The organism is Streptomyces sp. NPDC050703 (assembly GCF_040654435.1).
Classification (GTDB): domain Bacteria; phylum Actinomycetota; class Actinomycetes; order Streptomycetales; family Streptomycetaceae; genus Streptomyces.
Map to the genome: position 1 here is coordinate 1 of NZ_JBFAHX010000003.1, position 108,104 is coordinate 108,104.

General features: G+C 71.2%; 109 protein-coding genes, 1 tRNA gene, 1 rRNA gene and 4 pseudogenes. 54 read left to right on the top strand and 61 right to left on the bottom strand.

Annotation, left to right across the window (positions count from 1 at the left end; genetic code table 11):
- Positions 1-94 (top strand): 5S ribosomal RNA (gene rrf / locus AB0I16_RS03125); the annotation flags it as partial.
- Positions 95-174: 80 nt separating this feature from the next.
- On the opposite strand, the gene AB0I16_RS03130 is transcribed toward rrf, so the two are convergent.
- The 4 genes from AB0I16_RS03130 to AB0I16_RS03145 form a co-directional block, all read right to left on the bottom strand.
- On the bottom strand, positions 175-846 hold the full coding sequence (locus tag AB0I16_RS03130; RefSeq protein WP_363247576.1) for a response regulator transcription factor: 672 nt from the start codon (positions 844-846) through the stop codon (positions 175-177).
- Positions 843-2,105 carry a histidine kinase gene (locus tag AB0I16_RS03135; protein WP_363247866.1) on the bottom strand — a complete coding sequence of 421 codons (1,263 nt, stop codon included), beginning with the start codon at positions 2,103-2,105 and terminating at the stop codon, positions 843-845. The genes AB0I16_RS03130 and AB0I16_RS03135 overlap by 4 nt, the downstream gene beginning before the upstream one ends.
- Positions 2,106-2,252: 147 nt before the next feature.
- Positions 2,253-3,110: an ABC transporter permease gene (locus AB0I16_RS03140; RefSeq protein WP_363247577.1), complete on the bottom strand. Its 858-nt coding sequence runs from the start codon at positions 3,108-3,110 to the stop codon at positions 2,253-2,255.
- The gene (locus AB0I16_RS03145) at positions 3,107-4,051 is read right to left on the bottom strand and encodes an ATP-binding cassette domain-containing protein (protein ID WP_363247578.1); all 945 of its coding nucleotides are present in this window, start codon (positions 4,049-4,051) and stop codon (positions 3,107-3,109) included. The genes AB0I16_RS03140 and AB0I16_RS03145 overlap by 4 nt, the downstream gene beginning before the upstream one ends.
- A gap of 161 nt (positions 4,052-4,212) precedes the next feature.
- Between AB0I16_RS03145 and AB0I16_RS03150 the strand changes: the two are divergent.
- Positions 4,213-4,398, top strand: a pseudogene (locus AB0I16_RS03150) (GNAT family N-acetyltransferase); the annotation flags it as partial.
- Positions 4,399-4,531: 133 nt separating this feature from the next.
- Here the strand turns inward: AB0I16_RS03150 and AB0I16_RS03155 are convergent.
- From AB0I16_RS03155 to AB0I16_RS03185, 7 genes are all read right to left on the bottom strand, one after another.
- Positions 4,532-6,208 (bottom strand): type VI secretion protein, encoded by a 1,677-nt coding sequence (locus AB0I16_RS03155; protein ID WP_363247580.1) that lies wholly within the window; start codon positions 6,206-6,208, stop codon positions 4,532-4,534.
- Complete coding sequence (locus AB0I16_RS03160) at positions 6,198-7,586, bottom strand: ATP-binding protein (RefSeq protein ID WP_363247581.1); 1,389 nt, start codon at positions 7,584-7,586, stop codon at positions 6,198-6,200. The genes AB0I16_RS03155 and AB0I16_RS03160 overlap by 11 nt, the downstream gene beginning before the upstream one ends.
- 30 nt (positions 7,587-7,616) lie before the next feature.
- Positions 7,617-9,176 carry an SCO6880 family protein gene (locus AB0I16_RS03165; protein WP_363247582.1) on the bottom strand — a complete coding sequence of 520 codons (1,560 nt, stop codon included), beginning with the start codon at positions 9,174-9,176 and terminating at the stop codon, positions 7,617-7,619.
- Complete coding sequence (locus AB0I16_RS03170; RefSeq protein ID WP_363247583.1) at positions 9,173-10,519, bottom strand: hypothetical protein; 1,347 nt, start codon at positions 10,517-10,519, stop codon at positions 9,173-9,175. The genes AB0I16_RS03165 and AB0I16_RS03170 overlap by 4 nt, the downstream gene beginning before the upstream one ends.
- Positions 10,509-11,333, bottom strand: a complete 825-nt coding sequence (locus AB0I16_RS03175) for a hypothetical protein (protein WP_363247584.1) — start codon at positions 11,331-11,333, stop codon at positions 10,509-10,511. The genes AB0I16_RS03170 and AB0I16_RS03175 overlap by 11 nt, the downstream gene beginning before the upstream one ends.
- A 259-nt stretch (positions 11,334-11,592) precedes the next feature.
- Positions 11,593-11,901 carry a hypothetical protein gene (locus AB0I16_RS03180; protein WP_055570172.1) on the bottom strand — a complete coding sequence of 103 codons (309 nt, stop codon included), beginning with the start codon at positions 11,899-11,901 and terminating at the stop codon, positions 11,593-11,595.
- A 551-nt stretch (positions 11,902-12,452) separates the two neighbouring features.
- Entirely contained in the window at positions 12,453-13,184 is a 732-nt protein-coding gene (locus AB0I16_RS03185; RefSeq protein WP_363247585.1) for a DUF4232 domain-containing protein, read from the bottom strand.
- Between the two features lie 195 nt (positions 13,185-13,379).
- Here AB0I16_RS03185 and AB0I16_RS03190 point away from each other — a divergent pair, with 195 nt between their 5' ends.
- Positions 13,380-14,198 carry a hypothetical protein gene (locus AB0I16_RS03190; protein WP_363247586.1) on the top strand — a complete coding sequence of 273 codons (819 nt, stop codon included), beginning with the start codon at positions 13,380-13,382 and terminating at the stop codon, positions 14,196-14,198.
- Positions 14,199-14,247: 49 nt separating this feature from the next.
- On the opposite strand, the gene AB0I16_RS03195 is transcribed toward AB0I16_RS03190, so the two are convergent.
- Positions 14,248-14,541 (bottom strand): DUF397 domain-containing protein, encoded by a 294-nt coding sequence (locus AB0I16_RS03195; RefSeq protein WP_363247867.1) that lies wholly within the window; start codon positions 14,539-14,541, stop codon positions 14,248-14,250.
- A gap of 188 nt (positions 14,542-14,729) precedes the next feature.
- Here AB0I16_RS03195 and AB0I16_RS03200 point away from each other — a divergent pair, with 188 nt between their 5' ends.
- A complete protein-coding gene (locus tag AB0I16_RS03200) occupies positions 14,730-15,743 on the top strand; it encodes a bifunctional lytic transglycosylase/C40 family peptidase (protein WP_363247587.1) in 1,014 nt (337 codons plus the stop codon).
- Between the two features lie 283 nt (positions 15,744-16,026).
- Positions 16,027-16,737, top strand: a complete 711-nt coding sequence (locus AB0I16_RS03205; protein ID WP_363247588.1) for a phosphatase PAP2 family protein — start codon at positions 16,027-16,029, stop codon at positions 16,735-16,737.
- Positions 16,738-16,791: 54 nt separating this feature from the next.
- Here AB0I16_RS03205 and AB0I16_RS03210 read toward each other — a convergent pair whose 3' ends face one another.
- On the bottom strand, positions 16,792-18,360 hold the full coding sequence (locus AB0I16_RS03210; protein WP_363247589.1) for an FAD-binding oxidoreductase: 1,569 nt from the start codon (positions 18,358-18,360) through the stop codon (positions 16,792-16,794).
- A 70-nt stretch (positions 18,361-18,430) separates the two neighbouring features.
- Entirely contained in the window at positions 18,431-18,604 is a 174-nt protein-coding gene (locus tag AB0I16_RS03215; protein ID WP_363247591.1) for a hypothetical protein, read from the bottom strand.
- Positions 18,605-18,749: 145 nt separating this feature from the next.
- On the opposite strand from AB0I16_RS03215, the gene AB0I16_RS03220 reads away from it, so the two are divergent.
- Positions 18,750-19,577 carry a hypothetical protein gene (locus AB0I16_RS03220; protein ID WP_363247592.1) on the top strand — a complete coding sequence of 276 codons (828 nt, stop codon included), beginning with the start codon at positions 18,750-18,752 and terminating at the stop codon, positions 19,575-19,577.
- Between the two features lie 125 nt (positions 19,578-19,702).
- Complete coding sequence (locus tag AB0I16_RS03225) at positions 19,703-19,894, top strand: hypothetical protein (protein WP_363247593.1); 192 nt, start codon at positions 19,703-19,705, stop codon at positions 19,892-19,894.
- 143 nt (positions 19,895-20,037) lie between these two features.
- Here the strand turns inward: AB0I16_RS03225 and AB0I16_RS03230 are convergent, their stop codons facing one another.
- Positions 20,038-20,397, bottom strand: coding sequence for a metal-sensitive transcriptional regulator (locus AB0I16_RS03230; protein ID WP_363247594.1), 360 nt, complete (start codon positions 20,395-20,397; stop codon positions 20,038-20,040).
- A gap of 195 nt (positions 20,398-20,592) precedes the next feature.
- Here AB0I16_RS03230 and AB0I16_RS03235 point away from each other — a divergent pair, with 195 nt between their 5' ends.
- The gene (locus AB0I16_RS03235; protein ID WP_030784908.1) at positions 20,593-21,213 is read left to right on the top strand and encodes a DUF47 family protein; all 621 of its coding nucleotides are present in this window, start codon (positions 20,593-20,595) and stop codon (positions 21,211-21,213) included.
- Positions 21,214-21,221: 8 nt separating this feature from the next.
- Positions 21,222-22,220 carry an inorganic phosphate transporter gene (locus AB0I16_RS03240; protein ID WP_363247595.1) on the top strand — a complete coding sequence of 333 codons (999 nt, stop codon included), beginning with the start codon at positions 21,222-21,224 and terminating at the stop codon, positions 22,218-22,220.
- Between the two features lie 121 nt (positions 22,221-22,341).
- Here AB0I16_RS03240 and pstB read toward each other — a convergent pair whose 3' ends face one another.
- The 11 genes from pstB to mshD all read right to left on the bottom strand — a co-directional run bounded on the left by pstB (position 22,342) and on the right by mshD (position 34,092).
- Positions 22,342-23,118 (bottom strand): phosphate ABC transporter ATP-binding protein PstB, encoded by a 777-nt coding sequence (pstB, locus tag AB0I16_RS03245; RefSeq protein WP_363247596.1) that lies wholly within the window; start codon positions 23,116-23,118, stop codon positions 22,342-22,344.
- A gap of 54 nt (positions 23,119-23,172) precedes the next feature.
- A complete protein-coding gene (pstA, locus tag AB0I16_RS03250; RefSeq protein ID WP_363247597.1) occupies positions 23,173-24,246 on the bottom strand; it encodes a phosphate ABC transporter permease PstA in 1,074 nt (357 codons plus the stop codon).
- Complete coding sequence (gene pstC / locus AB0I16_RS03255) at positions 24,243-25,274, bottom strand: phosphate ABC transporter permease subunit PstC (protein WP_363247598.1); 1,032 nt, start codon at positions 25,272-25,274, stop codon at positions 24,243-24,245. The genes pstA and pstC overlap by 4 nt, the downstream gene beginning before the upstream one ends.
- A 114-nt stretch (positions 25,275-25,388) precedes the next feature.
- Positions 25,389-26,513: a phosphate ABC transporter substrate-binding protein PstS gene (gene pstS / locus AB0I16_RS03260; RefSeq protein ID WP_363247599.1), complete on the bottom strand. Its 1,125-nt coding sequence runs from the start codon at positions 26,511-26,513 to the stop codon at positions 25,389-25,391.
- Between the two features lie 189 nt (positions 26,514-26,702).
- Positions 26,703-27,125 (bottom strand): NUDIX hydrolase, encoded by a 423-nt coding sequence (locus tag AB0I16_RS03265; RefSeq protein ID WP_363247600.1) that lies wholly within the window; start codon positions 27,123-27,125, stop codon positions 26,703-26,705.
- Complete coding sequence (locus tag AB0I16_RS03270; protein ID WP_363247601.1) at positions 27,122-28,186, bottom strand: CHAD domain-containing protein; 1,065 nt, start codon at positions 28,184-28,186, stop codon at positions 27,122-27,124. Before AB0I16_RS03270 ends, AB0I16_RS03265 begins: the two co-directional genes overlap by 4 nt.
- A 1-nt stretch (position 28,187) precedes the next feature.
- Positions 28,188-30,434: an RNA degradosome polyphosphate kinase gene (locus AB0I16_RS03275; protein WP_363247602.1), complete on the bottom strand. Its 2,247-nt coding sequence runs from the start codon at positions 30,432-30,434 to the stop codon at positions 28,188-28,190.
- Between the two features lie 283 nt (positions 30,435-30,717).
- Complete coding sequence (locus tag AB0I16_RS03280) at positions 30,718-31,734, bottom strand: hypothetical protein (protein WP_363247603.1); 1,017 nt, start codon at positions 31,732-31,734, stop codon at positions 30,718-30,720.
- A complete protein-coding gene (locus tag AB0I16_RS03285) occupies positions 31,731-32,630 on the bottom strand; it encodes an ABC transporter ATP-binding protein (protein ID WP_363247604.1) in 900 nt (299 codons plus the stop codon). Before AB0I16_RS03285 ends, AB0I16_RS03280 begins: the two co-directional genes overlap by 4 nt.
- Positions 32,627-33,031: a GntR family transcriptional regulator gene (locus AB0I16_RS03290; protein ID WP_363247605.1), complete on the bottom strand. Its 405-nt coding sequence runs from the start codon at positions 33,029-33,031 to the stop codon at positions 32,627-32,629. Before AB0I16_RS03290 ends, AB0I16_RS03285 begins: the two co-directional genes overlap by 4 nt.
- A gap of 119 nt (positions 33,032-33,150) precedes the next feature.
- Entirely contained in the window at positions 33,151-34,092 is a 942-nt protein-coding gene (mshD, locus tag AB0I16_RS03295) for a mycothiol synthase (RefSeq protein WP_363247606.1), read from the bottom strand.
- Positions 34,093-34,314: 222 nt separating this feature from the next.
- Between mshD and AB0I16_RS03300 the strand changes: the two genes are divergently transcribed.
- Both AB0I16_RS03300 and AB0I16_RS03305 read left to right on the top strand, forming a co-directional pair.
- On the top strand, positions 34,315-36,147 hold the full coding sequence (locus AB0I16_RS03300) for a bifunctional metallophosphatase/5'-nucleotidase (RefSeq protein WP_363247607.1): 1,833 nt from the start codon (positions 34,315-34,317) through the stop codon (positions 36,145-36,147).
- A gap of 142 nt (positions 36,148-36,289) precedes the next feature.
- Complete coding sequence (locus tag AB0I16_RS03305) at positions 36,290-37,639, top strand: DUF2993 domain-containing protein (RefSeq protein WP_363247608.1); 1,350 nt, start codon at positions 36,290-36,292, stop codon at positions 37,637-37,639.
- Here the strand turns inward: AB0I16_RS03305 and abc-f are convergent.
- From abc-f to AB0I16_RS03335, 6 genes are all read right to left on the bottom strand, one after another.
- Entirely contained in the window at positions 37,636-39,279 is a 1,644-nt protein-coding gene (gene abc-f / locus AB0I16_RS03310; protein ID WP_363247609.1) for a ribosomal protection-like ABC-F family protein, read from the bottom strand. The two genes, AB0I16_RS03305 and abc-f, sit on opposite strands and share 4 nt — an antisense overlap.
- A gap of 133 nt (positions 39,280-39,412) precedes the next feature.
- Positions 39,413-40,834, bottom strand: a complete 1,422-nt coding sequence (locus tag AB0I16_RS03315) for a HAMP domain-containing sensor histidine kinase (RefSeq protein WP_363247610.1) — start codon at positions 40,832-40,834, stop codon at positions 39,413-39,415.
- Entirely contained in the window at positions 40,831-41,556 is a 726-nt protein-coding gene (locus AB0I16_RS03320; RefSeq protein WP_363247611.1) for a response regulator transcription factor, read from the bottom strand. Before AB0I16_RS03320 ends, AB0I16_RS03315 begins: the two co-directional genes overlap by 4 nt.
- A gap of 125 nt (positions 41,557-41,681) precedes the next feature.
- The gene (locus tag AB0I16_RS03325) at positions 41,682-42,716 is read right to left on the bottom strand and encodes a trypsin-like peptidase domain-containing protein (RefSeq protein ID WP_363247612.1); all 1,035 of its coding nucleotides are present in this window, start codon (positions 42,714-42,716) and stop codon (positions 41,682-41,684) included.
- A gap of 125 nt (positions 42,717-42,841) precedes the next feature.
- Positions 42,842-43,864, bottom strand: coding sequence for a LacI family DNA-binding transcriptional regulator (locus AB0I16_RS03330; protein WP_363247613.1), 1,023 nt, complete (start codon positions 43,862-43,864; stop codon positions 42,842-42,844).
- A gap of 44 nt (positions 43,865-43,908) precedes the next feature.
- Positions 43,909-44,676, bottom strand: a complete 768-nt coding sequence (locus AB0I16_RS03335; RefSeq protein WP_363247614.1) for a response regulator transcription factor — start codon at positions 44,674-44,676, stop codon at positions 43,909-43,911.
- 224 nt (positions 44,677-44,900) lie between these two features.
- On the opposite strand from AB0I16_RS03335, the gene AB0I16_RS03340 reads away from it, so the two are divergent.
- From AB0I16_RS03340 to AB0I16_RS03370, 7 genes are all read left to right on the top strand, one after another.
- Positions 44,901-45,746 (top strand): alpha/beta fold hydrolase, encoded by an 846-nt coding sequence (locus AB0I16_RS03340; RefSeq protein WP_363247615.1) that lies wholly within the window; start codon positions 44,901-44,903, stop codon positions 45,744-45,746.
- Between the two features lie 12 nt (positions 45,747-45,758).
- Positions 45,759-46,013 (top strand): MoaD/ThiS family protein, encoded by a 255-nt coding sequence (locus AB0I16_RS03345; protein ID WP_363247616.1) that lies wholly within the window; start codon positions 45,759-45,761, stop codon positions 46,011-46,013.
- A gap of 5 nt (positions 46,014-46,018) precedes the next feature.
- On the top strand, positions 46,019-47,491 hold the full coding sequence (locus AB0I16_RS03350) for a hypothetical protein (RefSeq protein ID WP_363247617.1): 1,473 nt from the start codon (positions 46,019-46,021) through the stop codon (positions 47,489-47,491).
- A 143-nt stretch (positions 47,492-47,634) separates the two neighbouring features.
- Complete coding sequence (locus tag AB0I16_RS03355; RefSeq protein WP_363247618.1) at positions 47,635-48,387, top strand: DUF2993 domain-containing protein; 753 nt, start codon at positions 47,635-47,637, stop codon at positions 48,385-48,387.
- Between the two features lie 229 nt (positions 48,388-48,616).
- Complete coding sequence (locus AB0I16_RS03360; protein ID WP_350751515.1) at positions 48,617-48,697, top strand: Ms5788A family Cys-rich leader peptide; 81 nt, start codon at positions 48,617-48,619, stop codon at positions 48,695-48,697.
- Positions 48,698-48,849: 152 nt separating this feature from the next.
- Entirely contained in the window at positions 48,850-49,695 is an 846-nt protein-coding gene (locus AB0I16_RS03365) for a sulfurtransferase (RefSeq protein ID WP_363247619.1), read from the top strand.
- Positions 49,696-49,732: 37 nt separating this feature from the next.
- The gene (locus tag AB0I16_RS03370; RefSeq protein WP_062773190.1) at positions 49,733-50,020 is read left to right on the top strand and encodes a DUF1416 domain-containing protein; all 288 of its coding nucleotides are present in this window, start codon (positions 49,733-49,735) and stop codon (positions 50,018-50,020) included.
- A 78-nt stretch (positions 50,021-50,098) separates the two neighbouring features.
- Here the strand turns inward: AB0I16_RS03370 and AB0I16_RS03375 are convergent, their stop codons facing one another.
- Both AB0I16_RS03375 and AB0I16_RS03380 read right to left on the bottom strand, forming a co-directional pair.
- A complete protein-coding gene (locus AB0I16_RS03375; RefSeq protein WP_363247620.1) occupies positions 50,099-50,356 on the bottom strand; it encodes a DUF3099 domain-containing protein in 258 nt (85 codons plus the stop codon).
- 38 nt (positions 50,357-50,394) lie between these two features.
- Positions 50,395-50,757 carry a DsrE family protein gene (locus tag AB0I16_RS03380; protein ID WP_363247621.1) on the bottom strand — a complete coding sequence of 121 codons (363 nt, stop codon included), beginning with the start codon at positions 50,755-50,757 and terminating at the stop codon, positions 50,395-50,397.
- Positions 50,758-51,004: 247 nt separating this feature from the next.
- Between AB0I16_RS03380 and AB0I16_RS03385 the strand changes: the two genes are divergently transcribed.
- The 3 genes from AB0I16_RS03385 (at position 51,005) to AB0I16_RS03395 (ending at position 53,069) form a co-directional block, all read left to right on the top strand.
- The gene (locus AB0I16_RS03385) at positions 51,005-51,577 is read left to right on the top strand and encodes an FABP family protein (protein ID WP_363247622.1); all 573 of its coding nucleotides are present in this window, start codon (positions 51,005-51,007) and stop codon (positions 51,575-51,577) included.
- Between the two features lie 26 nt (positions 51,578-51,603).
- The gene (locus tag AB0I16_RS03390) at positions 51,604-52,029 is read left to right on the top strand and encodes a transcriptional repressor (protein WP_363247623.1); all 426 of its coding nucleotides are present in this window, start codon (positions 51,604-51,606) and stop codon (positions 52,027-52,029) included.
- A gap of 74 nt (positions 52,030-52,103) precedes the next feature.
- Complete coding sequence (locus AB0I16_RS03395) at positions 52,104-53,069, top strand: folate-binding protein (protein ID WP_363247624.1); 966 nt, start codon at positions 52,104-52,106, stop codon at positions 53,067-53,069.
- A gap of 31 nt (positions 53,070-53,100) precedes the next feature.
- On the opposite strand, the gene dtd is transcribed toward AB0I16_RS03395, so the two are convergent.
- Positions 53,101-53,538, bottom strand: coding sequence for a D-aminoacyl-tRNA deacylase (gene dtd / locus AB0I16_RS03400; RefSeq protein WP_363247625.1), 438 nt, complete (start codon positions 53,536-53,538; stop codon positions 53,101-53,103).
- A 172-nt stretch (positions 53,539-53,710) separates the two neighbouring features.
- Here dtd and AB0I16_RS03405 point away from each other — a divergent pair, with 172 nt between their 5' ends.
- The gene (locus AB0I16_RS03405) at positions 53,711-54,325 is read left to right on the top strand and encodes an ABC transporter substrate-binding protein (RefSeq protein ID WP_363247626.1); all 615 of its coding nucleotides are present in this window, start codon (positions 53,711-53,713) and stop codon (positions 54,323-54,325) included.
- 157 nt (positions 54,326-54,482) lie between these two features.
- On the opposite strand, the gene AB0I16_RS03410 is transcribed toward AB0I16_RS03405, so the two are convergent.
- Complete coding sequence (locus AB0I16_RS03410) at positions 54,483-54,668, bottom strand: hypothetical protein (protein ID WP_363247627.1); 186 nt, start codon at positions 54,666-54,668, stop codon at positions 54,483-54,485.
- A 228-nt stretch (positions 54,669-54,896) separates the two neighbouring features.
- Here AB0I16_RS03410 and AB0I16_RS03415 point away from each other — a divergent pair, with 228 nt between their 5' ends.
- Entirely contained in the window at positions 54,897-55,805 is a 909-nt protein-coding gene (locus AB0I16_RS03415; RefSeq protein ID WP_363247628.1) for a GntR family transcriptional regulator, read from the top strand.
- Between the two features lie 20 nt (positions 55,806-55,825).
- Here AB0I16_RS03415 and AB0I16_RS03420 read toward each other — a convergent pair whose 3' ends face one another.
- Positions 55,826-56,014 carry a hypothetical protein gene (locus AB0I16_RS03420; protein ID WP_363247629.1) on the bottom strand — a complete coding sequence of 63 codons (189 nt, stop codon included), beginning with the start codon at positions 56,012-56,014 and terminating at the stop codon, positions 55,826-55,828.
- Positions 56,015-56,139: 125 nt separating this feature from the next.
- Here AB0I16_RS03420 and AB0I16_RS03425 point away from each other — a divergent pair, with 125 nt between their 5' ends.
- The gene (locus tag AB0I16_RS03425) at positions 56,140-57,042 is read left to right on the top strand and encodes a winged helix-turn-helix domain-containing protein (RefSeq protein ID WP_363247630.1); all 903 of its coding nucleotides are present in this window, start codon (positions 56,140-56,142) and stop codon (positions 57,040-57,042) included.
- Between the two features lie 78 nt (positions 57,043-57,120).
- Positions 57,121-57,840 (top strand): HAD-IA family hydrolase, encoded by a 720-nt coding sequence (locus AB0I16_RS03430; RefSeq protein ID WP_363247868.1) that lies wholly within the window; start codon positions 57,121-57,123, stop codon positions 57,838-57,840.
- On the opposite strand, the gene AB0I16_RS03435 is transcribed toward AB0I16_RS03430, so the two are convergent.
- Both AB0I16_RS03435 and AB0I16_RS03440 read right to left on the bottom strand, forming a co-directional pair.
- Positions 57,829-58,707 (bottom strand): hypothetical protein, encoded by an 879-nt coding sequence (locus AB0I16_RS03435; protein WP_363247631.1) that lies wholly within the window; start codon positions 58,705-58,707, stop codon positions 57,829-57,831. The two genes, AB0I16_RS03430 and AB0I16_RS03435, sit on opposite strands and share 12 nt — an antisense overlap.
- Positions 58,708-58,850: 143 nt before the next feature.
- On the bottom strand, positions 58,851-59,636 hold the full coding sequence (locus AB0I16_RS03440; protein WP_363247632.1) for an HAD-IA family hydrolase: 786 nt from the start codon (positions 59,634-59,636) through the stop codon (positions 58,851-58,853).
- 248 nt (positions 59,637-59,884) lie between these two features.
- On the opposite strand from AB0I16_RS03440, the gene AB0I16_RS03445 reads away from it, so the two are divergent.
- Entirely contained in the window at positions 59,885-61,069 is a 1,185-nt protein-coding gene (locus AB0I16_RS03445) for a phosphotransferase (protein ID WP_363247633.1), read from the top strand.
- Here AB0I16_RS03445 and AB0I16_RS03450 read toward each other — a convergent pair.
- Entirely contained in the window at positions 61,041-61,700 is a 660-nt protein-coding gene (locus tag AB0I16_RS03450; RefSeq protein ID WP_363247634.1) for a TetR/AcrR family transcriptional regulator, read from the bottom strand. The genes AB0I16_RS03445 and AB0I16_RS03450 overlap by 29 nt on opposite strands.
- Positions 61,701-61,824: 124 nt before the next feature.
- Between AB0I16_RS03450 and AB0I16_RS03455 the strand changes: the two genes are divergently transcribed.
- Positions 61,825-63,966: an AAA family ATPase gene (locus AB0I16_RS03455; RefSeq protein ID WP_363247635.1), complete on the top strand. Its 2,142-nt coding sequence runs from the start codon at positions 61,825-61,827 to the stop codon at positions 63,964-63,966.
- A 12-nt stretch (positions 63,967-63,978) separates the two neighbouring features.
- Here the strand turns inward: AB0I16_RS03455 and AB0I16_RS03460 are convergent, their stop codons facing one another.
- Together AB0I16_RS03460 and AB0I16_RS03465 are read right to left on the bottom strand one after the other, a co-directional pair.
- Positions 63,979-65,457, bottom strand: coding sequence for a penicillin-binding protein 2 (locus tag AB0I16_RS03460; RefSeq protein WP_363247636.1), 1,479 nt, complete (start codon positions 65,455-65,457; stop codon positions 63,979-63,981).
- 96 nt (positions 65,458-65,553) lie between these two features.
- Positions 65,554-66,507 (bottom strand): NAD(P)-binding domain-containing protein, encoded by a 954-nt coding sequence (locus AB0I16_RS03465; protein ID WP_363247637.1) that lies wholly within the window; start codon positions 66,505-66,507, stop codon positions 65,554-65,556.
- A 111-nt stretch (positions 66,508-66,618) separates the two neighbouring features.
- Between AB0I16_RS03465 and AB0I16_RS03470 the strand changes: the two genes are divergently transcribed.
- Positions 66,619-67,659, top strand: coding sequence for a helix-turn-helix domain-containing protein (locus tag AB0I16_RS03470; RefSeq protein ID WP_363247638.1), 1,041 nt, complete (start codon positions 66,619-66,621; stop codon positions 67,657-67,659).
- Here the strand turns inward: AB0I16_RS03470 and AB0I16_RS03475 are convergent.
- Positions 67,575-68,249 (bottom strand): peroxiredoxin-like family protein, encoded by a 675-nt coding sequence (locus tag AB0I16_RS03475; RefSeq protein ID WP_363247639.1) that lies wholly within the window; start codon positions 68,247-68,249, stop codon positions 67,575-67,577. The genes AB0I16_RS03470 and AB0I16_RS03475 overlap by 85 nt on opposite strands.
- Positions 68,250-68,412: 163 nt before the next feature.
- Between AB0I16_RS03475 and AB0I16_RS03480 the strand changes: the two genes are divergently transcribed.
- The 4 genes from AB0I16_RS03480 (at position 68,413) to AB0I16_RS03495 (ending at position 70,809) form a co-directional block, all read left to right on the top strand.
- A complete protein-coding gene (locus AB0I16_RS03480) occupies positions 68,413-69,057 on the top strand; it encodes a TetR/AcrR family transcriptional regulator (protein WP_363247640.1) in 645 nt (214 codons plus the stop codon).
- A 58-nt stretch (positions 69,058-69,115) separates the two neighbouring features.
- Positions 69,116-69,631 carry a helix-turn-helix transcriptional regulator gene (locus AB0I16_RS03485; protein ID WP_363247641.1) on the top strand — a complete coding sequence of 172 codons (516 nt, stop codon included), beginning with the start codon at positions 69,116-69,118 and terminating at the stop codon, positions 69,629-69,631.
- A 53-nt stretch (positions 69,632-69,684) separates the two neighbouring features.
- Positions 69,685-70,350: a hypothetical protein gene (locus AB0I16_RS03490; protein ID WP_363247642.1), complete on the top strand. Its 666-nt coding sequence runs from the start codon at positions 69,685-69,687 to the stop codon at positions 70,348-70,350.
- Between the two features lie 126 nt (positions 70,351-70,476).
- The gene (locus AB0I16_RS03495) at positions 70,477-70,809 is read left to right on the top strand and encodes a DUF2516 family protein (protein ID WP_363247643.1); all 333 of its coding nucleotides are present in this window, start codon (positions 70,477-70,479) and stop codon (positions 70,807-70,809) included.
- 13 nt (positions 70,810-70,822) lie between these two features.
- Here the strand turns inward: AB0I16_RS03495 and AB0I16_RS03500 are convergent, their stop codons facing one another.
- From AB0I16_RS03500 to AB0I16_RS03510, 3 genes are all read right to left on the bottom strand, one after another.
- Positions 70,823-72,196, bottom strand: a complete 1,374-nt coding sequence (locus tag AB0I16_RS03500; RefSeq protein WP_363247644.1) for a SpoIIE family protein phosphatase — start codon at positions 72,194-72,196, stop codon at positions 70,823-70,825.
- Between the two features lie 249 nt (positions 72,197-72,445).
- Complete coding sequence (locus AB0I16_RS03505) at positions 72,446-73,543, bottom strand: NlpC/P60 family protein (RefSeq protein ID WP_363247645.1); 1,098 nt, start codon at positions 73,541-73,543, stop codon at positions 72,446-72,448.
- A 215-nt stretch (positions 73,544-73,758) separates the two neighbouring features.
- Positions 73,759-74,556 (bottom strand): class I SAM-dependent methyltransferase, encoded by a 798-nt coding sequence (locus AB0I16_RS03510; RefSeq protein WP_363247646.1) that lies wholly within the window; start codon positions 74,554-74,556, stop codon positions 73,759-73,761.
- 156 nt (positions 74,557-74,712) lie between these two features.
- Here AB0I16_RS03510 and mshA point away from each other — a divergent pair, with 156 nt between their 5' ends.
- Positions 74,713-76,059, top strand: coding sequence for a D-inositol-3-phosphate glycosyltransferase (mshA, locus tag AB0I16_RS03515; protein WP_363247647.1), 1,347 nt, complete (start codon positions 74,713-74,715; stop codon positions 76,057-76,059).
- On the top strand, positions 76,052-76,594 hold the full coding sequence (locus AB0I16_RS03520; protein WP_363247648.1) for a YbjN domain-containing protein: 543 nt from the start codon (positions 76,052-76,054) through the stop codon (positions 76,592-76,594). The genes mshA and AB0I16_RS03520 overlap by 8 nt, the downstream gene beginning before the upstream one ends.
- Before the next feature lie 99 nt (positions 76,595-76,693).
- Here AB0I16_RS03520 and AB0I16_RS03525 read toward each other — a convergent pair whose 3' ends face one another.
- The gene (locus AB0I16_RS03525; protein WP_363247649.1) at positions 76,694-78,067 is read right to left on the bottom strand and encodes an MFS transporter; all 1,374 of its coding nucleotides are present in this window, start codon (positions 78,065-78,067) and stop codon (positions 76,694-76,696) included.
- 170 nt (positions 78,068-78,237) lie between these two features.
- On the opposite strand from AB0I16_RS03525, the gene AB0I16_RS03530 reads away from it, so the two are divergent.
- Positions 78,238-78,999, top strand: coding sequence for a phosphoglyceromutase (locus AB0I16_RS03530; protein ID WP_363247650.1), 762 nt, complete (start codon positions 78,238-78,240; stop codon positions 78,997-78,999).
- An 80-nt stretch (positions 79,000-79,079) separates the two neighbouring features.
- Here AB0I16_RS03530 and AB0I16_RS03535 read toward each other — a convergent pair whose 3' ends face one another.
- Positions 79,080-79,259, bottom strand: a complete 180-nt coding sequence (locus AB0I16_RS03535; protein ID WP_363247651.1) for a hypothetical protein — start codon at positions 79,257-79,259, stop codon at positions 79,080-79,082.
- 438 nt (positions 79,260-79,697) lie between these two features.
- A pseudogene (locus AB0I16_RS03540) lies at positions 79,698-80,054 on the bottom strand (tyrosine-type recombinase/integrase); the annotation flags it as partial.
- Here AB0I16_RS03540 and AB0I16_RS03545 point away from each other — a divergent pair.
- The 3 genes and pseudogenes from AB0I16_RS03545 (at position 80,004) to AB0I16_RS03555 (ending at position 82,457) form a co-directional block, all read left to right on the top strand.
- Complete coding sequence (locus AB0I16_RS03545) at positions 80,004-80,441, top strand: ATP-binding protein (RefSeq protein ID WP_363247652.1); 438 nt, start codon at positions 80,004-80,006, stop codon at positions 80,439-80,441. The pseudogene AB0I16_RS03540 and the gene AB0I16_RS03545 overlap by 51 nt on opposite strands.
- A pseudogene (locus AB0I16_RS03550) lies at positions 80,432-80,820 on the top strand (hypothetical protein). Before AB0I16_RS03545 ends, AB0I16_RS03550 begins: the two are co-directional and overlap by 10 nt.
- A 320-nt stretch (positions 80,821-81,140) precedes the next feature.
- Positions 81,141-82,457: a hypothetical protein gene (locus tag AB0I16_RS03555; RefSeq protein ID WP_363247653.1), complete on the top strand. Its 1,317-nt coding sequence runs from the start codon at positions 81,141-81,143 to the stop codon at positions 82,455-82,457.
- Positions 82,458-83,321: 864 nt separating this feature from the next.
- Here AB0I16_RS03555 and AB0I16_RS03560 read toward each other — a convergent pair.
- Together AB0I16_RS03560 and AB0I16_RS03565 are read right to left on the bottom strand one after the other, a co-directional pair.
- Positions 83,322-83,759: an ATP-binding protein gene (locus AB0I16_RS03560; RefSeq protein ID WP_363247654.1), complete on the bottom strand. Its 438-nt coding sequence runs from the start codon at positions 83,757-83,759 to the stop codon at positions 83,322-83,324.
- 153 nt (positions 83,760-83,912) lie between these two features.
- On the bottom strand, positions 83,913-84,653 hold the full coding sequence (locus tag AB0I16_RS03565) for a GntR family transcriptional regulator (protein WP_363247655.1): 741 nt from the start codon (positions 84,651-84,653) through the stop codon (positions 83,913-83,915).
- Between the two features lie 81 nt (positions 84,654-84,734).
- Between AB0I16_RS03565 and AB0I16_RS03570 the strand changes: the two genes are divergently transcribed.
- The 4 genes and pseudogenes from AB0I16_RS03570 (at position 84,735) to AB0I16_RS03585 (ending at position 87,748) form a co-directional block, all read left to right on the top strand.
- Positions 84,735-85,829, top strand: coding sequence for a DUF1152 domain-containing protein (locus AB0I16_RS03570; protein ID WP_363247656.1), 1,095 nt, complete (start codon positions 84,735-84,737; stop codon positions 85,827-85,829).
- A 112-nt stretch (positions 85,830-85,941) separates the two neighbouring features.
- On the top strand, positions 85,942-86,700 hold the full coding sequence (locus AB0I16_RS03575; protein ID WP_363247657.1) for a GntR family transcriptional regulator: 759 nt from the start codon (positions 85,942-85,944) through the stop codon (positions 86,698-86,700).
- 138 nt (positions 86,701-86,838) lie between these two features.
- Positions 86,839-87,041: pseudogene (locus tag AB0I16_RS03580) on the top strand (hypothetical protein).
- Between the two features lie 218 nt (positions 87,042-87,259).
- Positions 87,260-87,748: a hypothetical protein gene (locus AB0I16_RS03585; protein WP_363247658.1), complete on the top strand. Its 489-nt coding sequence runs from the start codon at positions 87,260-87,262 to the stop codon at positions 87,746-87,748.
- A gap of 29 nt (positions 87,749-87,777) precedes the next feature.
- Here AB0I16_RS03585 and AB0I16_RS03590 read toward each other — a convergent pair whose 3' ends face one another.
- Positions 87,778-87,993 (bottom strand): hypothetical protein, encoded by a 216-nt coding sequence (locus AB0I16_RS03590; RefSeq protein WP_363247659.1) that lies wholly within the window; start codon positions 87,991-87,993, stop codon positions 87,778-87,780.
- A gap of 403 nt (positions 87,994-88,396) precedes the next feature.
- Between AB0I16_RS03590 and AB0I16_RS03595 the strand changes: the two genes are divergently transcribed.
- Positions 88,397-88,555, top strand: a complete 159-nt coding sequence (locus AB0I16_RS03595; RefSeq protein WP_363247660.1) for a hypothetical protein — start codon at positions 88,397-88,399, stop codon at positions 88,553-88,555.
- 229 nt (positions 88,556-88,784) lie between these two features.
- Here AB0I16_RS03595 and phoU read toward each other — a convergent pair whose 3' ends face one another.
- Positions 88,785-89,465 (bottom strand): phosphate signaling complex protein PhoU, encoded by a 681-nt coding sequence (phoU, locus tag AB0I16_RS03600; protein WP_363247661.1) that lies wholly within the window; start codon positions 89,463-89,465, stop codon positions 88,785-88,787.
- Between the two features lie 290 nt (positions 89,466-89,755).
- On the opposite strand from phoU, the gene AB0I16_RS03605 reads away from it, so the two are divergent.
- Entirely contained in the window at positions 89,756-91,021 is a 1,266-nt protein-coding gene (locus AB0I16_RS03605) for an ATP-binding protein (protein WP_363247662.1), read from the top strand.
- Positions 91,018-91,698, top strand: coding sequence for a response regulator transcription factor (locus AB0I16_RS03610; protein WP_018527980.1), 681 nt, complete (start codon positions 91,018-91,020; stop codon positions 91,696-91,698). Before AB0I16_RS03605 ends, AB0I16_RS03610 begins: the two co-directional genes overlap by 4 nt.
- 104 nt (positions 91,699-91,802) lie before the next feature.
- Here the strand turns inward: AB0I16_RS03610 and AB0I16_RS03615 are convergent, their stop codons facing one another.
- A complete protein-coding gene (locus tag AB0I16_RS03615; protein WP_363247663.1) occupies positions 91,803-92,543 on the bottom strand; it encodes a copper chaperone PCu(A)C in 741 nt (246 codons plus the stop codon).
- A 604-nt stretch (positions 92,544-93,147) separates the two neighbouring features.
- Here AB0I16_RS03615 and AB0I16_RS03620 point away from each other — a divergent pair.
- The 8 genes from AB0I16_RS03620 (at position 93,148) to AB0I16_RS03655 (ending at position 100,560) form a co-directional block, all read left to right on the top strand.
- Positions 93,148-93,630 carry a CarD family transcriptional regulator gene (locus tag AB0I16_RS03620; protein WP_003953493.1) on the top strand — a complete coding sequence of 161 codons (483 nt, stop codon included), beginning with the start codon at positions 93,148-93,150 and terminating at the stop codon, positions 93,628-93,630.
- A gap of 282 nt (positions 93,631-93,912) precedes the next feature.
- Positions 93,913-94,644, top strand: coding sequence for a 2-C-methyl-D-erythritol 4-phosphate cytidylyltransferase (gene ispD, locus AB0I16_RS03625; protein ID WP_363247664.1), 732 nt, complete (start codon positions 93,913-93,915; stop codon positions 94,642-94,644).
- Positions 94,634-95,137 carry a 2-C-methyl-D-erythritol 2,4-cyclodiphosphate synthase gene (gene ispF, locus AB0I16_RS03630; protein WP_363247665.1) on the top strand — a complete coding sequence of 168 codons (504 nt, stop codon included), beginning with the start codon at positions 94,634-94,636 and terminating at the stop codon, positions 95,135-95,137. The genes ispD and ispF overlap by 11 nt, the downstream gene beginning before the upstream one ends.
- Positions 95,138-95,239: 102 nt before the next feature.
- A complete protein-coding gene (locus tag AB0I16_RS03635; RefSeq protein ID WP_363247666.1) occupies positions 95,240-95,644 on the top strand; it encodes a PPOX class F420-dependent oxidoreductase in 405 nt (134 codons plus the stop codon).
- Between the two features lie 77 nt (positions 95,645-95,721).
- A complete protein-coding gene (locus AB0I16_RS03640) occupies positions 95,722-96,072 on the top strand; it encodes a PPOX class F420-dependent oxidoreductase (protein WP_363247869.1) in 351 nt (116 codons plus the stop codon).
- Positions 96,073-96,305: 233 nt separating this feature from the next.
- Positions 96,306-97,706 (top strand): cysteine--tRNA ligase, encoded by a 1,401-nt coding sequence (gene cysS / locus AB0I16_RS03645; RefSeq protein ID WP_363247668.1) that lies wholly within the window; start codon positions 96,306-96,308, stop codon positions 97,704-97,706.
- Between the two features lie 112 nt (positions 97,707-97,818).
- Positions 97,819-98,763 (top strand): 23S rRNA (guanosine(2251)-2'-O)-methyltransferase RlmB, encoded by a 945-nt coding sequence (gene rlmB, locus AB0I16_RS03650; RefSeq protein ID WP_363247669.1) that lies wholly within the window; start codon positions 97,819-97,821, stop codon positions 98,761-98,763.
- A 93-nt stretch (positions 98,764-98,856) separates the two neighbouring features.
- Complete coding sequence (locus tag AB0I16_RS03655) at positions 98,857-100,560, top strand: DoxX family membrane protein (protein WP_363247671.1); 1,704 nt, start codon at positions 98,857-98,859, stop codon at positions 100,558-100,560.
- A gap of 78 nt (positions 100,561-100,638) precedes the next feature.
- Here AB0I16_RS03655 and AB0I16_RS03660 read toward each other — a convergent pair whose 3' ends face one another.
- The 3 genes from AB0I16_RS03660 to ugpC all read right to left on the bottom strand — a co-directional run bounded on the left by AB0I16_RS03660 (position 100,639) and on the right by ugpC (position 103,239).
- Positions 100,639-101,358 carry a nucleotidyltransferase family protein gene (locus tag AB0I16_RS03660; protein ID WP_363247674.1) on the bottom strand — a complete coding sequence of 240 codons (720 nt, stop codon included), beginning with the start codon at positions 101,356-101,358 and terminating at the stop codon, positions 100,639-100,641.
- A 51-nt stretch (positions 101,359-101,409) separates the two neighbouring features.
- A complete protein-coding gene (locus AB0I16_RS03665; RefSeq protein WP_363247675.1) occupies positions 101,410-101,868 on the bottom strand; it encodes a hypothetical protein in 459 nt (152 codons plus the stop codon).
- Positions 101,869-102,102: 234 nt separating this feature from the next.
- The gene (gene ugpC, locus AB0I16_RS03670; protein WP_363247676.1) at positions 102,103-103,239 is read right to left on the bottom strand and encodes a sn-glycerol-3-phosphate ABC transporter ATP-binding protein UgpC; all 1,137 of its coding nucleotides are present in this window, start codon (positions 103,237-103,239) and stop codon (positions 102,103-102,105) included.
- Positions 103,240-103,446: 207 nt separating this feature from the next.
- On the opposite strand from ugpC, the gene AB0I16_RS03675 reads away from it, so the two are divergent.
- Positions 103,447-103,520: transfer RNA gene (locus AB0I16_RS03675), tRNA-Thr, on the top strand.
- A 46-nt stretch (positions 103,521-103,566) separates the two neighbouring features.
- Here AB0I16_RS03675 and AB0I16_RS03680 read toward each other — a convergent pair.
- The 4 genes from AB0I16_RS03680 to AB0I16_RS03695 form a co-directional block, all read right to left on the bottom strand.
- Entirely contained in the window at positions 103,567-104,976 is a 1,410-nt protein-coding gene (locus AB0I16_RS03680; RefSeq protein ID WP_363247677.1) for a tyrosine-type recombinase/integrase, read from the bottom strand.
- 63 nt (positions 104,977-105,039) lie between these two features.
- Complete coding sequence (locus tag AB0I16_RS03685) at positions 105,040-105,243, bottom strand: helix-turn-helix domain-containing protein (protein ID WP_198503036.1); 204 nt, start codon at positions 105,241-105,243, stop codon at positions 105,040-105,042.
- 465 nt (positions 105,244-105,708) lie between these two features.
- Complete coding sequence (locus AB0I16_RS03690; RefSeq protein ID WP_363247678.1) at positions 105,709-107,187, bottom strand: ATP-binding protein; 1,479 nt, start codon at positions 107,185-107,187, stop codon at positions 105,709-105,711.
- Between the two features lies 1 nt (position 107,188).
- A complete protein-coding gene (locus AB0I16_RS03695; protein ID WP_363247679.1) occupies positions 107,189-108,061 on the bottom strand; it encodes a DNA primase in 873 nt (290 codons plus the stop codon).
- Between the last annotated feature and the right edge of the window lie 43 nt (positions 108,062-108,104).

The window sequence follows — 108,104 nt, forward strand, 5'->3', positions numbered from 1 at the left end:
AACGCCCGGTTACATTCCGAACCCGGAAGCTAAGCCTCATAGCGCCGATGGTACTGCAGGGGGGACCCTGTGGGAGAGTAGGACGCCGCCGAACTTCTTTTAGGGAAAACCCCCGCACCTTTGGTGCGGGGGTTTTCTGCGTTCCGGGACTTCATGGGCCGGATAAGCCGGCCGTCAGTTGGGCCGTACGAGCTTCGTGTCGTACGCCAGGATGACCGCCTGCACCCGGTCCCTCGCCCCCGTCTTCGCGAGGATGCGGCCCACGTGGGTCTTCACCGTGGATTCCGCGAGGTGCAGACGCGTCGCGATCTCCGCGTTCGTCCAGCCCTGGCCGATGACGGTCAGGATCTCGCGCTCGCGGTCCGTCAAGGGTGCCAGGCGAGGGTGGTTCGCCGGGTCGTCGGGTGCGGTGCCGGATGCCGGGAGGTGGCCCGCGTAGGTGTCGAGGAGGCGGCGGGTCAGGCTCGGGGCGACCACCGCGTCGCCCGACGCCACCGCGCGGATGCCGGAGAGGAGCTCCTCGGGCAGCGCGTCCTTGATGAGGAATCCGGAGGCGCCGGCGCGCAGGCCGTCGTAGGCGTACTCGTCCAGGTCGAACGTGGTGAGGATCAGGACGCGGGTGCGGTCACCGGAGGCGACGATGCGGCGCGTGGCCTCGATGCCGTCGAGGCCGGGCATGCGGATGTCCATCAGGACGACGTCCGGGTGGAGTTCGGCCGTCATGCGGACCGCCTCGCTGCCGTTGCCGGCCTCGCCCGCCACCGTCATGTCGTCCTGGCTCTCCAGGAGCATGCGGAAGCCGAAGCGCTGCATGGGCTGGTCGTCGACGATGAGCACGGTCGTCACGGTGTCTCGTTGCCCCTCACGGTTTCTCGTTCCCCTCGGATAGCCGGTTCCTCGTTTTTCTCGTCCTCCTGGGGGAGGCGAAGGTGGACCCGCCAGCCGCCCCCAGGGAGTGGACCGGCCTCAAGTGTGCCGTCGTACAACGAGGTTCGCTCGCGCATTCCCGTCAGTCCGCGGCCCCGGCCCCGGCCCTGGCCGACCGGGATGTCAACGTCGGGCGAGGGAGCGGGTCCGCCTCTGCCCGTGTCCGTGACGGTGACCGTGACGGCGTCGTCGGCGTAGGAGACGTCGACGGTGGCGGTGGCCTCGGGGCCGCCGTGCTTGAGGGTGTTGGTCAGGGCTTCCTGGACGACGCGGTACACGGTGAGCTGGCGGCCCGCGGGCACACTGTCGGAGGGCCCGCTGACCGTGCTGCGGACCGGCAGTCCGGCGGCCCGTACGCCGTCGATGAGCCGGGCGAGGTCGGTGAGGGCGGGCTGCGGGGAGCGCTCGGCCGCGGCGGGCGCGTCGTCGCGCAGGACGTCCAGGAGGCGCCGGAGTTCGGAGAGCGCCTGGCGGCTGGTGGAGCCGATGGCTTCGAGGGCCTGGGCGGCGCGCTCGGGCGACTTGGCCGCGGCGTACGAACCGCCGTCCGCGAGGCCCGTGATGACGGACAGGTTGTGGCCGATGATGTCGTGCATCTCGCGGGCTATGCGGGTGCGTTCGGCGGCCGCGGCGAGCCGGGCCTGCTGGTCGCGCTCGACTTCGAGCTGGCGGGCGCGTTCCACGAGGGCCTGGGTGTAGTCCTGCCGGGAGCGCACGGCGATGCCGAGGAGCGCGATGACGGCGTACGCCCAGACGTTGGGGATGATGCGCTGGTCCCAGCTGTCGGCGGGGTAGCGGATCGTGCCCACGACCAGGGGCACCGTCATCATGAGGCCCGCCAGGCCCAGGGTGCGCGGGGGGAGGCGCAGCGCGATGTTGAAGAGGACGACCATCTGGATCAGGGAGGCCTGGAGCATGGCGCCGCTCCAGTTGCTGACCACGCCCATGGCCACCATGACGGCGAGAGCGGCCATCGGGTGGCGGCGCCGCCACAGCAGGGGGACCGAGGAGCCCACGCTCATCAGGAAGATCAGCCAGTCCGGTACGTCCGTGTCGGGCGCGGTGTTGCGCCAGCCGCCGCTCGCGTCGACGAGGGCGGCGAGGACGTAGAGAGCCGTGACCAGTACGTCCCAGACGAGCGGGCGGCGCCTGTCGAAGGCGCGCACCCGCTGCGTCATGCGCTGGATGAGGGGCGTGAGGGGCTGCGGCTCGGTCACGGCGTCATCCTCGTACAGGTGTCTGCCGTACGAGAGGGTCTCGTGCCGGCGGCTCGCTCGCGGGCGCCGCGTGCCGACGCCGGGCGGCGCGGGACTCTCGCGCTGACGTCATACGTCGCGCCGCTTGAGCAGGACCGACGCGGCGGCGATGATCGCGGCGGACCAGAGGACGAGGGTGAGCAGGGCCGTGCCCGGGGCGATGGTGTTCTCCACCCTGGCCACCGAGCCGAGCGCACTCCCCGCCTGGGCGGGGAAGTACCTGACGGCGGTGTCGATGGCGTCGAGGGGCAGCATCGCCACGATCTCGGGCAGGATGATGACCCCGCCGACGAACGCGCCGATGGCGCCGGGCACCGAGCGGAGCAGCGCGCCGAGTCCGAGCGCGATGAGGCTGAGCAGGGTCAGGGAGGCCGCGCTCGTCGTGAGGGCCGCGAAGACGCCTTCGTCGGTGAGGGAGAGCTGCTTGTCGGAGCCGGAGAGCCAGATCTGGGCGGCGAGGAACGTCACGACGTTGGTCACGAGGGACACCGCGAAGGCGACCGCGGTGAAGAGGCCGGCCTTGGACCACAGGACGCTCAGACGGGTCGGTACGGCGGTGAGCGAGGCGCGGATCATGCCCGTGGAGTACTCGCCCGCGGTGACGAGGATGCCGAGGACGGCGAGGCAGACCTGGGAGAGCTGGGTGCCGAAGAGGGTGAAGACGACCGTGTCGATGTCGGAGTCGTCGCCGTCGTACGTGACGCCCATGGTGACGCCGACGGTGAGGACGAGGGCGACCGCCGTGCCGAGGGAGATCCAGGTGGAGCGGAGCGTCCACAGCTTGTGCCACTCCGAGCGCAGGACGCCCCTGGTGCTCAGCCGGTAGCCGGCGGAGCCGGCCGCGGCGGTCGTCGGGGTGGTCGTGGGGGTGGTCGTCGGGGCGGCCGAGGGCGGCCCGGGGTTCCTGGTGGGGGTGAGGCCGCTCATGCCGCGACTCCTTCCGGCCGCGGGGTGCCCGTCGAGGCGACGTACTCGACGGAGTCCCGGGTGAGGTCCATGAACGCCTGCTCCAGGGAGGCGTTCTGCGGGGTCAGTTCGTAGAGGGGGATGCCGTGGGCGGCGGCGGTGCGGCCGATGTGCTCCGCGTCGGTGCCGCGGACGTCGAGGACGCCGGGGGAGTCGCCGGTGATGTGCACGCCGGGGGCGGCGAGCAGTTCGGTGAGGCGGCCTGCCTCGGGGGTGACGACCTTGACGGTGCCGCTGCCGGACTCGCGCACGAACCGCTCGACGGTGGTGTCCGCGAGCAGCCTGCCCCGGCCGATGATGATCAGGTGGTCGGCGGTCAGTGCCATCTCGCTCATGAGGTGCGAGGAGACGAGGACCGTGCGGCCCTCGGCGGCCAGGGACTTGAGGAGGTTGCGGACCCACAGGACGCCCTCGGGGTCGAGGCCGTTGACCGGCTCGTCGAGGATGACCGTGGCGGGGTCGCCGAGCAGGGCGGCGGCGATGCCGAGGCGCTGGCCCATGCCGAGGGAGAAGCCCTTGACGCGTTTGCGGGCGACCTCGCTGATGCCGGCGAGCCCGAGGACGGCCTCGACGCGGCCGCGGGGGATGGAGTGCGTGTGGGCGAGCGCCATGAGGTGGTGGAAGGCGGAGCGGCCCGGGTGGACGGAGCGGGCTTCGAGGAGGGCGCCCACCTCGTGCAGGGGCGCGGGGTGGCCCGCGTACGCGCGGTCGCCGATGGTGGCCCGCCCGCGGGTGGGGGCGTCGAGGCCGAGGAGCATGCGCATGGTGGTGGACTTGCCGGCGCCGTTGGGGCCGAGGAAGCCGGTGACGGTGCCCGGCAGGACCTCGAAGCTGAGGTCGTCGACCGCCTTCCTGCCGGGCTTGCCGCCGTAGTGTTTGGTCAGTCCGTATGCCCTAATCATGTCCTTGATGCTGTCGGCCGCGGGGGCGCGGATCGTCGGACCGGGGGCGGGACGTGGGGGCCGGGCGTAGTACCGGGGTAGGACGGCGCCCCCCGAAAGAACCCCGACGGGCGCCGCCCGAAAACTACGATCACGGCATGGGCCCCGGCATGGACCCCGGCATGGACCCCGGCAGGGGGCACGACTATGTCGTACGGGCCGTGCGCGCCGAGGAGTGGCCGCGGGTCAAGGAGCTGCGCCTGGCCGCGCTGCGGGACCCCGCGGCGCCGGTCGCCTTCCTTGAGACGTACGAGCAGGCGGTGGCGGAGCCGGATGCCCACTGGCGGGCGCGGGCCGCGGGGAACTCGCACGCCACGCGGGCGCGGCAGGCCTTCTACCGGCGGTTCGGCTTCGTGCGGGGTGCGGGGGTCGTCCGGTTGCCGGGCGACCCCCCTGCCGAGGAGTACGAGATGGTGCTCGACAAGCCCTGATACGGGAGCCTCAGACGAGGGGCAGTTCGCTGTCCGGCCAGCGGGACCTGCCCTGTTCGCGGGAGCGGAGCAGGGCCAGGGTCGGCAGGCCCTGGTCTGCGCCGGTCAGGAGCAGTTCGGGCAGCTGGGGCAGGGGGGCGACGGCGGCGGCGTCGTCGAGGACGAGCGTCATTGGTGGGTCGAGCCGACCGGAGGATGACCGTTCGGCCATGCGCCGGCCGTGCTCGACCACGCTGGAGGCGAGTGCCGTGAGGAGGGGCATGGCACCCGGGCCCTGGCGGGACTTGGGATCCTCGATCGCCTCACCCACCACAAAAAGCGTGCCCCCTTCCTGCACGAAGGAATCCAGGGTGAGGGCATCAGTTCGGTTGGGGGTGCAGGATTCGCGCACGTGGACGGTGAAGAGCGCGGAGAGCGCGCGGGCCGTCAACTCCTGGGCGATGTCGCGCCGTTCCGGATAGGCGGTGAGGGCGGCCTCCAGTTCGCCGGCGGCGCCCGACGCGGCCTTGGGGTGCGTACGCAGGATGCGTACCGCCTCCTGGACCTGGTTGCCCTGCGACCAGCGGTGCACGTTCTTGACCGGCTTGTCGCCCACCGCGGCGGCGTGCAGGAAGCTGCGGAGCAGCAGCTCCGCCGTGTCGGCCATGGCGGCGTCGAGGCGCGCGGCCGGCCTGATCGGGGCGAGCAGGGCGGTGGCCCGCTGGGCGGCCGTGGCCTTGTCCTCGCAGCCGGAGGTGGGCGACCAGTGCATGCGGGCCGGGGTGTCGCAGAGGTGCGAGGGGTCGTACAGGAGGACCGGGCCGAGCTTGGCGCGCGCGTCCTTCGTCTCCTCCCACAGGGTGGGGTCGGAGGTCAGCACCAGCGCCGCGCCCTCCGCGTCGCACACGGCCCGCAGGGCGTGCGGCCGACGGGCGTCGGGGGGGCCGAGGACGAGGGGGGAGCGGGGCACGGGGACGGTGGCGGCGGCCGCGGCTCTCGCGAGCGGAGCGGTCTCCGCCGCCGGGGCGGCCTCCACGGGGGCGGCGAGGGGGGCGGTGGCCGGGGCCGGGGCGGCCGGGGTCCCGGGGGTGGGGGCCGCGGGGGAAGCGACCGGTGCATCGGCGGCGGCGGGGGCGGGAAGCGGGGCCTGCGGGGGAGCGGCGGGGGTCTGAGTGGAATTGGCTGGGGCCTGCGCGGGGCCGGCGGCCGGAGCCACCGCAGCCGCTGAAGCCTCCGCACCCGCACCCGTGTCCGTATCCCGTCCGGCGCCCGCCCCCGTAGCCCGCCGCGCCGCCGCGTCCAGGCGGCTGGCCCTGCGGACCGCGCGCCACCGCGTGACCGTGCCCACCACGAACACGGTCAGGACGAGGAGCACCATGAGCTGCCCGATGAACAGCCCCCAGAAGAGCCCGTAGCCCGAGAGCTGTTCCGCGGGCGTCTCCGGCCAGGCGCCCGCGAGGTCCTGCGGATCGCCGGCCAGGTGGCGTACGGCGAGCGGCGTATGGCCGAAGGTCACGTTCTCCGGCCAGGCGCCGTGCGCGAGGCGGCCCGCGAGGCCCGTCGCGGACCAGGCGAGCACGGTGGCTCCGAGGAGGAAGCCGAGGATGCCGAGCAACAGCGAGTCGGGCACTCCTCGTTCGCCCCGCGCGCCGCGGCCGGGTCCGCGGTCATGGCCGCCGGACCGGTCCCGCTCCCACTCATCCCGCATGCTGCTCCATGTACGCCGCCCGCTCCTCCGCCTCCAGTTCCGCCGCCCGCAGGGCGTCGTCGGCGAGGCGGTCGGACGACGACTCGGTCATGGCGCGGTCCGTGAAGACCAGCGGTCGTTCCGTCTCCGTGATGAGGTGCTTGACCACCTGGACGTTGCCGTTCACGTCCCAGACCGCGATGCCGGGCGTGAGCGTGGGGATGATCTCCACCGCCCACCGGGGCAGCCCGAGCACCCGCCCCGTGGCCCGGGCCTCGTCGGCTTTCTGGGCGTAGATGGTCCTGGTGGAGGCCATCTTGAGGATCGCGGCCGCCTCCTTGGCCGCGGCCCCGTCCACGACGTCGCTCAGGTGGTGGACGACCGCCACGAACGACAGGCCGAGGCGTCGGCCGAACTTCAGGAGGCGCTGGAACAGCTGGGCGACGAAGGGCGAGTTGATGATGTGCCACGCCTCTTCGACCAGGAAGATGCGCTTCACGCGGTCGGGCCTGATCCAGGTGTGTTCGAGCCAGACGCCGACGATCGCCATGAGGATCGGCATGGCGATGGAGTTCCGGTCGATGTGGGAGAGGTCGAAGACGATGAGAGGGGCGTCGAGGTCGATGCCGACCGTCGTCGGCCCGTCGAACATGCCGCGCAGGTCACCGTCGACGAGACGGTCGAGGACGAGCGCCACGTCCAGGCCCCAGGCCCGTACGTCGTCTATGGCCACGTTCATGGCCTCGGCCGACTCCGGCTCCGGGTGGCGGAGCTGCTCGACGATGTCCGTCAGGACCGGCTGCCGCTCCACGATCGTCTCGTTCACGTACGCGTGCGCGACCTTGAGGGCGAAGCCCGAGCGCTCGTCGAGGCCGTGCCCCATCGCGACCTCGATGATCGTGCGGAGCAGCGCGAGCTGGCCGGTCGTCGTGATCGACGGGTCCAGGGGGTTCAGGCGGATGCCCATGTCCAGGGCGGCCGTCGGGTCGAGCCGGATGGGCGTTATCCCCAGCTCCTGGGCGATGAGGTTCCACTCGCCGACGCCGTCCTCGCCCTGCGCGTCCAGGACGACGACCTGCCGGTCCTTGAACCGCAGCTGCCGCAGTACGTACGTCTTCTCCAGCGCCGACTTGCCGTTGCCCGACTCGCCGAGCACCAGCCAGTGCGGCGCGGGCAGCTGCTGCCCGTAGAGCTGGAAGGGGTCGTAGATGTACCCCTTGCCGGAGTACACCTCACGACCGATGATCACGCCCGAGTCGCCGAGGCCCGGCGCGGCCGTCGGGAGGTAGACCGCCTGGGCCTGCCCCGTCGACGTACGCACCGGAAGCCTGGTCGTCTCGACCTTCCCGAAGAGGAAGGACGTGAAGGCGTCCGTGAGGACGGTCAGCGGATCCCGCATCGCAACAGCCTGCCTCTACGTCGATACCGTCTAGCGTCGGATGCCGGTCGCGAACGGCAGCGTGTTGACGAAGGCCCTGTGGTGCTCGCGGTCGCACCACTCCAGCTTCAGATACGACTTGCCGGCGGAGGCCCTTATGGTGCGCTTGTCGCGCGCCAGGGCCTCGGGGGAACGGGAGGAGACCGTGATGTAGCCGACCAGGTTGACGCCCGCGGCGCCGCTCGCGAGGTCCTCGCCGCGCTGGTCGAGCCGGGAGTGCGAGGCGATGTCGCGGGGGTCGACCGTGCGGTTCATCTTGGCCTGGCGGCTGGCCTCCGCCTCGTCGTTCGTCTTCTCGGTCAGCATCCGCTCGATGGCGACCTCCGTCGGTTCGAGGTCCATGGTCACCGCGACCGTGCGGATCACGTCCGGGGTGTGCACGAGGAGCGGGGCGAGGAAGTTGACGCCGACGGGCGTCATCGGCCACTCCTTGACCCAGGCCGTGGCGTGGCACCAGGGGGCGCGGGTGGCGGACTCGCGGGTCTTGGCCTGGAGGTAGGTGGCCTCCGTGGCGTCCAGCTCGGCGGGCCAGGCGTTGCGCTTCGTCATCGCCTGGATGTGGTCGATGGGGTGGTCCGGGTCGTACATGGAGTGGACCAGCGAGGACAGCCTGCCCTGCCCGAGCGGCTGCCGTACGCGGATGTCCGCCTCCTGGAGCCGCGAGCAGATGTCGGTCAGCTCGCGGGCCATGACGACGGCGAGGCCGGCGTCCTTGTCGAGCTTCCCGCCGCCGTGCGGGCGGACCGCGCGGGCCATCGCCTGCGCCTCGGCGGCCAGCTCGCGGGAGTAGTGCATGCAGGCCACGAGGTAGGCGCGGTGCTGCTCGCTGCTGGTCGACACCATCGACTGGAGCTGGTCGTAGGAGTCCTGGAGCCAGGGCAGCGCGCGGCCGTCGCCGCGCACCGCGACGTCCTTGGCGTGGGCGTCGGGGTCGGCGGGCAGGGTGCGGGCGAGCATCTGGAGGCGGGTCACGAAGCCGTCGCCGTTCGCGACGTGCTTGAGGAGCGTCCCGAACCGGTCGACCAGCGCCTCCTGGTCCTCGGAGTCGCGCAGGCCGACGCCGGGGCCCTCGATCTCGATGGCGGCGGTGACGGTCCGCCGGTCGGCGTGGAGCAGCACGGCGATCTCGTCGGGGCCGAACGGCGCGGCCAGCCAGCTGATGCGGCCGATGCCGGGCGGCGGGCCGACCTCGACCTCGCGTCCGTCGAGCTTGACCCCGGCCTCGGCGGCACCGGACCGGTAGGTGGTGCCGCGCTTCAGGGACCGCTTGTAGCTGCGGTTGATCTCGAACCACTTGTAGAAGGTGCGGCCCTTGTACGGGACGTAGACCGCCGCGATGGCGAGCATCGGGAGGCCGGTGAGCAGCACGATGCGCAGGGACAGGACGGGGACGAGGAGTCCGCACATCATGCCGAGGAACGCCCCCACGATGATCAGGGCGATTTCCCCGGTCTCGCGGTTCTTGCCGACGATCGCGTTCGGCCGCGCGCGGCCGATCAGATACGTGCGGCGGGGCGCGACCGGCTGGGACACGTGGGACTGGGTCGTCAACGCCCTTCACCTCCCGTGCGGTTGGAGCTGCTGTTGCCTGGGCCGCTGCGGCTGCCCGCGTGCGGTGTGTCCGTCGCGCTCTTGCGCGGCGGCGGTGCGGCGGAGGAACCGGCTCCGCCGCCGTTCGACGGGCCGCCGGAAGAGCGGCCGCTGTGCACGGCGACACCACCGCCGGCGGCATGGGCGGGCCGCGCCTGGCTGTTGCCGCCGCTCGTGCCGCCGTCGCCGTTCCCCCGGGCGCTGTGGGTCTTGATGCCCTGGGAGACGAGGGATGCGGGGGAGCTGATGACGGCGGCGGCCTTGTTCTCGGCGCCGCGCATGAGGCGGTTGTTGCGCGAGTTGGCGATGTCGTCGCCGAAGCCGGGCACGAACCGGTAGATCATCGCGCTGGCGAAGATGGCCAGCAGGATGATCGAGAGACCGGAGACGACCGCGGAGAAGGAGTCGGGCCCGTCGTCGGCGGAGAGCGCCCCGGCGAGGCCGAGCACGATCACGATGATCGGTTTGACCAGGATGACCGCGATCATGATTCCGGCCCAGCGGCGGACGTGCGACCACAGGTTCTTGTCGACGAGGCCCGCGTAGACGACCGTGCCGAGGAGCGCGCCCACGTAGAGGAGCGCGGCACGGATGACGAGTTCGAGCCAGAGGACGCCCGCGGCGAGGATCGACACGAGCGAGACGACGATCAGCATGATCGGGCCGCCGCCGATGTCGTCGCCCTTCTTCAGGGCCTCGGAAAACGTGCCGAAGAACTGGTCCGTCTGGCCGCCCGTCGCCTTCGCGATGACGTCCGACACGCCGTCGGCCGCGGAGACGACCGTGTACAGGATCAGCGGCGTGAACGCGGAGGCGAGGACCGTCAGCCACAGGAAGCCGATGGCCTCGGATACCGCGGTGGTCAGCGGCACGCCCCGCACCGCGCGCTTGGCCACCGCGAGCAGCCACAGGAGCAGGGTCAGGATCGTGGACGCCGCGAAGACGACGGCGTACTGCTGGAGGAACTTGGTGTTCGTGAAGTCGACGTTCGCCGTGTCCTTCACGGCGTCGGAGAGCTTGTCGACGGTCCACGAGGCGGCCTCGGCGCAGCCCTTGGCCAGGGAGCTCAGCGGATCGGCGCCGTCGGTGATGGGCGGGTCGGTGGGGTATTCGCCGCCTTCGCCGCTTCCGGAGCTGTTTCGTTGGCCTTTTTCGCAGTATTTCTTGGCTGGGCCATGGATCAGGTCACAGGCGTCGTCCTTCGGGTCCGGCGCGGCGAAGGCATGCGTCGCGAACAGGACCGCCGTGGTCTGTACGGCCGCGACGGCGGCGCCGAGTCGGAGTACGTGGCGGCTACCGGGCATAAGTGAACCCTCCGTACCCTTCGACTGCCTTCGAGATCTCGTCGGAGCCGGACGCACGGTCATCGCCCGGGACAGGGGCGGGACCGTTCTTCTGCGAGTGGGTGACGGCCTTCCAGTCGCCGTCGATCCACGACAGCTCCATGGTGATCGTGAACCAGCTGCTGGTGACCGGCTTGGTGGACTTCTCTCCCGACAGGCCGAGCAGGCCGCTGCACCAGACCTCGACGGTCGCCTTCTCCTTCGAGAAGTCGGTGACCTTCGTGCCGATGGGGGTGGTGCGGGAGACGAACTGGTAACCGCTGGGGGTCGAGCCGTCCTCGTTCAGGCCCACGTTCTTGAAGAACGCGGGGCCGTACGCCTTGTCGAGGTCGGACCGGAACTTAGGCACGCTCGATGGAGCCATGACGGCTTCGAGGATGTCGTCCCGCTTGTCCTTGTCGAACATCTCGGCGGAGCCGAGGGACACGGCGAAGTTCGCCGCAGCGCTCTGAGCGCCTTGCTCGGTGTCCGCGAACCCCGAGGGAATCCCCCCGGTCCTGCCCTCGACAGGCTTCTCCCCCGAAGGGGCCGTCGCCGCCGCGTCCGGCTTCTTGGCGTCGTCGCTGCCGCCGCCGGAACCCCCGTCGCCCCGGTTGGCGAAGGCGATCGCCGCGATCAGCAGGACCACGACGCCGACCACCGTCACCAGGCTCCGCGAGGACGACCGCCCCGAACGGGAGGTCCTGCGGGTGTCGCCCTCCCCCTCGGGGAGTCTCGTCCTGGTCTCCCCCGAGCCGCCGAAGGGCCCGCTGTTCCGCTCATCGTCGAGACTCATGCCACGTACGCCCCCTCGACCTCTCGCGTGACCGTCACCATGGACACGTATGACGGTAGCCGTGCTGGTTTCCGCGCGGACGCGGTGTGGTGACTCGACATCAGGGAGCAGCAACCTCTGCCGGTGGGCACGACGGATGGATGGAGGAGGAGGGGACGTGGGGGAGGAGGGGAGTGGGGAGAGGGGAGGAGTGGGGGGAGGGGAGAGGGGAGAAGTGGGGGGTCGTGGGGATGGGGACGTTGGTGGGAGGCTGGGGCCGCTAGACCGCCATGCCGTACACGATGGTGAACAGCGTGCCCAGAGATCCGATGATGAAGACGCCGGTCAGGCCGGCGATGATCAGGCCCTTGCCCTGTTCCGCGCTGAACGTGTCGCGCAGCGCCGTCGCACCGATGCGTTGCTTCGCCGCGCCCCAGATGGCAATGCCGAGACAGAGGAGGATGGCGATCGCCATCACGACCTCGATCATCACGCGCGCCTCATTGCCCAGGCTCCCGAAGGGACCCCAGTCGGGGGCGATCCCGCCGATGATGGTGGTGATGTCGCCCTTTTCGGCTGCCATAAGCATGTGTAACTCACCGCCCCTAGTGGGTTGTTCTGGCACCTCTGCCTACCTCGACGCAGAGGACAGCTCATTCTCGCCGACAATCGGGCCTGCGTGTGCCGCCTTGGCGCCATTCGTTGGCTGACTTCGTGCGTTTCCTCGTGCGTGAGGTCTGGTCACTCTGTGTATCACGCGGTAGGACCACGGGCAATGACGGCCCGGCGTGGCCCCTGACCTGGAGTTAAGTAAGCCCGAGCCCAGCGGCCCCACGGGTCACGGAGGAGCGGTCGGTGGAGCGGTAGGACGCACTGGGCGGCGTGCCGTCGGCTCGATTGCGTACGGTGGCCCGTTTGTGGAGGCAGTGGTGAGCGCCCGCGGGTAGCCGCGAAGTGGCCTTCGGGTACTTCGATGTGCCCGCGCGGGCCGTGCGCTTCCTCTGCGGTCCGCGCCGGCGGTGAGGGTGGCGCTCAGGCGCAGGGAAGGAGAGCGCCCCCTGTGACCGGTGCGGTTCTCGGGACGCTGCGGGGCGCTCCGGACACTCTGGTCACAGGGGGCACGGGGGACGGGCCCGTTGCTCAGCCGGCGGGGGAGTCGCTGACCTTGCCGACCGGGCCGACCGAGAGCTTCGGGCCGCTGGAGGCGTCCTCGCCGCCCACCGGGAGGGAGCCCGCGGGCCAGGCGACGGTGACAGTCTTCGTCTCGTTCGGCGGGGTCACCAGGAGCTTGGCGATGCGCACGCCGGAGCCGCCGCTGTTGTTGACCGGGAACGTGATGTTGAAGGCCGCGGTCTCGCCGTCCTTCAGGATCTCGCGGCGCGCCTGCTCGCCGTTGCGGTCGACGGACATCGTGTCGCCGTCGGCCGTCCGCAGGTCGACGCCCGCGTAGCCGTTGATGGCGCAGTCCCGGCCGCCGCCGTTCTTGAAGGCGACGGTGACGATGCCCTCCTCCTTGCCCGTCGTGTTGTCGGCGGCCGTGACTTCGAGCTCGTCGCTGCGGCAGATGCCGACCTCGCCGTTCTCGTTCGAGCCGGTCCCCGCGGCGGTGCCCTCGGAGCCGTTGCCGGAGGAGCCGGAACCCGAACCGGAGCCGGAGCCGTTGCCCGTGGAGCCGGAACCCTTGTCCGACGAGCCGGAGCCGCCGTCCTTCCCGGCGTCCGCGGAGACGCTCGACGCGGGCTCGGGCCGTGCGCCCGCCTTGTCCGAGCCGTCGTCACCGTTGTCGCAGGCGGTGAGTGCGAGCGTGCCGAGGAGCGCGAGGCCGGCGAGGAGGGTCTTCGGCGCGGTCTTCGAGGCGTGCGTGAGCTTCATGTCTGGTCCCCCGTGAGGTGCGTTCGTCATGTCGGTACGTGGCCGTCGTCAGCGGCACGGCAACAGAGAAGCGCGCGGCGGTGGACGGGGGCAAGGGTCGCCGTCCGATCAGGGACGCTGGAATGCCCATACGGCTCTGACCTGCGCAAACAATCGTTCCCTGGGACGCCGTAGTGGGACGCTACGATCATGCGCATGACCTTCCGGGCCCGACTTCACCCACGTCTTCGCGTACCCCTCCGCACGGGCGCCGCCGCGGTGGCGACGGTCGCCGTCGCCCTGACGGCGACCGCCTGTGAGGACGACGGGGGAGGCGGGAAGGACGGCGCCGCCGGGCTGCCCGGCCTCTCGCGCTCCGCGGGCACGGACGGGTCGGGCGGGTATGACGGGTCGGGCGGGTCGGGCGGGTCGGGTCCCGGCACCACCGGCGGGACGGGCACCGACAGCGACACAGACAACGGCACCGACAGCGACAGCGGCACCGGCGACGAGGCCCCCACGCGCAACGGCGGCACCAGCGGCGGCCCCCACGTCCGCCAGAAGCGGCTGCTCGACAACCTGCCGCGGGCCGGCAGCGTGATGGCCGCGGGCGAGTACGTGCAGCGCTTCACGACCTGCGAGCGCTACAGCATCGACCCGTCCGACGAGCGCTACTACCCCATGGACGAGAAGTTCGACGCCTCGTGGGGCGTCCAGTTCCGCGGCACGTGCGGCGACGGGGGCCACGGCTGGATACGCGTCTTCAAGACGAGCGACATGAGGCGTTTCCAGGCGGCCTACAAGGCGGACCTGGCCGAGCGCGTGAAGAAGGCCAGGCTCGCCGGCATCGACGGCGGCTTCGCGGTCGGCAAGGACTTCGCCGTGATCGCGCCCGACGACCGCACGATCCGTCAGCTGTCCGCGTCCGGACTGCTGATGCTCAACTGCAACCCGGACTTCCAGCCCGTCGGCGACGTCACGGTCGTGCCCGCCCTGGTGGACGGCTGCGTGCTGACGGACGACTTCATCGTCTGAGGCGGGCCGCCGGCGACCTCGGCCTGCCCCCCTCAGCCCGTCTCCCCCCTCAGCCCGCCCCCTCAGCCCGCCCCTCACCCCCGCCGAAGCCCTCGACCCCTTCCACGAAGTGGTCGAACTCGCCCGCCCGTACGCCGAGCACGAACGCGTCCCACTTCTTCCGCGTGGTGGTGACGACGTTCTCGGGGTCGCCGGTCTCCCGGAGGTGCACGGCGTCGTCCTCGCCGAAGGCGATCTCGATCCAGGGGCCGGGGCCCTCCGCGCCCTCGGGGGCGGCGCGGACCCAGTCGAGCCCCGCGGGGCTCCCGGGGCGCGGCGGTTCCTGGCCGGAGGTGTCGGGCACGGGCTCTTCCTGGGTCACGGCTCTCCCTGCGTCACGGTGCGGGCCTGTGCCGCCCGGACCGGCGGCGCGGTGTCGAGTATCGCCCCGCCGCGGGCACGGCGGTGATCTGTGAATGATCACTGCCACTTCCGCCCGCGCCCTCTACACTGAGCGGCGGCGTACTCCCGGTCGGCGAGGGGTGGTTGACGGTGCGTAAGGCCTGGCTGGTCGCCTCTCTCGGGATCGGCGGTGCCCTCAGCTTCATCGCGCTGCTCGTCCTCGGCACGTACATGGCCGCGGGGAGCGTGGCGAGCGGCGGGGGCGGCGGCGGTTCCGTCGGCCTCGCCAAGGGCGCCGTACCCGCGACCTACCAGCCCCTCGTGCAGAAGTGGGGCAACCTCTGCAAGGCCATCAACCCCGCCCTGCTCGCCGCCCAGCTGTACCAGGAGAGCGGCTTCAACCCGCGCGCCAAGAGCCCGGCCAAGGCGGAGGGGATAGCGCAGTTCATCCCCGGGACCTGGGCCGCGCACGGCCTCGACGGCGACGGTGACGGCGACCGCGACGTCTGGGACCCCGAGGACGCCATCCCGTCCGCGGCCTCCTACGACTGCAAGCTCGCGGGCTACGTGAAGGACGCTCCCGGCGACCCCACGAAGAACATGCTGGCCGCGTACAACGCGGGGGCGTACGCGGTCATCAAGTACGGCGGCGTCCCGCCGTACCGCGAGACGCAGAACTACGTGCAGACCATCACGAACCTCGCCAAGAGCTTCGCGCGGCCCGTGGGGCGCGTGCAGCCGTCGCAGCAGGCGGCCGCCGCCATCTACTACGCGCAGAAGAAGCTCGGCACGCCCTATCTGTGGGGCGGCAACGGCACGCCCGAGCAGGGCGGCCGCTTCGACTGCTCCGGCCTGACCCTCGCCGCGTACCGCTCGGTCGACATCACGCTGCCGCGCGTCGCCAACGACCAGTACAACGCCGGACCGCACCCCAAGCGCGACGAGCTGCTCCCCGGCGACCTCGTCTTCTTCTCCGACGACCTGACCAACTCCCGCGCCATCCGGCACGTCGGGATCTACGTCGGCGGCGGCTACATGATCAACGCGCCGCGCGCGGGGGCCGTGATCCGGTTCGACCCGATCGACACCCCTGACTACTTCGGCGCGACGAGAGTCACCGAAGATGGCGCGAAAGCGGCCCCCGTCAAGCCGACGGAAGTCTGAGAGAGGCCGGAAAAGGCGGCGGAAAGAGGTCGGAACGAGAGGCGTGCGGAACGCGCGCCGGGAGTGCGCGCCGCGTGAGGTGGCTTGAACCCTCCGTAAAAACACTCCCCCTGAGCTGCGGCGATGCATCTCTCTTCGGTAACGTCTGAGTGATCTTTCGGTGGAGAGTGGAACGTAGGGGTGGGGACCGCGCGTTCCCTTGACTGGAGCGACCACGGGGGCTGATAGAAACGGGTGCGCGGAACGGTGCGCCCACGGGCTGAAGACAAGGGGCCGCAGCGCCATGGCTGGACTCGATGAATCCGGGTCGAACCCCGACGTCACCCTGCTCTACGACATCAACGGCCTGACGCGGGAGACCCCGCACTGGCTCGACCGCGCCCTCACGTTCGTCGGGGAGTACGGGCTGCTGATCGCGCTCGTACTGCTCGTGGTGTGGTGCTGGTGGGGCCAGCGCAAGCGGGGCACCCTCGACGACGCCGCCACCTCGGTCGCCGCCGTCGTCTGGGCGCCGCTCGCCGCCGGCATCGCCGTCCTCGTCAACGTCCCCATCCGCGGCTTCGTGGAGAGACCGCGTCCGGCCGAGGACCACAGCGGGCTCGACGTCCTGGTCGACGGCAAGAACGACTTCTCCTTCGTCAGCGACCACGCGACGCTCGCCATGGCCATGGGCGCCGCGCTCTTCGTCGCCCACCGCAGGTTCGGGCTCGCCGGCATCGCGCTCGCCGCGTTCGAGGGCTTCTGCCGGGTCTTCATGGGCGTGCACTACCCCACCGACGTCATCGGCGGCTTCGCGCTCGGCACCGCCGTCGCCCTGCTGCTCTCCCCGCTCGCCATGGCCGTGCTCACGCCGCTCGCCAAGGCCGTCGGGCGGTCGCGGCTCGGGTGGCTGGTGCGCGACCGCCGGGTCGGGCCCGTGGCCGCGCCGCTCGGCGGCACCGCGCCGTCCGCGCAGGCCGCCGCGGACCCCGACGAGCGGGACCTCGCGGCCTGACCGATGGGCCGTCAGGCCGGATCGGCCGTCGCCGGGTGGGCGTCTGCCGAGCCGTCAGAGAGCCTGCGGGAAGTCGAAGAAGCGGTCCGGGTCGTACCGCTTCTTCAGCTTCTTCAGGCGCGGCGCCGCGTCCCCGTAGTAAGCCTGGCGCCAGTTCGTCAGCGTCGCGTCGGTGTAGTTCTGGTACGCCGCGCCCGACGCGTACCGCCCCATCGCCCCGTGCGCCCCCTTCAGCCACGCCCGCGCGGCCGAACCCGACGTGCCCGCACGCCACGACGCGATGTACTGGGCCAGCATCCGCGAGCGGCGGTGCACGAACGCCGTCGCCGTCGGGTCGACGCGGTTGACGGCGCCGCCCAGCGCGGTGAGCGCGATGCTGCCCGCGCTCGCGCCCGTCACGTCCTCGATCCGCGACAGCATCGCGCGGATGCCCGCCGCCGACAGCGAACGGTCGAAGAAGTCCGAGCTCGCCGCGTACGTCTCCCGCTGCAGGGCGCCCTGCGGGCTGCGGCCCGGCGTGCTGCCCGGCAGATGGCACTGGGCGTCCGCCGCGAAGGACGAGCAGCCCGCGTACACCTCCATGGACTCCTCGTACGAACGCCGCTTCAGGGAGACGCTGCGCGCCGACGCGCCGATCCTGTCGGCGAGCCGGTCGACGGCGTTCTGCAGCTCGCCGTAGGTGCCGAGGGAGAAGCAGGCGATTGAGACGGTCGGGGTGCCGCCGGGGGTGTTCGCCAGGTGGGCGGAGGACCATATCTCGTCGGGCTGGTCGGGCCCCCACTCCTGCCACGCCCTGAGCACGGCGGCCGCCTTCGACCAGGGCCAGGACATGTACGCGGAGACGCCCTGCGGCGCGGCGTGGGTGCGGTAGGACAGCTCGGTGACGACGCCGAAGTTGCCGTTGCCCGCGCCGCGCAGCGCCCAGAACAGCTCCTTGTTCTCCGACGCGGAGGCCCGCAGCTCCTTGCCGTCCGCCGTGACCAGCTTCGCGGAGGTGAGGCTGTCGCAGGTCAGGCCGTACGCGCGGGAGACCACGCCGTGGCCGCCGCCGAGGGTGAGGCCGGAGATGCCGACGGTCGGGCAGGAACCCGCGGGGACGGTGACGCCCTTGGCGGCGAGCGAGCGGTAGACGTCGATGAGCTTGGCGCCGCCGCCGATGGTCGCGGTGCGCCCGCTCGCCCGTATCCGGCTCAGCTTCGACACGTCGATGACGAGCCGCCCCGTCCCCGACGACCAGCCCGCGTACGAGTGGCCGCCGTTGCGTATCGCGACCGGGGTGCGGTGCGCGCGGGCGTAGGCGAAGGCCGTGCGGATGTCGTCCGCGTGCGCCACGTACGCGACGGCCGTGGGCCTCAGGTCGTCGAAGCGGGTGTTGTAGAGCTGCCTGGCCGCCGCCCACTTCGCCTCGCCGGGCTGGACGAGGGTGCCGTCCAGGTCTCTGGCGAGCGCCTTGAGCGTGGCGGGGGAGGTGGCCGCGGCGCTGGTCGTCCGGATCGGGGTGCCGCCGCCGCCCGCCGTGGCGTCCGCGCCCGGTGCCGTCCCCCGCCCTCCGCTCGAACAGCCCGCGACCGTGGTGGCCGCCAGTGTGGCCGCCGTGGTGCCGATGAACGTACGCCGTTCCATGACGCCTCCCGTTGCTTCCCGGAGAACCAGACGGTGTGCGGGGCGGCCGGGTTCCCCGGATCGCGGGGCTCTACGACGCGCCGGACCCCACGGGGGAGGCCTCGTGCTCGGCGGCGTCGCTGCGGGCCTTGCTGCGGGCTCTGCGGGCCGGGCCGCGCCAGCCGCAGGAGCAGTGGGCCGCCACGAAACGGCCCTTCTCGATGGTCGTCGTGCTGTGGAGCGAGGTGTCTTCCTGATCGGCCACACGGCCACGGTACCGACCGCGGGTGAACGCCGGGGCCGCTGCGCCGGGGCCGGCCGCCGGGGCCCGGCGTGACGGGTCAACGCACCGGTCGTTAGGGGAAACGACGGGGGATCGACGAGCGCGGACACGCTTGGGGGTACAAGCGATGGGTCAGCAGCGCAGGTGCACGGGCACAGCGGTCGCCGCGGTCGCGGCGGCCGGCCTGATGGCCGCCGCCACGGGGTGTGCGGGTGGCGGCGCGGCCGCCGACAGCGGCGCGGCGGGGGACGCCGCGGGTGCCAGGGAAGCGGTGCGCGGAGCCGCAGCGGCGCTGGTCGGGGCGGGCAGCGCCCGTGCGAGTACGTCGATGGAGATGGCCAGCGGCGGAACGCGCGTGACCATCCGGGGCGAGGGGCGCTACGACTTCGCGCGGCAGCGCGGCGAGTTCGAGGTGGTGCTCCCGCGGGACGCCGTGGCCGGCGGCGTGCACCGGCCCATCACCGAGCTGCTCGCCTCGGGCGCGCTGTACATGAAGAACCGCGGGGCCGGGGTGCCGGCCGACAAGTGGGTGCGGATCGAGACACGTTCGCTCTCCGACGGGAACCTCGTCACGGGGGGTGCCACGGACCCCCTCGCGGCGGCCGAACTGCTGCGCGGGGCGCGGGACGTGGTGTACGTGGGGGAGGAGCGGGTAGGCGGAATCGGCGTGCGGCACTACCGCGGGGTCGCCGATCTGCGGGCCGCGGCCCGGGCCGCCTCCGCAGGTCAGCGCGGAGCGTTGGGGGTCGCGGCGGCGAAAGGGTTCAGCAAGAAGGGGGTGCCCTTCGACGTGTACCTCGACGACCGGGGGCTGGTGCGGAAGCTGCGGGAGCGGTTCACCGTGGCCAACGGCGATGTGGCGTCGACCACGCTGCTCCACGGCTTCGGGGTGCCGGTGCGGGTGCGGCTTCCGGCCGCCGAGGACATCTTCGCCGGGGAGATCGCCGGTTCGTAGTCGCCTACGACTGGTGGAAATGGTCCGTCCGTGCCATGCGCGGTGTGTAGGCCGCTCCCTACTCTAGGAAGTCGGTGCCGCGCCGGACGGGACGGGGCGCGGGCCGTGCGGATCAGGAAGAGGTGATGAACGTGGCTCCGATGCGTGGCGGTACGGCGGTTCAGGACCACGTCGCCCTCGCCGAGATCGAGCTCTGCGGCGAACTCATCATTGCGGCGAGTGCGGCGGCCGGGCGGCTGAGCTTCGACCGGATCGACGAGGTGCTCAGGGTCTCCCGCGGGCGGGAGGCCACCCCTCGCCCCGACGACCGCGCCTAGGGCGGACCCTGTGCGCCGCCGCGCGGCGATCTTCTCCGCGGGCGGGAAATCGCCAGCGCAGCGGCGCACAGGAACTCGCCCGCCGGGGAGAGCGCCTCGCCCCGCGGGGCGACAGGGAGGCCCCTTGCCCCGCGGCGGCAGCGTTACGTGCGGAGCATCCGCCCGATCGCCTTGGTCGCCTCTTCGACCTTCGCGTCGATCTCCGTGCCGCCCTTGACCGCCGCGTCGGCCACGCAGTGCCGCAGGTGCTCCTCCAGGAGCTGGAGGGCGAAGGACTGGAGCGCCTTCGTGCCGGCCGAGACCTGCGTGAGTATGTCGATGCAGTAGACGTCCTCCTCGACCATGCGCTGCAGGCCGCGGATCTGGCCCTCGATGCGGCGCAGGCGCTTGAGGTGCTCGTCCTTCTGCTTGTGGTAGCCGTGCACCCCGTGCGCGTGGTCGGAGGGCGCTTCGGGCTCCCCCGGGGTCGGCATGGCCGCGTCGGCCGCCTCGGTGGTCGTCATCGCGTCCTCCTCTGGGACTTATGTTGAGTTTCTGCAGTTCCGTATACCCCTGGCGGGTATATTCTAGCCGATTTCTCGGGGGGTGTGCTGATCACTGTGCCTGATGGGCGACACTGGAGAGCGGCCGGTTAGCCGTGGCCGGATGATGCGCCTAGCATCAGCCTGACCGCATCCAGAGCACCCCGAGGACCCCACGTGCGCTTTCGTCTGACCCCCAGGGAGACGAGCTTCTACGACATGTTCGCCGCATCCGCGGACAACATCGTCACGGGCTCGAAGCTCCTGATGGAACTGCTCGGAGCGGACTCCTCCGCCCGGGCCGAGATCGCAGAGCGTATGCGGGCCGCGGAACACGCGGGAGACGACGCGACGCATGCGATCTTCCACCAGCTGAACTCCTCGTTCATCACGCCGTTCGACCGCGAGGACATCTACAACCTCGCGTCGTCCCTGGACGACATCATGGACTTCATGGAGGAGGCCGTCGACCTCGTCGTCCTCTACCAGGTCGAGGAGCTCCCCAAGGGCGTCGAGCAGCAGATCGAGGTCCTCTCGCGGGCCGCCGAGCTGACCGCCGAGGCCATGCCGAACCTGCGGACCATGGAGAACCTCACCGAGTACTGGATCGAGGTCAACCGCCTGGAGAACCAGGCCGACCAGATCCACCGCAAGCTCCTCGCCCAGCTCTTCAACGGCAAGTACGACGCCATCGAGGTGCTGAAGCTGAAGCAGATCGTGGACGTCCTTGAAGAGGCGGCCGACGCCTTCGAGCACGTGGCGAACACTGTGGAGACCATCGCGGTCAAGGAGTCCTGAGCCTCGCCATGGACACCTTTGCTCTGATCGTGACCATTGGCGTCGCGCTCGGCTTCACGTACACGAACGGCTTCCACGACTCGGCGAACGCCATCGCCACCTCCGTCTCCACCCGTGCGCTGACGCCCCGCGCGGCGCTCGCCATGGCCGCGGTGATGAACCTCGCCGGCGCCTTCATGGGCAGCGGGGTCGCCAAGACCGTGAGCGAGGGGATCATCGAGACCCCGCACGGCGACAAGGGGATGTGGATTCTCTTCGCGGCGCTCATCGGCGCCATCGTGTGGAACCTCATCACCTGGTACTTCGGGCTGCCCTCGTCCTCGTCGCACGCGCTCTTCGGCGGCATGGTCGGCGCGGCGCTCGCCGGCGGCATCGGGGTCATCTGGTCCGGGGTCGTCGACAAGATCGTCATCCCGATGTTCCTGTCCCCGTTCGTCGGCCTCGTCGTCGGCTATCTGGTCATGTGCGCGATCATGTGGATGTTCCGCAGGTCCAACCCGCACAAGGCCAAGCGCGGCTTCCGCATCGCGCAGACGGTGTCCGCGGCCGGCATGGCCCTCGGCCACGGTCTGCAGGACGCGCAGAAGACGATGGGCATCGTCGTGATGGCGCTCGTCATCTCCGACGTGCAGAGCGCCGACGCGCCGATCCCGATCTGGGTCAAGATCGCGTGCGCGCTGATGCTCTCGGCCGGCACGTACGCGGGCGGCTGGCGCATCATGCGCACGCTCGGCCGCAAGATCATCGAGCTGGACCCGCCGCAGGGTTTCGCGGCGGAGACGACCGGCGCGGGCATCATGTTCACCACCGCGTTCATGTTCCACGCGCCGATCTCGACCACGCACGTCATCACCTCCGCCATCATGGGCGTGGGCGCGACGAAGCGGGTCAACGCCGTGCGGTGGGGCGTCGCCAAGAACATCATCCTGGGCTGGTTCATCACCATGCCCGCGGCCGCGATCGTCGCCGCCATCAGCTTCTACCTCGTGAACTTCGCGTTCCTGTAGCAGCCGCCGCGCCACCAGAGGTACAGGGAAGGGCCCGCCCCCGGGAGCCAGGGGCGGGCCCTTCTCGGTGCCCCCGCGGTGGCACCGCCATGCAGCACCGCGGGGAGATCGGGGGCGGGGCTCAGCCGAAGCGGCCCGAGATGTAGTCCTCGGTCGCCTGCACCGAGGGGTTGGAGAAGATGCGCTCGGTCTCGTCGATCTCGATGAGCTTGCCGGGCTGGCCGACCGCGGCCAGATTGAAGAAGGCCGTGCGGTCCGAGACGCGGGCGGCCTGCTGCATGTTGTGCGTCACGATGACGATCGTGAAGCGCTCCTTCAGCTCGCCGATCAGGTCTTCGATCGCGAGGGTCGAGATCGGGTCGAGGGCCGAGCACGGCTCGTCCATGAGGAGCACCTGCGGCTCGACCGCGATGGCCCGCGCGATACACAGGCGCTGCTGCTGGCCGCCGGAGAGGCCGGAGCCGGGCTTGTTCAGGCGGTCCTTGACCTCGTTCCAGAGGTTGGCGCCCTTGAGGGACTTCTCGACGACGTCGTTCAGCTCGGACTTCTTGTACGAGCCGTTGAGCCGCAGGCCCGCGGCGACGTTGTCGAAGATCGACATGGTGGGGAACGGGTTCGGGCGCTGGAAGACCATGCCGATCGTGCGGCGCACGGCCACCGGGTCCACGCCGCTGCCGTAGAGGTCCTCGTCGTCCAGGAGCACCTTGCCCTCGACGCGCCCGCCGGGGGTGACCTCGTGCATGCGGTTCAGGGTGCGCAGGAAGGTGGACTTGCCGCAGCCGGACGGGCCGATGAACGCCGTCACGGAGCGGGGCTCCACGGTCATCGAGATGTCGTCGATCGCCTTGTGGGAACCGTAGTAGGCCGTCAGGCCCGATACGTCGATTTGCTTGGCCATGGGGATCACTGCTTCTTTCGGGGTTCTGGCGGGGAAGGTCGCTGATATGGCCGCTCAGCGGCCCGTCTTGGGGGCCTTCCAGCGGGCTACGCCGCGGGCCGCCAGGTTGAGGATCATGATGAAGCCGATGAGCGCGAGCGCCGCCGCCCAGGCACGGTCGTACGAGGCGTCGGTGCCCGCCGCGTACTGCTGGTAGACGTACAGCGGCAGCGAGGCCTGCGAACCGTCGAAGGGGTTCGTGTTGATCAGGGGGTTCACCCAGACCAGGAGCAGGACCGGCGCGGTCTCGCCCGCGATGCGGGCCACCGAGAGCATGACGCCCGTGGTGATGCCGCCGATCGCGGTCGGCAGGACGACCTTGAGGATGGTCCGCCACTTCGGCACGCCGAGGGCGAGCGAGGCCTCGCGCAGCTCGTTCGGGACGAGCTTCAGCATCTCCTCGGTGGAGCGGACGATCACCGGCATCATCAGGATGGCGAGCGCCATGGCGCCGGCCCATCCCGAGTAGTCGAAGCCGAGGATGAGAATCCAGAAGCTGAGGACGAACAGGCCCGCGACGATCGAGGGGATGCCGGTCATGACGTCCACGAAGAACGTGATGACCTTGGAGAGCTTCCCGCGCCCGTACTCGACGAGGTAGACGGCGGTCAGCAGGCCGATCGGCACCGCGATCACGGAGGCGAGCAGCACCTGCTGGAGGGTGCCGATGAGGGCGTGGTAGATGCCGCCGCCGGTCTCCTCGTCGGCGACGACGCCCATCGAGTGGGTCAGGAAGTAGCCGTCGAAGACCTCGCTCCCGCGCTGCACGGTCTCGTAGATCAGCGAGGCCAGCGGGACGACGGCCAGCAGGAACATGACCCACACCAGCGAGGTGGCGAGGCGGTCCTTGGCCTGGCGGGTGCCCTCGACGGTCGCGGCGAGGACGTAGGAGCCGGCGATGAAGAGCAGCGCGGCGATCAGGCCCCACTGGATGCGGCTCTCCAGGCCCGCCCCGGCGCCGATGCCGACGGCGACGGCGACCGAGCCCGCGGCGACGGCCAACGGTGACCAGCGGGGAAGGCTGGCGCCCTTGAGCGTCGCGGGGCGCTCGACGGAGGTGTGGGGCGGGGTGGGTGTCGTGGTGCTCATGCGTTGGCCCCCGAGTACTCCTTGCGGCGCGCGATGATCAGGCGGGCCGCGCCGTTGACCAGCAGGGTGATGACGAACAGCACCAGGCCGGAGGCGATGAGCGCGTCCTGGCCGTACTCGCTGGCCTCGTTGAACTTGCTGGCGATGTTCTGCGCGAAGGTGCCGCCGCCGTAGTCGAGCACGGACGCGTTGATGAGGAAGTTGGGGGAGAGCACGGTGGCCACGGCGATCGTCTCGCCGAGCGCGCGGCCGAGGCCCAGCATCGAGGCGGAGATGATGCCGGAGCGGCCGAAGGGCAGCACCGACATGCGGATGACCTCCCAGCGCGTGGCGCCGAGGGCCAGCGCGGCCTCCTCGTGCATCTTCGGGACCTGGAGGAAGACCTCGCGGCTCACGTTGGTGATGATCGGCAGGATCATGATCGCGAGCAGGATGCCGACGGTCATCAGGGAGCGCGGGGCGCCGCCCTCGTACGCGAAGATCCCGGTCCAGCCGAAGTAGTCGTCGAGCCAGCTGTAGAGGCCGGTCAGGCTGGGGGCGACGACGAGGGCGCCCCACAGGCCGTAGACGATCGAGGGCACCGCGGCCAGCAGGTCGATCACGTAGGCGATCGGGGCGGCCAGCTTGCGCGGCGCGTAGTGCGAGATGAAGAGCGCGATGCCGATGGCGACGGGGACGGCGATCGCGAGGGCGATCACCGAGCTCACGACCGTGCCGAAGACCAGGACCGCGATGCCGAAGTACGGCTTGCCGCCGGTGCTCACACCGGCCGGGTCCCACTCGAAGGTGGTGAGGAAGTTGCCGGTGTTGTCGGCGAGCGCGAGGGCCGTGCGGTACGTGAGGAACGCCGCGATGGCGGCCATGATCACGAGGAGCGCGATGCCGGAGCCCCGGGAGAAGCCGAGGAAGATCCGGTCGCCCGGCCGGGTGGCGCCGCGGGCCGCGGCCTTGGTCGCGGGGGCGGAGGGCTCGACGCGGTCGACGGGGGGTGGCGCGGGAGCTGTCGTCTTGCTGCTTGATATGTCCATGGGGTTCTCCGGTCTGCGGAGCTGCCGTGCGCGTGGCGCGGGCGCTCCGTGGCGGCGGTGCACCGGACGGTGCGGCCGGCCCGGCTCAGCGGGCCGGCCGCACTCGGTTCGCTCCTAGCTCAGGCCCGCGACGGTGGTGCGGACCTTGGAGATGATCTCGGCCGGGATCGGCGCGTAGTCGTTCTCCTTGAGGACGTTCTGGCCGTCCTCGCTGGCGATGTAGGTCAGGAAGGACTTGGTGGCGGGAAGCGTCTCCGCCTTGTTGCCCTTCTCGCAGACGACCTCGTACGTCACCAGGGTGATCGGGTAGGCGCCCTCGGCGGTCGGCTTGTAGTTCAGCTCCAGGGCCAGGTCCTTGCCCTTGCCGACGACCTTGGCCTCGGAGATGGCCTTGGAGGCGTTGTCGACGGTGGCCTTCACCGGCTCCTTGGCGTCCGTCTTCAGGTCGACGGTCTTGACGCCCTCGCCCGCGTAGGACAGCTCGAAGTAGGAGATGGCACCGGGGGTCTGCTTGACCTGGCCCGCGACACCGGCGGAGCCGTTGGCGGACTGGCCGCCCTTGGGCTCCCACGACTTGCCGGGCTCGTAGGGCCAGGCGTCGGGGGCCGCGCCCTTGAGGTACTTGGTGAAGTTGTCCGTGGTGCCGGACTCGTCGGAGCGGTGGAAGGCCTGGACCTTGGTCTTCGGCAGCTTGGCGTCGGGGTTGAGCTTCGCGATCGCCTTGTCGTCCCAGGTCTTGATCTTGTTGTTGAAGATGTCGGCCAGGGTCTTGGCGTCCAGGGTCAGCTCGTCGACACCGGGGACGTTGAAGCCGACGGCGATGGGGCCGCCGACCATCGGCAGGTCGATGGCCTGGCTGTTCGAGCAGACCTTCTTGGACTTCTCGATCTCGTCGGGCTTCAGCGCCGAGTCGGTACCGGCGAACGCCGTCTGGCCCTGGAGGAACGCCGTGATGCCCGCGCCCGAACCCGTCGGGTTGTAGTTCAGCTGCACGTCCTTGCAGTTGGTCGTGTAGACCTTCCGCCAGGCGTCGACCGCGTTCTTCTGCGCGGACGAACCCGAGGCCGCGAGCTGGCCCTTGGCGTCGTCGCACTTGATGTTGGCGTTGGCGTTGGTCTCCTTGCCGCCGTCGCCGGAGCTCGTGTCGTCGGAGCCGCACGCCGTGAGGGCCAGGGCGCCGGAGACGGCGAGGGCGCCGAGGGAGAGGGCGCGGAGCCGGTTCTTGCGCTGAAGCTTCACTTTCGGGTGTTCCTTCCGGGAGCCGCCGGCCCTTTGCTGGCGGCGTGCGATGTCTGTCTTGCGCTTCTCTGTCGTGCAAGGCCGAAATTAGGCAGAACAGGTGAAGCCACCGACTGGCACGAGTGAACGGGGGGTGAACCTCGGCGGTCGGCCTGGTTAGGCACCACGCCACGGAACGTACCCGAACGGCTACCCGGGGTTGAGTACGCCGAGCAGAGCGTCGACGAGCTGCTTGTCACGCGGCTGGGTGAGCCGGTCGCGGGCCTCGCCAGGCGGCAGCCACCGGACGCGGTCGACCTCGCTGTTCGGCTCGAAGTGACCGCCTGTGGCCTCGGCCGCCCAGTAGTCGACGCGCTTGGGGCGGCCCTGCACGGTGTACCGCGCGGTCGGCAGCCGGGCGCCGGGCGCGCAGCGGTGCCCCGTCTCCTCCTCGACCTCGCGCAGGGCCCCCGCGAGGGCGTCCTCGCCGCGCTTCAGCTTGCCCTTGGGGAAGGACCAGTCGTCGTAGCGGGGGCGGTGGACCAGGCAGAGCTCCAGGCCGCCGCCGGCGGAGCGGCGCCACAGGACGCAGCCCGCCGCGAGGACCGGGGCCCCGGTGTCCGCGGTCGTCACCGGGTGCCCGCCGTCTCGTGCTGCCAGACCTGCTGGAAGGCAAAGCGTGCCGCCTCGACCTCGTGGCGCTGGTCGGCGTGGAGCACGCCGAGGGCGTACGCGGTCGCCGGGGCGATACGGGGCGTCCGCGCGGCGTGGGCGGCGGCCTGGGCGGCGGCAGCTGCCTCGTGGTGGACGTCCAGGGCGTGGCCCGCCTCAAGGACGCGGGGGTCGGGGCAGGCGTGGCCGAGAAGGACCTCCTGCGCGTACCGGTGCAGGCGCAGCAGGGAGCGGACCTTCAGCCAGGGGGCGTCCTGGGCGTCGGGCGCGGCTTCCGACGCCAGGCCGTGCGTCAGGGCGCCCGCGTTGTACGGGTGGCCCGCCTGGCCGAGCGGCAGGACGGCGACGGCGTCCGCGAGCTCCGCCTCGGCCCTGGCCGCCAGGTGCTTCGGGTCGTCCGCGGCGCCGGTGAGCGGGACCTCGCTCGCCAGTACCGCGATGGTGTCCGCCACCGCGTGGAAGCGGGAGGAGCCGAGGGCCTGGAGGGCCGTGGAGTGGGCCCGCGTCCGCGCGAGGGTGAGCTGCCGCTCCAGCAGGGCGGCTGCCTTGGCCGCGCCCACCGTCAGACCGCTCGACCCCCTGCCCGTCTCGACGGCACCCGGCGGTGCGGGCTGCGCCCACCCGTTCCCGCCCGCCGGGCGCCTGCCGGCGGCGGGCAGCGGGGCCAGGGCGGGCCCCGGCACCGGCGGCGTCCCCGAGAGGCGGTGCAGGGCGTCGAGGAGACGGGTCAGGCGCGCGGCACAGGCGTGCTCCTGGGAGAGCGTGCCGCGCAGCCAGGCCAGTTCGGGCCTGAGCACCGCTGCCCACTCGGGGTCGAGGAGCGGACGGAACGTGTGCAGCGTCGCGCCGATCCTGCGGGCCGCGCGGCGCAGGGCGCGGGCCGCCTCAAGGGACTCCTCCGCGCCCCGCGCGTCCGTCGTGGACTCGCGGTGCAGGCGCAGCGAGCGCAGGAACTCCGTGGCCTGCCCGCGCAGGTAGACCGGCAGGGCCTCGTCGGCCGTCCCGGTCATCGCCACTGTCATCTCATGGTGTTGCTGTGCCACGCCGGCGCCTCCGGGCGTCTATGAGCATCTCCTGTACGTTGCGCAGCGGCTGGCCTTCCGCGTCCAGCGAGTGGCGGGTCCAGTTGCCGTCGGCGCCGAGGTGCCAGGAGGCGGTGGTGTCCGACATGCCGGTCTCCAGGAGCCGGCTCAGGGCCGCGCGGTGCGCCGGGTCCTGGACCCTGACGAGCGCCTCGATGCGGCGGTCGAGATTGCGGTGCATCATGTCGGCGCTGCCGATCCACACCTCCGGCTCGCCCCCGTTGCCGAAGGCGAAGACGCGGGAGTGTTCGAGGAAGCGGCCGAGGACGGACCGTACGCGGATGTTCTCCGAGAGCCCCGTCACGCCGGGCCGCAGCGCGCAGATCCCGCGCACCCACACGTCCACCTCGACGCCCGCCTGCGAAGCGCGGTACAGCGCGTCGATGACGCCCTCGTCGACCATCGAGTTGACCTTGACGCGGACGTAGGCGGGGCGGCCGGCGCGGTGGTGCTGCGCCTCCTTCTCGATCCGGGCCACGAGCCCGTCGCGCAGGGACCTGGGGGCCACGAGCAGCCGGCGGAAGGTCTCCCTGCGGGAGTAGCCGGAGAGGCGGTTGAAGAGGTCGGAGAGGTCGGCGCCGACCTCCGCGTTCGACGTGAGGAGGCCCAGGTCCTCGTAGAGCCGTGCGGTCTTGGGGTGGTAGTTGCCGGTGCCCACGTGCGAGTAGCGGACCAGGGAGTCGCCCTCCTGGCGCACGACCAGGGAGAGCTTGCAGTGGGTCTTCAGGCCGACGATGCCGTAGACGACATGGCAGCCCGCCTCCTCCAGCTTCCTCGCCCACTTGATGTTGGCCTGCTCGTCGAAGCGGGCCTTGATCTCGACGAGGACGAGGACCTGCTTGCCGGACTCCGCGGCGTCGATGAGCGCGTCCACTATCGGGGAGTCGCCCGACGTGCGGTACAGCGTCTGCTTGATGGCGAGGACGTCCGGGTCGGCCGCGGCTTGCTCCAGGAACGCCTGCACGGAGGTGGAGAAGGAGTCGTAGGGGTGGTGCAGGAGGACGTCGCGCTCGCGGAGGGCGGCGAAGATGTCGGGCGCGGACGCCGACTCGACCTCGGCGAGGTCGCGGTGGGTGCCCGCCACGAACTTGGGGTACTTCAGCTCGGGCCGGTCCAGCTTGGCGATGCTGAAGAGCCCGGTGAGGTCGAGCGGGCCCGGCAGCGGGTAGACCTCGGCCTCGCCGATCTTCAGCTCGCGCACCAGGAGGCTGAGGACGTTCGGCGCGATGGACTCCTCCACCTCAAGGCGCACGGGCGGCCCGAAGCGGCGCCGCATCAGCTCCTTCTCCAGGGCCTGGAGGAGGTTCTCGGCGTCGTCCTCCTCGACCTCCAGGTCCTCGTTCCTGGTGAGCCGGAACATGTGGTGCTCCTGGATCTCCATGCCGGGGAACAGCTCCTGGAGATGCGCGGGAGCGGCGATGACGTCCTCTATGGGCACGTAGCGCTGGGGGGAGGCCTCCAGGAAGCGCGAGAGCAGCGGCGGGACCTTGACGCGTGCGAAGTGCTGGTGCCCGGAGACCGGGTTGCGCACGACCACGGCGAGGTTGAGCGAGAGCCCCGAGATGTACGGGAACGGGTGCGCGGGGTCCACGGCCAGCGGGGTCAGGACGGGGAAGATCTGCTGCCGGAAGAGCGTGAAGAGGCGGGACTGCTCCTTGTCGGTCAGCTCGTGCCAGCGGACCAGGTGGATGCCCTCGTCGGCGAGGCCGGGCGCCACGTCGTCCTGGTAGCAGGCGGCGTGCCGGGCCATGAGCTCGCGGGAGCGGTTCCAGATCAGTTCGAGGACCTCGCGGGGCTGGAGCCCGGAGGCCGAACGGGTGGCGACACCGGTGGCGATGCGGCGCTTGAGGCCCGCCACGCGCACCATGAAGAACTCGTCCAGGTTCGAGGCGAAGATCGCGAGGAAGTTCGCCCGTTCGAGGAGGGGGGTGTGCGGGTCCTCGGCGAGTTCGAGCACCCGCTCGTTGAAGGCGAGCCAGCTGCGCTCGCGGTCGAGGAACCGCCCCTGGGGCAGGCCGTCCCCGTCGTGCCCCGGCCGGCCGTTCTCCTCGTAGGAGTCGAGGTCGGCGTCGATGTCGGGGGCGAGGTCGGAGACGGTGGCGGCGATGGTGTGCGGCCGGTGCGCGGCTATGGAACCGACGGAGGGCTGGGCGTGCTGTACCTGTCCCGGCGTGTTCTGCTGGCTCATGGAGCCATTCTTCCGCGAGGTCGTGCCGATAGGCGCGTCGGAGAGCGCGGGTGTGAGACGGCGCTTCCCCTTCTTCGGGGACGGCTTCCCGTTCTCCGGGGACGGCTTCCCGTTCTTCGGCGACGGGTCGGGCACGGCGGGCTGCATTGCCCGAGCCTCGCAAGGTTGTCTGAATCAGCGGTTACGGCGACATGACGTGCGGGACATGGGCCGAAGGCCCCCGGGGGTCCTGCCGGGTCCCGGCCGGGGGCCTGGGGCGTTCACCTTCCTCGACGGTACGGGTTCAGGCGGTGCGGCGGCGGAGGATGCGGAAGGTGGCGTAGACGGTGGCGGCGGTGAGGGCGAGGAGGATGCCGGTCTCCATGAGCTGGAGGGGCCAGAAGTGGGACGCGGGGTGGAAGTCGTTGTACCAGCCGGTGACTTGGTGGTCGGCGAAGCACGCTTCGGGGTCCCGTGCCCCGCTCCAGCACAGCGACTCCGGCAGCCGTCGCCCGTCGGAGGTGAGCATGCCCCGCTCCACCAGGTGACCGGAGCCGGGTGTGGCCGGCGGGTAGGAGCGTGACCAGGTGACCGTCTCGGTGGGCCACAGGTGGTGCCGGGCCAACGGCAGCACGGCGACCACGCTGATCATGATGGCCAGGGTGGCCGACATCGCGCGCAGGGTGTGGCGCATCAGGACCCCGACGAGCGCGCCGACGGCGAGGCCGAGCAGGGCGTATCCGAGGGCGACGGGGCCGACCGAGCCGTAGATCGCGCGCTCGTGCCAGGGCGCCGCGTCGTACTCCAGCTCCGGCCCCGTCGTCCACGCCCAGCGCTGTACGGCGACGAGCAGGACCACCCCGGTGGTCACGGCCGCGGCGCACAGCGTGAGCCGGTCGGCGAGCCAGCGGGCCGGGGAGAGCGACTGGGTCCACGCCACCTTGTACGTGCCCGTCTCCAGGTCCCTCGCGATGAGCGGGCCCGCGACGAACGCCCCGATCAGGCAGGGCAGGGCGAGGATGCCCATCCCCATGTAGTCGAGGTTCCTGCCGAACTGGAACTCGGCGTCGAGGTAGCCGCGGACCGGGCCGCCGCACTCCCGCGTGGTGTGCCGGATCGAGCAGTCGGCCGCCGCGAAGACGTCGGCCGCGTGGGCGACCCAGAGCCGGTCGGCGGCCAGCGCCGCGGCGGAGAGGGCGAACAACCCCAGCGCGATCCACAGCGCGGTGCGGTGCTGGCGCAGGACCGCGCGGTAGGGGCCGGGCAGGGCGAAGGCGGCCCTGCGGGGCGTCGCGGTGGCGAGCGCAGGCGACGCGGTCACGCGGTCACCACCGGCTCTGCGGCGGCGGTACCCGGCGTCAGCAGGACCGGTGTGTCCGGGGAGCGGAGGTGGGACAGCAACAGTTCCTCCAGGGAAGGTTCCTCGACCTGCCAGTCGGTGCCGAGGGGGCCCTCGGGGCGGATCAGGGCGGTCACGCCGCGCCCGGTGGCGCGGGACTCGACGACGGTGTGCGGGGCGAGGTCGGCGGCGGGGCGCGCCCCGGTCACCAGGGCGTGCGCGGCGAGCAGGTCGTCGATGCCGCCGCCGAGCCTGACCCGCCCGTCGGAGACGAGGAGCAAGTGGTCGCAGGCGTCGGCGAGTTCGCCGACGATGTGCGAGGACATCACGACGGTGGTCCCGTGCTCGGCCGCCTCGGCCATGAGCGTGCCCATGAGCTGGTGGCGCGCGAGCGGGTCGAGGTCGGCCATGGGCTCGTCCAGGAGCAGGAGTTCGGCCCGCTTGCCCAGCGCGAGGGCGAGCGCGACCCGGGTGCGCTGTCCCCCGGAGAGCGTGCGGACGCGTGCGGCCATGTCGAGCCCCGCGCCGGCCACGACGCGCTCCGCCGCGGCCATGTCCCAGCGCCCGGCGTTGAGTTCGGCCCCGAACCGCAGCGTGTCGGCGATGCTGAGCCGCGGATGCAGCGGCTTGTCCTGGGCGACGTACGCCACGCGGGCGCGCGCCTCGGCGGGGCCGGTGCCGAGGACGGTCAGCGTGCCCGCGCTGGGGCGGCCGAGCCCGGCGGCCAGGGCGAGCAGGGTCGACTTGCCCGCGCCGTTGGGGCCGACGACGGCGCAGACGCGCCCCACGGGCAGCCGGAACGCGCAGTCGCGCAGCGCGTACCGGTGCCGGCCGTAACGTTTGCTGAGGGCATGCGCCTCGATGGCGGTGCCGGTCATGCGGGGTCCCCCTCGGTGGCTGCTGACGGTGCGAACTGTTCTTCCAGTACGGCGCTGAAGAGCGCCGCCACGTCGTCCTTCTCCAGACCCGCCTCGCGGGCCCGCGCGGCCCACTCGACGAGCTCCCCAGACAGCGGCGAGTCCGCCGGTGCGCTGCCCAGTGACTTCCGTACGAAGGTGCCGAGGCCGCGGCGGGCCTCCACCAGGCCCTCGCGCTCCAGCTCCCGGTAGGCCTTCAGGACCGTGTTGGGGTTGATGGCGGTGGCCTCGACGACCTCGCGGGCCGTGGGCAGTTTGTCGCCGGGCTCCAGCAGGCCGAGGCGGAGCGCCCGGCGGGTCTGCTGGACGATCTGGAGATAGGTGGCGACGCCACTGCGCCGGTCGATGCGGAACTCGACCACTGCTGCACCACCCTTTCACTAATTGAGTAGTGAAAGGGTGGTGCAAGAAAGGGGCGGCGTCAAGTCACGCCGCCCCTTTGGGGCCTCTGCCGGTCCCGCCGCCCGGCGGAACGGCGCGGTCAGGTCTCCGTGCGGTACATCAGGTCCGTCTCGTGGGTGACGAAGCCGAGGCGTTCGTAGACGCTGACGGCCGCCTTGTTGTCCGCGTCCACGTACAGCATCGCGGTCGGCAGCCCGGCCCCGGCGAGGTGGCGCAGGCCCGTCGTGGTCAGGGCCTTGCCGAGACCGCCGCCCTGGGAGCCGGGGCGCACCCCGACCACGTACACCTCGCCCAGGCGCTCCTCCTCGTGCACCTTCGTCCAGTGGAAGCCGACCAGCTCGCCGTCGGCCACGCGCTCGGCCAGGAAGAAGCCCGCCGGGTCGAACCACGGCTCGGCCTTGCGGTCGTCCAGGTCGCGCTGGGTGAGGGAGCCCTGCTCGGGGTGGTGCGCGAAGGCCTCGGCGTTCACCGCGAGCCAGGCCGCGTCGTCCCGGCCGGGGACGAAGGTGCGGACCGAGACGCCGTCGGGCAGGACGGGCTCCGGCAGGTCCAGGCCGGCCAAGGGGCGCCGCATCTGCCGCAGTTCGCGGAAGAGGGTGAGGCCGAGCACCTGCGCCAGGTGCCGGGCCGCGGAGTGCCCGCCGTGCGCCCAGACGCGCAGCCGCCGCCCGGACCGGGCGAGCAGCGCCGAGCCGAGCGCCCTGCCGTGGCCGCGCCCGCGGTGGGAGGGGTGCACCACCAGTTCGGCGGCGGGGGCCTCGACGGGGTCGGTGTCCTCCAGCTGCGCGTAGCCCACGAGGGTGTCGCCGACGCTGAGCAGCAGGTGCCCGACGCCCTCGCGCGCGCCGCCGCGCAGCTGGAGCCGGCCCTGCTCGGACACCGCCTGCTGCCCGTCGTTGCGCGCGGCCTCGGCGAGGAGGCCGAGCACGGCGTCGGCCTGCGCGGAGGTGAGCGCGTCGAGAGTGTCGATCTTCCGGAGTGCGGCGGGGGCCTGGGCCTCGGCGGGGCGGTCGTCAGTCATACCCCAGACGGTAACCGGCGGGGCGCCTTCGAGGGGGCCGGGCCCGGCGGTGGCTGTGGGCTCGGGGGCCGCGCGCTCGCATCGCGACCCGAGCCGGGGACCGGCACGATTTCTGTCCCGCGCAACCAGGTCGTGACCCGTTACCCCCTGTTGCGCTACGCGCGTTGACCTTAGGCTTCCGAGCGTTTCGTACGTCTCCGCATCCGACCCCCGGGGGAACGCGTGTCCGCCAGATCCACGAACCGACGGCCCAGGCGCCGTGCCACCCGTGTCCTCGCCGCCGCGGCGGGGCTCGCCACCGCCGGGGCGCTGGTCGCCGCGCTGCCCGCGAGCGCGGGGCAGGAGCGGGCCGGCGACGGCGCGGGAGGCAAGAAGCGCACCGTAGATGTGCAGCTGCTGTCCTTCAACGACTTCCACGGCAACCTTCAGCCGCCCGCGGGCTCGTCGGGCCAGGTGACGGAGAGGCAGGCCGACGGGACCGAGAAGAAGATCGACGCCGGTGGCGTCGAGTACCTCGCGACCTCCCTGCGCACCGCCCGCAAGGCGCACCCCTACAGCGTGACGGCGGCGGCCGGTGACCTCATCGGCGCCAGCCCGCTGCTCTCCGGGCTCTTCCACGACGAGCCCACCGTCCAGGCGATGAACAAGCTGGACCTGGACGTCACGAGCGTCGGCAACCACGAGTTCGACGAGGGCGCCAAGGAGCTGGCCCGCATCCAGAACGGCGGCTGCCACCCCAAGGACGGCTGCTTCGAGAAGGACGGGCGGGGCAAGGACAAGGAGTTCGAGGGCGCGGACTACCCGTACCTCGCGGCCAACGTCACGGACGAGAAGACCGGCCAGCCGATCCTCAAGCCGTACCACGTGTGGAAGCACAAGGGCGTCAAGATCGGCTTCATCGGCGTGACCCTTGAGGGCACCCCCGACATCGTCTCCGCCGACGGCATCAAGGGCCTGAAGTTCCACGACGAGATCGAGACGGTCGACAAGTACGCCGAGATCCTCGACAAGCAGGGCGTGAAGTCCATCGTCACGCTCATCCACGAGGGCGGCGTGCCCGCGAGCCAGACGTACAACTACGACTGCGACTCCCCGGCCGCCGGCGACGGCATCTCCGGGCCGATCACCGAGATCGCCAAGGGCATCACGCCCAAGGTGGACGCCCTGGTCACGGGCCACACGCACAACGCCTACGTCTGCACGATCCCCGACCCGGCGGGCAAGCCCCGCATGGTGACCTCGGCGTCCTCGTACGGCAAGCTCTACACCGACACCACGCTGACGTACGACCGCGGGACCAAGGACATCGTCCGCACCAGCGTGAAGTCCGCGAACCACGTCGTGAGCCGCGAGCAGGCCAAGGCGCCCGACATGACCTCGCTGATCTCCCGCTGGGACAAGCTGGCCGCGCCCATCGCCGGCAAGGCCGTCGGCCACGTCTCCGCCGACATCCCCGGCCGCGGCGCCACCACCCCCGAGTCCCCGCTCGGCGACCTGATCGCCGACGCGCAGCTCGCCCACGCCAAGTCCCTGGACCCCGAGGCCGATCTGGCCCTGATGAACCCGGGCGGCATCCGCTCCGACATCGTGTACAAGGCGAGCGGCGGTGAGGGCGACGGCGTCGTCACCTACGGCGAGGCGTTCACCGTGCAGCCGTTCAGCAACACGGTCAACCTCGTCGACCTGACCGGCGCTCAGCTGATCACCGCCCTGAAGCAGCAGGTCAGCGGGGCCAACGCCAACTCCCCGAAGATCCTGCAGATCTCGGACGGCCTCACGTACACGCTCGACATGACCAAGACCGGCGCCGACCGCGTCGTCGCCGACTCGGTCGAGCTGAACGGCAAGGCGCTCGACCCGGCGGCCACGTACCGCGTCGCCCTGAACTCCTTCCTCGCCGGTGGCGGCGACGGGCTGCCCGAGCTGGGCAAGGGCACGAAGCCGCTGGTGGGCGCGGACGACCTGAAGGCGTTCAACGACTACCTGAGCGCCAACTCCTCGGCGGACAAGCCGATCGCCCCGCCGAAGGCCGACCGGATCACGGTCGTGAAGTGACCGCCTTGACGTGACGTAGATGACGTCCCGGTGAACTCCGGCGCCCTGACCAGGGGCGGGACCGGCCGAGCAAGCGGCCGAAACCGTTGCTTACCGGGAGTCAGGCTTGGGGTGGGGTGTGAACGTATGGTGAGATCGACCGATGCGTTCCCCCCACCGCATAGCCACGCATCCTCCGGATGCCCCTCTTGACCACTCCGATGTCCCCCTCGACCGCTCGGACCACTCCAGCCGCGCCGACCACTCCGGCCGCTCGGACCACTCCGGCCGCTCCGGGAGCGGACACGACACCGCGCCGCTCCCGGCCACCGCGTACGCCAATCCGTACGAGGAGCTGGCCGCCCTCGCGCCGGGCCCGCTGGAGGAGTTCCTCCACCAGGACACGGCGCGGGCGAAGCCGGACGACGAGGACGACTCCTGGGCCCCGCCCAACCACCGCCGGCGCCGCCGGGGCCGCCGCCGCAGCCGCTTCGCCGGACTGCCGATGGCCGCCAAGGCCGTGGTCGCGCTGGTCGTCGCCGCCGCCTTCCTCGCCCTCGGCGACCGCTGGGCGCTGCTCTACGCCGAGCACGAGGCCGCCGACAGGCTCAAGGAACGGATGAAGCTGAGCGCGGCGCCCGAGGTCGACATCGAGGGCTTCCCGTTCCTCACCCAGGTGCTCGGCAAGCGCCTCGACCAGGTGAAGGTGACCGTCCCCGACGTCGCGGCCGACCGCGTCTCGCTCGCCAAGGTCTCCGCGACCGCCACCGACATCAGGATCGACGGGGACGGCCCCACCTCCGTCGAGGGCGCGCGGATCGGCGCCATGGACGGCGAGGTGCTGCTCTCCTTCGAGGACCTCAACCGCGAACTGGGCGCCTCGCAGGTCACGTTCACCGGCAGGGGCCGCGACCAGGTCCTCGCGCGCGGCACGCTGCCCGTGGCGGGACACGACCTGAAGCTGCGCGCCGACGCCCGCATCCAGCGCAACGGCGACCGGGGCATCTCCACCGACATCGGCGGCATGAGCCTGCAGCTCGGCGACCTGGCGACGTACCGCCCCGGCACGCGCGAGAAGGAGGGCCTGCACCTGTCGGAGAAGTCCGCCGACCGCGTCGCAGAGGAGACGGCGAAGGCGAAGGCGCTGCTCTCCGTCCCCGCGATCGTCGACCGGCTCGGGGTCCCGCGGAGCGTGGTCCGCGAGGCCCTGAGGAGCGACACCAAGCTGAACGAGCTGACCGGTTCCGCCCGCTTCGTCGACGACGTGATGAGCCTCAACCTCATCGACGTCGCGATGGGCCACCCCTGGCTGCTCAAGAAGCTCGGCCTCGACCCCGCCCTGCTCAAGGGCCTCGCCGGGCTCACCCGCCCCGTCCTCGCCGACCGCCTCACACTCGCCTTCCGGCTCCCGGAACCGCCCGGCGACGGGACGATGACGCTGCGGGACGTGACGGTGGAGAAGGAGGGCATCCGCGTACGGCTGACCGGCGCGGGGCTCGGCTTCGGCGGCTAGCCCGGGCCCCCGGGGTCCTGCCGCCCGTCCCGCAGGGCGAGGCGCCGCCCCCGGAAGCCGGACCTGAGGCGTCTGTCGTGGCTGACGATCACCAGCGTGCCCCGGTAGGCGGCGAGCGCGGCCTCCAGCTCCTCGACCAGGGCGGGCGACAGGTGGTTCGTGGGCTCGTCCAGGAGGAGCAGGTCGAGGGGGCGGGTGACCAGCTCGGCCAGTTCGAGGCGGCGGCGCTGGCCGACCGAGAGGGCCCGCACCGGAAGGGCGAGGTCGGCCTCGCGGAACAGTCCGAGGGAGAGCAGCTCCTCGCGCCGTCCGGCACCGAAGACGGAGAGCACCGAACGCCCCTCGTCCCAGCGCGATCCGTCCTGCCGGAGCCGGCCGACCCGCGCCGGGCGGCGGACCTCGCCGCACTCCGGGGCCAGGTCCCCGGCGAGGAGCGCCAGCAGCGTGGACTTGCCCGCGCCGTTCGGGCCGGTCACCAGCAGCCGTTCGCCCGCCTCGATCCGCAGCGTCCCCTCGACCGCCAGCCGCCCCGGCACCCGTACGCCGGTCAGCTCCACCGCGCCCGCGGCCTCCCCTTCGACCCGCGCCTCGAAGCGCAGGGGCCGCGGGGGCGGCGGCACCGGCCGTTCGGTCAGGCGGCGCAGCCGCTCCCGGGCGCTGCGGATGCGGCCCATCGCGCCGTGCGCCCGCGACCTGGCCCGGAAGGCGCCCGCGCCGCTGAACGCGCTCGGTGCCTTGCGGGGGATCGCCGAGAGCAGCCCGATGTTGGACTCGGCAAGCCGGGTCTGCCGGGCCACCTCGGCGCACCACTCCTCGTACTCCCGCGCGTGCCGGGCGCGTTCGGCGGCCCTGGCGGTCAGGTAGCCCGCGTAGCCGTCGCCGTAGCGGCGCACGGCGCGGGTGTCGCCGTCCACCTCCAGGATGGTCGTGGTGACCCGGTCGAGGAAGGTCCGGTCGTGCGTGACGGCGATGACCGTGCCGCGGTGGGCCCGCAGCCGGTCCTCCAGCCAGCGCACGGCCTCGTCGTCCAGGTCGTTCGTGGGCTCGTCGAGGAGGAGCAGTTCGGGCGAGGACGCCAGGGTGGCGGCCAGCGCGAGCCGTGAGCGCTGTCCGCCGGAGAGCGTGGCCAGCGGGCGCGCGCGGTCCAGCGGTTCCCGCTCGCCGAGGTGGCGCAGCGTGACCTCCACGCGGCGGTCGGCGTCGTGGCCGCCGCGCGCGTCGAACTCGGCGGTCAGGGCGGCGTAGCGCTCGTACGCCGCCGTGTCCGCGCCCTCAAGGGCGGCCTCGGCGGCCCGGATGCGCCGCTCCAGGGAGCGCAGTTCCGCGAGGGCGGCGTCGACCGCGTCCCCGGCGGTCGCGGTCTCCGGCAGTTCGAGGGCCTGGGCGAGGTAGCCGGTGCCGCCGGGGGCGGCGACGGTGACGGTGCCGTTGTCCGGCAGCTCCCGTCCGGCGATGAGGCGCAGCAGGGTGGACTTCCCCGACCCGTTGTCCCCGATGACACCGGCCCGTTCGCCGGGCCGGACGGTGAGGGAGACCCGGTCGATGACGACGCGGTCCGTGTAGCGCTTGGTGACGTCGGTGAGGGCGAGCTGGGAGTGGGCGCGGGCGGTTGCGGGGGCTGCTGCGGGTGCTGGGAACAAGTGGGCGGCCTTTCGTCGGCTACGGGGGACACGCGCGCCGAACGAGACGATGCGTCTCGCGTGGCGATGTGTCGAGAGTAGCGACTGGGGCGCGGTTTGACAAGACGCAACGTCTCGTTGGTTTGCGGAGATGTCAGGGGAGGTCGCTCGGGGGCGGGGTCGCCGCCCCCGGCAGCCGCACCGTCGCCACCGTGCCGCCGCCGTCGGCCGGGCCGAGCGCCACCTCGCCGCCGGACTGCCGCACCGTGCGGGCCACGATGGACAGGCCGAGCCCCGAACCCGGCAGGCTCCGGGCCGACGGCGAGCGCCAGAAGCGGTCGAAGACGTGGGGCAGCTCCTCGGCGGGGATGCCGGGGCCGTGGTCGCGCACCGTCAGCTCGCCGCCCCGCAGGGCGACTTCGATCGCGGAGCCCGCGGGGCCGAACTTCACCGCGTTGTCGAAGAGGTTGACCACGGCGCGCTCAAGGGCCGCGGGTTCCCCGCGGACGTACCAGGGCGCGAGGTCCGCCTCGAAGGTCAGCTCGGGGCCGCGCAGCCGGGCCCGCTCAAGGGCCGCCTCCACGATGTCGTGCAGGGCGATGACCTGCACCTTCCCGCTCGCCTGGTTCGCGTCGGGGCGGGACAGCTCCTGGAGGTCGCCGATGAGCGCGGCCAGCTCCGTCATCTGCGCCTTCACCGAGGCGAGCAGGGCCCTGCGGTCGTCGGGCGGGATGGCCCGGCCCGTCTCGTCGCTGCGGGCCAGCAGCTCGATGTTCGTGCGCAAGGAGGTCAGCGGCGTGCGCAGCTCGTGGCCCGCGTCGGCGATGAGCTGCTGCTGGAGGTCGCGGGAGGTGGCCAGCGACGCGGTCATGGAGTTGAAGGACGCGGAGAGCCGGGCGATCTCGTCGTCGCCCTCCACGGGGATGCGCAGGCCGAGGTCCTCCGTGCGGGCCACGTGCTCCACGGCCTCGGTGAGCCGGTCCACGGGGCGCAGGCCGGTACGGGCCACCCAGAGGCCGGCCGCGCCCGCCCCGACGATGCCGGCACCGCCCACCACCGAGAGCAGCAGGGTGAGGTTGTCGAGGGTGTCGTGCACCTCGCTGAGGGGGCGGGCCGTGGAGACGGCGTACGCGGTGCCGTCCAGCGGGTAGGTGAGCACGCGGTACTCGGTGCCGTCGGCGGCGGTCGCGTTGTGGAGGGACGCGGGCGACTCACGGCGGGCGATCTCGGTGTCCACCGGTTCGAGCCCGATGCTCTGTTCGCCGAAGACGACGCAGCTGCCACCGGTCTGGTCGACCACCTGCACCGTCTGCTCCAGCAGATTCGGCGCGTCCTCGTTCTGCTTGACGATCGTGCGGCGGCACTGACCGTGATCGTCGACCATGGCGCGGACCCAGCTCTCGTCGGCGGGCCTCTCCTTCAGCGAGTCGTCCAGCGAGTCGATCAGCGCGTCCCGCACCACGAACCAGCACACCGCCGCCGCCAGGGCCACCGCGACCGCCACGGCCGTGGCGACGAGCAGCGCGAGCCGCGAGCGCAACGGCAGCCCGCGGAACCGCCGGACGAGGCCGCTCACTCGCCGCCCCGCAGTACGTACCCCACGCCCCGCACCGTGTGCACGAGGCGCGGCTCACCGGCCGCCTCCGTCTTGCGGCGCAGGTACATCACGTACACGTCCAGGGAGTTGGAGGACGGCTCGAAGTCGAAGCCCCAGACGGCCTTGAGGATCTGCTCGCGGGTGAGGACCTGGCGGGGGTGGGCGAGGAACATCTCCAAGAGGGTGAACTCCGTACGGGTCAGCTCGACCGTACGGCCGCCCCGCGTGACCTCGCGCGTCGCCAGGTCCATGCGCAGGTCGGCGAAGGCCAGGGTGTCGCCCTCCTCGGCCCGGCCGGCGGCGGTCGCGTACGAACTGCGGCGCAGCAGGGCCCTGATGCGGGCGAACAGCTCGTCCAGCTCGAACGGCTTGACCAGGTAGTCGTCGGCCCCCGCGTCGAGTCCGGTGACACGGTCGCCCACGGTGTCGCGGGCGGTCAGCATGAGGATCGGCGTGGTCGAACCGGTGGAGCGGAGCCTCCGCGCGGCCGTGAGGCCGTCCATGCGCGGCATCTGGATGTCGAGGACCACGAGGTCGGGGCGGTACGCGGCGGCCTTGTCGAGCGCGTCGGCGCCGTCCACGGCGACCTCGGTGCCGTACCCCTCGAAGGCGAGGCTGCGCTGGAGCGCCTCCCGCACGGCGGGTTCGTCGTCCACGATCAGGATGCGCTGCTGCTCGCGGTCACCATCGGCGGGGCTCATCGTGACAGGTCCTCGGAGGTAGTGGTCGGGGCGGGGCGGCAGGTATCAGCCTCGCACGCGGGCGCCCGCGACGCGGCGTGCGGCGGCCCGTACGTCCGGGGCGGCGGAGGCCGCCACCCCGGAGGTCACGACTGCGATCCCGACCGCAGCTTGGCGAGGTCGTCCTTGACCGTGTTGACGGGGATGGCGAAGCCGAGGCCGACGCTGCCGGAGCCCGAGTCGGCGCCCGCCTGCGAGGAAGCGGGGGAGTACATCGCGGAGTTGATGCCGATGATGTTGCCGTTCATGTCGATGAGGGCGCCGCCGGAGTTGCCCGGGTTGAGCGAGGCGTCGGTCTGCAGCGCCTTGTACGTGGTCTTCGACGACCCCGTGTCGCCGTTGAACTCCTGCCCGCCGAACTCGAACGGCCAGCCGCCCTGCTCCTGCTGGGGCTGCTGCTGCCCCTCGCCCGTCGACACGGTGACGTCCCGGTCGAGCGCGGAGACGATGCCGCTGGTGACGGTGCCGGTCAGGCCCTCGGGGGAGCCGATCGCGACGACCTCGTCGCCGACCTTGACGTTGTCGGAGTCGCCGAGCGTCGCGGGCTTGAGGCCCGAGGCGTCCTTCAGCTGGATGAGCGCGAGGTCCTTCTTGCTGTCGGTGCCGACGACCTCGGCGTCGTACGTCTTGCCGTCGTTCGTCCGCACCGTGATCGAGGAGGCGCCGGAGATCACGTGGTTGTTCGTGATGATCTCGCCGTCGCTCTTGGTGATGACGCCGGACCCGGTCGACTTGCCCTGCCCGGAGGTGGCGCTGATCTCGACGATGCTGGGGCTGACCGCCTGCGCGACACCGGAGACCGTGCCCTTCTGGCTGGTCGGCACGACGTCCGTGCTGGTCGCCGAGGAGCCGGTGCCCTGGTTGGTGAGCGTCTGCACCGCGTACGCCGTGCCGCCGCCGACCGCGGCCGCCGCGATGGCCACGGCCGCGAGCAGGGCCGCCGGGCCCCTGGCGCGGCGGCGCCTCGGGGGGTGCGGTGCCGTCGGGACCGCCTCCGGCGCGAAGCTCGGCGGGGGCGGATACGTGCCGTGCCGGTACGCGCCCTCTGTACCGCCGTGGTGCACAGGCGCGGACGGCTGCTGCTGGGGGTACTCGCCGCTCGGGCGGAAGGTCTCGGTCATGTCATCGAGACTGGCCCGCGCAGATGAGAGCTGTCTGAGTACGTCCTGAGAAGCCCGGCAGAAGTGCGTATGCCCCTTATAAAGGTGGGCCCGGGGTGCCTACCGTGACCCCGCGGTCCACCGCGCTACTCGCATCCGCACGACTGGCGTACCACCAGGCGTGACGGGAACAGCTTCAGGCGTTCCCTGCGCGAGCCCGCGACCCGCAGGCCGTCGTCGAGGACCAGGTCCACCGCGGCGCGGGCCATCGCCGGGCGGTCGGAGGCGACCGTCGTCAGGGGCGGGTCCGTGAGGCCCGCCTCCTTCACGTCGTCGAAGCCGGTGACGGCCAGCTCGCCCGGCACGTCGATGCGCAGCTCGCGCGCGGCCCGCAGGATGCCGATGGCCTGGTCGTCCGTGGAGCAGAAGATGGCGGTGGGCCGGTCGGGCCGCGCCAGCAGCTCCAGGCCGACCTGGTAGGCGTCGTAGCGGTTGTACGGGGCCTCGAAGAGCCGCCCCTCCACCGACCTGCCGGCCTCCCGCATCGCGCGCCGCCAGCCCTCGACGTGGTCGGAGACCGGGTCGCCGACGGTCGGGGTGTCGGCCGTGCCGCCGACACAGGCGACGTACGCGTGACCGTGTTCGAGCAGGTGCCGGGTGGCGAGCTGCGCGCCGCCGAGGTCGTCCGTGACGACCGCGACGTCGTCGATGGCCTCGGGCCGCTCGTGCAGGAGCACCACGCGCGCGTCCCACGCGTCGATCTCGGCGGCGGCCTGGTCGGTCAGGCCGTGGCTGACGAGGATGAGGCCGGAGACCCGCATGCCGAGGAAGGCGCGGAGGTAGTGGGTCTCGCGCTCCTCCACGTAGTCGGAGTTGCCGACGAGGACCATCTTTCCGCGCTCGGACGCCGCCTGTTCGACGGCGTGCGTCATCTCCGCGAAGAACGGCTGGCGCGCGTCCGGCACGATCATGCCTATGAGGTCCGTGCGCCGGGAGGCCATGGCCTGCGCGACCCGGTCCGGGCGGTAGCCCAGCTCCTTGATCGCGGCGAGAACACGCTCGCGCGTGGCCGGGGCGACCGGCCGGGGTCCGTTATTGATGACATAACTGACGACAGCGGTCGAAGTACCCGCCAGTCGCGCCACATCGTCCCGCGTCACCTTGGCCACGCGCGCAGTCTACGCGGATGGACCCCGCCGCCTTACGGGAGTTCCTACGCGGACTTCCCGGCCGGCCTCGCTCGCTTCGCCCCACTCTCGGCCCGGGGTGTGGCGGACTTCGCCTTCTCCTCGTCGGCCGCCCGTTCGACCTTCTCCGGGGTGACGAAGCGATACCCGACATTGCGGACGGTGCCGATCAGCGACTCGTGCTCGACGCCGAGCTTCGCGCGCAGCCGCCGCACGTGGACGTCGACCGTGCGGGTGCCGCCGAAGTAGTCGTAGCCCCAGACCTCCTGGAGCAGCTGGGCGCGCGTGAAGACCCGGCCGGGGTGCTGCGCCAGGTACTTGATCAGCTCGAACTCCTTGAAGGTCAGGTCCAGGACCCGGCCCTTCAGCTTCGCGCTGTACGTCGCCTCGTCCACCGAGAGGTCGCCGTTGCGGATCTCCGTGGGCAGCTCGTCGGCGGTGATCTGCCGGCGGCCCATCGCGAGCCGCAGCCGCGCCTCCACCTCGGCGGGACCCGCCGTGTCGAGCAGTACGTCGTCCACGCCCCACTCGGCGGTGACGGCGGCGAGACCGCCCTCCGTCACGACCAGGAGCAGCGGGCAGCCGGGCCCGGTGGAGCGCAGGAGCTGGCAGAGGCTGCGCACCTGCGGCAGGTCGCGGCGGCCGTCGACGAGGATGACGTCGGCGCCCGGGGTGTCGACGAGGGCGGGGCCCTCCGCCGGGGCGACACGCACGTTGTGCAGGAGCAGGCCGAGGGCGGGGAGCACCTCCGCCGAGGGCTGGAGGGCGTTGGTGAGGAGCAGCAGAGAACTCATCGCGTGGCGCCCCCGGTCCGGTGGCCTCGGTCTGTCCTGCGGTCGTGCACGTTTCGCCCGCCCATGGTTCCTCCTCGGTCCCTGCGGAGGGGGTGCCCCCGCTCGTCGGAGCCGGGGGCGTTTCGGCACTGCTTCGTACGTGTGCTGCTGTGTGCTGCGTCTGAAAGCACAAAAGGACCCGGGGGCTGCACTGCCCGGATCCTCTGCCCAGCAGAATAGCCCACATGAGTTCAGGTCCGGCAGGTCAAGCGGCGCGATCTTCTGTGCGGCCGCTCACGCGCGCGCGGTGTCCCGTTCGGCAGCGCGTCACGCTCCGTACACAGGACGGGGTCGCCATCGAGGCCGTGTACGAGCCGGGTCGGGGGGAGCCCGGGGGCACGGCGATCGTTCTCGCGCACGGTTTCAGCGGGGCCGTGGACCGGCCGCACGTACGCCGGATCGCCGCGGTCCTCGCCCGGCGTGCGGCCGTGGTCACCTTCTCCTTCCGGGGCCACGGGGCCTCCGGCGGGCACTCCACGGTGGGCGACCGCGAGGTGCTGGACGTGGCGGCGGCCGTGGAGTGGGCGCGTTCGCTGGGGCATGCACACGTGGTGACCGTCGGGTTCTCGATGGGCGGTTCCGTCGTGCTCCGGCACGGTGCGTCGCACAAGGGGCGCACGGAAGCGCGGGCCGACGCGGTGGTCGCGGTCAGCGCCCCGGCGCGCTGGTTCTACCGGGGGACCGCACCGATGCGGCGGCTGCACTGGATCGTCACGCGGCCCGCGGGGCGGGTCGTCGGCCGCCTCGGACTGCGCACGAGAATTCACCCCCACGAGTGGGACCCCGTGCCGCTCTCCCCGGTCGAGTCCGTCCCCCTCATCGCGCCGGCGCCGCTGCTCGTCGTGCACGGCACCCGGGACCCGTACTTTCCCGTCGACCACCCGCGGATGCTGGCCGCCGCGGCGCGGGAGGGGGCCGAGCTCTGGCTGGAGGAGGGCATGGGGCACGCGGAGCACGCGGTCTCGGACGAGCTGGCCGGACGGATCGCCGCGTGGGCCACGGCATCATGGACGTCGGCAACCGCCGACTGAAAGGGGAGTCGCATGGTGAACGGCACCATTCGTTACTGGGCCGCTGCCAAGGCGGCCGCGGGCGTCGCCGAGGAGCCCTACGCCGCGGCGACGCTGGCCGAAGCGCTGGACGGCGCCCGCGAGCGGCACCCCGGTGAGCTGGTCCGGGTCCTCAAGCGCTGCTCCTTCCTCGTCGACGGCGACCCCGTAGGCACTCGCGGGCATGAGACCGTACGGCTGGCCGAGGGCGGCACGGTCGAGGTGCTCCCGCCGTTCGCAGGAGGATGAGCACCATGTCCAGTCAGCCGTACGAGGGCCATGACGGCCATGAGGGCTACGAGGGCCATGAGAGCCATATGAGCCGTGAGGGCCACCAGGGCCGGCAGCAGCACCACCAGCAGCAGGGCCACCAGCAGGGCTACGAGGGGCAGGGGTACGCGGCGCCGCACACCGGGCAGCAGGCGCATCCCGGGCAGCAGTACGCGGGGCAGCAGCAGTACGCGGGCCAGCAGCACGCGGGCCAGCAGCACGCGGGCCAGCAGTACCCGTACCCGCAGCAGCAGTACGCCCAGCCGTACCCGCAGCAACAGCAGCCGCAGCAGTACCAGCAGCACCAGCAGCAGTACGCCGCGTACCCGGAGCAGCAGCAGTACCAGCCGCAGCAGCACCAGTACCAGCAGCCGCAGCAGCCCGAGCCGCAGCAGTACCAGCAGCCGCAGCAGTACGCGCAGCCCCAGCAGTACGCGCAGGACCAGTACACCCAGCAGTGGGAGGGCCAGACCTGGGAGACGCAGGTGCAGCCGCCCGTCCCCGCCGTCGACATGACGGAGACCGCGTACCTGCCCGCGCAGACCCCCCAGTCCCAGCCGCAGCCACAGGCCCAGATGTCCCAGCCGCAGCCGCAGCCGCAGCCGCAGGCCCAGGCATCCCAGCCGTCCGCCGGGCCCGCCCCGGCCCCCGCCGGCGACGGCCCCTCCTACGGTCCCCCCACCACCACGGGCAACACCCGCGTCACCGACGCCCAGCGCGCCCGCGCCGAGGGGCGCTCGCCCGTCATAGAGCCGGGGATGCAGCCCGCGGCCCTGACCGCGCTGCTCGGGCTGCTGCTCGCGGGCGGCGCCGCCGTCGGGCCGTACGCGCTGTTCGTGCCGCTGGTGCTCCTCCAGGCCGTGACGGCCGCGGGCTGGTTCCGGCTGAACGGCATGTGGCCCGCCAGGCAGGGCATCGCGCTCGCCTTCCTCGGCGGTGTCGTCGCCGACGCCGTGCTGCTCACCGTCGGCGAGGGGCACGGGCCCGCCGCCATCCTCGGCACCCTCGGCGTCTGGGTGCTGCTGGTGCTCGTGCTCCAGCTGCGCAGCCGGGCCGGCGCCGACGAGCGCATGTACGGGCTCATGGCCACCGTCGTCTCCGCGGCGCTCGCGATCATCGCGGGCGGACACCTCGCGGCCGTCCCCGACGCCGTGACCGTCGGCGGCGTGGCGGTCGCCGTGGCGGTCCTGGCCCGCGCGCTCCCGCTGCCCACGCCCGCCTCCGTCGTCGTCGCGCTGCTCGCGGCCGCCGGCAGCGGGATCGCCACCGGCGGCATGACGGACCTCGGCGGCGAGGGAGCGCTGCTCGCCCTCGGCGCGGGTGTCTGCGCGCTGGTCGGGCACCGCGTGGCGAGCTACGACTACCCGTCCAGGTTCGTGCACATGACGGCGGGCGTCGCGCTGCCGCTCGCGGCGGCCGCCCCCGCGGTGTACCTCTTCGGCCGCGCCTTCGGCTGACCCGCGGGCGCCTGCCCGCACCCCGTACGCGATCGTCACAGCTGTTCGACAGGTCCCCGGCCGGGCCAGGCCGCCGGGGACCCGTCCTTTAGGCTCGCGGCATCGACAGTCGAGGCGGGGGACAACGTGGGGGAACTCCGGACATGAGCAAGCGCGCGATACGCACACTCCTGATCGTCGTGGTTATCCTGGGAGGCCTCTTCGTGGCGGCCGACCGGCTCGCCGTGAACTTCGCCGAGGACGAGGCGGCCGAGAAGCTGCGCTCGAACGAGGGGCTCAGCGAGGCGCCCGACGTCTCCATCAAGGGCTTCCCCTTCCTGACCCAGGTCGTGGGCGGCGAGCTGGACGACGTCGAGGTCGGCATCAAGGACTACGACGCGAGGTCCGGCTCCGACTCGATCCGCATCGCCGACCTGAACGCCCACATGAAGGGCGTGAAGTTCTCCGGCGACTACAGCTCGGCGACCGCCGCGACCGCGTCGGGCACGGCCCACGTCACGTACGACGAGCTGCTGAAGGCGGGCAAGTCCGAGCCGGTGGACCTGCCGCTCGGCGCCAAGGGCGAGGTCGTCGGGCTCTCCGACGGCGGCAACGGCAAGATCAAGCTGGAGGTCGAGGTCAGCAAGGGCGGCACGAAGCTCCCGAAGCCCGTGTACGTGCTCAGCTCGGTCCGCGTCGAGGGCGACCGCATCAAGGTCCACGCGGACGAGATCCCGAAGAAGATCGAGGTGCTCGGCATCTCCATCCCGCTCCCCGAGGACACGGCGCGCGACGTCACCGACTTCGAGCAGAAGATCGACGACCTGCCCGCCGGCATCAAGCTGGAGAAGGTCGAGGCGGCGGCCGACGGCGTGGACATGTCGGTGACGGGCGAGAACGTCAGCCTGACGGGCTGAACCACCGCCTCCGGGGGCCGGGACCCGCGGGCCCGGCCCCTTCGCGTGACCCGTTCGTCCGACTCGCGAGACGGACGCGTCCGGCGAGCGGATGCGAGGGCTCCGGGGCCGGGAACGGCGGGCCGCCGGGGGGCTCCGGGCTTCAACCATTCTCATATCGTGGACGATCGCGTCTCAATATGCGGAGCACCGGTGACACATCCCGCCCCGCGTCCCTACGATCGGCACCATGAAGCGACAGGCGGACCTCACGAAGCGGCGGGCAGTAGACCTGTGCCGCGTCGCCGCCATGCTCTGTCGCCCCTTCTAGCGGGCGCTCCGACTCCCGCTTCCCCGGGCCCGCCGACGACGTCGGCCGGGCCGCCCCCGTGCACGTACGCCGCGCCTCCCCGCGCTCCCGAGCCGTACCCGCACGCCTTCTCGCAACGCCGCACCGCCGCAACTGCCCCGGAGGAGAAAAGCATGAGCCGCAGCGACGTCCTGGTAGACGCCGACTGGGTCGAGGCCCACATCGAGGACCCGAAGGTCGTCATCGTCGAGGTCGACGAGGACACCTCCGCGTACGACAAGAACCACATCAAGAACGCGATCCGGATCGACTGGACCAAGGACCTCCAGGACCCGGTCCGCCGTGACTTCATCGACCAGGAGGGCTTCGAGAAGCTCCTGTCGGCGAAGGGCATCGCCAACGACTCCACCGTCGTCCTCTACGGCGGCAACAACAACTGGTTCGCCTCGTACGCCTTCTGGTACTTCAAGCTCTACGGCCACCAGGACGTGCGGCTCCTCGACGGCGGCCGCAAGAAGTGGGAGCTCGACTCCCGCGACCTGGTCGACGGCTCCGAGGTCCCGAACCGCCCCGCCACCGAGTACAGGGCGAAGCCGCAGGACACCTCGATCCGCGCCTTCCGCGACGACGTCGTGGCGGCCATCGGCTCGCAGAACCTCGTCGACGTGCGCTCGCCCGACGAGTTCAGCGGCAAGCTGCTCGCCCCGGCGCACCTCCCGCAGGAGCAGTCGCAGCGCCCCGGCCACGTGCCGAGCGCCCGCAACATCCCGTGGTCGAAGAACGCCAACGACGACGGCACCTTCAAGTCCGACGAGGAGCTCAAGGCCCTCTACGAGGCCGAGCAGGTGGACCTCGCCAAGGACACCATCGCGTACTGCCGCATCGGTGAGCGTTCGGCCCTGACCTGGTTCGTCCTGCACGAGCTGCTCGGCCAGACCAACGTCAAGAACTACGACGGCTCCTGGACCGAGTACGGCTCGCTCGTCGGCGTGCCGATCGAGCTCGGCGCCAACAAGTAAGCCCTCCCGACCTCCCCCTCATCCCCAGGAGTACGACATGTGTGGAGCAAAGGCCGGCGGCCCCGACGCTTCGACGATCAAGCCGGGCGAGACCACGATCCAGGGCCAGGTGACCCGCGACGGCGAGCCCGTCACCGGTTACGTGCGCCTGCTCGACTCGACCGGCGAGTTCACCGCCGAGGTGCCCACCTCGGCCACCGGGCAGTTCCGCTTCTACGCCGCCGAGGGCACGTGGACCGTCCGGGCGCTGATCCCCGGCGGCACGGCGGACCGTACGGTCGTCGCCCGGACGGGCGGTCTCGCGGAGGTCGCGATCGCGGTCTGATCCGCGCCGCGCAGTGATCGGCCGGAGGGCCGCGCCCCAGGGGGTTGGACGCCACTGGATCGGGGTGCGGCCCTCCGGCTACCGTGGCCGCCCGCCGTCCAGCTCGTCCCACCACTCGTCGGATTTCGCGTCCCCCGAGGGAGCGTCCCACCAGCGGTCGTCGGGGCCGCGGCGGTTCGCCGCCATGGCGGCCAGCGGGGGGATCACCATCGCCACGACGCACATCCCGACGGCGACGGGCATCGACCACAGCCGCACCACGCCCCACGCCAGGACGAACAGGGTGACGCACGTCCCCATCATGGCGAAGTACACATGGCGCCTTCGCGCGTACATGCAACCAGCGTACGACCGTGTCGGCCGGCCGTGCGGGCTCAGTAGACGAGCGCCTGGACCCCGTCCGTCATGGCCTCCTGCACGAACACCTGCGCGCCCGCGATCCGCACGCCCGCGAGGACGTCCTTCTCCGTGATGTCGCGCCGGGCGGCGCACTGCGTGCACAGCGTGACGCGGCCCGCCGCGAGGATCGAGTCGATGAGGTCGGGCAGCGGGGCGGCCTGCGGAAGCTCGAATTCCGCCGCGCGGCCCGGCAGCGCGAACCACGACGACTCGCCGGTCAGCCAGAGCGAGACCTCCACCCCGCTGGCCACGGCCACGGCCGCCACCGTGAAGGCCTGCGAGCAGCGCTCGGGGGCGTCGGTCCCGGCGGTCACCTTGATCACGAGCTTCTTCGCCATGGCCGCATCGTAAGGCCCCTCGCCAAGAGACACGGGCGCCGCCCGACTACAGTGGGACCGGCTCTGATACCTGCCCCGACCGCTCACCGAGGAGCACCCCGTGCTTGAGGCCTTCTTCTCCGCCCTGCTGGTTCTTGTCTGCGTCGGCGTTCTCGCCTTCGCCGGGCTCACCGTGAAGAAGCTGTACCAGGGCCAGCGCTGACCTCCACCCCGTCGCCCGACATCGAACAGATCGCCTGAGCTTCCCATGATCGAGATTCCGTCCGACCTGAACCCCGACCTCGTCCCCCTCGCCTTCCTCCTCGGCAACTGGGCGGGCGCGGGCGTCACCGACTTCCCCGGCGCCGAGAAGGCGAACTTCGGCCAGGAGGTCTCCTTCACGCACGACGGGCGCGACTTCATCGAGTACCGCTCGTACACCTGGGTGCTCGACTCCGAGGGCAACAAGGTCAAGCCGCTGGAGTCCGAGTCCGGCTTCTGGCGGATCGACAAGGACCGCAAGGTCGAGGTCGTGATGGTCCGCGACGACGGCGTCGTCGAGGTCTGGTACGGCGAGCTGGCCGACAAGAAGCCGCAGATCGACCTGGCCACGGACGCCGTCGCGCGCACCGCAGCCTCCGGCCCCTACACCGGCGGCAAGCGGCTCTACGGCTACGTGAAGGGCGACCTGATGTGGGTCGGCGAGAAGCAGACCCCCGAGGTGCCGCTGCGGCCGTACATGTCGGCCCAGCTCAAGAAGGTCGTCACGCCGGAGGAGGTCGCCGACATGGCGCGCAACCTCGGAGATCTGCCCGACGACGGCATCGCCTTCTTCAAGTAGACCCGAGTGGACCTAGAATCGAGGGCGTGGCGAGCACCGATTCCGACTGGAAGAGCGACCTGCGGCGGCGCGGCTACCGGCTGACGCCGCAGCGCCAGCTCGTCCTCGAAGCCGTCGACACCCTTGAGCACGCGACTCCCGACGACATCCTCTGCGAGGTCCGCAAGACGGCGTCGGGAGTCAACATCTCCACGGTCTACCGCACCCTTGAGCTCCTGGAGGAGCTCAAGCTGGTCTCCCACGCCCACCTGGGGCACGGCGCCCCGACGTACCACCTGGCGGACCGCCACCACCACATCCACCTGGTGTGCCGGGACTGCACGGGCGTCATCGAGGCGGACACGGAGGTCGCCTCGGAGTTCACCGCCAAGCTGCGCGAGACCTTCGGCTTCGACACCGACCTGAAGCACTTCGCGATCTTCGGGCAGTGCGCGGAGTGCCGCCGGAAATAGCGGGGCGCCGTCAGAAATAGCGGGGCGCCGCCAGAAATAAAAGCCGCGGCCCGTGGGTCGTAGTCTTTGTGAACATGAAGAGCCCCCTCTTGTCCCTGCCCGGCGCCGTCCCCGCCGAGGGCGTGGACGAAGGCGTCGCCGCCCACTACGGCGACCTGTTCCGCGAGCAGCGCGCCCTCGCCGACGGCACCGGTTTCGTCGACCTCTCGCACCGCGGTGTGGTCACCGTCACCGGCTCCGACCGGCTGAGCTGGCTGCACCTGCTGCTCACCCAGCACGTCAGCGAGCTGCCGGCGGGCCGGGCCACCGAAGCGCTGATCCTCTCCGCCAACGGCCACATCGAGCACGCCCTGTACCTCGTCGACGACGGCGAGACCATCTGGGCGCACGTCGAGCCCGGCACCCAGGACGCCCTCCTCGCGTACCTGGAGAGCATGAAGTTCTTCTACCGCGTGGAAGTCGCCGACAGGACGGACGACCACGCGGTCGTCCACCTGCCCGCGGGCTCGATCGCCGCCGTCCCCGAGGGCGTCGTCGTCCGCGAGACGCCGCACGGGCGCGATCTGTTCCTGCCGCGCGCGGACCTGGAGACGTTCGCGGAGGGGCACGGCCCGGCGGCCGGTCTCCTCGCGTACGAGGCGCTGCGAGTGGAGGCCCACAGGCCGCGCCTCGGCTTCGAGACCGACCACCGCACGATCCCGCACGAGCTGGGCTGGATCGGCACCGCGGTCCACCTGCAGAAGGGCTGCTACCGTGGCCAGGAGACCGTCGCCCGCGTCCACAACCTGGGGAAGCCGCCGCGCCGCCTGGTCTTCCTGCACCTGGACGGCAGCGACGTGCACCTGCCGCCCGCGGGGACGCCCCTGCACCTCGCGAGCGAGGGCGCCGAGGGCCGCAAGCTGGGCTTCGTGACGACCTCCGTACGCCACCACGAGCTGGGGCCGATCGCCCTCGCCCTGGTCAAGCGCAACGTCCCGGTGGACGCGGAGCTGATCGCGGGGGACACGGCCGCCGCGCAGGAGGTCGTGGTCGAGCCGTAGGCCGGGCCGCGGGCGGTTCCCCGGCCGGCGGTCACATCTCCAGCAGGACCGTGAACGGGCCGTCGTTCGTCAGGCCCACCCGCATCCGCGCCCCGAAGCGGCCGGTGGCCACCGTCGCGCCCAGCGAGCGGAGCTGGGCGACGACCTCGTCGACCAGGGGCTCGGCGACGTCGCCGGGGGCCGCCGCGTTCCAGGTGGGGCGGCGGCCCTTGCGGGCGTCCCCGTAGAGCGTGAACTGGCTGACGACCAGCAGCGGCGCGTCGACGTCGCTGCACGACCGCTCATCGGTGAGCATCCGCAGCGACCACAGCTTCGCGGCCATCCGCGCGGCCTTCTCCTTGGTGTCGTCGTGCGTGACGCCCACCAGGACGCACAGGCCCTCACCGCTGATCTCGCCCACCGTCTCGGGGCCGTCCTCGCCCTCGACGACCACGCTCGCACCGTCGACCCTCTGCACCACAGCTCGCATACGGCCATCATGCCGTGCGCCCCCGGGGCGGCCGGGCCGGGGCATCGGCGGCACTCGATCCCCCCATCCGGGGCCGATTCCGGGCACTCGCTCCCATAGCGGCCACTTCGAGTGGCACGATGCTCGCACGCGGTGTACCGCGTCGGCCGGTCGAGGGGACGGGTAGAGGCACATGAGCACACCAGGTGCGGGGCAGTCGCCCGGACGCATCATCTCGCTGCGGCGTACGACGGTTCCGCGTCCGCCCGCACAGCGCACGACGGGCCCGCTCCTGCCCGAGGTGCCGGAGCTCGACCTGGCCGCGCGGCGCCTGGCCGAGCTCCGCGGGCTGCGCAGGGCGGCGCAGCGGGACGAGGCCGACCTCAGTTATGTGCGGCGGCTGCTCCAGGGCCGCATCGACATCCTGCGGGCCGAGCTGGCGCGCCGGAAGGACCCGAGCGATCCGCAGGCCGCCGCGCCGGACGCGGCGGTCGTGGACCGGCTCTCGGAGATCCTCGCGGACGCCCCGGCCCGGCACCGCTCGTCGGCGCGGCACGTCACGCTCGGCACCCCGCAGGGCGAGGAGTACCGCCGCCTCGCCACGGACATGCTCGCCGAGGTCGAGCTCTCCGACCTGGCGGCGCGCACGGACGAGGAGCTGCACGCGGCCATGGGCCGCCTCGTCGGGTACGAACAGCAGGTCTCGCGCCGCCGCCAGCTCCTCCAGCGCACGGCGGACGACTGCAGCGCGGAGATCACCCGGCGCTACCGCGAGGGCGAGGCGCAGGTGGACGACCTCCTGGTGTGAGGACGGCGGGCGGAGGCGGCCCCCCCCTCCGCCGGGACGTGAGTGAGCCCCGGCTCCCCGTAGCCGGGAGCCGGGGCTCTTTCCATCGGCGGCCGACCGGACTCCCGGCTCCCCTCCGGATGGGAGCCCGGTCAACCGGGTCTGCGGTCGCGCCCGGTCAGTTCGACTGGGCGAGGAGCAGGACCAGGAGCGCGGCCCCTGCTCCGCTCAGCTTGGTGTTCCTGGCCTTGACCCCCACGGTGAGAAGAATGAAGGCGACGATTCCCAGCGGCCCGTACTTCCACTGGATGAGCTGCTCGAATCCGATGGCGAGGGCGGCGACGACGATGGCGATGAGCGGCATGGCGTTCCCTCCTTCGGGATCGGGGTGGCGGACCCCGTTCGGCTGGTGACCAACCGGTCGCCGACGACGGGACTTCGCGGCGGCGGCCGTGGGGTGGTGACCAAGCCCGGTGGGGGGCTGACCATGTCGCCCAAGTTGGCTACCAACTTCTCCTGGGTTATCTCCGCGAGAGTCGACTCATAACCACCTTCCTGACAACTCCCGGAAGATGGCGCGAAGTTGTACCGTTTGGTTGTGACTACGGACCACGTCCCGGTCAACGGGAACAAGAAGCGGCAGCGCTCCCACCGCGAGGTGGCGGAGGTCCTGCGCGAGCGCATCAGGTCCGGGTCCCTGCGGCCGGGTCAGCGCATGCCCACGCAGGCGGAACTGGCCGACGAGTTCGGCGTCGAACGCGGTGCCGTACGGGAGGCGCTGCGCATACTGCACCGTGAGCACCTCCTGTCCAACGTGTCCAAGGGCAGCCCCGCGACGGTCGCGGAGGCGTCCGAGCGCGGGCCCGCCGACCCCGGCGCGGTGCGCCCGCAGCCGACGATGGTGGGGCTCGCGCCCCGTATCGCGGCCGCCTTCGAGGCGCCTCACGTGGAGATCGACGCACTGTGCCTGACATCGATCTCACTGACCATGGCGATCGGTGAACCGCTCCGGCAGATACACGCCGGACAGCTGAAACCGGCCAAGGTCGACGTCCGGGTGCTGCTGCCCAGCCGCGCCATCGACCTCGCCTTCCCCACGCCGGTCGACGACCGGGACGACGAGGGCGGCGAGGTGCACCGCCGGTGGCTCGACCAGCGCAACGCGCAGGGGCAGGTCCTGCGCCACAACCTCCGGATGCTGCGCACGTCGCACGGCATCGACGTGTCCGTGTGCTTCCGGGCGCTGCCGTTCACGCCGCCGGTGAAGCTGTACCTGCTCAACGGCTCGGAGGCGCTCTTCGCGTACTACACGCTGGCCAAGCGGGGCGAGGAGATCGGCAAGGAGTCCCTGGAGATGTACGACGCGCAGGGCACGCAGTCGATGCTCTTCCCCTTCCACCAGGGGGACGGGCTGCGGGACACGACGTTCGTGGAGCAGTCCCACCTGTGGTTCAACGCGCTGTGGAACACGATCAGCCAGGACCTGGACCTCGTGGGCTGAGGCCGGTCACGGGCCGGTGGTCACAGGGCGGGACCGGTCACCATCAGGGCGAGGACGCCGGCGCCGACGGAGCTGCAGGCCGGGCTCTTCGCCTTGACCCCGATGGTCAGCAGGAGGAGCCCGACGATGCCCATCGGACCGTACTTCCACTGCACGAGCTGTTCGACGGCGACGGCGGCCACGGCTGCGAGGAGGGCTATGACGGGCATGGTGGTGCCTCCTTCTGCCATCTTGGGTGAGTTGGCAACCAACTCTGCTTAGGATGTCCCCACTTGGCGAGCCGGAATAAACAACTCACTTGCAACTCCCGCGAGATGGCGAGGGGTTGTATCGTTTGGTGGTGACCCAGGAGAACGTTGCAGTGAACGGCAGCAGAAAGCTCTCACCCCAGGACATCGCCGACACCCTGCGCGAACGCATCCGGGCCGGCCAGCTCAGAGCCGGCGACCGCCTGCCGACCCAGGCCGAGCTGGCCGAGGAGTTCGGCGTGGAGCGCGGCACCGTGCGGCAGGCGATGAAGAAGCTCCAGAGCGAAGGGCTGCTCTCCAACGTCAGCAAGGGCAGCCCGCCGCGGGTCGCCGAGGCGGGCCCCGCGCCCGTGAGCCAGGGCCCGCAGCCGTCCATGGTCGCGCTCGCCCCACGCCTCGCGGCGGCGTTCGCGGAGCCGCAGGTGCGGATCGACGTCGTGTCGTACACCGCGGAGACCCTGATGATCGCCCTGGGGGAGCCGGTCCGCCTCATCCACGAGGGCCGCATCCGCCCCGAATCCATCTCCGTACGCATCCTGCTGCCCAGCAGCGACATCACGCTCGCCTTCCCCGTGCCGGTCGAGGCCGACCCCGCGAGCACGGAGCGCCTCCACCGCCGCTGGCTGGCCCAGCGCAACGCCCAGGGCCAGGTGCTCCGCCACAACCTCCGCGCCCTGCGCTCCTCCCACGGCATCGACGTCTCGGTGCAGTTCAGGGCGCTGCCGTTCACGACGCCGGTGAAGCTGTACCTGGTGAACGGCAAGGAGGCGCTGCTGGCCTACTACACGCTCGGGCGCGAACAGGTCCTCCTGGACGACGCGAGCGGCGCCGAGGCGATGGACATGTACGACGCCGGCGGCATCACGGCCCCCCTGTTCTCCTTCGAGAAGGCGGGGCCGGCCTCACGTGACGCCACGTTCGTCGACGAGTCGCAGAAGTGGTTCGACGCCCTCTGGGCAACCATCACCTCGGACCTGACACTCTCTTAGGTGAACTCAGACGCGACGCCGTCGGACGCGGCACAGGGACAGCGGGCGGAGCGAGCGGCGGCGGAGGCGCGGGCCGCGGTGGCGGCGGCGGAGGCGCGGGCCGCCGGGGAGCTGATCACCCGGGCGCGCTTCGCCCTCCTCGACTTCGACGGCCCCATCTGCAGACTCTTCGCCGGGCACTCCGCGCCACACATCGCCGAGGCACAGATCGGCTGGCTGGCCGAGCGGGGGCTGCACGGGCTCCTGACGGACGACGTGCGCGGGGAACGGGACCCCTTCCAGGTGCTGCGCGCGGTCGACGCGAGATACCGGGGCAGCGATCTCGTGACCGAGCTGGAGGAGAGGCTGACCCAGCAGGAACTGCGGGCGGCGGGGAGCGCCTGGCCGACCCCCTACGCCGACTCGGTCATACGGACCTGGTCGGCCGTCGGCACGCGGCTCGCCATCGCGACGAACAACTCCCCGCGGGCGGTGACCCGCTACCTCGGCCTCCGCGGCCTGACCCCCTGCTTCGCCCCCCACATCTACGGCCGCACGTCCCGCCTCGACCTCCTCAAGCCCGACCCGCACTGCCTGCGCAGGGCGATGAGCGCGATGGGCGCGGCCCCCGCCGAGACGGTGATGATCGGCGACACCCCCTCGGACTGCCGCGCCGCCCGCCGGGCAGGCGTCGGCTTCGTGGGCTTCGCCCGCAACGAGACCAAGGCCGCCCTGCTCCGCGAGGCGGGCGCGGAGGCCCTGGTGTCCGGGTGGGAGCCGGTGCGCGATCAGTTGTGGAGCAGGGGCTCAGTGAGGTGAGCCGGACGCCGAGGGCGGCCGGGGCGGCTCCCAGACCGGGTTCCGTATCACCGGCGTGGCGGGCTTCACCCGGTCGAGCACGTCCCAGAGGTTCTGGAACCACTCCAGGTGGGACCGCGCGACCTGCCGCGTCGTCTTCGTACCGCTCCGCACGGTCCACCCGAAGTACCGCGCGTCCCCGTGCTTGATCCCGAGCCCGGCGGCATCGAGGAAGTCGTACACACGGCCGTCCCTCTCGAAGGTGCTCTCCTCGATCCCGTACCAACCGTGGAAGACGCGCTCCTCGTTGAGGATGTACAGCTTCGCCTGGGGGCCGTGCGGTGACTCCCGTACCTCGCACTCGATGGTGATGCGGTGGTCGTGCCGCCGGATGCGGTCGAGCAGCGCGCGCAGTTCGCGCCAGTACTTGAGGGTGTAGTCCTCGCGCATCCGCCGGCGGTTCTCCTCCGAGTCGCCGAACACCACGCGATCGGACCCGTCGGGGTGAGGGCTCAGCGCTCCCGGGAGGTTCATCGGGAGGTCGAGGTGGGCGACGATGATGCGCAGCCTCACGCGCTTCGGTCTGATCGTGCCGTCCGCCACGCCCATGAGCGGGTCTCTGATGAGGCCGTAGAGCGTCTCCATGGTGAAGCCGGAGAAGTAGATGTCGACGTGCGGTTCCTGGAAGGCCTCGTGGACGGGGCCGTTGAGTTCGCTCAGGGTCCTGAGCACGTCGACGCCGGAATCCTCCCGCTCTCCGGTATCGCTGATGGCGTCGAAGAGTATGAGCGCCACCACCGCCGCGAACGACCCGCCGAGGAACTGCTGCCCCTGCAAGGCGTCGCCGACGGGTTCAATGAGTTCGGCGGCCACTCCGAGCACGGCCACGGACGACAGCAGCCATTTGACGAGGCGTGGTCTCAGATCCGCCAGCCGTTCCCGTAACGCGGTGAGTGCCGACGGATCGGCGCGTCCCCCCGGATTGCGCGCGGCCAATCTCAACCCCCTGGTGTCGACGCACCATCATGGCGTCATGATCCGTGGGGCGGAAGGGTCCGAGGGGCGGCCGGGAGTGCTTCCGCGGCGGTGAGGACGGGCCGGAGCGACGTGCCGGCCCAAGCGGCGTGCTCAGCGCGCATCCGCCGGGCTACGGCGGTGCTCCTGGCGTACCCGAGGAAAGGGACGCCGGCGCGGTGCGCGGCTTCCAGGTCGGTCGGCTGGTCCCCCACCAGCAGGCAGTCCTCCGGCGATACGCCGAGGAAGCCGACGGCCAGGTCGACGCACCGGGGGTGGGGCTTCATGTGGCGGAGTTCGTGGGGATCGCGGCCGAACACGCCCTCGAAGCGGGGGGAGAGTCCCGCGCGGCCGAGGAAGGCACGCACCGGTCCCTCGGCGTTGTTGCTGACGACGACGAGGCGCTTGCCCCGGTCGCGCAGCGTGGACAGCAAGGACGTGATGCCGGCCTCCGGCCGGGCCTTCCGGACGGCCCGGTACTCGTGGGCGGTGACGATGCCCTCGACGAGTTCCAGCGTCTTCTGCGCCTCGGCGTCCGGCCTGTCCTCGGGGAACACCTCGTCCCTGAGGAGGTGGAGGAGCCCGTGCGAGTCCTGTGACGCCCGGACCGAGGGAGGCAGCCGCACGCGGCGGTCCGCCAGGAGGTCCTTCATCTCGGCGGCGACGGGAGCCGTCGGGTAGTCCGCGAAGAAGCGCGTGACGGGACCGTCGAAATCGAAGAGCAGAGCTTGGGAACGTGCCAGGAGACCGGTCAGTACGTCCCTGTCCGGGGAGCCGTCGTCCTCGGGCCTCTGGAGAGTCATCCCAGTCAGTGTGGACCACGCCGGATCGCCGGGCCAGCGAGTCCCTCGGGCGCCCATCGGCGAGCGGGCGCCCGGACGTGTGAACGTGCGCCCGGACGTGTGAACGTGCGCCCGGACGTGTGAACGTGCGGTCACCTCTGGGGGTTGTGTTGCCGGACAGTTGAGAACAACGGCGGTGGCACAGTCGATCACAGTAGTAGCCTGCTCCCCTTCCGCACCGTAGGGTCAGTCCTGGCTGAGAGCACGCTATGCCACCATCCGCAGCGCCCACCTCGGCGCGCGAACTCGCCGCTCGGGTCAGTGGCGACGAGACGTTCCTCGTCGGACCCCTCAAGGGCTACCACCACGAGACCTACGTGTTCCCGCTGCCGGACGAGCCCGGGATGACGGGAAGCGGCCGCTGGAAGTGCCGTGAGCCCCGCAAGGATCTCCTCCATTTCGACCGGCGCTGCTTCAGGTCGGAGGAGGAACTGCTGCGGGCGCTGCACGGCCGCATCAGCAGGATTCCCGAGATCATCGATGTCGGCGAGTGCGGGCTTCAGCGGTTCATCGAGGGCACCACCCTCGGTTCACGCCACGCGTTCGTCGACGTCATTCCGCGGCACCTGCTCGCCCAGATCACGGAACTCTTCGGCGAACTGGGCCGGGTCGACCACCACGAGCTGAAAGCAGGACGCGAATGCGCCGCGGAGGACCGGCCGGCCGACGGGGACACGGCGGGGTTCCTTGAGCGGCTGATCTGCTTCACCGAGGAGAGGGTCTACCTCGGCAACGCACGGAGATTCGGCGGACTGTTCCACTCGCTCGGCATCAGGCCCGACTGCTTCGTGAGGCTCCGGGAACGCGTCGCGGGAATGAGCGGCCGGCCCTTCTCACTGCTCCACGGGGACCTGCACAGAGAGAACTTCATCGTCGATCCCGAAGGTCGGCTCTGGACCATCGACTGGGAACTGGCGATGATCGGCGACCCGCTGTACGACCTGGCCACCCATCTGTATCTCATGCGGTACCGGCCGGACCAGGCAACCGACGTCATCCGCTCCTGGTGCCATGCCGTCGACGACGCGAGGCCGGGAAGCTCCGACAACTGGGAGGACGACCTGCCCCGCCTCCTCGACTACAAGAGAGCGCAGTCGGTCTTCACGGACGCCATCCGCGCCTCGCTCACCCTGGACCTGCGGCAGGGCTTCGCCGACCGTTCGCTCTTCAGGGCCGCCGAGAAGATCCGTACCGTCCTGGCCGCCGCAGGGCCCGTGCTCGGCATGACGAGTGTGCCCGCCCGGCCCCGCATCGTGGAGGCGCTGAGGAAGTGGTCGTACGCCGACGAGAGCAGTCGCGTGCCGACGCGGCGCGGGCGGAGCGGCGGGCCGGTGCGAGCAGCGGCCCCGGGCGTGGGCGGCGCTGTCAGGCGTAGCGCGCCAGCCCCGACCTGAGCTGGGCGAACGCCCTGTTCGCCGAGGTCACCGCGTCCGGCCACACCTCGGCCGCGCTCTCGCCCGCCCTGATCCTGCGCATGTTCTCCTCCGCGAGAATCCGCCGGACGGCCACGATCTGGCCGGCGGCGAGGCGGGCTTCGAGGGGGTGGCCGCCGTGGGCGGTGAGCAGGGCTTCGGCGAGGGCGCTCTCGGTGCGGTCCTGGTAGGCGTACAGGCGGGCGACCAGGGCCGGGGTGCCGTAGAGGAGCCGCAGGTAGGAGAGGACTCCGGGGGCGTCGTTGAGGCCGGTCACCGGGTCGTGGCGTTCCAGGCCGTCCAGGAAGTGGCGCTGCAGCGCGTCGAGCGCGGGCCGCTTGGCGGGGCGGTCGGCGACCACGCGGGCGGCCTCCTCCTCGTGGTCGGCGAAGCGGTGGAGGACCAGGTCCTCCTTGGAGGCGAAGTAGCGGAAGAGGGTCGGCTTGGAGATCTCGGCCGCTGCCGCCACCTCCGCGACGGACACCTTGTCGTAGCCCTTGTCGAGGAAGAGGGCGATCGCCGCCTCGGAGATCGCCTGGTAGCGCTGCGCCTTCTTGCGCTCGCGCAGGCCGGGGGAGGGGGCGCCGCCGCCGTTGTCGGCTTCCGTGGTCATGGGGTGAGTCTAGGCGGCCGGGTGAGACTCGGTTACGGATATAGACGTTACCGGGTTATGTCCGTACCAAGGGGTCAATCGTTACTCGGTTACGAACGTTACCTGGTTGCGTTAGTCTCGCCCCATGAGCGCCCGCCCCGCGACCACGACCTCCGCCAACACGACCCCCACGACTGCCCTCGCCGAGGAGCGCCGGTACCACGACACCTGCCGCGCCGCCCTCCGCGGCATGGTCGAAGGCGCCCAGGAGCGCGTCCTCACCGGCGCCGACGTGTCCGCGTCGGGGGCCGACGCCGAAGTGCTCGGATACCAGTTCCGCAGCCACGCCAGAGCCCTCCGGGAGCTGCCCGAGGCGCCGCTGTTCTTCGGGCGGCTCGACTTCGGGGAGGAGGGGGCCGGGGAGCACCGGCGGCAGCGGTACTACATCGGGCGGCTGCGCATCACCGAGGACCCCGCGGCGCCGCCGCTGGTGGTCGACTGGCGGGCGCCCGTCTCGCGGGCGTTCTACCAGGCCGGTGCCCGCGACCCGCAGGGCGTCGCCGTCCGGCGGCGGTTCGGCTGGGCCCCCGGCAGCAAGGGCGACTCCGCCGACCTCACCGGCATGGAGGACGAACCCCTCGGCGAAGGGGGGCCCGCGGCACAGGCCCACCCGCACGGCAGCCGCAGCCGCAGCCGCATCGTTGCTCATGAGATCGAGCGGCCCCGCGTCGGCCCCATGCGGGACATCGCCGCCACCATCCAGCCCGACCAGGACGACCTCGTACGCGGGGAACTCGCCGCCTCCCTCTGCGTCCAGGGCGCCCCCGGCACCGGCAAGACCGCCGTGGGGCTGCACAGGGCGGCGTATCTGCTCTATACGCACCCCCAGCGCGTACGGCGTTCCGGGATGCTCGTCCTCGGGCCCAACCGCACCTTCCTGCGCTACATCGCCGAGGTGCTGCCCTCGCTCGGGGAGAGCGGCGTGCGGCAGTCCACCGTGGCGGACGAGGTCGGGCGGCACCCCGTGCGCGCCCGTGACGACGAGGCCGCCGCGGTCGTCAAGCACGACGTCCGCATGGCCGAGGTGCTGCGCCGCGCGCTCTACTCCCGCGTCACGCCGCCCACCGATGACCTCGCGGTGCCCGACGGCTCGTACCGCTGGCGGGTGCCGCTCGGCGAACTGGCGCGCGTCGTCGCGGACGTGCGGGCCGAGGAGCCGCCGTACGCCACCGGGCGTGAGCGGGTGCGCAGCCGGGCCGTGCGGCTCGTGCGGGAGCAGGCCGAGCGGCGTTCGGGACCGCGCGGCGGCACCTGGCTGCGGAAGGTCTCCGGGGCCCGCGCCGTCACCGCGTTCGTCGACGGGAGCTGGCCCAAGGTCAGGGCCGACGAATTCCTCGCGGGGCTGCTCGCCGACCCGGCGGCGCTGGCCGAGGCCGCGGACGGCCTCCTCGACGCCGACGAGCAGCGGGCGATCCGCTGGGCCGGGCCCCCGCGCTCGTACAGGTCGGCGAGGTGGACCGCCGCCGACCTCGTGCTGATGGACGAGATCGAGGGGCTGCTCGAACGGCCCGCGGGGTACGCGCACATCGTCGTGGACGAGGCGCAGGACCTCTCGCCGATGGAGTGCAGGGCCATCGCGCGCAGGGCGGACTTCGGCTCGCTGACGGTACTCGGCGATCTGGCGCAGGCCACGACGCCCTGGGCGGCCCGCGGCTGGCCCGAGCTGCTCGGCCACCTCGGGAAGCCGCAGGCCGAGGTCGCCCGGCTGACCACCGGGTTCCGCGTGCCGCGGGCGGTCATCGGGCTCGCCAACCGGCTGCTGGGACAACTGGACGTCGACGTGCCGCCCGCGCGTTCACTGCGCGACGACGGGGAGCTGACCGTCCGCGAGGTGCGGGACGTGGTGCCCGCCGCGGTCGAGGCCGTGCGCGCGGCGCTGGGGCGGGAGGGCTCCATCGGGGTCATCGCCGCCGACGGCTCGGCCGAGCGGCTGCGCGCGGCCCTCACCACCGCCGGCATCGCGACGTCGCACCCCGACGGGGCGGCGGACCCCGACGAGACCGCGAGCCCCGACGAGACCGCGGACCCCGACGAACCGGGGGCGCGCGTGACCGTCCTGCCCGCCTCGCTCGCCAAGGGCCTGGAGTACGACCACGTCGTCGCCGTCGAACCCGCCGAGATCGCGGAGGCCGAGCGGCGCGGACCGCACCGGCTGTACGTCGTGCTGACGCGCGCCGTCTCCCGCCTCGACGTACTGCACAGCAGGCCGCTCCCCTGGGAGGAGTGAGGGATGCCCTGCTCAGCGCTCCAGGACCGCCTCCATGACCGCCTTGGCGATCGGCGCGCCCAGCTTGCCGCCCGCGATCTCCGAGCGGGGGATGTCCATGTTGGACGGGTCGACGAAGACCGCGACGGCGACCGGTGACTCGTCGCCGCCGGGGGACTTGGCGTAGGAGACGAACCAGGCGTACGGCCGCTCGTCGTTGACGTCCGCGCCGTGCTGCGCGGTGCCGGTCTTGCCGCCGACCGTGACGCCGTCGATCCGCGCCTTGTTCGCGGTGCCGTTCTCGACGGTGTTCTCCATCATCTCCTGCACCTTCTCCGCGGTGTCCTCGGAGACGGCCTGGTTGAGATCGTCCGGCTCGGCCTTCTCGATCGTGGAGAGGTCCGGGCCGCGCAGCTCCTCGACCATGTACGGCTTCATGACCTTGCCGTCGTTGGCGAGGCCCGCCGTGACCATCGCCATCTGGAGGGGAGTGCTGGTCAGGCTGCCCTGGCCCATGCCGGTCAGCGCGGTCTGCGGCTTGTCGAGGTCCTTCGGGTAGCTGCTCGCGACCGCGCGTACGGGGACGTACTGCTGGGCGTTGAAGCCGAACTGCTCCGCCGTCTCGCGCATCTTGTCCTTGCCGACCTTGTCCGCGATGTCGAGGAAGACGTTGTTGCAGGACCACTGCATGCCGGTCTTCATCGAGACCTTGTCGCAGTTGGAGTCGGGCACGTCGTTGCCGATGCGGGTGGAGCTGAGGGGCAGTTTGTACGGGGTCTCGGCGCCGGTCGGCTTCTCGATGTCCGTCACGACGCCGTGCTCCAGGGCGGCGGCCGCGGTGAGGATCTTGAACGTGGAGCCGGGCGGGTAGATCTCGCGCAGCGCGCGGTTGCTCAGCGGCTTGTCCTTGCGCCGGTCGAGCCGCTTGAACTCGCGCCCCTCCGCCGCCGAGATGCCCGCGAAGACCGAGGGGTCGTACGAAGGGGTGCTGGCCAGGGCGAGCACCTTGCCGGTGCGGGGGTCGAGCGCGACGACGGCGCCCTTGGCGTTCAGCTTCACCAGACCGTCGTACGCGGCCTTCTGGGCCTTGGGGTCGATGGTGGTGACGACGTCGCCGCCCTGCTGCTTCTCGCCGGTCAGCATGTCCAGGGTGCGCTTGATGAAGAGCCGGTCGTCGTTGCCGCTGAGGATGCCGTTGTGGACGCCCTCCAGGAAGGTGGCGCCCTGGGCCTGCGAGAAGTAGCCCGTCACCGGCGCGTACATCGGGCCCTCCTTGAAGGTCCGCTTGTACGCGAAGTCGGTGCCGGACGTCTTCTTCGAACCGGTGATGGACTTGCCGCCGACGATGATGTCGCCGCGGGGGTGCGAGAACGCCTCGATCTGCACGCGGCGGTTCTTCTCGTGGTTCGCCAGCTTGTCGTTCTGCGCGAACTGCACCCAGGTCGCCCGCAGCAGCAGTGCCAGGGTGAGGATTCCGCAGAAGACGGCTATGTGCCGCAGCGGACGGTTCATGGTGGCTTCCCCCGGGTGCCGGCGACGGTCGGACAGTCCCCGTCCATCCTGGCCGTTTCCGCCCCGGACCGGGGCGGAATCCCCCGATCCGGCGGCCTACCCGGCAGGCGTCCCGCGCAGTACCTCGATCACCCCGGCGAAACTGCTGGACCCGTGCCCCGCGGCGGCGGCGCGCCGCATCGTCGACCTGATCAGCTCCGGCAGGGCGTTGTCCACGCCGCGCGCCTCGGCGGCGTGGACGAGGTGGCCGATCGCCGCGATCTGCACGTCGACGGTCGCGTCGTCCCCCGGGTAGTGCCCGGCGTCCACCTGCGGCGCGTACGTCGTGAGGAACAGGGAGACGGCGCCGTTCAGCCAGCGCAGCGCGACCCGGGTGAAGTCCGTGGCGGACGTCCCGTCGGCGGTCGCCAGGGCGGTGCCGTGCAGCCAGCCGGTGAACGTCGCCCACATCAGGCCGAGCAGGGCGGAGTCGTAGAGCGAGGCGAGGCCGGGCGCCGGCCCCAGGTGGATCGGGTCGCCGAGGGCCGCGAGGACCGGGCGGTGGGCCGTGAAGACGTCCTCGGAGCCGCTGTAGAGGAACATCATCTCGGGGTTCCCGACGCCCGGCGGGGTCGTCATGATGCCGCCGTCGAGGTATCCGGCGCCGTGCGCGTCCGCCCAGGCCGCCATCGCCTCGGCCTGCTCGGGCGCGCCGGACGTGAGGTTGACCAGGGCCTTGCCGGTGAGCGCGCCCGCTTCGGCGAGCGGGTCGAGGACGGTGTGCAGGGCGTCGTAGTCCAGGACGCAGGCGAGGACGAGCCCGCTCGCGGCGACCGCGTCGGCCGGGGTCGCCGCCACGTGCGCGCCCCGGTCGGCCAGCGGCTTCGCCTTCTCCGGTGAGCGGTTCCAGACGGTGACGGCGTGCCCGCGGTCGAGCAGGGCCGAGGCGAGGGCGGAACCCATGAGGCCGAGGCCGATGACGGTGACGGGGGTGCGGGCGGGGGTGGCCGCGGTGGCCGCGGGGCTGTTGCTGTCGGCGTTCACGGGACGGCTGTTGCTGTCGGCGTTCATGGGAGACACGCTCGCAGTGCGTGGCGGCACCGGACAGTGACAGTGGTGACGGTGCTCACCAAATTCCTGCCACCGGGGCGACGGGCGCCCGCGGCCTCGTACGCTCGCGGCATGAGCGCTGGTTCCGTGGCGGTGGTGGTGGCCGACGAGATCGGGTTCCCGTCCTGGGACCTGTACGAACTGAGCATCCCGATCACGGTGTTCGGCAAGCCGCAGCCCGACCTCTGCGACTCCTGGTACGACCTGCGGCTCTGCTCGACGCGTCGCCCCGACCCGCGGACCGCCGACTTCGGCCTCGCCCTGCACACCCCGTACGGCCTCGAAGGGCTCGCCGGCGCCGACACCGTCGTCGTGGCCTCGGTGCCGGACGCCTGCGTCGAGGACGGGGCGCCGCTGCCGGCCGGACTGGCCGACGCCCTGCGCGCGGCCCACGCGCGGGGCGCCCGCATGGTCTCCCTGTGCACCGGCGCCTTCGCCCTCGCCGAAGCGGGCCTCCTCGACGGCCGCAGGGCCACCGCGCACTGGATGCACACCGCCCAACTGGCGGCCCGCTACCCGGAGGTGGAGGTCGACGACTCCGTCCTGTACGTGGACGAGGGCTCCGTCCTGACCAGCGCGGGCATGACGGCGGGCCTCGACCTCTGCCTGCACCTGGTCCGCCGTGACCTCGGCGCGCACGTGGCCAACCAGCTGGCGCGGCGCATGGTGGTCCCCGCCCACCGCACGGGCGGCCAGGCCCAGTTCATCGACCTGGCGGTGCCCGAGACGGACGACGCGGGGCTCGGTCCCGTACTGGAGTGGGCCCGCGCGCGCCTGGACCGCCCGCTGACGGTCGACGACCTGGCGCGCAGGGCGGCGATGAGCCCGCGCACCTTCTACCGCAGGCTCCAGGCGGCCACGGGCACCACCCCGTTGCAGTGGCTGCTCAACCAGCGTGTGGCCCGCGCCCAGAGCCTCCTGGAGTCGACGGACCTGTCGGTCGAGAAGGTGGGGGAGCTGAGCGGCCTCGGTACCGCGAACAACCTCCGCCACCACTTCCTCAAGCAGGTCGGGGTGGCGCCGGGCGATTACCGGCGGTCGTTCTTCGGCTCCGGCCCCGCGAGGGAGTCGAGCGCGGCCAGGATGTCGGAGGGCTCGGCCCGTACGGAGTAGTCGGCGTCGACGAACGCCCAGCGGATGACGCCCGCGCGGTCGATGACGTAGGTGGCGGGCAGCGGCAGGGTGCGGGCGTGGCCGGCGTTGACGCGGTGCAGGTCGAAGCCGAGGCGGTCGTACAGGGCGCCGAGTTCGTCGGAGAGGTCGAAGGCGATCCCGTACTGCTTCGCGACGTCGGAGCCGAGGTCGCTGAGGACGTCGAAGCCGAGCCGCTCCTTCTCGGTGAGGGAGAGGCTCTCGTCGGGGATCTGCGGGGAGACGGCCACGAGGCGGGCGCCGCGGGCGGTGACGGCGTCGTGGTGCTGCTGGAGCGCGCGCAGGGCGAGGTTGCAGTAGGGGCACCAGGCGCCGCGGTAGAAGGTCAGGACGACGGGGCCTTCGGCCAGGAGCGCGTCGAGGGACACCTCGTCGCCGGTGGCCGAGGGAAGGGTGAAGCGGGGCGCCAAAGCGCCGGTGGTGAGGGCGTTCTCGGCGATGCGGGTGGCGAGCAGTTCGGCGGCGCCGCGGTCCATGACCTCCAGGACGTCGGCGGGCAGCTTGCGGTGGCCGTTCTCGTACAGGTCTCGGAGTTCGTCCCTGAGGGTCATGGCGGTGGGCCTTCCGTGTATGGGCGCCGCGTCGGCAGGGGCGCGCACCGGGTGCACGCCGAACTTGGAACGCCCGTTTCAGGATTTCCAGCATGGTGAGGTGCCACGGGGCCGTCAAGGGGTATCTTGAAATCAACGTTCCAAGATTGCGGGAGCCCAACTCATGCCCGACATCAAGCACTTCGACCCGGACGAGGCGCTGGACCGCGTCGTCCGGCTCTTCTGGGAGCACGGCGCCGCCACGACCTCCATCCAGGCCGTGGCGACGGCGACGGGCCTCAACCGCTCAAGCCTGTACGCCACGTTCGGGGGCAAGCGGGAGCTGTACCTCGCCGCCCTGCGCCGCTATCTGCGCGACCACTCCCACCGGGCGTTCGCCTTCGTGGCCGAGGACGGCCGGGGGCTCCCGGCGATCCGCGCGTTCTTCGCGGGCCTCATCGACCTGCGCTGCACGGGCCCGTACGCGGGCTGGGGCTGCATGGCCGTCAACGCCCACGCGGGCGGCGAACGCGACGACCCCGAGGTGCGGGCCCTGCTCGACGACCACCACGAGCGGCTGCGGGGAGCGATGCGGACGGCACTGGCGGCGGCACGCGCGAAGGGGGACCTGACCCCGGGAACGGACGTCGACGCCACCGCCGAGATCCTCGCGCTCCTGGCGTACGGGGTGAACCTGCGGTCGCGGGCGGGGGCGGACGCGGAGGGGCTGCGGGGGGTGGTGGAGGTGGCGTTGGGGGCGCTGGGGGCTTCGGGCCGTGCGGGCGCGCCGGGGGTCGACGCCGACACCGATGCCGGGGGCGTGGTGTAGCGCACTTTTGCAAGCGGGTGCTTGCAAGAGTTAGCAAGGGTGGTGCACCATCGGAGGCATGGCATCACTCAACGTCGGCAATCTCGGCGAGTACCTGCGCGAGCAGCGGCGCACCGCGCAGCTGTCGTTGCGTCAGCTCGCCGACGCCGCCGGGGTGTCCAATCCGTATCTGAGCCAGATCGAGCGCGGCCTCCGCAAGCCGAGCGCGGAGGTGCTGCAGCAGGTCGCCAAGGCCCTGCGGATCTCCGCCGAGACGCTGTACGTGCGGGCGGGAATCCTCGACGAGAAGGAGCGGGACGAACTGGAGACGCGCGCCGTCATCCTCGCCGACCCCTCCATCAACGAGCGCCAGAAGCAGGTGCTGCTGCAGATCTACGAGTCGTTCCGCAAGGAGAACGGCTTCGAGACGACCGCGTACACGGGCACGGACACGGACACCTACACCTACACCGGTGCGGATGCGGACGCGGACGCGGATGTGCGCGCCGACGCGGACGCGGACCCCGAGACCGTCGAAGGCGCCCGTACGGCCGACGGCAGTGCTGCCCGACCGAAGCAGAAACCCACAGGCTGAGGCGAGCCGAACCAGGCTGGACCAGCTGACGCGAATCCGGGAGGACCATCGTCATGGCCATCACCGATGACCTGCGCAAGACCCTCACCACGACCACCCCCGCCTACTTCGTCGCCGGGTCCGCGGACCTCGCCCTCCAGCAGGCGAAGAAGGTGCCCGCCATCGTCGAGCAGCTCATCGCCGAGGCGCCGTCCCGCTTCGAGGCGGTCCGCAACGCCGACACCAAGGCCGTGCAGGACAAGGCCGCCGCGCGCGCCAAGGAGGCGCAGGAGACCATCCAGGCCAAGGTCACCGAGGTGCTCGGCAGCATCGACACCGACCTGAAGAAGCTCGGCGAGACCGCGCAGGACCTCGCGCTGCGCGGTGTCGGCGTGGCCGCGGAGTTCGCTGTCAGGGCGCGCGAGAAGTACGACGAGGTCGCCGAGCACGGCGAGCAGGCCGTGAAGACCTGGCGCGGCGAGGCGGCCGAGGAGATCCTCGACCTGGCCGAGACGGTCGAGCCCGACCCCGCGCCGGCGTCCGCGGCCACGGGGGCGAAGCCCGCCACCGGGCGCAAGAGCACGGTCCCCGCGCCGGCGAAGAAGCCCGCCGCGAGGAAGAGCACCGCAGCCAAGTCCACCGCCGCCAAGCCCGCGGCCACCAAGGCGACGGCCGCCAAGGCGACTGCCGGGACCGCCGACGAGACGGCCGGCGAGAAGAGCACCCCGGCCGCCGAGTAGCGGGAGCGGGGAGCGGGAAACGGGCGGTGGGGCCGGGCACTCGTGGAGTGCCCGGCCCGTTGACCGGGTAGCGGGTACCGTGGCCGCGTAATCGATGCGCCGAGACTGGTGGTGGACGTTGTGCTGATGCAGGGGTTCGCGAACTTCATGTGGCTGCTTTCGCTGGCCCTGATCGTGTTCAGCGGATTCGCGCTCCTCGACGCCGCGGTCCGGCGCGAGGACGCCTATCGGGCCGCCGACAAGAAGACCAAGCCCTTCTGGCTGATCATCCTCGGGCTCGCCTTCGTGGTGAACCTGATCTTCAACATCCTGTCGTTCCTGCCCATCATCGGCCTGATCGCCACGATCGTGTACATGGTCGACGTGCGGCCCGCGCTCCGGCAGATCACCGGCGGTGGCGGCCGGCGCGGCGGCTCCAGCAGCGACGGTCCGTACGGCCCGTACAACGGCGGCCGCTGAGTCCCCGCCGCGGTCAGTGGCCGTGCCCGCCGGTCGCCCGGTCGAGGAGCAGTACGGCGACGTCGTCCGTCAGGTCGCCGCCGTTGAGGTCACGCACCTCGTTCACGGCGGCCTCCAGGAGCGCGTCGCCGCGCAGCCCGGCGGTGATCTGACGGCGGACCAGCTCCACCATGCCGTCCTGGCCGAGGCGCTGGTTGCCCTGGCCGATGCGGCCCTCTATCAGCCCGTCCGTGTAGAGCATCAGGCTCCACTTCCCGCCCAGCTCCACCTGCCGGCGCGGCCAGCGGGCACGCGGCAGGAGACCGAGGGCGGGGCCCCCGTCCTCGTACGGAAGGAGTTCGGCGAGGCGGCCGTCGCGGGCGATCAGCGGCGCCGGGTGTCCGGCGAGGCAGAGTCCGGCGCGGCGGCCGTCGGGGGCGATGTCGACGGTGCAGAGCGTCGCGAAGATCTCGTCGTCGGCGCGCTCGTGTTCGAGGACCTTCTGCAGCGTGGACAGCAGCTCGTCGCCGCAGAGCCCGGCGAAGGTCAGGGCGCGCCAGGCGATCCGCAGCTCCACGCCGAGCGCGGCCTCGTCGGGGCCGTGGCCGCAGACGTCACCGATCATCACGTGCACCGAGCCGTCGGGGGTGCGCACGGTGTCGTAGAAGTCGCCGCCGAGCAGCGCGCGGGAGCGGCCGGGGCGGTAGTGGGCGGCGAAGCGCAGCGGTGACCCGTCGAGGAGGGGGGTCGGCAGGAGGCCCCGCTCCAGGCGGGCGTTCTCCTGGGCGCGCAGCCTGGACTCGGTCAGCTGGCGCTGGGCGGCGTCCGCGCGCTTGCGCTCCACCGCGTAGCGGACGGTGCGGCTGAGGAGCCGGCCGTCCAGTTCGTCGCGGAAGAGGTAGTCCTGGGCGCCGACCCGTACGGCCTCGGCGCCGCGCTCGGCGTCGCCGTCAGCGGTGAGGGCGAGGACGGCGTGCCGGGGCGCGAGGCGCAGCACGTGCTTGAGCGCGACGAGCTCGTCGTCGTCCGCCTCGGATTCACCGGAGCCGCCGGAGCCGTTCGGGCCGCCGGAGCCGCCGGAGCCGTTCGGCGCGGGCAGGGCGAGGTCGAGCAGGATGCAGTGCACGTCGTCGGTGAGCAGCCGCTCGGCCTCGGTGAGGTTGCGGGCGGTGCGTACGCGGATCGGGTTGCCCGCCGAGTCGAGGAGCGCGGGCACGCTCAGGGAGCCCCCGGGGTCGTCCTCGATCACCAGCAGGGTGAGCGGGGAGCCGTTGGGGCCGCCGCTGGTCTGACCGGCCGAGCCGGACGGGTGCGAGGCGGGCGCCCCGGCGTCCTGGTGGGGTGCCGCGTGCGCCTGACCGCCTTCCGCGGCCGGGATCGCTCTCTGCCGCGGTATGGGTACGGGCATCGCTTGGTTTCCTTCCCTCCCCCCGAGGGCGTGGTGCGACGCAGGTCGACGCAGCACCGACGACGGACCATAGCGGTAGCCGGGCCCCGATTGGAATGGCGCGGGGCAGTCGGCCACCGTCATATGCCGCATCCCGGAACGCACTTGGGCACGGCGAGGTCCCGGTCCAATGACGAACATCACGCCCCGGAGGCCGAGCGGCGGCCCGGACCGTGCACTGGGTCACACGCCGCGCCGTGCGGCGTCCGGCTACTTGTCGGGCCGGACCACGCCCAGGATGCGCATGGAGCCCGCCCCGGCGGTCGTGACGTCGCGGCCCGGCCGCGGGGCGTGCACGATCGTGCCGTCGCCCACGTACAGCCCGACGTGGCTGGCGTCCGCGTGGTAGATGATCAGGTCACCGGGGCGCATGTTCTCGATGCCGACGCGCGGCAGCCGCTTCCACTGCTCCTGCGAGGTCCGCGGAATGCCCTCCCCGGCCGCCGCCCACGCCTTCGACGTGAGCCCGGAGCAGTCGTACGAACCCGGGCCCTCGGCGCCCCACACATACGGCTTGCCGATCTGGGCCGTGGCGAACTCGATGGCCTTCTTGCCCTGCGGGGTCGCCTTGGCGCCGATGTCCTTCAGGACGCCCGAGTCCACCCACGCCGTCTGCTTCCTGCGGGCCGCCGCCTCCTCCAGCTTGCGCAGCCGCTCCCGCTCCTTCTTCTCCAGCCGCGATTCGAGCTTCTCCGCGTCCGCGATCTTCTTCTTGATCTTCCTCTTCGACGCGGCCTTCGCCTTGCGGTTGGCTTCCAGCTTCTTCCAGCGGGCCGTGGCGTCCTCGGCGTAGATCCGCAGGTCCTCCTGCGTCCGGGACAGCTCGGTCAGCATGTTCTTGGCGGCCTTGTGGCCCTGCCGCACGCGTCCGGCGCCGTCGAGGAACTCGCCGGGGTCGTCGCTCAGCATCAGCTGGGCCTCGTCCGGCATGCCACCGCCGCGGTACTGCGAGCGGGCCGCGGCGCCGGCGCGCGCCTTGAGCTTCTTCAGCTTCGCCCGGCCGTCGGCGATGTCCTTGGACAGCTTCACGATCTGCTCGGACTGCTTGTCGGCCTTCTCCTCGGCCGCGTTGTACGCGTCCGTCGCCGCGCCCGCCTCGTGATAGAGCTTCTCGATCTCCTTGCGGACCTGTTCGAGGGACTCGTCCGACCGGGGCGTCGGAGCGGTCGGTCTCGTCGGAGCCTTCGATCCGGCCGGGGACGAAGGGCTCGCGTGTGCCGCGCCCGGTGAGGTCACCACCACAGCCGCCGCGCAGATCAGCGCCACGGTCGCCGCCGCCGAGCATCGCTTGCCGGTCACGCCCTGCACCCCCAAAAACCTGATTTACCGTCAGTAACTTGCGGTCGCTTCCGGGATGGTGCCATGTCGGCGCCCTTTGCGACAGAGTGCTACGGCAACTCTGATCTCCCCACCCGCCCCATGTGACGAACGGCACGCCGAGTTCGTTCCCCGCAGGTCACGGCGTCGGCCCGGTGCCGGTTCGGTGTGGGCCCGGCGCCGGGTCGATGTCGGCTCGGGCGGATTCACCCGGTCAGCGGTGCCAGCGCCTCCCACCGCACCGTCAGCTCCCCCTGCCGCCACCGCGAGGGCCCGTCGATGACCGGCCAGTCGCTGCGGAGGTCGCGTGCCGCCCTGATCCAGCGCTGCCGCGCGCCGTAGGAGGCGTACGGGGCCGCCGCCGCCCAGGCCCGGTCGAAGTCCCGCAGGAACGCGTGGACCGGCTCGCCCGGCACGTTCCGGTGGATCAGCGCCTTCGGCAGCCGCTCGGCGAGATCGGAGGGGCGCTCCAGCGAGCCGAGCCGGGCCGCGAAGGTCACCGAACGCGGCCCCTCGGGGCCGAGCGCCACCCAGACGTGCCGCCGCCCGATCTCGTCGCAGGTGCCCTCGACCAGCAGCCCCCCGGGCGCCAGGCGCGCGCGGAGCCGCTCCCAGACGGCGGCGACCTGGTCCTCGTCGTACTGGCGCAGGACGTTCGCGGCCCGGATCAGGACGGGGCTGCCCGGCAGGGGCACCTCGAAGCCGCCGTGGCGGAACGCGAGGCCCTCCCGCTCGTACGGCTTCGCGGCCGCGACCCGGGCGGGGTCGATCTCGACGCCGACGACACGCGCGCGTGGAGCGGCGGTGCGCAGCCGCAGGAGCAGTTCGACGGCCGTCCAGGGGGCGGCGCCGTAGCCGAGGTCCACGGCCACGGGGTCGGGGGAGCGACGCAGCGCGGCGCCGTGCGTGGCGGCGATCCAGCGGTCCATGCGGCGCAGACGGTTGGGGTTCGTGGTCCCGCGCGTCACCGTTCCCACGGGGCGGGAAGGGGTACGCGGGGCCATGGGGAAAGGGTATGCGGGAGGGGCGGCCGGGATGACCGGGTAACGCTTTGGCAAAAAGGCCCCGGGAGGAAATGGAGCAGAAACCTCCGGTGTTCTCCCTCTGGAGGTACGTACGACCTCCCCGTCGTCATGCCCGTACGCAAGGAGGACCGCCACGTGAGCCAATACGTGTCCAGGCTCGGGCGTCGCTCCCCATCGGCCCCCTCACGGCTCCGCATGCCAGGCACTCCGCGGCGGCCCCGGCGCGTGGCCGTGCTGAGCGTGCACACCTCGCCCCTGCACCAGCCCGGCACGGGCGACGCGGGCGGCATGAACGTCTACATCGTCGAGCTGGCCAGACGCCTCGCGGCGATCAACATCGAGGTGGAAATCTTCACCCGAGCGACCACCGGCGCGCTCCCGCCCACCGTCGAACTCGCGCCCGGGGTCCTGGTCAGACACGTCGACGCGGGCCCCTACGAGGGCCTCGCCAAGGAGGAGCTGCCGGCCCAGCTCTGCGCCTTCACCCACGGCGTCATGCAGGCCTGGGCGGGCCACCGGCCCGGCTACTACGACCTCGTCCACTCCCACTACTGGCTCTCCGGCCACGTCGGCTGGCTCGCCGCCGAACGCTGGGGCGTGCCCCTGGTGCACGCCATGCACACCATGGCCAAGGTCAAGAACGCCGCGCTCGCCGAGGGCGACACCCCCGAGCCCGCGGCCCGCGTCATAGGCGAGACGCAGATCGTGCGCGCCGCCGACCGGCTCATCGCCAACACCTCCGAAGAGGCCGGCGAACTCGTCCACCACTACGACGCGGACCCCGGCAAGGTCGCCGTCGTCCACCCCGGCGTCAACCTCGACCGCTTCCGCCCCGCCGACGGCCGCGCCGCCGCCCGGCACCGGCTCAACCTGCCGCAGAACGCGCTCGTCCCGCTCTTCGCGGGCCGCATCCAGCCGCTGAAGGCCCCCGACGTGCTGCTGCGCGCGGTCGCCGTCCTCCTGGACGAGCGGCCCGCCCTGCGCTCCAACATCGTCGTGCCCATCGTCGGCGGGCCGAGCGGCAGCGGCCTCGCCAAGCCGGAGGGCCTGCAGAAGCTGGCCGCGAGGCTGGGCATCGCCGACGTGGTCCGCTTCCAGCCGCCGGTGGGCCAGGACCAGCTCGCGGACTGGTTCCGGGCGGCGTCGGTCCTCGTGATGCCGTCCTACAGCGAGTCCTTCGGCCTCGTCGCCATAGAGGCGCAGGCGGCGGGCACGCCGGTCCTCGCGGCCGCCGTGGGCGGCCTCCCGGTGGCCGTGCGGGACGGCGTGACGGGCTTCCTGGTGCCCGGCCACGAACCCGCCCGCTACGCGCGCGTGCTCCGCGATTTCGCCGACCAGCCGCACCTCGCCGACCACATGGGCGAGGCCGCGGCCCGCCACGCGCAGTCCTTCGGCTGGGACACGGCGGCGTCCGTCACCGCGGACGTCTACACCGCGGCCATGCATGACTTCCGCCGTCACGTACGCTCGCACCATGGCTGAGCGGACGGGTGTTTCGGCGGGCGGAAACGGTTCCGCGGGCGCGGGTCGCGCCGCCGCGGGTGAGGTCGTCGAGCGGACGCTCGACGAGGCGGGGCTGGAGTGGGAGAGCCCCGAACCCGGCTCCTACGTAGTGAAGCTTCCGGGCACCAGGAAGCTCTCGACCACCTTGTCGATGATCGTCGGCAACCACTCGCTCTCCCTGAACGCCTTCGTCATCCGCCATCCGGACGAGAACCACGAGGCGGTGCACCGCTGGCTCCTTGAGCGCAACCTGCGCCTGTACGGCGTGAGTTACGCGATCGACTCCCTCGGCGACATCTACCTGGCCGGCAAGCTCCCGCTGGCGGCGGTCACCCCGGAGGAACTGGACCGGCTCCTCGGCTCGGTGCTCTCCGCCGCGGACGACTCCTTCAACACGCTCCTCGAACTCGGTTTCGCCTCGGCGATCCGCAAGGAGTACGAGTGGCGGGTCTCGCGCGGTGAGTCCACGCGAAACCTGGACGCGTTCGCGCATCTGACCCGCCGGGAGGGTTGAGGCGGGGCCCCGCCGGGGCGGGGCGGCGCTCTTGCGTCTCTCGGGTGCGGCTTGCCGCTTGCCGCTCGCCGTCTGTCGCTTGCCGCTGGGCCCTGCGGGTCAGTGCGTGGCGGGGGCTTCGGTGGGAGCAGTGGGGCCGGTGGCTGCGGTGGGCCCGGTGGGATCGATGGGACCGGCGGATTCGATGGGACCGACGGGACCGGTGGGACCAACGGCTTCGACAGGATCTGTGGGACCAATGGGACCAGCGGCGGCTTCGGTGAGCGGCGTCTCCTCGGGAAGCTTCCGCATCAGCCACCAGTAGCCGAGCGCGGCCCCGGTGCCGAGCACCGCGCACGTCCCCCACAGCCACTCCGCCCCGAACCGGTCGATCATGAAGCCGGACATCAGCGGGGCGACGAGCGCGGCCACGGACCACGACGTCGTGTACATGCCCTGGTAGCGCCCGCGCCCGTGGACCGGGGAGAGCCGCACGACCAGGCTCGTCTGCGTCGGGGCGTTGACGATCTCGGCGAGCGTCCACACGCACACCGTCAGCGCGAAGACGCCGAGGGAGCCCGCGAAGGCGGTGAGCCCGAAGCCGTATCCCGCGACCACCGACGAGATCACCAGCAGCCGCCGCGGGTCCCGGTGCTCGATGAAACGGGTGACGGGGATCTGCAGGACGACGATCAGCACGCCGTTCACGGCGATGGCGAGCCCGTAGTCGGCGGGCGTGAACCCGGCCTCGCCCATGGCGACCGGCAGCCCCAGGGACCCCTGCTGGAAGATGAGGGCCACGAGGAACGACAGGCCCACGACTCCCATGAACCGCCCGTCCCGCAGCACGGTCCCGAGCCCGACCTCCGGCTCGGCGGCCTTCTCCAGCGCGGTGCGCACGGGCCGCGACTCCGGCAGCTTGATGAAGACGAGGATCGCGCACGCCATCGTCATGGCGGCCTCGATGAGGAACCCGGCCCGGTAGCTGTACGCGGCGATGAAGCCGGCGCCGGCGGAGGAGATGGCGAAGCCGAGGTTGATGGCCCAGTAGTTGAGCGAGAACGCCCGCACCCGGTCCTCGGGCCGCACGATGTCCGCCATCATCGCCTGAACGGCGGGCCGCGAGGCGTTGCTTGCCATGCCCACGAGGAAGGCGACCCCGGCGATGGCCACCGGATGCTCGACGAACGCGAGCACGGCCACGGTCACGGCCGTGGAGGCCTGCGCGACCAGCAGCGTGGGCCGCCGCCCGAGCCGGTCGGTCATCACCCCGGCGCCCAGGGAGGAGACGACCCCGCCGAGCCCGTGCAGTGCGGCGACGAGCCCCGCGTACGAGGCCGAGTACCCGCGTTCCAGCGTCAGGTACAGCGCCATGAACGTGGCGACGAACGCCCCGAGCCGGTTGACCAGCGTGCTCGTCCACAGCCACCAGAAGGCGCGGGGCAGCCCCGACACGCTCTCCGTGACGGCACGTCTCATGGCGGTGACAGGCATGGTGGTCCCCCGGGGTGGCGCGGATTTCTCACACATGTAAGTGGCTCTGGCGGCGTCGACATATTACGAGCCGTCGCTTCCGCCTCGCCAATCAATTGACGGAACCAGTCAACCGGTACGCCCGCGCCCGCGCGCGCGAGGCCCACGGGGGTTCGATTACGCTCAGGGGCATGGCCGACGCACCGTACAAGCTGATCCTCCTCCGCCACGGCGAGAGCGAATGGAACGCGAAGAACCTGTTCACCGGCTGGGTGGACGTCAACCTCAACGAGAAGGGCGAGAAGGAGGCGGTCCGCGGCGGTGAGCTGCTCAAGGACGCCGGCCTGCTCCCCGACGTGGTCCACACGTCGCTCCAGAAGCGCGCGATCCGCACGGCGCAGCTCGCGCTTGAGGCGGCCGACCGCCACTGGATTCCCGTACACCGCTCGTGGCGCCTGAACGAGCGCCACTACGGCGCCCTCCAGGGCAAGGACAAGGCCCAGACGCTCGCCGAGTTCGGCGAGGAGCAGTTCATGCTGTGGCGCCGCTCGTACGACACCCCGCCGCCGGCACTGGACCGCGACGCGGAGTACTCCCAGTTCTCCGACCCGCGCTACGCCACGCTCCCCCCGGAGCTGCGCCCGCGCACGGAGTGCCTGAAGGACGTCGTCGTCCGCATGCTCCCGTACTGGTTCGACGGCATCGTCCCCGACCTCCTCACGGGCCGGACGGTCCTGGTCGCCGCCCACGGCAACAGCCTCCGCGCCCTGGTCAAGCACCTGGACGGCATCTCCGACGCCGACATCGCGGGCCTGAACATCCCCACCGGCATCCCGCTCTCCTACGAACTGGACGCCGAGTTCAAGCCCCTCAACCCGGGCGGCACCTACCTCGACCCGGAGGCCGCGAAGGCGGCGATCGAGGCGGTCAAGAACCAGGGCAAGAAGAAGTAAGCCCGCCGGAAGAAGCCCCCTACCTGCGGTTTGGCCGCTGGTAGGGGGCTTCTTGTTGCCCTTGGGCCGTCTATGGGCCGTCAGGTGTGACGGCACCAGCGGCGGATGCGGACGTCGAAGATGATCAGGAGCGCGACAGGGGCGGTCGCTTCGGGCGGTGCGTCAGCCCAGAGCGCGAGCGCGCCGCCAGCCAGGCCGATGAGCGCGATCGGTAAGTCGCGTGGACAGATGTCGACGGTGACACCTCTGCGTGGGAGCATGCGGACTCCATGTGTGGTCGGTTCCTGGCAAGGGATTCCGAGCGTGGAGATGGAACGAATGCCGCCCCTAGCCCGGGCGGCATTCGCGCGTGGTGAGACTTTTGCATAGCTCAGCTTCGTAGACAAACGTGCAGCTGGAAGGCCTCTAGCTTCGACTTCTACAGTAGAAATGTGTAGCCAGATCAGCCCGGTCGCAGCCGGGGCATTCAGCGAGATGAATGATTCGTTGCGCGGCCTGAACAGAGAAGATCCCTCCCTAGGGAGGGATCTTCGCCCAGCTCAGGGAGAGGCGTTCGCCTTGGAGGTGGACACGGAGGGCAAGGAATTGTGGCTCCGATCTGTGCTAAGAGCTCAATTGGAATGAGCCCCTTGCTTTCTTTCTCGGATGAAAGCTTGCTTTCTAGGCAGAAAGCAAGCATCCACCCTCAGGTCTGAGGCTTAGGTTTCCGATCTAAGAGATTCGTATGCGTGCTCGACTGCCCTCCGCGTCCGTTCTTTGCTAGAGGGCATCAGATGGGCATACACACGGAGCGTGAGCCCTGGGTCCGAGTGGCCGAGGTACTCGGCGACGGCCTTGATGCTCTCCCCGGCGTCCAGGAGTGCCGAGGCGTAAAAGTGCCTCAGGGCGTGCATGCCGTTCTCGCGTGACTCCGCGTAGGACTCACCTCGCTTGGGCCTCGGGCTCACATCGGCAGCGGCCAGAGCGCGTCTCCACGCCTCCTCGTTGAGCGAGGTACACCAGACATGCCCGCCACGAGGCCCGGTGAGAATGAGTCGCTTGGTCACGGGAGGCCCGCCGACGACCCCGAAGAGGTCAGCCGAGCCCGCCGCTGGACACGGGACATCGTGCGCGGCTCGCCGCTGGCGGACGACGCCGAACTGATTGTGAGCGAACTGAGCGCGAACGCGATCCTGCACACGGCCAGCGGACAGAAGTCCGGCAGCTTCCACCTGCTGATCGAGGTCTCACCGGAAGTGGTCGCCCTGTCAGTCACAGACGGCGGAGCGACGGGCACAGCCCCCAAGGTGGAGCACCAGGACGAGGAAGCGGAACACGGCCGGGGCCTGGACATGGTCAGCGCGATCGCCCACCGAGTCCTCGTCCACGACAGCGACCACGGCCTCACGGTCACCGCGGCCCTCTACACCCAGGCCGGCCAGGGAACCCCACTATGCCAATGAGTAGGCGCCGACGCGGCTACTGGTGCGAGTGCTGGACGGGACCCACTCCGACGGACGGCCAGTCCGAACCACAACTACGAGCATCCTTCGACGCCTACTCGGCACCCCAGGCCGACCGATGGGTAGCGGTCGCGCTCCGCACAATCCCCCCTGCACTGGACGCCAACGCATCAGACGAAGCCTGGCAGTGGCTGTACGAGGACCGCATCCACACCCGCAGAGCACTCCTCCGGAAGCAGCCTGCACGGTCTCAGTAACCCACGCGGACACACGCATCACCTGGACGATCCGCCCAGTCCTCTTCCTGCCCCTCGCACACCGCCAGGCAACAGAACTTCCAGCCTGCACAGACGACTTCAAGCCCCGCCAGACCGACTGAGTTACAACTTTCTCTACTGGTGCAAGGCCCGCGCACGGCGCGGGCGCGCGCCGCCTCTGCGGCGCGGCCTGCCTCCTGTCTGCGCCCCGGCTGGCCGCGCCCGGCGGCGCGCTGCGTGCATGCGGGCAAGGGCGGGACGTTATCCGCGGGCACAAGATGATGCCTCCGGCGGGGGATCGGCCGGCACCGGGGTGGAGGGGGGCGATGGCCTGAGGTAGCCGCGCTCAAGACGAAGCTCAAACTGTCCTCAAATTCATGTAGTTGCCCACACCGCTCCTTGATAATTACGCTCCCAACCATGGAGCTCCCGGGGAGGGCCAATGGAATTGCTGTATAAATGCTTTGCATCCATTGAGACCGGTGTGACGCAACCTTGGTTTGCCATTCCTCTGAAGATCGCTGCCGCTGCCGTCATGCTGCTCGGCGCGCTCTCAGCCGCCCGGTTTCTGGCCATCAAATTCTGGGTGGACGTAAGCATGCTCGTGGAGCGGCGCATTTGGTACTCAAGTGTCCTGGAACATGCCAGTAAGTTCGGCGTTCACGTAGAGGATGCTCGATGGCGAAGTAATCTGCCGCGCTCATGGGCGAATCTGGAGCGAAAGAGCCCAATGTGGCTCCTCCGCTATTCGGTGGCGCGCCGCCTTGTCAGGCAACTATCCGTGAGGAAGCTCGAAAGGATGACGAAGAGGAGGAACACTGTAGAGCAGTTGTCGCGAATACCGAAGAGAGTCGTCAAGTTTGCCTCTCGGCGATCCTTGGTGCTGCTCGCGTCGAGCACAGTGGTGTACCAGTATGAGCGCCCAGGGAGCACGAGGGGGGATCTTCAGATGATTGCGGATGGAATCCCCAAAATCGCAGAGCAGAGGACATGGGTGCCGATCCTGGTTCTAACTGTCGGAGTCATCGCATTCACCCGAAGCGGTAATTTGATCGACAGGATCAGGGCGAGGGACGAGGCAGCAAAGGACGTGAACCGCATGCTTGCCGAACTCCTTGCCAAGCTCTCCAAATTAGACTTTGCACTGCAGGAGGTACACGAGAACATCAATTCATATCGTTCCGCGTACCTTGACGTCGCATCCGGAGCGGCGGAGTCGGGGCGCACATGGTCCCCAGGGTTCGGGTTCGAAAGAGATCGCTACGGGCTCAGGGTAAGCATCTACGGCAGAAAATCGTTGGAAATTCTCCTTGAGGAGCCGGAATTCCAGAGACTGCAGTGCACCCTAGGTGCAGTGGCTGACCATTTGGAGGACATACGTGACAAGGGGATATCTTCGGTAGCTCTCAGAATCCTTTCTCCCGTCTGGGAGGAGCTTTACGACTGCAGGCTCCAGTCGCACCTTTATCACTCCACCAGTCACCACACCGTAGGAATCGAGAATTCGATGCTCGGATTGGGGTGGTTGAAGGGACGTTGCGAAACTAAGGAACGCCACTTCGGCCAACTCGCGAAGGGAGATGAGCGCGATGACGGTAAGCTTGACTCGATGCTCGTCGAGGAGTCGTACCGTCTGGATGAGCTGATCCTGCAAAGCAGGTTGGCGCACTGTCAGTTGCAGAAGATCGAAAGATTCCTGCTCAAGCGTCTACACGGCACATCGCTAACGAAACTGGTCAGCGCTGTGGGGCATAAGTAGCTCGAAGGCTCGGCGCTCATTCGTCGGTCTGGCGGTCGGTGAGCTCATCCGCGACGTCGACCTGGCGCGCGGAGTCTGCCGACGAAGGTAAAGGCCGCGCCCTGGGGCGCGACAAGGGTTGGCTGCCTCAGCACTCAGAGCCGTGCCAGGTTGGGCGGGGAGCCACAGGGAACGGCGGGAAACATGATGCCGAAATCGAGGGCCGGCAGGTTACTCCCCCACAGGTCAGGCACCCAACTCCCCTTGATCACCCGAGCTTCCCAAGCTGATTGCTCCGCGTGTGAGACTCCGTAGCTCCCGCAAGCTGTTGCCCCACCGTCGCCCCCTGCCCGCGCAGGCTCTGCCAGAATCGCTTCATGGGGCGGCGTTGCGCCGGGGTGACACGGCAGGGACGAGCGTGCGGAAACCCGGCCGGATGGAACGGCTACTGTCATCTGCACGGTGGGGGAGGCCGACGAAACCAAAGCCCACGTGTCTCTGCTCCTCCCCGACTTCCGCGCATGCCGGCGCGTCCGGAATCACGGCCGCAATGCAGGCGCAGAGGTTGGTTCTGGTGGCTGGGGTGGCTCTTCATGAGTTAGGTTCGAGGCGCTGCGTAACGCGGCAAGCCGACGCTCATGACGGTGCTGGCTGGGCCGTCCGAGGCCGCTCGACAGTGGCCAATGACGACCAACGACGACCGCCAGGGGCGCGAACCCACCGCCCCTGACCAGCAAAAAACCAGCTCACCAAGATCCCCGGCAACACCCAGGACAAGAAGAAGTAGCCCTGCCTAGGCTGCACCCCCTGCCTGCGGCTCTCCGTGGGCAGGGGGTTCTTGTCGTCGCCCACGGGCCGTCTCTACCGGGCCGTCAGGCGTATTTCTCAGGCAGGCCACGCATCGGCCACCAAGAAGGCGACCACCGTCCCGCCGAACCGGCTGGGCCCCGCGTGCCAGGACTCGGCGATGGAGTCGACCAGGAACAGCCCGCGTCCATGGGTGTCGTCGACGTCCGGCCGGCGAAGACGCACGTCCGCGGGTAGGCCGGGGTTGTGAACCTCCACGCGCAGCGAGCTTCCTTCCCGGAACCACTCCACGCGTACGCGCCACTCCTCATCGGCCCGACCGTACGTGACGGCGTTCGTCACCAGCTCGGAAATCATCAGCACACAGTCGTCGACCGAGCAGGCCGGTTCATACGGGGCGATGAACTTCCGGAACCAACGCCGGGCCCGGGGGACGGACTCCGGATTCGGGTGCAGGGTCATCGCCCCGAGCCACGGTGATTCCTCGCTGGGAAAGCGGTTGAACCAGTAGGTCATCCGCACTCACTCCTTGCCGCTGCGGTCGGAGTCGAGGCGGCGTCGCTTCGGTGCGACGTGCCTCCTCCAGTAAGTGGACTTAGCCACTTGCTGGATGGTGGCATTGTCCACTTGTCCGGCGCAAGCGGTCCGTGAAACTGTCCGCCCGTCGGGTCACGTCAGCGGGTACCCCTGTTCGAACGCCCAACGGTGCGGTGGATACGTGGCCTCGGCGAACTCCAACGGCCGGTCCTGCATGTCGTAGACGACGTGGTGAACGACCAGCACGGCGGAGCCCGGGTCGAGGTTCAGGGCGGCGGCCTCTTCGTCGGTGGCGCCCCGAGCGCACATCCGGTCTTCGGCGTGACTCCCCTGCCGGCCCGTCATGTTCTCGACGTAGGCCAGGGTTCCCTCTTGAATCCGCTCGGGCTCCGTGAGCTTGGAGGCGCGCTGGCCGACATCCGGAGCGAACCAGGAGGTGGATGACGTGAGGGGTCCGTCCTGATTGTTGGTCACGCGCCGGCGACGCACCGCCCGACGATCCTTCACCAGGCCGAGAGCCTCGGCGACGTGATCCGGAGCGTCTGTCCAGCCCGCCGAGGTGATCACCGCGTACTCACCGGGCGTGTAGATCTTCCCCGTCTGACGAGCTCTGCCGTACAACTCCCGCGCCCGCCGGTTGACTTCCAGGCTCCGCACGTACGTCCCCGAGCCCTGCCGCTTCTCGACGAGTCCCTGATGGCTCAGCGCCTCCAAGGCGCGGGCCGTGGTCGGGCGGGACACCTTCCAGTCGGCTGCCAACTGCCGTTCCGACGGCACCTCGTCCCCCGCTCGTAGATCGCCCCGAAGGATCTGATCGCGGATGTGGTGAGCGATCTGGAGATACTTCGGCTGCGCCTCCTCGATCTGCGGCACGTCTCCTCCTCGTCCAAGTGGCTTTGGCCTCTGGCCACTATAGGGTGAATGGCCAGTGCCGGAACCCGTACCGTTGAGCACATGACGCGGTTGATCGTCGCGGCGGGAGGAGGGGGCGACGTAGTCGCCGCCGCGATGCTTCACGCCGCTCGGTACGGCGACGAGGACCAGGCGGTGATCCTCACGTATGCCTGGGACCGCCTGCTGATCGATCCGGTACCGGGCCCGCGCAGCGCGCACGACTTCATCGGCCTGGGCACCGTTACTCCGTCCGTCCGGTCGGTACCGACGACTGCCCGCCCGGTCGCTCCGGCGGGGTCGACGCTCCCCCGTCTCGCTTCCGGACTTCCACAGACGCTCGCTCTGCTGGACCCCTCACGCGGGGCCGAGGGCGTGACGGCCCAGCTGGAAGAGCTGGTGGCCCACCTGACGCCGGAGTCGGTCGACCTTCTGGACGTCGGCGGAGACATCCTCGCCCGCGGCGACGAACCGACCCTCAAGAGCCCGCTCGCCGACGCTTTGACCCTTGCGGCTTGCTGTCGGGTGGAGGTGCCTGTCCGGCTCCTGGTCGCCGGCCCCGGCCTGGACGGCGAACTGCCGGCGGACAGCCTTCGTCCGCTGTTGGGCCCTGTCGTCCACACCTTCACGGCGGAGGACGTGGTACCGGTCAGCAGCATCCTGGAGTGGCACCCGTCCGAAGCCACGGGCATGCTCGCGGCGACGGCCCGTGGAGTCCGCGGTACGTGCGAGATCCGTGACGCCGGCCTGCCTGTGCCGCTCACGCACGCCAGCCCCCGGCTCCACGAGGTCGACCCGCATGAGGCTCTGAGCCGCAACGCTCTGGCCCGAGCCCTCATGGCGACGACGACCATGGGCGAGGCCGAGGCCCGCAGCCGCGAGGTCTGCGGCTTCTCGGAGATCGACTACGAGCGCGACAAGGCCACGCGGACGCAGGAGCAGCCGCCGGTGGCTCTCGACGCGGAAGCGGTGCTGCGCCGACTCGATCAGTTCGAGTCGGGTGCCCGCGCCCGCGGAATCACCCACACGACGTTCCGCCACCTCACCGAGGTCCTGAACCTCAACGGCACCCAGCGCGGCGCGCTGCGCCAACTCCTGCTGTCGCGCCGCCCGGAGCAGTACGCGGCACCACTCTGGCGCATCCCGGACGCGGCCTGAGTCCCATCACGAGGCCGAGTGGGTCATGTGGCCGTAAGCAGCACGGCTGCAGAGACAGGGGAAACGCGCGAGCCGTGGCCTGACGTCCTGGAGATGAGGGGAGACTCGGGGTATGGCCAACACCGACAATGACCGTCGGCCCAAGTACCGGCGGATCGCGGACGCTTTGCGCGAGGCCGTCCAGTCGGGCGAGTACGGTCCCGGTGATCGGCTTCCGGGGGAGAACGACCTCATGGCCGCGTACGGCGTGGCCCGTATGACGGCCCGGCATGCCCTGAGCGTCCTCCGGGACGAAGGTGTCGTCGAGGCCCGCAAGGGCGCCGGGGTGTTCGTCCGGGCGTACCGCCCGCTCCGGCGCCGGGGCATCCAGCGACTGGCCCGGCAGCAGTGGGGTGGCGGCCGTTCCATCTGGTCGGCGGACATCGAGAACCGCGACCTGGAGGTGGACCAGGTCAGCGTCTCGGAGGAGGCCGCGCCCGACCGGGTCGGCGCGGTACTGGACCTGGCCGCCGAGGAGACCGTCTGCGTACGGCGTCGGCGTTTCGTGCTGGACGCAAAGCCTGTCCTGCTCGCGACGAGCTACCTCCCCATGCCTCTGGTGGCCGGCACCGCGATCACCAGGCAGGACACCGGGCAGGGCGGGACATACGCGAGGCTGGCCGACCTCGGCTTCGAGCCGGTGCGCTTCCGTGAGGAGATCCGCTCACGGATGCCTTCGCAGGAGGAGGCGACGCGGTTGGGCATGGCCACGGGGACCCCGGTCATCCTCATCTGCCGCACGGCGTACGCGGAAGGAGGCCGCCCCGTCGAGATCAACGAGATGACGCTGGACGCCGCCTCCTACATCCTGGAGTACGACTTCGAGGCGTGAGCCCGGGCGGTCCCGGTCGGTGCGGTGCGGTGCGGTGCGGCAAGGCCGGGGAGTGAGCTTCGGCTCGCGGCGGTCGGCGGAGGAGCGCGCGGTGCCGACCGTCGAGGCCGTGGACGGTGGATCGGGGACGACAGGCGCATACCTCAGTGTTTTGAGCTCACGGACGATGTCTCCGGCTATGTGGCGGAAGCCGTGGCCCGCCAGATCCGGCACCAGCTCCTGGGCGACGACCTCCGCCGTCACGAGGAAGAGCACGGAACCTTCAGCGACGAGGAACTCGCCGAAGCCGCGCGAGGATCTCCGGCGGCACCGGTTCCGGCAAGGGCGCGGGCGAGGCGTGAGCGAGCGCTTTGAGACCGTCGTCCTGGACTCGGAAGGGCTGTCCGCCTGGAGCACGCACGCAGGACCGCAAGCTCCTCGCCCTGCTGCGGGCGTTCCACGGCATGGGAGCCGGCCTCGCCCCTGCGGCACCGTGAGGGAACCGACCGGCACGGCATGACGTCTGGCACAGGACGGCGAGGCCGTCGACGGCAGCGGGAAGCACCCGGAAGGCAGCGGCATGTTCGTCCTGTTGATGTACGGCGCCCTGTGTGCCGTGCCGTTGTGGGCCATCGCGGTCGTGCTGAAGCTGATATCGGTCGCCGCCCCGGGGCGTCGGCCGGACTGGGCCCGTGACCTGCTGCGGTGGAGCGCGGGCGCGGCGGCTGCCGCGGCCGTCATCGTGTACGTGATCGGGCTCGGCTTGGTCCAATGGGACGCGAGCGAGGCCGAGTCCGGCGCCGGGTCCTCGCCCGCGGTTCCCTGCCGCTCCCTCCCGCCCGGCACGCTCGACGGCATCGCCGGGCACGAACCGTCGTACTTCCCCCTGGGCTTCGACTGCCTGCTGGACAGCGGCCGTACCGTGGCGGGGAGCGGCCCCTACGACACGCTGAACGCCCTGACCGCCGCCTTCGGCCTGGCAGCGGTGCTGTCGCTGATCGCCGTGGGGGTCCTGGACGAGTACCGGGCGCGGGCGGAGAAGAGGCCGGGGCCCGCCGCCGCGCGCTGAGGTCCGGGCGGTCCCACCGCGGCCGGGTCTCACGGCGTTCCCGACCGCGTGATCCCCTCCGCCAGGCCGCGCACGATGTCCACGATCCACTGGCCGAAGGCCGTCGGGGCGATGAGGACGCCGAAGACCAGGACGATCACCACCGTCAGCTGTTCGTCGCTCCGTTTGCGGGCCTCGGTGCGTCTGCGCAGGCGCAGGATGATGATGATCGCCAGCAGGACCGCCACGTTGATCGTCAGAACCATCGGTCGGGCCCCCTTCGGACGACGGCGTCCCGGGCTTCCTGTCTAGCTCGAACGAACGTCCGTGACGGCTCAGCCACGCATGGTTGGCAACAAAGCGTCCAACAGCGACCGGAACGGCACGTGCGGGGTGGGTATGACAGAACCACCGGGCGACGTCGCTGTCCACTGAGCCACGTGGCAGTCCCGGGATGACGCGGCAGACCGTGACAGGTGGGGTGGGTGTTCCCCCTGGGCCGCGGGACCGGTGGGGCGCGGGCGCGGCCCGGGTGCGCGGCGCGTGCCGCCCCGGTGCGCGGGGGCCGGACCACGCGCGTGTGCGCCGTTGATGCGCCCGCCCCGCCGGGCATGCAATGGGAGTAGTACGCGCTTGCCGTACGTCCCCTGCCTGCGAGGAGGACCCCCCATGGCCGAGTCCCTCAAGAACCGAGCAGCCCCCGAGCCGTCGGCCGACACCCCGGGCCTGCCGAGGCTCGTGCTGCTCGGCGCCTGCGGCTGCGGCCCGGGCTGCAGCTGCGGCTGCCAGTCCGGCGGCAGCTGCCAGTGCGGCGGCAGCTGCGGCTGACCGCACAGGCGTGCCCCGCACGGACCTGACCCCGTGCGGGGCACCGCTGTGCCGCCGGCCTGTCACGAGGACCGCCGAGCAGCGGCCCGCCGAGCGGAGATCCGCCGAGCGGAGATCCGCCGATCCGCCGAGCCGAGAACCGACGAACCCGCCGAGCCGCCAAGCGGAAAGCCGACGAACCGCCGAGCCGAGAGCCGCCGAGCCGAGAGCCGCCGAGCCGCCGCTAGGGCTACGCCCCCTCCACCGGCGTCCCCGCGGGCTGGATCTCGTCCGCGTGCTCGCCCGTGACCAGGTACACGACCCGCTTCGCCACCGACACCGCGTGGTCGGCGAACCGCTCGTAGTAGCGGCCCAGGAGGGTCACGTCGACGGCCGTCTCGATGCCGTGCTTCCAGCGGTCGTCCATCAGGTGCTGGAAGAGCGTCCGGTGGAGCTGGTCCATCTCGTCGTCGTCCTGCTCCAGCTGGAGCGCCAGGTCGACGTCCTTGGTGATGATGACCTCCGCAGCCTTCGCCATCAGGCGCTGCGCGAGCTGGCCCATCTCCAGGATCGTGGCGTGCAGGTCGTGCGGCACCGCCGAATCGGGGAAGCGCAGCCGGGCGAGCTTCGCCACGTGCTGGGCCAGGTCGCCCGAGCGCTCCAGGTCGGCGCTCATCCGCAGCGACGTCACGACGATGCGCAGATCGGTGGCGACCGGCTGCTGCCGCGCCAGCAGGGCTATCGCACGCGCCTCCAGGTCGTGCTGGAGATCGTCGACCTTCTGGTCGGCCGCGATGACGCTCTCGGCCATCTTCAGGTCGGCGTCGAGCATGGCCGTCGTGGCGCGCCCGATCGCGGATCCGACCAGGCGGGCCATCTCCACCAGGCCTTCGCCGATCGAGTCAAGTTCCTCGTGGTACGCGTCCCGCATGTGACAGTCCCTCTCTAGTACGTCTCAGGGGTTCCAGTACGACCCAGGGTCTGGCCCCACGCTCCCACGGTGCGACCCGCACGCGTCCGTTTCCGGCACCCGGCGTGAACCGCCCACGTCATCAAGGTGAACTGTGGGAGACGTGCGGCGGCACTTCCCGTCCGCCCCCCACCAGGGCGTCCGGAGGAAGTGAACCGGTGCGGTCCCCACGGTGAACTCTGGGCGACGAGTGTTCGAGGCGCCCCCCGTACGGCTGTGGACGACGTGCAACCGGCGCATAACCTGGTCACATGGACGTGAACGCGGCGGTCGCCGCAGTGGCAGCGATCGCCGGAGTGTGCACCGGCGTCATCGCCATGCTGGCGTTCCGCTGGAGCGAGCGCGACCAGAAACGCCCCACCCGGACCTCCCTGCACACCGACCCGGTGCTGCCCCCGGGCGTCGACACGGTCCTGTCCGTGCTGCGCTCCTCCGCGGTCGTCCTCGACGAGGGCGACAGCGTGGTCAAGGCCAGCTCGGCGGCGTACGCGCTCGGGCTCGTGCGCGGCGGGAAGCTCGCCGTCGAGCCGATGCTCCAGATGGCCCGCGACACCCGCCGCGACGGGGAGATACGACAGGTCGAGCTGGACCTGCCACGGCGCGGTACCGGCCGCGGCGAGGCCCTCGCGGTCTCCGCGCGGGTGGCGCCGCTCGGCTCCCGGCTCGTCCTGCTGCTCGTCGAGGACCTCACGGAGGCCCGCCGCATCGAGGCGGTGCGCCGCGACTTCGTCGCCAACGTGAGCCATGAGCTGAAGACGCCGGTGGGCGCGCTGTCGCTGCTCTCCGAGGCGGTCATGGACGCCTCCGACGACCCCGAGGCCGTCGAGCGCTTCGCGGGCCGCATGCAGATCGAGGCGACCCGCCTGACCAACCTCGTGCAGGAGCTGATCGACCTCTCCCGGGTGCAGAACGACGACCCGCTGGAGGACGCGGAGCCCGTACGCGTCGACGAGCTGGTGGCGGAGGCGATGGACCGCAGCCGGCACCAGGCCTCGCACAAGCAGATCACCATGGCGGCGGGCGGCACCGCGGAGCTCCAGATCTGGGGCAACCGCGGCCAGCTCGCCGCGGCCCTCGGCAACCTCGTCGAGAACGCGGTGAACTACAGCCCCGCCCGCACCCGCGTGGGCATAGCCGCCCGCCGGGTCTCCGCGCCCGGCGGCGACTTCATCGAGGTGGCCGTCACCGACCAGGGCATCGGCATCTCCGACAAGGACAAGGAGCGCATCTTCGAGCGCTTCTACCGCGTCGACCCGGCCCGCTCGCGGGCCACCGGCGGTACGGGCCTCGGCCTCGCCATCGTCAAGCACGTGGCCGCCTCGCACGGCGGGGAGGTCACGGTGTGGAGCTCGGAGGGACAGGGCTCCACGTTCACCCTGCGGCTGCCGGAGGCGGCCGCGCACCGCGACCGCGGGACCGGTCACGGCGGCGGACTCGACGACGAGGCCACCCCACCCGACGCGACCACTGCGACCACTACGTACGAACCCATTCCTGCCCCGGAGGTCCTTCCGTGACCCGAGTGCTCGTCGTCGAGGACGAGGAATCCTTCAGCGACGCTCTGTCCTACATGCTCCGCAAGGAGGGCTTCGAAGTCGCCATCGCGGCCACAGGCCCGGACGGACTCGACGAATTCGAGCGCAACGGCGCCGACCTCGTCCTGCTCGACCTCATGCTGCCCGGCCTGCCCGGCACCGAGGTGTGCCGTCAGCTGCGCGGCCGCTCCAACGTCCCGGTGATCATGGTCACCGCCAAGGACAGCGAGATCGACAAGGTGGTCGGCCTGGAAATAGGGGCCGACGACTACGTCACCAAGCCGTTCTCCTCGCGGGAGCTGGTCGCCCGCATCCGCGCGGTGCTGCGCCGCCGCGGTGAGCCCGAGGAGGTCGCCCCGCAGGCCCTGGAGGCGGGCCCGGTCCGCATGGACGTGGACCGCCACGTGGTGACGGTCTCCGGCTCCAAGGTCGACCTGCCGCTCAAGGAGTTCGACCTCCTGGAGATGCTGCTGCGCAACGCGGGCCGTGTCCTGACCCGTATGCAGCTCATCGACCGCGTCTGGGGCGCGGACTACGTGGGGGACACCAAGACCCTCGACGTCCACGTCAAGCGCCTGCGCGCCAAGATCGAGCCGGACCCGGGCGCGCCGCGCTACCTGGTGACGGTGCGCGGCCTCGGCTACAAGTTCGAGCCGTAGGCCGCCTGAACGGCCGGGAACGGCGAGAAGGGCGGGACCCGATCGGGTCCCGCCCTTCCGCGTGTCTGAGCGGCCGGTACGCGGAGACGGTCCGCGTACGCGCGTCAGTGCTGGGTGCCGGTACCGGTATCGGTCCCGGTGCCCGCCTCCTCCGAGGCCTGGCCGCCGTCGGCCGGGGCGGACGGGTCGGTGCCGGCCTCGCCCTCGGCCTGGCCGCCGTGCTCGCCCGCCGGCTCGCCGCTCTCGCCGTCGGACGGCTTGCCCGAGGCGTCGGCGGGGGTGGACGGCCGGTTCTCCGGCGCCTTCGGGACCTCGGTCGGGCCCCACTCGGTGAAGTAGCTCTCGGCGGGCACGACGAACGCCTTGAGCCGCACGTCACCCGTCTCGCTGAAGGAGAACGTGACCCGCTGCGCGTTGCCGTCCTTGACGGACTCGCGGCTGCTGGGCAGCACGGCGGAGGCGTTGCCCTTGCCGCCGATCACGACGGACTCGCCGGCGGGGATGGTCAGCGGGCCCTTCGCCTCGGCCTTCGCGTCGTCGCCCTTGGCGGGCGTGATCTCGGCCTTCTTGCCGGTGCCGTCGACCGTGATCGATTCGAGGGTCTGGTCCGAGGAACCGGAGTTGAAGACCGTCGCGGCGATCACGGCGGGGCCCTTGGACTTCAGGTCGGGCTGCGTGATGACCACGGCGTTCTGGATCTTGATGTCACCGACGGAGACCGCCGCGTTGTCCGGCTTGACTCCCAGCGTCTGAGCGTTGTTGCCCGCGCCGCACGCGGCGAGCGAGGCAAGCGAGAACGCGATGGCGGTGGCGGCGATGGCGCCGCGTCGAAGGCTGCGGCTCACGGCGGCGGCAACTCCTTGGGCGAGAGTGGTACGGGCGGGTCGGGCGGCCGTAAAGCCGCCCTAAGGGTGTGTCAGCGCGCTCAGGTTACCGAGCCGCCACCGCACCGCCGCACCCGACCCGCCCCTACGGGCCACAAGCCTCGGCGGGACCCCGCCCGAACCGGGCGCCCCAATGACCCCTCGCCTCCCATTCGGATTAGCGCCGTCAAGTGCTCCGGCGGTCCGTCCTGCGGATTTCCGGCGACGAATGCGTGGACGTACGGAGAATTGATCTTCCGGCGGCGTGATCAATTTTGGCAATCGCCGGCGCGGAGTGTGACACAGGTCTTGGCTCGCCGAACGGAGTAGCGAAAGTTCACCGCCGGGAACCGCGCAAACCGGGACGTTCGGCCTCTCCCGGCGCCCTCCGAAGGCGCGTAACGCCCGTGTTTCTCCCGTCCCGGAGAGCCGCTCCGACCTGCGAATACCCCCTTCCGGGAGCCCTCCGCAGCACGTTCCTGTTGCTGTTGTCAAGCCCCGAGATATGCCCTGACCTGCGAAAACGCCATTCAGAAGAGGCAGTTCTCGTGTTAGGATGGATAGCCACGGAAGGGGTACCTGTCACATGACGTTCAAGGTTGGCGACACCGTGGTCTATCCCCATCACGGGGCCGCGCTGATCGAGGCTATCGAAACTCGCCAGATCAAAGGCGTGGACAAGACCTACTTGGTGCTGAAGGTCGCCCAGGGCGATCTGACGGTACGTGTGCCAGCGGACAATGCGGAGTTCGTCGGCGTGCGTGATGTGGTCGGTCAGGACGGGCTGGACCGGGTCTTCGAGGTACTGCGCGCGCCGTACGCCGAAGAGCCCACGAACTGGTCGCGTCGCTACAAGGCAAATCTCGAGAAGCTCGCCTCCGGCGATGTCATCAAGGTCGCGGAAGTCGTGCGCGACCTGTGGCGCCGGGAGCGCGAGCGCGGTCTGTCCGCAGGTGAGAAGCGCATGCTCGCCAAGGCGCGCCAGATCCTGGTGAGCGAGCTCGCCCTCGCGGAGAACACGAACGAGGACAAGGCCGAGGCCCTGCTCGACGAGGTCCTCGCGTCCTGACGCGCACGGCCTGAGGCATGTCCAGGCCGCCCACGCGCATCCATGCCGCGGTGCCCGCTGACCCTTTGAGGAGTCGCCGGGCACTGCGGCATGTCCGTACCCGAAGCGGGCGGCATGTCCCGGTGTGGCGTGCCGGGCCCGGGCAGTCGGCTCGACCAGATGTCACGGAAGGGTCCGGTCAAGGGTGTCGGCCCGGCACTCCCCCGGCTCTCGACGCGTTCGAGCGGGGGCACGCCCAGGCCATACCCACGTCGGCCGAGCACACAAACCTGAACGGAACCGATGTCTAGCGAATCCCGCACCGCGGTGGTCATTCCCGCGGCCGGCCGGGGCGTGCGCCTCGGCCCTGGCGCCCCCAAAGCGCTCCGCGCGCTGAACGGCACCCCGATGCTCATCCACGCGGTCCGCGCCATGGCGGAGTCCCGCGCCGTCTCCCTCGTCGTCGTGGTGGCACCGCCGGACGGCGCCCAGGAGGTGAAGACCCTCCTCGACGACCACGCCCTGCCCGACCGCACCGACTTCCTCGTCGTGCCCGGCGGCGACTCCCGCCAGGAGTCCGTCAGGGCCGGCCTCGACGCCCTGCCGCCCGGCATCGACATCGTGCTCGTGCACGACGCGGCCCGCCCCCTCGTGCCCGTCGACACGGTCGACGGCGTCATCGAGGCCGTACGCGACGGAGCCGTCGCCGTGGTGCCGGCGCTGCCGCTCGCCGACACCGTCAAGGCGGTCGGCCCCGCGGAGGCGCCCGGCGGCCCCGAGCCCGTCGTCGCCACGCCCGAGCGGGCCACGCTGCGCGCGGTGCAGACCCCGCAGGGCTTCGACCACGCCACGCTCCGGCGCGCCCACGACACCGTCACCGAGGACGTCACGGACGACGCGAGCATGGTCGAGCGGCTCGGCCTGCCCGTCGTCGTCGTGCCGGGCCACGAGGAGGCATTCAAGGTGACGCGCCCCCTCGACCTCGTCCTCGCCGAGGCCGTACTCGCGCGCAGGAGGGCCAACGATGGCTTCTGAGACACCGCGGGTGCTGCTGCCACAGGTCGGCATCGGCACCGACATCCACGCCTTCGAGGAGGGCCGCGAGCTCTGGTGCGCGGGCCTGAAGTGGGACGACGAGGGCCCCGGGCTCGCCGGGCACTCCGACGCCGACGTCGTCGCCCACGCGGCCTGCAACGCGCTGTTCTCGGCCGCGGGCCTCGGGGACCTCGGTGCCCACTTCGGCACCGGCCGCCCCGAGTGGTCCGGCGCGTCGGGCCTCGCCCTGCTCGCCGAGGCCGCCCGCATCGTCCGCGAAGCCGGTTTCACCATCGGCAACGTGGCGGTGCAGGTCGTCGGAGCGAGGCCCAAGATCGGCAAGCGGCGCGACGAGGCGCAGAAGGTCCTCTCCGAGGCCGCGGGCGCGCCGGTGTCGGTCTCCGGCGCCACCACCGACGGCCTCGGCTTCCCCGGCCGCGGCGACGGCCTCGCGGCGGTCGCCACCGCCTTGGTCGTACGGACGGAGCCCTGAGGCCCGTACCGGGGTAGACGTATGGCTCGTACAGGCGATGACGGCGGCGGCGCGTCCTCACGATGATGGACGCGGCCGACCGTCCACGAAGGAGTGAAGCCCATGTCCGCGGAACTGTCCGACGACCTCAAGGCCCTGCTCGACACGCCCGTCTTCGTCATGGTGGCCACGATTCAGCCGGACGGTAGTCCGCAGGTGTCACCGGTGTGGGTGAAGCGGGACGGTGATGACGTGTTGTTCTCGACGACGGTCGGGCGGCGCAAGGAGCGGAATCTGCGGCGTGATCCGCGGGTGACGGTGGTGGTGCAGCCGGCTGATGCGCCGTATACGTACGCGGAGATCCGTGGCACGGCGGAGATGACGGCCGAGGGTGGCCAGGAGCTGATCGACGAGTTGTCGCTGAAGTACACGGGCAAGAAGTACGCGGAGTTCAACCCGTCCGCGGGTGAGGACGGGGAGCGGGTGGTCGTGCGGGTGTCCGCGCGGAAGGTCGTCGGGCGGGTCTGAGCGGCCCTGTCGCTCCGCCCGTCGGGCCGAATGCCCCGGGGGCCCGCCCGCGGGCGGAGCCCGCTGATGGACGCAGCATCATGGTGGCCACGATTCAGCCGGACGGTAGTCCGCAGGTGTCACCGGTGTGGGTGAAGCGGGACGGTGATGACGTGTTGTTCTCGACGACGGTCGGGCGGCGCAAGGAGCGGAATCTGCGGCGTGATCCGCGGGTGACGGTGGTGGTGCAGCCGGCTGATGCGCCGTATACGTACGCGGAGATCCGGGGTACGGCGGAGATGACGGCCGAGGGCGGCCAGGAGCTGATCGACGAGCTGTCGGTGAAGTACACGGGCAAGAAGTACGCGGAGTTCAACCCGTCCGCGGGCGAGGACGGGGAACGGGTGGTCGTGCGGGTGTCCGCGCGGAAGGTCGTCGGGCGCGTCTGAGCGGCCTGTCGCTCCGCCCGTCGGGTTGTCGAATGTCCCCGCTTCCCGCCCGTGGGTGGAGCCCGCTGACGGGCGCGGTGGTGTGGTGGCCGCGATATGGCCGGTGTGGTCGGGGCGGGGTGGCCGTGTGGAAGGTCGTCCGGCGGGTCTGAGGGGGGCGGTGCGGGGCACGGTTCGTGGGCTGTCGGGGAAGGGGGCGTGGGGCACTGCCCCGCGCCCACTACCCTGGAGTCGTGACGATTCGCCTGTACGACACCAGCGCCCGGCAGATCCGTGACTTCAGCCCGCTCCACGACGGCTGTGTCTCGATCTACCTCTGTGGTGCCACGGTGCAGGCGGCCCCGCACATCGGCCACATCAGGTCCGGCCTGAACTTCGACATCATGCGCCGCTGGTTTGCCTACCGCGGCTATGACGTGACGTTCGTGCGCAACGTGACGGACATCGACGACAAGATCATCAAGAAGTCGGCCGAGCAGGGCCGCCCCTGGTGGTCGATCGGGTACGAGAACGAGCGCGCGTTCAACAGCGGTTACGACGTGCTCGGCTGCCTCCCGCCCACCTACGAGCCGCGCGCCACCGGCCACGTGACCGAGATGGTCGAGATGATGCGCGGGCTCATCGAGCGAGGGCACGCCTACGAGGCGGACGGCAGCGTCTACTTCGACGTGCGCTCCTGGCCGCGGTACCTGGAGCTCTCCAACCAGGACATCGACGACCTGCGCCAGCCCGACGAGGGCGTCGCGGGCAAGCGCGACCCGCGCGACTTCGCCATGTGGAAGGCCGTCAAGCCGGGCGAGCCCGCCTGGGAGACGCCCTTCGGCCGCGGCCGGCCCGGCTGGCACCTGGAGTGCTCGGCGATGGCCCACAAGTACCTGGGCACCGAGTTCGACATCCACGGCGGCGGGATCGACCTGATCTTCCCCCACCACGAGAACGAGATCGCCCAGGCCAAGGCCTTCGGCGACTCCTTCGCGCGGTACTGGGTGCACAACGGCTGGGTCACCATGAGCGGCGAGAAGATGTCCAAGTCGCTGGGCAACTCGGTGCTCGTCTCCGAGATGGTCAAGCAGTGGCGGCCCATCGTGCTCCGCTACTACCTCGGCACCCCGCACTACCGCTCGATGATCGAGTACAGCGAAGAGGCCCTGCGCGAGGCGGAGTCCGCGTTCGCCCGCATCGAGGGCTTCGTGCAGCGCGTCGTGGAGATGGCCGGCGGGGTCGTCGAGCCCGCCGCCCAGGTGCCGCCCGCCTTCGCCGACGCGATGGACGACGACATGGGCGTCCCGCAGGCGCTCGCCATCGTCCACACCACGGTCCGGCAGGGCAACAGCGCCCTCGCCGCCGACGACAAGGAAGCCGCCGTGGCGCGGCTCGCCGAGGTGCGGGCCATGCTCGGCGTCCTCGGCCTCGACCCGCTCGACCCGCAGTGGGCAGGTGACGGGAGCGAGGGGGGCGAGGACCTGCGCGGAGTGGTCGACGCCCTCGTACGCATGGTCCTCGACCAGCGCGAGGCCGCCCGCGGACGCAAGGACTGGGTCACGGCCGACGCCATTCGCGACCAGCTCGGCCAGTCGGGCCTCGTCATCGAGGACAGCCCGACGGGACCCCGCTGGACGCTCGGCCCGCGCTGAACCGAACACCGCTGATGTGCCGCCCGGCCTCCCGGGCGGCACACTGCAGAGACGTACACCTCCGGGCGCGTACGCACGTACGAGCCCACGCATCACGACAGACAGGTAGGTCATGGCCGCTAACAACCGCCGCATGTCCGGCAAGAAGGGCGCGCAGGTCGGCAGCGGCGGCAATCGGCGCCGCGGCCTTGAGGGCAAGGGCCCGACGCCGCCCGCCGAGGCGCGCAAGGGGCATGTGAAGAACCGGATCGCCACCGCCAAGGCCAAGAAGGCCGCGGGCCGCAGGCCCCCGGCCAAGAACCGCGGCGGCAAGGGCACCTCCGAGATGGTCGTCGGCCGCAACCCGGTCTTCGAGGCGCTGCGCGACGGCGTGCCCGCCACCACGCTCTACGTCCAGCAGTTCATCGACAACGACGAGCGGGTGCGCGAGGCGCTCCAGCTCGCGGCCGAGCGCGGCGGCATCCACCTCATGGAGGCCCCGCGCCCGGAGCTGGACCGCATGACGAACGGCCTGAACCACCAGGGCCTCGTCCTCCAGGTCCCGCCGTACGAGTACGCGCACCCCGAGGACCTCGCCGCCGCCGCGTACGACGCCGGTGAGGACCCGCTGATCGTCGCGCTCGACGGGGTGACCGACCCGCGCAACCTCGGCGCGGTCGTCCGCTCCGTCTCCGCCTTCGGCGGGCACGGCGTCCTCGTGCCGGAGCGGCGTGCCGCGGGCATGACGGCCGGTGCCTGGAAGACGTCGGCGGGCGCGGCGGCGCGCACGCCGGTCGCGCGCGCCACGAACCTGACGCGCGCCCTGGAGCAGTACAAGAAGGCGGGCGTCGCCGTCGTCGGCCTCGCGGCGGACGGCGAGCACGAGGTCGGCGACCTCCAGGCGCTCGGCGGCCCCGTCGTCATCGTCGTCGGCAGCGAGGGCAAGGGCCTGTCCCGCCTGGTCGGCGAGACGTGCGACTACCGCGTCCGCATCCCGATGCCCGGCGGCACCGAGTCGCTGAACGCGGGCGTCGCGGCGGGTGTCGTGCTCTACGAGGCCTCGCGCCGCCGCAGCTGAGCCCCGCGTGTCCGGACCGTGTTGATCACTTGACGCGGTCCGGACATTTCTCCGTGGTCAAGGCAGTGTCCTAAACACACATCACTCGGTTAGATGAGTGTGGACACCAGAACATCCCGCACTCCCACGGGGGGAAGCTCGTCAGGCTTCGACGAGGCTCCCGCGCTGAGCATGGTGAAGGTGCCGAGCGACCCGGCGCAGGTCATCGTCAATCACGCGAGCTTCCGCGTGCAGCTCCCCGCCGCTGGGCGCACTCAATCCCCGCGTATCGCACGGCACTTGGACGCCGTCGGCCCGACGGTGCGCATCCCCGCCGCGGGCACCGCCGCCAAGCGCCGCACGCCCGTCGTCTGGAGCGGCAGGTCCGATCCGGACGACACGGGCGCCATCAGACTCCTGCAGGCCGTGCGCGGCAGCAATGTGCGCCGTTCGGCCGAGGACACGGGCCCCTTCGACGACGCGGGCGCCACCCAGGTCATCCCCCGCGTCGGGTACGACGAGGGCCCCGACACCGTCGCGACGCCCGGCGTCCCCGCCGGCCGCGGCCCCGAGACCCAGCTGCTGCCGCAGATGCGGATGCCCAGCAGTGACTACGACGAGCGGACCGCCGAGCGCGAGCGCCTCGACGCGTACGAGAAGACGTACCAGGAGCCGTACGAGGACGACGACGCGTACGAGATCGGGTACGACGACGGGGACGAGGGCGAGGACGGCAGGCGGCGGCACGGCGCCGACCCGGTCCGCCACGCCTACTACCCCGGGCGCCGGATGAACCTCGGCGTCGTCCTCCTGCCGCTCCGCGTCTTCCTCGGCCTCATCTCGGTCTACGCGGGCATGGGCAAGCTCTGCGACCCCGTCTACTTCGACGGCGGCGAGCGCGGCTCCATGGTCAAGTGGCTCACCTCCCTGCACCCCTGGGCCCTCGCCGAGCCGCTGCGCGACTTCGCGCTCCAGCACCCCGTGGGCGCCGGCCTCACCGTCGCCTTCCTCCAGGTCATCGTCGGCGTCCTGACGATCCTGGGGCTCTGGCAGCGGGTCGCGGCCACGGTCGGTGTGCTGCTCTCCGCCGCGCTCATGGTCACCGTCAGCTGGCGGACCGTCCCCGCCTACGACGCGCCGGACATCATCTACCTCGCCGCCTGGTCGCCGCTGATCATCGCGGGCGCCCCGTTCTACTCCCTGGACGGCCGCCTCGCGGGCGAGGCGTGGCGCACGCTCGGACCCCGCGTCGACATCTGGGACCTGCGGCGGCGCGTGCTGCGGCGCGGCGGTCTGATCGGCGGGGTGGCGATCGGCCTGACGCTGCTCGTCGGCTCGCTCCTCGGCAGCGCGGTGCGCGACGCGGACCGGGTCACCGTGCCGGGCCCCGGCGAGGCCCCGCGCAACGAACAGCCCGGCACCCCGCTGCCGGGCGACCCCGCGAAGAAGCAGCGGCGGCAGGCGCAGAGCCCGTCCGCCACCACGGGCTCGCCCACGCAGGGCGGCGACTCGGCGGGGCCGACGCAGGGCGCCACGGCTCCCGGCACGGCCCGCGAGACGGGCACGGCCGGCACGGCGGGGCAGCCCAGTCAGACGCAGGGCAGCACTGGCGCCGCGGGCCAGGCGCCGCCACAGCAGACGACGCCGCGGGAACAGCAGCAGCAGGCCCCGGCCACGACCGCGGGGCCGACGTCCGGCGGCACGAGCGGCGGCTCCACCGGCAGTGGTGGCGGCACGGGCGGCAGCGGCGGCACCGGCGGCTCCGGCGGTGCCGAGGGGCAGCGGCCCGGCCTGCTCGGCGGTGTTCTCGGGCGCTGACCCGGCGGTACGACGACGGTGGGGCCCCGCACGGATGGTGCGGGGCCCCACTGGCGTACGTATGCGCCCGGACGCCGCTCAGCGGCTCTGGGCGGCCAGTTCCTTGGCGGCTTCGGTGAGGTCCTTGGCCGTGTCGATGGCGCGCCAGTAGGCGCCCTGGGGGAGCGGGAAGCCGGCGAGGCGCTTCTCCCTCGCCAGGCGGGGGAACGTGGTGCGCTCGTGGTCGCCGAGGTCCGGCAGGAGCGCGGTGAAGGCGGCGGAGAAGACGTAGACGCCCGCGTTGATGAGGTAGGGCGAAGGCGGTGCCTCGATGAAGTCCGTGATGTGGCCGAACGCGTCCGTCTCGACGGCGCCCCACGGAATGCGGGGGCGGGCCAGGGCGAGCGTCGCGGTGGCGTCCCGCTCGGCGTGGAAGGCCGCCATGTCGCGCAGCGAGAAGCGGGTCCAGATGTCGCCGTTCGTCGCGTACCAGGGGCGGTCCGCGTGCGGGAGGTGGCGGGCGGCGTACTTGAGGCCGCCGCCGCGGCCGAGCGGCTCCTTCTCCACGACCGTGGTGACGTTCAGCGGGAGGTCGGCGGAGTCGAGCCACTCCTGCAGGACCTCGGCGAGGTGGCCGCAGGAGATGACGGCGTCCGTCACGCCCTCGGCGGCCAGCCAGGCGAGCTGATGGCCGATGATCGGAGTCCCGGTGCCGGGGATCTCGACCATCGGCTTGGGCCGGTCGTCGGTGTACGGCCGGAGGCGGGAGCCTTGGCCTCCGGCCAGGACGACGGCCTGCGTGGGGTTCTGCGTGGTCATGCCGGAAACCCTACGCGGCGGTAGCGGCGGGCCGGCCGGGGCCGGCCCCGCTCAGCGGTTCTGGTGCGTGGCCACGCCCGTCGCGTACGACGTGTCGCAGACGGGCCTGGCGTAGGACTGCGCGCGCGTCGGGCCGTACGCCTGCACGGCCGCGCGGCCGAGTGCGCGCGCGATGGACATGCAGTGCTCGGCCAGCGAGGGGTGGCGGTCCACCTCGCGCTGGAGGTGCGTGAGGGCCACGCCGGGGTCCTTCTCCTGGAGTTCCAGGAGGAGCCTCTCGCGCAGGATGTCCTGCGGGGCGCGGGACGTGCGGGGCTTGGACAGGTCGTCTGCGGATGCGGTGAGCATCGAATCCGACGTGTCCCCCGACCAGTTGACGCTGGTGACCGCGAGGGTCCCGGAGAGCACCAGCATCACGGGCAGGACGAGAGCGAGCGTGCGGCCGATGCGGCGGGCGGGGCCCCGGTGGGCTCGGCGCGACTTCTGGAGGTAGTTGGCGGAGTGCGTCACGCGAGTGAGCGTAGCGCTCGGTGATGATTTGGCGACATTTAGTCACTCGGTCGAGCGACGGTGAACCAGGTTTTTCTTTCACGGTGTTGACGTATGGCCGCCGAAGTGGCTGCCAGGGCGGGGCATTTGTCGACAACGAAGGGCCCCGCACCGGTCGGTGCGGGGCCCTTCGGGAGCGGTTCCGGGACTCGGCCGGGTCGGCCGGCTCGGGCCGGCCGGGTCAGTCGGCCCGGCTCAGTCGGAGAGGCGCTCGCCGGTGGAGGTGGAGAACACGTGGGTCTCGCCCGGACGCGGCACGACGTGCAGCTGGGTGCCCTTGTCCGGCACCGCGCGGCCGTTCACGCGGACGACGAGGTCCTTGTGCTCGCCGCCGACCTCGGCGGAGCCGTAGACGTAGCCGTCGGCGCCGAGCTCCTCGACGACGTTGACGGAGACGGCGAGGCCGGCCGGGGCGTCGGCGCTCTCCTTGGAGAGGGACTTCGCGGCGGCGCCGTTCTGCTCGACGATGTCGAAGTGCTCGGGACGGACGCCGACGGTGACCGTGCGGTCGCCGCGGTCGGCGGCGGCGCTGAGGGCCTCGCGGTTCACGGGCACCACGGAGTTGCCGAACTTCACGCCGCCGTCGGTGATCGGGACCTCGACGAGGTTCATGGCCGGGGAGCCGATGAAGCCCGCGACGAAGAGGTTCGCCGGGCGGTCGTACATGTTGCGGGGCGAGTCGACCTGCTGGAGGAGCCCGTCCTTGAGCACGGCCACGCGGTCGCCCATGGTCATGGCCTCGACCTGGTCGTGGGTGACGTACACGGTGGTGATGCCGAGGCGGCGCTGGAGCGACGCGATCTGCGTACGCGTGGAGACGCGGAGCTTGGCGTCGAGGTTGGACAGCGGCTCGTCCATGAGGAAGACCTGCGGCTCGCGGACGATCGCGCGGCCCATCGCCACACGCTGGCGCTGACCGCCGGAGAGCGCCTTGGGCTTGCGGCCCAGGTACTCGGTGAGGTCCAGGATCTTCGCCGCGTCCTCGACCTTCTGGCGGATCTCGGCCTTGTTGACGCCGGCGATCTTCAGGGCGAAGCCCATGTTGTCGGCGACGGTCATGTGCGGGTAGAGCGCGTAGTTCTGGAACACCATGGCGATGTCCCGGTCCTTCGGCGGCAGGTGCGTGACGTCGCGCTCTCCGATGCGGATCGCGCCCTGGTTCACGTCCTCCAGGCCCGCGAGCATGCGCAGGGAGGTGGACTTTCCGCAGCCCGAGGGACCGACGAGGACGAGGAACTCGCCGTCCTCGATCTCGATCTCCAGGCCGTCCACGGCGGGCTTCTCGGAGCCCGGGTAGATGCGGGTCGCCTTGTCGAACGTAACAGTGGCCATGGTGGAGGCCCCCTTCACCGGCAGGAACGTGCCGGACGATCCGAGTAGAGGGAGTGGTGTAGTCCACAGGAGTGAACTGCTCGTGACCGTACCCCGGAGGCCCGTGGTCTGTCAGCAGTCGAAGCGCCCCGACCTTCGGGCCGCCGGGAAAATCCTCGGCGGGCCGGCCGCCGGTGTTGGTTACACTGCACGGGCACGCCGGTGCACGCCTCCTTAGCTCAGATGGCCAGAGCAACGCACTTGTAATGCGTAGGTCGTCGGTTCGAATCCGACAGGGGGCTCCGCTGAGACCCCAGCTCGGATCGCTCTGAGCTGGGGTTTTGTTGTTCAGCGGATGCGGCGTCGGCGGCGGGAGCGGGCCGCGCGGGTGTCGGGGGTCTCAGTTCTGGTCTCAGTGGGACCCTCGGGAGGGCTTGGAGCGGGGCTCTGCGGACCGGGGACGAAGAACTCGCCCATGCGTCGCATGGCGTCCTTCGACAGGTGGGATCGACCCTTCACGTAGCGCCGCGTCTGGCTGATCTGGGTGTGCCGCAGGATTTCCATGATGGTGGGCATGTCGACGCCCAACTCGTTCAGGATTGTGCCGGCGGTGTGGCGGCTCCCGTCGTAGAGGCGGCGGTCGTCGATTCCGGCCTCGGCAAGGAGTTCCTTGAACTCTTCGTAGTCCTGTCGGGGATCGAGCGGACGCCCATCCGGCCGCGAGAACACGACGTCGTGCTCCTCCCACAGCTCTGCCGCTGCGGCTCGCATCTCCTCTAGTCGCGCCTTGTGGTCGTGCAGGAACGGGAGGAACACGGGTGGGATTGGTACGGGGTTCTGGCTCTTCTTGGTCTTGGGCCGGGTGAAGACGAGCCCGCCTCCCTTGCGCTTCGGGCAGGCGCTCGCGTGCTTCGTGCACGTCTTGGTGCAGGGCTTCGGGCAGCCTCGCTTGTAGCCCTTGTGGGTGGTGCAGTGCGGCGGGCACGGGGCGAAGCGATGGAGGCGGCCTCCGCAGGCGTGCGGGTCGCCGCAGCCGTGCCGCCACGTGAGGCGCTGAAGCTGCCACTTGGGGTGGAACAGCTCGGCTTCGAGGTCGACGTACGACCAGCGCAGACCAAGCGTCTCGCCCTGCCGGAAGCCCATACCGACGCCGACGATCCACCGCATGAAGGTGGGCCGCTTTGCGGCGGTTTCGAGGAAGGCCTTGGACTCCTCCTGAGTGAAGGGGTTCGCCTCGGTCTCATCGACGCTGGGCGGGTCCACGAGCGTGGCCACGTTCTCGCTGATCATACGGCGGCGGTGGGCGATTTTCAGGGCGCGGGACAGGATGCGGTGCACCTTCAAAACGTGCGAGGGGGCGTGACCGGCATCGAGCATGGCGCGGTACATCCGTTCCAGGTGCTCAGGCTGCAACTTGTCGATGCGGTGCTGTCCGACGCCCGGGACGATGTCGTTGCGGGTCTTGGACCAGTAGTCGTCGAGAGAGCGCGGCTTCAGCTTCAGGCTCGCGATGTCGGTGAGGTAGGTCTCCATCCACTTCGCGACGGTCGGCGCCCGACCGGCCTTGGTCGCGCGGCCCTCGTTGCGCTGCCGTTCCAGCTCTTTGACCTTGCGCTTGATCTCCGGTTCGGTCTTGGCGCGGCGGTGGCGGCGGTCGGGGCTTCCATCGTTCTTCACGCCCATGGTGACGCGGCCGTGCCACCAGCCGTCAGCGCCGAAGTAGATGGAGGACTCGTTGTTGGGCTTGCGGGGGCTCATGGGCTCCTCCATGCGGGAGGCACCCCGAGCGGGATGCCCGGGGTGCCTCAAGTCGTGCTCGGGTCAGGCGGGCAGAGGGGCGAGGCTCGCCACGTAGCTTTCGAGATCGGAGCGTCGAATCCGGCGTGTGCGGCCCAACTTGATGTACTTCAGGGCGCCTTCGGCCATCAGCTCGTAGACGGTGGAGCGGCCGATAGCGAGCGCCTCGGCGGCCTCCTCGGGCTTGTACAGGAGTCGGTCGACGGGGGCGGCGGTCGCGGTGCTCATCCGGGTGTGCCTCCTACCGGGGCGGGTCTTGGACGCTTCTCAGGGATCGCGTCTGTCCGAGGTGCGGATTTCTGCGTCATTGCGTCATCAGCGTCATTCGCGCCTCTGGCCTGCGGCTTTGCATGACGCGGCGAGGCGGGCGTGCGTCATTGGCGCGTCATGGGCTGCGTCATGGCATGACGCAGATGACGCAAGATGACGCAGGCGCTGCCGTCTGCGTCATGCCTGTTGCCACAGGTCGGGGGCGGTTTTGCCGTCCGCATGACGCAGATGACGCAGCGTTCCCTCTCTTAGGACAAAAGAGGGGGTGGTGTCTGTGGCGGGGCGGTGCGGCTTCGAGCGTGAAGAAGGAGCCGCACGGCGGCGCGCCCATCACGCGGCGGTGAGCCGCCGAACAGCAAGAGGAGCACGCGCTGCCCCGGGTGCTCCTCTTGCTTGTCCGGGGGAGTTGTACGGCGGTGCGGGTCAGAACGCCCGTTCCTGCGCGTGCGGCGGCGGGGCTGCCACCGCGCGGGTCATCTCCAGATAGCGGCCCTCGCTGGTGCGTCCGGAGTCGATGAGGACGCCCCGGGCGGCGAGGGTGGGCTGTAGGCGCTTGAGGCGGTCGGAGAGGACTTTGCCGGTGGTCGGCCACCCTTTGGGCAGGGGGCGGAAGTCCTCGCCCGTGTAGAGGCTGCTGAGGCAGTGCAGCCAGTCTGTGGACGTCATCCGCTGCGCCGCCCCCGGCTCGATGGTCTCGGCGTGCTTGAGGACGGTCTGCGCGAGCAGGTCGCCCTCGATGACGTCGTCATTGAGGTCGTCCAGGCTGACCCGGTAAGCGGGCAGCGCCCCGAGGCCGGTGGCCGCGTCGAGCTGCGCGCACAGGTGCGCGAAATCTGCCATCCGCAGATCGGTCGGTGTCTCTGCCTCGGCGGCGCGGACCTTGACGGTGAGGTCCAGGAGCGAACCGAGCACAACGGGCAGCACCTCGGCGTACTCCGCCCACAGTTCAGCCTCCGTGCGCCGCACACGGGGCCGCACCAGCCGCAGCGGCAGGAGCCGTTCGGCGAGGTCGGGGCGGATGACGCCCACGTCGATGCCCGTCATGAGCAGGGGGCGGCGGTAGCCGACGCGGAAGACGTCCCCATCGGTGAACAGGGCCCGCTTGACGTTCTCGGCTCCGGTGACGATGCAGCACATCGCATCGGAGAGGTCCGGGGTCATGTAGGAGAGGTTGTCCAGGGCGGTGACCCATCCGGCCGCCACCGCCGCGAGCAGGTTCTCCTCATCCTTCGGAGCCCTGCGCAGGTCCCCGCTCATGCCCTCCACGATCCGCAGGAGCATGCGGCCCGCGGTGGACTTGCCCGCGCCTTGCGGGCCGGTGAGGAACGGTGCGGGCACGGGCACGTCGGGGCCGAGGCAGCCGATGAGCCAGGCGATGGCCAGGCACTCGGTCTCGGCGGTGGCGAAGTTGCACAGCCGCATCAACGCGTCGATGCCCTTGCCGTCGGTGTCCTTGGCCGGCAGGGGCAGTTCCCCGGTGAGCTGGGTGCGCCGCCAGCACACTTCCCGGGGGTCGGGGACGGTGATGTCCCAGCCGGTGGGGTGGATGCGCACCGACTGCCCGTCGTCGCGGCCCAGGTCGAGCCAGGTCGCGCCGTCGTAGCCGGGGGCGACGCGGATGTGCACGGGCTGCACATCCTCGCTCAGCGCGAGTGCTTCGATCAAGTCCAACGCCTCCTTGAGGGCGGTGCCGTTGAACACGCCGAGCCCGTCGCGGTAGAGGCCGACCATGAGTTCTTGGCGGTGGCTTCCGGTGGTGCCCTGGGAGCGGATCGGGCGAGCCACGGGGTGGCCGTTCTTCTGCGCGTACACGGTGCCGTCGGCAGTGCGGAAGTACCGGAAATGGGACTGCGCGTAGGTGGTGATGATCTCGCGGGCGGGGTTCTTGTCGTCCTCAGCCATGTCACAGCCCCAAGGCGGTGCGGGCGTTGGTCCACGCCTCGGCGCAGTGCCGGACGGTCTCCCCCTTGGCCTGCGCGGCAGCGAACAACCGCGTGATGTGGTCCTCGCCGAGGCAGCCGCACCGGCCGTGCGTGGACAGCACCGCCAGGAACGTGCGGTAGACCGTGGCGTGCACACCGCTGGTGGCCTCGGTGATGCGTTGCTCCGCCATCGTGATGCCGCGCTCCAGGAAGGCAGGGGTGCGGTGCCGGCATGTCCCGCCCCCAGGCGGAACGGGCAGGGCGACGGTCGTCGGGCGGGTAGCCGCAGGCCGCTTGACGGCCAGCGCGCGGACGGTGTCCGGCAGGGCGGTCAGGGTGCCGGTGCCGGAGCCGAGCCACCGGGCGTAGGCCATGGCGGACTTGATATCGACTCCGGGCCGGACCGCGTTGGCCGACGGCATCGTCCCGAGGTAGAGCCAGTGCTCACCCCGGGTGGTGGGGACCGTCTGTGTGGCGGGCAGGTGCTTGCGGGCCCATGTGATCGCGTCGGCGTTGTCGAGGTCGACGACGGTCAAGTCCGCTCCGCCCGGGTGGTAGGCGACCGCGCCCGCGCGCTTCCAGGCGTGCCGCCAGGGGCCGGAGGTGATGACGTCCGGGTCGATGGTGGCGGCGGCCCAGCCGTGGCAGAGCTCGGGGCAAGCGCACGGCCCCGGGGTCTTCATGTTGGGCCGCCCGCCGCAGACGTTGTCGGTGCAGCGGCGGCAGTTCCCGAACGGGATCTTTCCCGCCCGCAGCGGCAGGACCGGGATCTGAGAGGCGGCGAGGGAGAGCGCGGTACGCAGATGCTCGCTCATTTCGCTGCGCTCTCGCCGGATGTCGGTGGGTTGCGTCATGCTGGAGACCTCCATCAGGTCTGATGAGGACAGGTGGACAAGG

Excerpts from the sequence above, each read along its gene's own strand:
- AB0I16_RS03590 (WP_363247659.1), bottom strand. The coding sequence starts at position 87,993 with ATGGTTCTGACGATCAACGTGGCGGTCCTGCTGGCGATCATCATCATC.
- AB0I16_RS03460 (WP_363247636.1), bottom strand. The coding sequence starts at position 65,457 with ATGAACCGTCCGCTGCGGCACATAGCCGTCTTCTGCGGAATCCTCACC.
- AB0I16_RS03635 (WP_363247666.1), top strand. The coding sequence starts at position 95,240 with ATGTCCGCGGAACTGTCCGACGACCTCAAGGCCCTGCTCGACACGCCC.
- AB0I16_RS03185 (WP_363247585.1), bottom strand. The coding sequence starts at position 13,184 with ATGAAGCTCACGCACGCCTCGAAGACCGCGCCGAAGACCCTCCTCGCC.
- AB0I16_RS03350 (WP_363247617.1), top strand. The coding sequence starts at position 46,019 with ATGTCCAGTCAGCCGTACGAGGGCCATGACGGCCATGAGGGCTACGAG.
- AB0I16_RS03575 (WP_363247657.1), top strand. The coding sequence starts at position 85,942 with ATGGCCAACACCGACAATGACCGTCGGCCCAAGTACCGGCGGATCGCG.
- AB0I16_RS03135 (WP_363247866.1), bottom strand. The coding sequence starts at position 2,105 with ATGACGCAGCGGGTGCGCGCCTTCGACAGGCGCCGCCCGCTCGTCTGG.
- AB0I16_RS03660 (WP_363247674.1), bottom strand. The coding sequence starts at position 101,358 with ATGACCACGCAGAACCCCACGCAGGCCGTCGTCCTGGCCGGAGGCCAA.
- AB0I16_RS03500 (WP_363247644.1), bottom strand. The coding sequence starts at position 72,196 with ATGCCCGTACCCATACCGCGGCAGAGAGCGATCCCGGCCGCGGAAGGC.
- AB0I16_RS03370 (WP_062773190.1), top strand. The coding sequence starts at position 49,733 with ATGTGTGGAGCAAAGGCCGGCGGCCCCGACGCTTCGACGATCAAGCCG.
- AB0I16_RS03570 (WP_363247656.1), top strand. The coding sequence starts at position 84,735 with ATGACGCGGTTGATCGTCGCGGCGGGAGGAGGGGGCGACGTAGTCGCC.
- pstC (WP_363247598.1), bottom strand. The coding sequence starts at position 25,274 with ATGGACATATCAAGCAGCAAGACGACAGCTCCCGCGCCACCCCCCGTC.
- AB0I16_RS03175 (WP_363247584.1), bottom strand. The coding sequence starts at position 11,333 with ATGAGTCTCGACGATGAGCGGAACAGCGGGCCCTTCGGCGGCTCGGGG.
- AB0I16_RS03320 (WP_363247611.1), bottom strand. The coding sequence starts at position 41,556 with ATGAGCCCCGCCGATGGTGACCGCGAGCAGCAGCGCATCCTGATCGTG.
- AB0I16_RS03360 (WP_350751515.1), top strand. The coding sequence starts at position 48,617 with ATGAAGCGACAGGCGGACCTCACGAAGCGGCGGGCAGTAGACCTGTGC.
- AB0I16_RS03380 (WP_363247621.1), bottom strand. The coding sequence starts at position 50,757 with ATGGCGAAGAAGCTCGTGATCAAGGTGACCGCCGGGACCGACGCCCCC.
- AB0I16_RS03545 (WP_363247652.1), top strand. The coding sequence starts at position 80,004 with ATGCCCGCCACGAGGCCCGGTGAGAATGAGTCGCTTGGTCACGGGAGG.
- AB0I16_RS03690 (WP_363247678.1), bottom strand. The coding sequence starts at position 107,187 with ATGGCTGAGGACGACAAGAACCCCGCCCGCGAGATCATCACCACCTAC.
- AB0I16_RS03205 (WP_363247588.1), top strand. The coding sequence starts at position 16,027 with ATGGCTGGACTCGATGAATCCGGGTCGAACCCCGACGTCACCCTGCTC.
- AB0I16_RS03585 (WP_363247658.1), top strand. The coding sequence starts at position 87,260 with ATGTTCGTCCTGTTGATGTACGGCGCCCTGTGTGCCGTGCCGTTGTGG.
- AB0I16_RS03555 (WP_363247653.1), top strand. The coding sequence starts at position 81,141 with ATGGAATTGCTGTATAAATGCTTTGCATCCATTGAGACCGGTGTGACG.
- AB0I16_RS03325 (WP_363247612.1), bottom strand. The coding sequence starts at position 42,716 with ATGACCGAGACCTTCCGCCCGAGCGGCGAGTACCCCCAGCAGCAGCCG.
- AB0I16_RS03225 (WP_363247593.1), top strand. The coding sequence starts at position 19,703 with ATGAACGTGGCTCCGATGCGTGGCGGTACGGCGGTTCAGGACCACGTC.
- AB0I16_RS03355 (WP_363247618.1), top strand. The coding sequence starts at position 47,635 with ATGAGCAAGCGCGCGATACGCACACTCCTGATCGTCGTGGTTATCCTG.
- AB0I16_RS03220 (WP_363247592.1), top strand. The coding sequence starts at position 18,750 with ATGGGTCAGCAGCGCAGGTGCACGGGCACAGCGGTCGCCGCGGTCGCG.
- AB0I16_RS03385 (WP_363247622.1), top strand. The coding sequence starts at position 51,005 with ATGATCGAGATTCCGTCCGACCTGAACCCCGACCTCGTCCCCCTCGCC.
- dtd (WP_363247625.1), bottom strand. The coding sequence starts at position 53,538 with ATGCGAGCTGTGGTGCAGAGGGTCGACGGTGCGAGCGTGGTCGTCGAG.
- AB0I16_RS03595 (WP_363247660.1), top strand. The coding sequence starts at position 88,397 with ATGGCCGAGTCCCTCAAGAACCGAGCAGCCCCCGAGCCGTCGGCCGAC.
- AB0I16_RS03560 (WP_363247654.1), bottom strand. The coding sequence starts at position 83,759 with ATGACCTACTGGTTCAACCGCTTTCCCAGCGAGGAATCACCGTGGCTC.
- AB0I16_RS03685 (WP_198503036.1), bottom strand. The coding sequence starts at position 105,243 with ATGAGCACCGCGACCGCCGCCCCCGTCGACCGACTCCTGTACAAGCCC.
- AB0I16_RS03520 (WP_363247648.1), top strand. The coding sequence starts at position 76,052 with ATGGCTGAGCGGACGGGTGTTTCGGCGGGCGGAAACGGTTCCGCGGGC.
- AB0I16_RS03285 (WP_363247604.1), bottom strand. The coding sequence starts at position 32,630 with ATGACCGGCACCGCCATCGAGGCGCATGCCCTCAGCAAACGTTACGGC.
- AB0I16_RS03160 (WP_363247581.1), bottom strand. The coding sequence starts at position 7,586 with ATGCGGGATCCGCTGACCGTCCTCACGGACGCCTTCACGTCCTTCCTC.
- AB0I16_RS03535 (WP_363247651.1), bottom strand. The coding sequence starts at position 79,259 with ATGCTCCCACGCAGAGGTGTCACCGTCGACATCTGTCCACGCGACTTA.
- AB0I16_RS03485 (WP_363247641.1), top strand. The coding sequence starts at position 69,116 with ATGGCATCACTCAACGTCGGCAATCTCGGCGAGTACCTGCGCGAGCAG.
- ispD (WP_363247664.1), top strand. The coding sequence starts at position 93,913 with ATGTCTAGCGAATCCCGCACCGCGGTGGTCATTCCCGCGGCCGGCCGG.
- mshD (WP_363247606.1), bottom strand. The coding sequence starts at position 34,092 with ATGACTGACGACCGCCCCGCCGAGGCCCAGGCCCCCGCCGCACTCCGG.
- ugpC (WP_363247676.1), bottom strand. The coding sequence starts at position 103,239 with ATGGCCACTGTTACGTTCGACAAGGCGACCCGCATCTACCCGGGCTCC.
- AB0I16_RS03475 (WP_363247639.1), bottom strand. The coding sequence starts at position 68,249 with ATGACCCTCAGGGACGAACTCCGAGACCTGTACGAGAACGGCCACCGC.
- AB0I16_RS03345 (WP_363247616.1), top strand. The coding sequence starts at position 45,759 with ATGGTGAACGGCACCATTCGTTACTGGGCCGCTGCCAAGGCGGCCGCG.
- AB0I16_RS03170 (WP_363247583.1), bottom strand. The coding sequence starts at position 10,519 with ATGCCCGGTAGCCGCCACGTACTCCGACTCGGCGCCGCCGTCGCGGCC.
- AB0I16_RS03490 (WP_363247642.1), top strand. The coding sequence starts at position 69,685 with ATGGCCATCACCGATGACCTGCGCAAGACCCTCACCACGACCACCCCC.
- ispF (WP_363247665.1), top strand. The coding sequence starts at position 94,634 with ATGGCTTCTGAGACACCGCGGGTGCTGCTGCCACAGGTCGGCATCGGC.
- AB0I16_RS03240 (WP_363247595.1), top strand. The coding sequence starts at position 21,222 with ATGGACACCTTTGCTCTGATCGTGACCATTGGCGTCGCGCTCGGCTTC.
- AB0I16_RS03305 (WP_363247608.1), top strand. The coding sequence starts at position 36,290 with ATGCGTTCCCCCCACCGCATAGCCACGCATCCTCCGGATGCCCCTCTT.
- AB0I16_RS03465 (WP_363247637.1), bottom strand. The coding sequence starts at position 66,507 with ATGAACGCCGACAGCAACAGCCGTCCCGTGAACGCCGACAGCAACAGC.
- AB0I16_RS03275 (WP_363247602.1), bottom strand. The coding sequence starts at position 30,434 with ATGAGCCAGCAGAACACGCCGGGACAGGTACAGCACGCCCAGCCCTCC.
- AB0I16_RS03620 (WP_003953493.1), top strand. The coding sequence starts at position 93,148 with ATGACGTTCAAGGTTGGCGACACCGTGGTCTATCCCCATCACGGGGCC.
- pstB (WP_363247596.1), bottom strand. The coding sequence starts at position 23,118 with ATGGCCAAGCAAATCGACGTATCGGGCCTGACGGCCTACTACGGTTCC.
- AB0I16_RS03270 (WP_363247601.1), bottom strand. The coding sequence starts at position 28,186 with ATGACAGTGGCGATGACCGGGACGGCCGACGAGGCCCTGCCGGTCTAC.
- AB0I16_RS03495 (WP_363247643.1), top strand. The coding sequence starts at position 70,477 with ATGCAGGGGTTCGCGAACTTCATGTGGCTGCTTTCGCTGGCCCTGATC.
- AB0I16_RS03140 (WP_363247577.1), bottom strand. The coding sequence starts at position 3,110 with ATGAGCGGCCTCACCCCCACCAGGAACCCCGGGCCGCCCTCGGCCGCC.
- AB0I16_RS03655 (WP_363247671.1), top strand. The coding sequence starts at position 98,857 with ATGAGTGTGGACACCAGAACATCCCGCACTCCCACGGGGGGAAGCTCG.
- AB0I16_RS03695 (WP_363247679.1), bottom strand. The coding sequence starts at position 108,061 with ATGACGCAACCCACCGACATCCGGCGAGAGCGCAGCGAAATGAGCGAG.
- AB0I16_RS03480 (WP_363247640.1), top strand. The coding sequence starts at position 68,413 with ATGCCCGACATCAAGCACTTCGACCCGGACGAGGCGCTGGACCGCGTC.
- rlmB (WP_363247669.1), top strand. The coding sequence starts at position 97,819 with ATGGCCGCTAACAACCGCCGCATGTCCGGCAAGAAGGGCGCGCAGGTC.
- AB0I16_RS03145 (WP_363247578.1), bottom strand. The coding sequence starts at position 4,051 with ATGATTAGGGCATACGGACTGACCAAACACTACGGCGGCAAGCCCGGC.
- AB0I16_RS03680 (WP_363247677.1), bottom strand. The coding sequence starts at position 104,976 with ATGAGCCCCCGCAAGCCCAACAACGAGTCCTCCATCTACTTCGGCGCT.
- AB0I16_RS03190 (WP_363247586.1), top strand. The coding sequence starts at position 13,380 with ATGACCTTCCGGGCCCGACTTCACCCACGTCTTCGCGTACCCCTCCGC.
- AB0I16_RS03445 (WP_363247633.1), top strand. The coding sequence starts at position 59,885 with ATGCCACCATCCGCAGCGCCCACCTCGGCGCGCGAACTCGCCGCTCGG.
- AB0I16_RS03405 (WP_363247626.1), top strand. The coding sequence starts at position 53,711 with ATGAGCACACCAGGTGCGGGGCAGTCGCCCGGACGCATCATCTCGCTG.
- AB0I16_RS03395 (WP_363247624.1), top strand. The coding sequence starts at position 52,104 with ATGAAGAGCCCCCTCTTGTCCCTGCCCGGCGCCGTCCCCGCCGAGGGC.
- AB0I16_RS03365 (WP_363247619.1), top strand. The coding sequence starts at position 48,850 with ATGAGCCGCAGCGACGTCCTGGTAGACGCCGACTGGGTCGAGGCCCAC.
- phoU (WP_363247661.1), bottom strand. The coding sequence starts at position 89,465 with ATGCGGGACGCGTACCACGAGGAACTTGACTCGATCGGCGAAGGCCTG.
- AB0I16_RS03375 (WP_363247620.1), bottom strand. The coding sequence starts at position 50,356 with ATGTACGCGCGAAGGCGCCATGTGTACTTCGCCATGATGGGGACGTGC.
- AB0I16_RS03450 (WP_363247634.1), bottom strand. The coding sequence starts at position 61,700 with ATGACCACGGAAGCCGACAACGGCGGCGGCGCCCCCTCCCCCGGCCTG.
- pstA (WP_363247597.1), bottom strand. The coding sequence starts at position 24,246 with ATGAGCACCACGACACCCACCCCGCCCCACACCTCCGTCGAGCGCCCC.
- AB0I16_RS03340 (WP_363247615.1), top strand. The coding sequence starts at position 44,901 with ATGAGTTCAGGTCCGGCAGGTCAAGCGGCGCGATCTTCTGTGCGGCCG.
- AB0I16_RS03155 (WP_363247580.1), bottom strand. The coding sequence starts at position 6,208 with ATGCGGGATGAGTGGGAGCGGGACCGGTCCGGCGGCCATGACCGCGGA.
- AB0I16_RS03455 (WP_363247635.1), top strand. The coding sequence starts at position 61,825 with ATGAGCGCCCGCCCCGCGACCACGACCTCCGCCAACACGACCCCCACG.
- AB0I16_RS03530 (WP_363247650.1), top strand. The coding sequence starts at position 78,238 with ATGGCCGACGCACCGTACAAGCTGATCCTCCTCCGCCACGGCGAGAGC.
- AB0I16_RS03335 (WP_363247614.1), bottom strand. The coding sequence starts at position 44,676 with ATGAGTTCTCTGCTGCTCCTCACCAACGCCCTCCAGCCCTCGGCGGAG.
- AB0I16_RS03440 (WP_363247632.1), bottom strand. The coding sequence starts at position 59,636 with ATGACTCTCCAGAGGCCCGAGGACGACGGCTCCCCGGACAGGGACGTA.
- AB0I16_RS03230 (WP_363247594.1), bottom strand. The coding sequence starts at position 20,397 with ATGACGACCACCGAGGCGGCCGACGCGGCCATGCCGACCCCGGGGGAG.
- AB0I16_RS03470 (WP_363247638.1), top strand. The coding sequence starts at position 66,619 with ATGAGCGCTGGTTCCGTGGCGGTGGTGGTGGCCGACGAGATCGGGTTC.
- AB0I16_RS03510 (WP_363247646.1), bottom strand. The coding sequence starts at position 74,556 with ATGGCCCCGCGTACCCCTTCCCGCCCCGTGGGAACGGTGACGCGCGGG.
- AB0I16_RS03605 (WP_363247662.1), top strand. The coding sequence starts at position 89,756 with ATGGACGTGAACGCGGCGGTCGCCGCAGTGGCAGCGATCGCCGGAGTG.
- AB0I16_RS03210 (WP_363247589.1), bottom strand. The coding sequence starts at position 18,360 with ATGGAACGGCGTACGTTCATCGGCACCACGGCGGCCACACTGGCGGCC.
- AB0I16_RS03525 (WP_363247649.1), bottom strand. The coding sequence starts at position 78,067 with ATGCCTGTCACCGCCATGAGACGTGCCGTCACGGAGAGCGTGTCGGGG.
- AB0I16_RS03180 (WP_055570172.1), bottom strand. The coding sequence starts at position 11,901 with ATGCTTATGGCAGCCGAAAAGGGCGACATCACCACCATCATCGGCGGG.
- AB0I16_RS03420 (WP_363247629.1), bottom strand. The coding sequence starts at position 56,014 with ATGCCCGTCATAGCCCTCCTCGCAGCCGTGGCCGCCGTCGCCGTCGAA.
- AB0I16_RS03410 (WP_363247627.1), bottom strand. The coding sequence starts at position 54,668 with ATGCCGCTCATCGCCATCGTCGTCGCCGCCCTCGCCATCGGATTCGAG.